The 92,071-nt window shown below is 66.0% G+C and carries 74 protein-coding genes, 2 tRNA genes, 1 rRNA gene and 1 other RNA gene; 27 read left to right on the forward strand and 51 right to left on the reverse strand.

Features of this window, described 5'->3' with window-relative positions:
• The coding region (locus tag KYC_RS29595; RefSeq protein WP_008159990.1) for a hypothetical protein at window positions 1-1,901 on the forward strand (1,901 nt) is incomplete at its 5' end.
• 47 nt (window positions 1,902-1,948) lie between these two features.
• Window positions 1,949-2,452, forward strand: coding sequence for a hypothetical protein (locus KYC_RS06165; RefSeq protein WP_008159992.1), 504 nt, complete (start codon window positions 1,949-1,951; stop codon window positions 2,450-2,452).
• 66 nt (window positions 2,453-2,518) lie between these two features.
• Here KYC_RS06165 and KYC_RS06170 read toward each other — a convergent pair whose 3' ends face one another.
• The 6 genes from KYC_RS06170 to KYC_RS06195 are packed head-to-tail and all read right to left on the reverse strand — an operon-like array spanning window position 2,519 to window position 11,353.
• Complete coding sequence (locus KYC_RS06170) at window positions 2,519-4,825, reverse strand: DUF2235 domain-containing protein (RefSeq protein ID WP_008159995.1); 2,307 nt, start codon at window positions 4,823-4,825, stop codon at window positions 2,519-2,521.
• Complete coding sequence (locus KYC_RS06175; RefSeq protein ID WP_008159996.1) at window positions 4,818-5,705, reverse strand: DUF3304 domain-containing protein; 888 nt, start codon at window positions 5,703-5,705, stop codon at window positions 4,818-4,820. The genes KYC_RS06170 and KYC_RS06175 overlap by 8 nt, the downstream gene beginning before the upstream one ends.
• Window positions 5,706-5,707: 2 nt before the next feature.
• Entirely contained in the window at window positions 5,708-6,496 is a 789-nt protein-coding gene (locus KYC_RS06180) for a hypothetical protein (RefSeq protein ID WP_238531893.1), read from the reverse strand.
• Window positions 6,480-7,460, reverse strand: a complete 981-nt coding sequence (locus KYC_RS06185) for a DUF4123 domain-containing protein (RefSeq protein WP_008159999.1) — start codon at window positions 7,458-7,460, stop codon at window positions 6,480-6,482. Before KYC_RS06185 ends, KYC_RS06180 begins: the two co-directional genes overlap by 17 nt.
• Window positions 7,461-7,465: 5 nt before the next feature.
• A complete protein-coding gene (locus KYC_RS06190; RefSeq protein WP_008160001.1) occupies window positions 7,466-10,411 on the reverse strand; it encodes a type VI secretion system Vgr family protein in 2,946 nt (981 codons plus the stop codon).
• Between the two features lie 57 nt (window positions 10,412-10,468).
• Window positions 10,469-11,353 carry a hypothetical protein gene (locus KYC_RS06195; protein WP_008160003.1) on the reverse strand — a complete coding sequence of 295 codons (885 nt, stop codon included), beginning with the start codon at window positions 11,351-11,353 and terminating at the stop codon, window positions 10,469-10,471.
• A 192-nt stretch (window positions 11,354-11,545) separates the two neighbouring features.
• Here KYC_RS06195 and KYC_RS06200 point away from each other — a divergent pair, with 192 nt between their 5' ends.
• The 5 genes from KYC_RS06200 (at window position 11,546) to KYC_RS06220 (ending at window position 19,362) form a co-directional block, all read left to right on the forward strand.
• Window positions 11,546-12,397, forward strand: a complete 852-nt coding sequence (locus KYC_RS06200) for a M15 family metallopeptidase (RefSeq protein ID WP_008160004.1) — start codon at window positions 11,546-11,548, stop codon at window positions 12,395-12,397.
• Complete coding sequence (locus KYC_RS06205) at window positions 12,397-13,758, forward strand: hypothetical protein (protein WP_008160006.1); 1,362 nt, start codon at window positions 12,397-12,399, stop codon at window positions 13,756-13,758. The genes KYC_RS06200 and KYC_RS06205 overlap by 1 nt, the downstream gene beginning before the upstream one ends.
• 64 nt (window positions 13,759-13,822) lie before the next feature.
• On the forward strand, window positions 13,823-17,584 hold the full coding sequence (gene tssM / locus KYC_RS06210; RefSeq protein ID WP_238531894.1) for a type VI secretion system membrane subunit TssM: 3,762 nt from the start codon (window positions 13,823-13,825) through the stop codon (window positions 17,582-17,584).
• Window positions 17,581-18,564: a type VI secretion system-associated protein TagF gene (tagF, locus tag KYC_RS06215; protein ID WP_008160010.1), complete on the forward strand. Its 984-nt coding sequence runs from the start codon at window positions 17,581-17,583 to the stop codon at window positions 18,562-18,564. The genes tssM and tagF overlap by 4 nt, the downstream gene beginning before the upstream one ends.
• A 3-nt stretch (window positions 18,565-18,567) precedes the next feature.
• Window positions 18,568-19,362 (forward strand): OmpA family protein, encoded by a 795-nt coding sequence (locus tag KYC_RS06220; RefSeq protein ID WP_008160013.1) that lies wholly within the window; start codon window positions 18,568-18,570, stop codon window positions 19,360-19,362.
• 105 nt (window positions 19,363-19,467) lie between these two features.
• Here KYC_RS06220 and tssA read toward each other — a convergent pair whose 3' ends face one another.
• Complete coding sequence (gene tssA / locus KYC_RS06225) at window positions 19,468-20,595, reverse strand: type VI secretion system protein TssA (protein ID WP_008160014.1); 1,128 nt, start codon at window positions 20,593-20,595, stop codon at window positions 19,468-19,470.
• A 131-nt stretch (window positions 20,596-20,726) separates the two neighbouring features.
• On the opposite strand from tssA, the gene KYC_RS06230 reads away from it, so the two are divergent.
• Window positions 20,727-20,981: a hypothetical protein gene (locus tag KYC_RS06230; protein WP_043517723.1), complete on the forward strand. Its 255-nt coding sequence runs from the start codon at window positions 20,727-20,729 to the stop codon at window positions 20,979-20,981.
• A 19-nt stretch (window positions 20,982-21,000) separates the two neighbouring features.
• Window positions 21,001-21,267 (forward strand): PAAR domain-containing protein, encoded by a 267-nt coding sequence (locus KYC_RS06235; RefSeq protein WP_008160019.1) that lies wholly within the window; start codon window positions 21,001-21,003, stop codon window positions 21,265-21,267.
• Between the two features lie 253 nt (window positions 21,268-21,520).
• Here the strand turns inward: KYC_RS06235 and KYC_RS06240 are convergent.
• A tRNA-Lys gene (locus KYC_RS06240) sits at window positions 21,521-21,596 on the reverse strand.
• Window positions 21,597-21,736: 140 nt separating this feature from the next.
• Complete coding sequence (locus KYC_RS06245) at window positions 21,737-22,483, reverse strand: 3-oxoacyl-ACP reductase family protein (protein WP_008160022.1); 747 nt, start codon at window positions 22,481-22,483, stop codon at window positions 21,737-21,739.
• 116 nt (window positions 22,484-22,599) lie between these two features.
• Here KYC_RS06245 and KYC_RS06250 point away from each other — a divergent pair, with 116 nt between their 5' ends.
• Window positions 22,600-23,247, forward strand: a complete 648-nt coding sequence (locus tag KYC_RS06250; RefSeq protein WP_043517725.1) for a TetR/AcrR family transcriptional regulator — start codon at window positions 22,600-22,602, stop codon at window positions 23,245-23,247.
• Between the two features lie 11 nt (window positions 23,248-23,258).
• Window positions 23,259-24,842, forward strand: coding sequence for a sensor domain-containing diguanylate cyclase (locus KYC_RS06255; protein ID WP_043517751.1), 1,584 nt, complete (start codon window positions 23,259-23,261; stop codon window positions 24,840-24,842).
• Between the two features lie 4 nt (window positions 24,843-24,846).
• Here KYC_RS06255 and KYC_RS06260 read toward each other — a convergent pair whose 3' ends face one another.
• A complete protein-coding gene (locus KYC_RS06260; RefSeq protein WP_043517727.1) occupies window positions 24,847-26,925 on the reverse strand; it encodes an AsmA family protein in 2,079 nt (692 codons plus the stop codon).
• A gap of 348 nt (window positions 26,926-27,273) precedes the next feature.
• Here KYC_RS06260 and KYC_RS06265 point away from each other — a divergent pair, with 348 nt between their 5' ends.
• Window positions 27,274-29,196, forward strand: a complete 1,923-nt coding sequence (locus tag KYC_RS06265) for an LTA synthase family protein (RefSeq protein ID WP_008160032.1) — start codon at window positions 27,274-27,276, stop codon at window positions 29,194-29,196.
• Window positions 29,197-29,268: 72 nt separating this feature from the next.
• Here KYC_RS06265 and KYC_RS06270 read toward each other — a convergent pair whose 3' ends face one another.
• Window positions 29,269-29,877 carry a DNA-3-methyladenine glycosylase I gene (locus tag KYC_RS06270; RefSeq protein ID WP_008160034.1) on the reverse strand — a complete coding sequence of 203 codons (609 nt, stop codon included), beginning with the start codon at window positions 29,875-29,877 and terminating at the stop codon, window positions 29,269-29,271.
• A gap of 219 nt (window positions 29,878-30,096) precedes the next feature.
• Here KYC_RS06270 and KYC_RS06275 point away from each other — a divergent pair, with 219 nt between their 5' ends.
• A complete protein-coding gene (locus tag KYC_RS06275) occupies window positions 30,097-30,558 on the forward strand; it encodes a YkgJ family cysteine cluster protein (protein ID WP_008160036.1) in 462 nt (153 codons plus the stop codon).
• A gap of 30 nt (window positions 30,559-30,588) precedes the next feature.
• Here the strand turns inward: KYC_RS06275 and KYC_RS06280 are convergent, their stop codons facing one another.
• Window positions 30,589-31,371: a helix-turn-helix domain-containing protein gene (locus KYC_RS06280; RefSeq protein WP_008160038.1), complete on the reverse strand. Its 783-nt coding sequence runs from the start codon at window positions 31,369-31,371 to the stop codon at window positions 30,589-30,591.
• A gap of 108 nt (window positions 31,372-31,479) precedes the next feature.
• Between KYC_RS06280 and KYC_RS06285 the strand changes: the two genes are divergently transcribed.
• The 3 genes from KYC_RS06285 to KYC_RS06295 all read left to right on the forward strand — a co-directional run bounded on the left by KYC_RS06285 (window position 31,480) and on the right by KYC_RS06295 (window position 32,744).
• Window positions 31,480-31,920, forward strand: a complete 441-nt coding sequence (locus tag KYC_RS06285) for a Fur family transcriptional regulator (protein WP_008160040.1) — start codon at window positions 31,480-31,482, stop codon at window positions 31,918-31,920.
• A complete protein-coding gene (locus KYC_RS06290; protein ID WP_008160042.1) occupies window positions 31,917-32,336 on the forward strand; it encodes a hypothetical protein in 420 nt (139 codons plus the stop codon). Before KYC_RS06285 ends, KYC_RS06290 begins: the two co-directional genes overlap by 4 nt.
• A gap of 117 nt (window positions 32,337-32,453) precedes the next feature.
• Complete coding sequence (locus KYC_RS06295; protein WP_043517755.1) at window positions 32,454-32,744, forward strand: ClpX C4-type zinc finger protein; 291 nt, start codon at window positions 32,454-32,456, stop codon at window positions 32,742-32,744.
• A 14-nt stretch (window positions 32,745-32,758) separates the two neighbouring features.
• Here the strand turns inward: KYC_RS06295 and KYC_RS06300 are convergent, their stop codons facing one another.
• Window positions 32,759-34,210 (reverse strand): GntP family permease, encoded by a 1,452-nt coding sequence (locus KYC_RS06300; protein ID WP_008160046.1) that lies wholly within the window; start codon window positions 34,208-34,210, stop codon window positions 32,759-32,761.
• Window positions 34,211-34,214: 4 nt separating this feature from the next.
• Window positions 34,215-35,216 (reverse strand): patatin-like phospholipase family protein, encoded by a 1,002-nt coding sequence (locus tag KYC_RS06305; RefSeq protein WP_008160048.1) that lies wholly within the window; start codon window positions 35,214-35,216, stop codon window positions 34,215-34,217.
• 579 nt (window positions 35,217-35,795) lie between these two features.
• Between KYC_RS06305 and KYC_RS06310 the strand changes: the two genes are divergently transcribed.
• Window positions 35,796-38,810, forward strand: coding sequence for an autotransporter family protein (locus KYC_RS06310; RefSeq protein ID WP_008160050.1), 3,015 nt, complete (start codon window positions 35,796-35,798; stop codon window positions 38,808-38,810).
• Between the two features lie 219 nt (window positions 38,811-39,029).
• Here the strand turns inward: KYC_RS06310 and KYC_RS06315 are convergent.
• From KYC_RS06315 to mnmC, 6 genes are all read right to left on the reverse strand, one after another.
• Window positions 39,030-39,105: transfer RNA gene (locus tag KYC_RS06315), tRNA-Lys, on the reverse strand.
• 58 nt (window positions 39,106-39,163) lie between these two features.
• Window positions 39,164-39,961, reverse strand: a complete 798-nt coding sequence (locus tag KYC_RS06320) for a MetQ/NlpA family ABC transporter substrate-binding protein (RefSeq protein ID WP_008160052.1) — start codon at window positions 39,959-39,961, stop codon at window positions 39,164-39,166.
• A 55-nt stretch (window positions 39,962-40,016) separates the two neighbouring features.
• A complete protein-coding gene (locus KYC_RS06325; protein WP_008160054.1) occupies window positions 40,017-40,670 on the reverse strand; it encodes a methionine ABC transporter permease in 654 nt (217 codons plus the stop codon).
• Window positions 40,627-41,715, reverse strand: coding sequence for a methionine ABC transporter ATP-binding protein (locus KYC_RS06330; RefSeq protein ID WP_008160055.1), 1,089 nt, complete (start codon window positions 41,713-41,715; stop codon window positions 40,627-40,629). Before KYC_RS06330 ends, KYC_RS06325 begins: the two co-directional genes overlap by 44 nt.
• A gap of 224 nt (window positions 41,716-41,939) precedes the next feature.
• Window positions 41,940-44,165 (reverse strand): glycoside hydrolase family 31 protein, encoded by a 2,226-nt coding sequence (locus tag KYC_RS06335; RefSeq protein WP_008160057.1) that lies wholly within the window; start codon window positions 44,163-44,165, stop codon window positions 41,940-41,942.
• A 269-nt stretch (window positions 44,166-44,434) separates the two neighbouring features.
• On the reverse strand, window positions 44,435-46,306 hold the full coding sequence (gene mnmC / locus KYC_RS06340) for a bifunctional tRNA (5-methylaminomethyl-2-thiouridine)(34)-methyltransferase MnmC2/FAD-dependent 5-carboxymethylaminomethyl-2-thiouridine(34) oxidoreductase MnmC1 (RefSeq protein WP_043517733.1): 1,872 nt from the start codon (window positions 46,304-46,306) through the stop codon (window positions 44,435-44,437).
• A 139-nt stretch (window positions 46,307-46,445) separates the two neighbouring features.
• Between mnmC and KYC_RS06345 the strand changes: the two genes are divergently transcribed.
• Window positions 46,446-47,321: an inositol monophosphatase family protein gene (locus KYC_RS06345; protein ID WP_008160061.1), complete on the forward strand. Its 876-nt coding sequence runs from the start codon at window positions 46,446-46,448 to the stop codon at window positions 47,319-47,321.
• Window positions 47,322-47,330: 9 nt separating this feature from the next.
• On the opposite strand, the gene KYC_RS06350 is transcribed toward KYC_RS06345, so the two are convergent.
• Window positions 47,331-49,019 (reverse strand): AMP-binding protein, encoded by a 1,689-nt coding sequence (locus tag KYC_RS06350; protein WP_008160064.1) that lies wholly within the window; start codon window positions 49,017-49,019, stop codon window positions 47,331-47,333.
• A 76-nt stretch (window positions 49,020-49,095) separates the two neighbouring features.
• Between KYC_RS06350 and KYC_RS06355 the strand changes: the two genes are divergently transcribed.
• Complete coding sequence (locus KYC_RS06355; RefSeq protein WP_008160066.1) at window positions 49,096-50,292, forward strand: M20 aminoacylase family protein; 1,197 nt, start codon at window positions 49,096-49,098, stop codon at window positions 50,290-50,292.
• Between the two features lie 7 nt (window positions 50,293-50,299).
• Here the strand turns inward: KYC_RS06355 and KYC_RS06360 are convergent, their stop codons facing one another.
• The gene (locus tag KYC_RS06360) at window positions 50,300-51,193 is read right to left on the reverse strand and encodes a LysR family transcriptional regulator (protein WP_008160068.1); all 894 of its coding nucleotides are present in this window, start codon (window positions 51,191-51,193) and stop codon (window positions 50,300-50,302) included.
• Window positions 51,194-51,308: 115 nt separating this feature from the next.
• Between KYC_RS06360 and KYC_RS06365 the strand changes: the two genes are divergently transcribed.
• The 4 genes from KYC_RS06365 (at window position 51,309) to pagP (ending at window position 55,076) form a co-directional block, all read left to right on the forward strand.
• Window positions 51,309-52,388, forward strand: coding sequence for a YeiH family protein (locus KYC_RS06365; RefSeq protein ID WP_050814839.1), 1,080 nt, complete (start codon window positions 51,309-51,311; stop codon window positions 52,386-52,388).
• Between the two features lie 106 nt (window positions 52,389-52,494).
• Window positions 52,495-52,905: an acyl-CoA thioesterase gene (locus KYC_RS06370; RefSeq protein WP_008160071.1), complete on the forward strand. Its 411-nt coding sequence runs from the start codon at window positions 52,495-52,497 to the stop codon at window positions 52,903-52,905.
• A 10-nt stretch (window positions 52,906-52,915) separates the two neighbouring features.
• Complete coding sequence (gene mgtE, locus KYC_RS06375; RefSeq protein WP_008160074.1) at window positions 52,916-54,388, forward strand: magnesium transporter; 1,473 nt, start codon at window positions 52,916-52,918, stop codon at window positions 54,386-54,388.
• A 133-nt stretch (window positions 54,389-54,521) separates the two neighbouring features.
• On the forward strand, window positions 54,522-55,076 hold the full coding sequence (pagP, locus tag KYC_RS06380; protein ID WP_008160076.1) for a lipid IV(A) palmitoyltransferase PagP: 555 nt from the start codon (window positions 54,522-54,524) through the stop codon (window positions 55,074-55,076).
• Between the two features lie 15 nt (window positions 55,077-55,091).
• On the opposite strand, the gene KYC_RS06385 is transcribed toward pagP, so the two are convergent.
• The 3 genes from KYC_RS06385 to KYC_RS06395 all read right to left on the reverse strand — a co-directional run bounded on the left by KYC_RS06385 (window position 55,092) and on the right by KYC_RS06395 (window position 57,167).
• Window positions 55,092-55,703 carry a gamma-glutamylcyclotransferase gene (locus tag KYC_RS06385; RefSeq protein ID WP_008160078.1) on the reverse strand — a complete coding sequence of 204 codons (612 nt, stop codon included), beginning with the start codon at window positions 55,701-55,703 and terminating at the stop codon, window positions 55,092-55,094.
• Between the two features lie 159 nt (window positions 55,704-55,862).
• Entirely contained in the window at window positions 55,863-56,321 is a 459-nt protein-coding gene (locus KYC_RS06390; protein ID WP_008160080.1) for an Lrp/AsnC family transcriptional regulator, read from the reverse strand.
• 66 nt (window positions 56,322-56,387) lie between these two features.
• On the reverse strand, window positions 56,388-57,167 hold the full coding sequence (locus KYC_RS06395; RefSeq protein ID WP_008160082.1) for an SDR family oxidoreductase: 780 nt from the start codon (window positions 57,165-57,167) through the stop codon (window positions 56,388-56,390).
• Between the two features lie 195 nt (window positions 57,168-57,362).
• On the opposite strand from KYC_RS06395, the gene KYC_RS06400 reads away from it, so the two are divergent.
• Window positions 57,363-57,899 (forward strand): cysteine dioxygenase family protein, encoded by a 537-nt coding sequence (locus tag KYC_RS06400; RefSeq protein ID WP_008160084.1) that lies wholly within the window; start codon window positions 57,363-57,365, stop codon window positions 57,897-57,899.
• A gap of 69 nt (window positions 57,900-57,968) precedes the next feature.
• On the opposite strand, the gene KYC_RS06405 is transcribed toward KYC_RS06400, so the two are convergent.
• From KYC_RS06405 to KYC_RS06430, 6 genes are all read right to left on the reverse strand, one after another.
• Entirely contained in the window at window positions 57,969-59,663 is a 1,695-nt protein-coding gene (locus KYC_RS06405) for a thiamine pyrophosphate-binding protein (protein WP_008160086.1), read from the reverse strand.
• Window positions 59,664-59,732: 69 nt separating this feature from the next.
• Window positions 59,733-60,719, reverse strand: a complete 987-nt coding sequence (locus KYC_RS06410) for a tripartite tricarboxylate transporter substrate binding protein (RefSeq protein WP_008160088.1) — start codon at window positions 60,717-60,719, stop codon at window positions 59,733-59,735.
• Window positions 60,716-61,480, reverse strand: a complete 765-nt coding sequence (locus KYC_RS06415; RefSeq protein ID WP_008160089.1) for a GntR family transcriptional regulator — start codon at window positions 61,478-61,480, stop codon at window positions 60,716-60,718. The genes KYC_RS06410 and KYC_RS06415 overlap by 4 nt, the downstream gene beginning before the upstream one ends.
• A 183-nt stretch (window positions 61,481-61,663) precedes the next feature.
• Entirely contained in the window at window positions 61,664-62,383 is a 720-nt protein-coding gene (locus KYC_RS06420; RefSeq protein ID WP_008160091.1) for a VOC family protein, read from the reverse strand.
• 18 nt (window positions 62,384-62,401) lie between these two features.
• Window positions 62,402-65,137: a preprotein translocase subunit SecA gene (secA, locus tag KYC_RS06425; RefSeq protein ID WP_008160093.1), complete on the reverse strand. Its 2,736-nt coding sequence runs from the start codon at window positions 65,135-65,137 to the stop codon at window positions 62,402-62,404.
• A 191-nt stretch (window positions 65,138-65,328) separates the two neighbouring features.
• On the reverse strand, window positions 65,329-66,303 hold the full coding sequence (locus KYC_RS06430) for a M23 family metallopeptidase (protein WP_008160094.1): 975 nt from the start codon (window positions 66,301-66,303) through the stop codon (window positions 65,329-65,331).
• 127 nt (window positions 66,304-66,430) lie between these two features.
• Here KYC_RS06430 and KYC_RS06435 point away from each other — a divergent pair, with 127 nt between their 5' ends.
• Window positions 66,431-66,838 carry a DciA family protein gene (locus KYC_RS06435; RefSeq protein ID WP_081478001.1) on the forward strand — a complete coding sequence of 136 codons (408 nt, stop codon included), beginning with the start codon at window positions 66,431-66,433 and terminating at the stop codon, window positions 66,836-66,838.
• A 197-nt stretch (window positions 66,839-67,035) separates the two neighbouring features.
• Here KYC_RS06435 and lpxC read toward each other — a convergent pair whose 3' ends face one another.
• From lpxC to rnpB, 16 genes are all read right to left on the reverse strand, one after another.
• Window positions 67,036-67,959 (reverse strand): UDP-3-O-acyl-N-acetylglucosamine deacetylase, encoded by a 924-nt coding sequence (gene lpxC, locus KYC_RS06440; protein WP_008160097.1) that lies wholly within the window; start codon window positions 67,957-67,959, stop codon window positions 67,036-67,038.
• 240 nt (window positions 67,960-68,199) lie between these two features.
• Window positions 68,200-69,384 (reverse strand): cell division protein FtsZ, encoded by a 1,185-nt coding sequence (gene ftsZ / locus KYC_RS06445; protein WP_008160099.1) that lies wholly within the window; start codon window positions 69,382-69,384, stop codon window positions 68,200-68,202.
• 187 nt (window positions 69,385-69,571) lie between these two features.
• Window positions 69,572-70,798 carry a cell division protein FtsA gene (ftsA, locus tag KYC_RS06450; protein ID WP_006217473.1) on the reverse strand — a complete coding sequence of 409 codons (1,227 nt, stop codon included), beginning with the start codon at window positions 70,796-70,798 and terminating at the stop codon, window positions 69,572-69,574.
• 4 nt (window positions 70,799-70,802) lie between these two features.
• Window positions 70,803-71,627, reverse strand: a complete 825-nt coding sequence (locus KYC_RS06455) for a cell division protein FtsQ/DivIB (protein WP_008160106.1) — start codon at window positions 71,625-71,627, stop codon at window positions 70,803-70,805.
• A gap of 12 nt (window positions 71,628-71,639) precedes the next feature.
• The gene (locus KYC_RS06460) at window positions 71,640-72,590 is read right to left on the reverse strand and encodes a D-alanine--D-alanine ligase (protein WP_008160107.1); all 951 of its coding nucleotides are present in this window, start codon (window positions 72,588-72,590) and stop codon (window positions 71,640-71,642) included.
• Window positions 72,587-73,993, reverse strand: a complete 1,407-nt coding sequence (gene murC, locus KYC_RS06465; RefSeq protein WP_008160110.1) for a UDP-N-acetylmuramate--L-alanine ligase — start codon at window positions 73,991-73,993, stop codon at window positions 72,587-72,589. The genes KYC_RS06460 and murC overlap by 4 nt, the downstream gene beginning before the upstream one ends.
• Window positions 73,990-75,066: an undecaprenyldiphospho-muramoylpentapeptide beta-N-acetylglucosaminyltransferase gene (gene murG / locus KYC_RS06470; RefSeq protein WP_008160112.1), complete on the reverse strand. Its 1,077-nt coding sequence runs from the start codon at window positions 75,064-75,066 to the stop codon at window positions 73,990-73,992. The genes murC and murG overlap by 4 nt, the downstream gene beginning before the upstream one ends.
• On the reverse strand, window positions 75,063-76,256 hold the full coding sequence (gene ftsW, locus KYC_RS06475) for a putative lipid II flippase FtsW (RefSeq protein ID WP_008160113.1): 1,194 nt from the start codon (window positions 76,254-76,256) through the stop codon (window positions 75,063-75,065). The genes murG and ftsW overlap by 4 nt, the downstream gene beginning before the upstream one ends.
• Window positions 76,253-77,785 (reverse strand): UDP-N-acetylmuramoyl-L-alanine--D-glutamate ligase, encoded by a 1,533-nt coding sequence (murD, locus tag KYC_RS06480; protein ID WP_008160116.1) that lies wholly within the window; start codon window positions 77,783-77,785, stop codon window positions 76,253-76,255. Before murD ends, ftsW begins: the two co-directional genes overlap by 4 nt.
• Window positions 77,782-78,951: a phospho-N-acetylmuramoyl-pentapeptide-transferase gene (gene mraY / locus KYC_RS06485; protein ID WP_008160118.1), complete on the reverse strand. Its 1,170-nt coding sequence runs from the start codon at window positions 78,949-78,951 to the stop codon at window positions 77,782-77,784. The genes murD and mraY overlap by 4 nt, the downstream gene beginning before the upstream one ends.
• Complete coding sequence (gene murF / locus KYC_RS06490; RefSeq protein WP_008160120.1) at window positions 78,941-81,799, reverse strand: bifunctional UDP-N-acetylmuramoyl-L-alanyl-D-glutamate--2,6-diaminopimelate ligase MurE/UDP-N-acetylmuramoyl-tripeptide--D-alanyl-D-alanine ligase MurF; 2,859 nt, start codon at window positions 81,797-81,799, stop codon at window positions 78,941-78,943. Before murF ends, mraY begins: the two co-directional genes overlap by 11 nt.
• Window positions 81,796-83,526, reverse strand: coding sequence for a peptidoglycan D,D-transpeptidase FtsI family protein (locus KYC_RS06495; protein WP_008160122.1), 1,731 nt, complete (start codon window positions 83,524-83,526; stop codon window positions 81,796-81,798). Before KYC_RS06495 ends, murF begins: the two co-directional genes overlap by 4 nt.
• Complete coding sequence (ftsL, locus tag KYC_RS06500; RefSeq protein WP_008160124.1) at window positions 83,523-83,816, reverse strand: cell division protein FtsL; 294 nt, start codon at window positions 83,814-83,816, stop codon at window positions 83,523-83,525. Before ftsL ends, KYC_RS06495 begins: the two co-directional genes overlap by 4 nt.
• The gene (rsmH, locus tag KYC_RS06505) at window positions 83,816-84,913 is read right to left on the reverse strand and encodes a 16S rRNA (cytosine(1402)-N(4))-methyltransferase RsmH (RefSeq protein ID WP_008160127.1); all 1,098 of its coding nucleotides are present in this window, start codon (window positions 84,911-84,913) and stop codon (window positions 83,816-83,818) included. The genes ftsL and rsmH overlap by 1 nt, the downstream gene beginning before the upstream one ends.
• A gap of 7 nt (window positions 84,914-84,920) precedes the next feature.
• The gene (mraZ, locus tag KYC_RS06510) at window positions 84,921-85,349 is read right to left on the reverse strand and encodes a division/cell wall cluster transcriptional repressor MraZ (protein ID WP_008160128.1); all 429 of its coding nucleotides are present in this window, start codon (window positions 85,347-85,349) and stop codon (window positions 84,921-84,923) included.
• Window positions 85,350-85,705: 356 nt separating this feature from the next.
• An RNA gene (gene rnpB, locus KYC_RS28365) (RNase P RNA component class A) lies at window positions 85,706-86,111 on the reverse strand.
• Between the two features lie 135 nt (window positions 86,112-86,246).
• Here rnpB and KYC_RS06515 point away from each other — a divergent pair.
• Window positions 86,247-88,073 carry an ATP-binding cassette domain-containing protein gene (locus KYC_RS06515; protein WP_008160130.1) on the forward strand — a complete coding sequence of 609 codons (1,827 nt, stop codon included), beginning with the start codon at window positions 86,247-86,249 and terminating at the stop codon, window positions 88,071-88,073.
• Between the two features lie 139 nt (window positions 88,074-88,212).
• On the opposite strand, the gene pyrC is transcribed toward KYC_RS06515, so the two are convergent.
• Both pyrC and KYC_RS06525 read right to left on the reverse strand, forming a co-directional pair.
• Entirely contained in the window at window positions 88,213-89,277 is a 1,065-nt protein-coding gene (gene pyrC / locus KYC_RS06520; protein ID WP_008160131.1) for a dihydroorotase, read from the reverse strand.
• Between the two features lie 11 nt (window positions 89,278-89,288).
• The gene (locus KYC_RS06525) at window positions 89,289-90,482 is read right to left on the reverse strand and encodes a M20 aminoacylase family protein (RefSeq protein WP_008160133.1); all 1,194 of its coding nucleotides are present in this window, start codon (window positions 90,480-90,482) and stop codon (window positions 89,289-89,291) included.
• Between the two features lie 147 nt (window positions 90,483-90,629).
• Between KYC_RS06525 and KYC_RS06530 the strand changes: the two genes are divergently transcribed.
• Entirely contained in the window at window positions 90,630-90,908 is a 279-nt protein-coding gene (locus KYC_RS06530) for an SWIB/MDM2 domain-containing protein (RefSeq protein WP_008160134.1), read from the forward strand.
• Between the two features lie 372 nt (window positions 90,909-91,280).
• On the opposite strand, the gene KYC_RS06540 is transcribed toward KYC_RS06530, so the two are convergent.
• Window positions 91,281-91,646, reverse strand: a complete 366-nt coding sequence (locus tag KYC_RS06540; RefSeq protein WP_043517742.1) for a DUF4870 family protein — start codon at window positions 91,644-91,646, stop codon at window positions 91,281-91,283.
• 178 nt (window positions 91,647-91,824) lie between these two features.
• A 5S ribosomal RNA gene (gene rrf / locus KYC_RS06545) occupies window positions 91,825-91,937 on the reverse strand.
• Window positions 91,938-92,071: the final 134 nt, after the last annotated feature.

Raw genomic sequence — 92,071 nt, forward strand, 5'->3', positions numbered from 1 at the left:
CCGCAGTGGCCGCTGGAGGCGGACTCGCCACCTTCGCGCAGCAGGCCAGCGCCGCATCGACGGCCATGGCGGGCGTGTCCTCGGCCGCCGCTGGTGGCGTCAGCGCCAGCGTCGGCGCGGCCATCGTGCCCGTCATGACCCAAGCGCTGAATGCCGCGGGCGACCGCGCCGCCGCCCTGAGTTCCGCCGTCGACACGCTGTTCACGCTGCCCGACGTCAAGCAGGCCAACATCCCGTCCGTCGCCGGCGCCATCCTCAGCATGCCGGGGCTGTCGACCTCGTCGGTGCCGGGCGTGATCGGCGCCATCCTGCAATCGCCCACGCTGGCCACCGAGACGCTGCCCAAGGTGGCAGAGGTGCTGATGAAGATCCCGGGCGTGGCGGAGTCGCCGCTGCCGCAGATCGCCCGCGATGTGCTGGACACCATCGGCCTGGGCCCCGTGGCGCGCACGCAAGGCACCAATCTGCCTGGCGACGCGCCGTCCGCAGGCGATTCCGGCCGCGTGGTTCCGGGCGTATCGACCTATCGGGGCCGCCAGGACGGCGCGCGCCTGCAGTACGTGAACCTGGAACAGGTGGACGAACGCTGGAACGACGGCAACGCGTTGACCACCACCGAGCGGCAAACCCGGCGCCCGCGCATCCACGTGGAGTTCAACCGGCCGGGTGCGCACCGCTTCACCATCACCGTCAAGGCCGACCCCGGCAACATCGCCTACTCCAGCCGCGAGCGCGGCCGCCGCGCCAGCTACCAGGAACCGCACGCCAACCCGCGCAGCTATGTCACTGACGCCGACGGCACCCGCATCGTCGATGACATCGACCTGCCCGCCGCCGGCCGCAACGTCTACCTGTTCGAGGTGCGCGACGAACGCGGCCAGCTGATCAAGACAGAGCGCGTCGAAACCGCGCGCCGCCTGTACATCCAGGAAGTCATGTGCATGAGCGCGCGTCCGGCCGGCCATCTGGCCGACGTGACCCCGGTCACGGCGGAGTTCGCGCTGCACGGCATCGACATGATCCAGCTGCCGCGCCTGCAATTCCGCGGCCGCTCCGCGGTTGACGCGGCCGACAACGTCGACGCCCAACAAGCCATCATGGACGCCGTGCGCCGCGTATATGTCAGCTCCCCGGGCAAACAGCGCGAGCCCTACACCCTGGTGGTGTGCCACGTCGACCGGCTGGCCGCGCCCGGCACCAGCGGCGACATGCGCCTGCCCGTGCCGGCCGGCCCCGGCGGACGCGTCATGACCGTGCCCATCGTCAACGACGATCGGACCCTGGCCAGCCTCTGGTACGAGTTCGACGACAGCGACGACTGGCTCGTCCACGCGCGCTACATTTACACGGACGCCTCGGGCGCGGAACGGTCGATTCCCATCCCGCGCCACCTGATGACGCCGGTGCGCGAGAGCTCCGGCGCCGTCTTCTCCGTCACCGTGGACCTGACCCAGATCTCGTCCACGCCCTTGCGCGGCGTCCTCAACATCCAGTTCAACACCGTGGCCGCCAGCTATGCCGGCCTGGCCATCACGGGCACCAACCTGCTATTCGTGTCCACGCTGGACCCGTACGAGCCGAACTCGCAGGCCTACCTGACGGAAACGCTGGCCCACGAAATGGGCCACCTGCTCGGCATGGTGCCCAGCGGCCCCGATTGGCCCGGCCTGCGCAACGAAGACCCCTCGGCCGACGACTCCAAGCTGGATCCGCCGCAGCACTTCTACTACAACATGGGGGGGCACTGCTACTTTGGCCTGCCCAACCAGAATGGACAGTACAGCGATGAAATCGGGCAGTGCGTGATGTACGGCATCACCTGCGCCAACATCCACTTCTGCCCGAGTTGCAGCAAGGCCGTGCGCAAGGTGGACTGCTCCGAGGGCTGGACCTCATTCTGACGACGCCCGCCGCCCCTGAAGACACCGCAGCCAAATACGATTCCGACATGCCCATCATGACTACCGACTGGATTGAGCCCGCCACCTTCGCCTCGGTGCCCACGCACTCGCAGAAGGAACACGCCTGCATGCCGCCGCTGCAAGGCTACGACGCGCAGATGCGCATCGCCGCGCCGTCGCGCGTGAAGATCCGCGACGGCAATACGCTGACGATTCCCATCTGCGCCCGCGGCATTCTGCCCGTGGTCGACAACCCGCAGCTGCCGCGCTTCGTGGCGGTCGATACGCGCACCGGCAAGGTCTATCGCGGCATCGCGTTCAACTACGTGCGTCCCACGCTCCCCAATGTGTCGGTGGACCCCCGGGAAGGCGGCCCGCGCCCGCCGAAGATCGCCCTGCCCCCGGGCATGACGGTGGAAACGCGCTTCACCACCGACATGGCCGGCGTCCTGCACCTGCCGGCCAGCCCGGCGACATATGAGGTCTATATCGAAGCGGAAGACGTGAAGTCCAACACGGTGACTATCGAAGTCGAAGACGGCCAGAAATAAGGGCCGGTCAGACAAAAAAAGACGGCCCCGCTATGCAGGGCCGTCTTGTCTTCATCGCCGCGCCGCTCAGGGCCGCGCAGGCGTCATCTGCCGGATGTTCTGCTCGTTGCGCGCGGCCATCGCCTCAACCCGCTCGGCGTTCTGCATGTCCCTGGCGCGCTGCTGCATCTCGGCCTTGGCGTCGGTCTTGCCGAACACATCCTTGTCGCGCACGCGGAAATACATCGTGGTGCTGGCCAGCAGATGGTCGGGCCAGCTGCTCAACATGGCGTCATGCACCAGCCAGTCGAACAAGGTCATGACCTTCGGCGGCAACTGCGTCTTGCCATCGCGCGCATCGCGCCAGGCCGCCAACAGGCGCGTTTGCATCGCGCGTTCCGCCTTCCTGTCGGCCAGGGGGTCAACCGGCTTTTCGGGCGTGCCGCCGCCGCGCCTGATGATTTCATCGCGCATCTCCTGGCGGTCGCGCATGTCCTGCTCCATACGCTCCATGTTGCGCAGGACCTGAGGATTGTTGCGCTCCAGATCCTGGCGGCGCTGTTCGGTCGCCGCATCCTGGCGCTCAGCATCTTCCAGGCTCTTGTATTCCTCTTCCAGACGCTCCCACAGCGGCAGGAACCGCTGCGGCGGAGCTTCGCCGCGGCTGGCGTTGGCGCGCTCCCGGCGCTCATTGGCCAAGGCTTCCAGTTCACGCGCACGCGCCGTGGTCTCGGGCTTGGCAAGTTCCTCTGACGACAGCGTGGACAGGCGGCGCCGCTCTTGAATGAGTTCCTGCTCGGGGGTGAAGAAATCCCTATCCTTGATCCATTGCTCGGCGGGGTCCGACATCCCGGCGCGGAACGCCGGGTCCTGATAGCGCACCGCCAGCCAGCGCAGGAAGATTTCCATGTGCGGCGCGAAATCGCAGCCGGGTTCATACTTGACGAGTTCGCGGTATGCGGCGACCAGGTCCTGGACGTAATACTTCTGGCCTTCGTCTTCGATCGGGCTGGCCAGGCTCATCATGCGATAGACGGGGGGATTCACCACCAGCAGCCTTTCCATGCTGTGGATCGCCGCGCCGTGCGAGATCGCCAGATTCATCATCTCGCGCAGCGGAACACGCGATAACGACGTTCTGGTTCCCAACGAGCCCATGGGTGCGACGCCGACGACGTCACCACTGGATCCCGGGTATAGATACTGCAACCCCCGCGTCTTCTCCAGCGAATCCATTCGCTGATTGCGGCGCAGCTCATGCGCCGCCGCGAAATGCACCGCCTTTTCCACCGCTGCGGGTACGGTAAGCGTTCGGTCTTTGAAGCTCTGCTTAAGCAAATCCGTAAACGGAAGAAAACCCAGAAAGGTGTTTTCGTCCATGATCGACGCGACCGAGTCGAACAGCCCCAGAAACCGGATGCGTATCTCCGCATCCGGCGCGCCATCCTTGCCCAGGATGACGAGATCCTGATCATGACGGCGCTTGTACTTTTTTGCGATGTCGTTGACGAACTGCTTCGCGATCACCCCGCCACGATCCCCGCCAAAGACGGAGATCTCGATCCGCACGACTTTCTCCGTGCCAGCGTTCGACGCCTGGTAGGCTTGCTCGAATTGTCGCTTGGCCGCCTCCAGACGCGTGTCGACGCCCGTTCCCATCAAGTAGGCAACAGATTCGTTGTCACGCACGACCGGAACGCCTTCCATGATTGTGGCCTTGGCTGCGTTCTTCGTCGCGATCCAGGCGACTTTCAGCGGATTCTTCTTGAAGTCGGCCCAAAATCCGCGAACCGTTGCCTTTGCCCGGTTTTTTATCCGTTCCGGATCCAGGGTATTCCAGATTCTAACGGTCTTGTCGGGCAGGCTCTTGACGTCGTTGATGACGTCCTTATACGCCTTCACCATGGGTTGATAGGAGCCATCCTTGATCGACTGCTGGGTGGCTTTCTTCAATCGCCCGACCCCATCCGCGTTGGGCACTTCATCCAGGCGCGTAATGTTCTTGGCAGCATCCTGCGCACTGGAAACCGCCTTGTCGGCCATCTTGCCGCCAGCGATCGTCAGTGCGCTGGCGATGACGTCGGCCTTCGCGCTTTCGTTCAGATCCACGCCCAGCCCAGAGTAATAGAACGCGAACCAACGTTGCTTTTTGGGCTGAGACGTGTCGTCCTGGGCGTAGTGTGCCATCCATAACCGGCTCACGTTCGAGACGAACGTCGGATTCGCCTTGTCCAGGTCCTTATTGCGGCCGAACCCGTCGAAGAAAAATCCCATGCGCAGGGTAAGACCGCATTCCGTGCACGAGTCTTTGGGGTAGGCGGCTTCGTTTTGCGCCATAGCCTTCAAGACGGACGCAGGCGTGCGATCCTGTTCCGGCAGTTCGGTATCAGACATTCTTGTCTCCTGGCGGCGTGCCAGACGCCTTCAACTGCGTCAGCTTTTCTTTCGGCAACGACGCCACAGCGCGGCCAAAGGCTCCAGGCTTTCGGTTCGGGTCTTTCAAGATGGCCGCCATCTGCGCATCCTTGTCGAAATTCGAAGCCACTGTGAAATAGAGAAACATGTACGCCCGCATATCTTCCGCGTCTTCGATGCGGTATTGCATCCATCCCTGCTTGGCGACTTTAGGAAGAACGTCGGCCAATTCGTCGACATTCTTGTATCCAACCAGTTGGTCGCGATGGTTTTGATACAGCCACCGTATGGTATCGACGATAGGGATCCTGACCTGCCCAAGCAGTTTGCGGCTAAGCGCAAGCTCCATGTGTTCGTCGGGATAGATGTGCAACTCCAGGATTAGCGACCCTTCTCCTTCGGGCACCTTTGTAGCGGGGAACTGCAGCGCCGCTTCCTTCTTGAAGATCACATCTTCGTACTTGCCGTCAAACATGTGCTTGCGCATCAGCACTGCGTCGCCGCCGCTCCACGTCACGGTAAAGTCCGTTCCCTTCAATGTGTAGCAGCAGGCGACTCGCCCCTCTCCACCGCCAGCGGGAATCGCTCCGGAACCGGCGCTATTACCCGATGCGTCACGCAGCTGCACTGACTCCAGATTCCAGGGTGTGTAGTTATAGGTAATGAAGCTGACACCCTGGTAGGCGGGTTCGCCATTGCAGCCCGCCAACAGGGCGAGCCATAGCAGCACACCGATCAAGCCCTTACGCATTCCTTGCTCCCGAATTGCCCCGCACCATGCCACCGCGTCGCCGCGACGGCTCCCTATGCAATGCGCATGCCACAGCCCCTTTCCGGCGCGGACCAGACCAAACAGCATCGTCAAACATTCTTATCTCCGGGCGCCGTTCCCGCCGCCTTGATTTGCGCGAGCCTGTCCTCGGACAACTTGAATACCGCCCGGCCAAAATCGCCAGGCTTTCGGCTCGTATCCTTCAGCAACGCAAAAAGTCCTGCGTCCTTGTCGAAGTCCGACGCCACCACGAAGTACAGATACATGTAAGCCCGCATATCCTCGGCATCTTCGATGCGGTACTGCACCCAGGCCTTTTGCGTGACTTTTGCGACATCGTTTGCCAACTGGCCGGCGTTGTCGTAGCGCACAAGCTCGTCGCGGTACTTCGCGTACAGCCAGCGGGAAGTATCGACAATGGGAATTCTTACTTGGCCTGCCAACTTGCGGCTCAAGGCAAGTTCCATATGTTCATCGGGATAGATGTGCAATTCCAGAATGAGTGTGCCATCCCCTTCAGGCACCTTCGCAGCGGGAAAATGCACCGCCGCTTCCTTCTTGAACATCACCTCTTCGAACTTGTCGTCGAACAGATGTTTGCGAAGCAAATCCGGGTCGCCTCCACTCCATTTCACGGTGAAGTCGGTTCCCCTGAACGTGTAGCAGCAAGAGATTCGGCCCTCTCCGCCTCCCGCAGCCAGCGTACTGGAACTGGCTACGCTGCCCGACGCATCACTGAGTCGAACCGGCTCCAGATTCCACGGCGTGTAGTTGTAAGTGACGAAACTGACGCCCGAGTATGTGGGCTCTCCATTGCAACTTGCCAACAGCCCAAACCAAAGCAAACCGCCGACCAATGCTCTACGCATCGCGACCATCCCGCCCGTTCCGGTGCAGCGTCTGAACCTCATCCCACACCGTATCCGGCACGCCTTCCAACGCCCGTGCCAGCCCGCCATCGGCACCAGGCCGATAAGCCCGCAGTCCCTCGCGAATCAAGGCGTGCTCATCAAAGCGCGGCGAAATCGACACGCCCCAGGCCACGTAGTCGAACGTATCCTTGTCGCCTGCCACACCGTGCGCACGCGCACGCTCCAGCTGCGCTTCGACGCGCGGCACCAGTTCGTCCTGGCTCGGGTCGCCGGGCAACAGGCCGGGATACAGGCGGCGCAGCTGCACCGCCAGCTTGTCGGGATAATCCAGGTCGAACAGCATCTGATGCTGCTCGGGCGTGAACTGTTCGATACCGGCCGGACGCGCGGCGGGCAGCCGGCCCGCGCCGGGCAATTCCGCCAGCGTGCCGTCGCGCAGCGCATAGCGCAGCGTGACGAACGGCCCGGCAAAGCGCGCGCGTTGCTCCGGGCTCCAGACTTGCAAGGCCCGCGCCAGGATGCGGCTGTCGTACCAGTGCAGGAAGAACTCGCTGGCGTCCGGCAGAGCGTAGTCGCAGAAGGGACCAAAGTGCGCAATCAGCTTTTCCAGCGGTACGGCAGACGCGAAGCTCATCGTCGCGTAGCGGCCGCCGGAACGCTCGTGCAGCGCTTCCAGCACGCGCACCAGCACGGTGTTGAAGCCTTCGTAGCGCGGTCCGCGCAGCACGCCTTGCGATGCGCCGTCGACTTCAATCAGCAAAGGCGCCACGTCGCCATAGATATCCAGGCCGGTCTGCGCCCACACCGAGCCGAAGCTTAAGTCTTCCGTCGTCGTCAGCCGCGCCAGCAGATCGGGATGGCCACGGAAATCCACGATCACATAAGCGCGCGCGGCCTCGCCATAGGGGCCGCGGTGATGGGGCAATTCGGCGAATGTGGACAGCAGCGCATCCTGCCAGGAATAAGCCATCGCCGTCATGCCTTGTCGGTGATGGACTGCACGCTTTCCTGGGCGTCCAGGATGCAGGTCTTGCAGACGGTGAACTGCGGGAACGGATACGGCATCTGCGTCGGGCCAGCGAACTGCTTGTTGCCGGTCTTGACGTCGATGCGGCCCGGCGCCGTCACAGTAATGTTGCCGCCTTCGATCACGATGCTGGCGCCCGCCGCGTTCGCGATGCGGATGCGCTGGGGCGACGCGTATTCAATGCCGGCGTTGGCGCTGACCATGCGCAGGTCCTGCTGCGCCTGCACCGTCAGCACGTCATGCTGCGAGATGACATCGACCTCTCCGGTGCCGGCGATAAGATCCAGGCCGGATTCTGAACCGCCCTTCTGCACGCCGGCCACGATGCCCAGCGCCTGGCCGGTGTGCACGCGCAGCGAGCCGATGACGGCCAGATTGTGGTCCTGCCCCGATGACCAGTGCACCAGTTCGCCGGCCGCGACCTGCACGTTGCGCCCCGCCGCCTGCGTCAGACCCGCGCGGCCCGCCATCAACACCAGCGGATCGGTCAGGTGCGGCACCTTGCCGTCGACGACTTCAGTATGCTTGGCCGACGCATCGCCGGCCGCGCCGCCCAGCGCCTCGCCTTCCACGGTGCCCGACACCGCATGCGCCATGGCGGCCAGCGGCGAGCGCTCGCCATCCAGCCGGCTCGCGCCCGCCGAGGCCGTGCCGCGCGCCGACGCCAGCCGCACGCCCTGGTGCGCGCCGATCACGCCATCGAACGACTGCGCCATGATGTCGGCCTGCCCGGCCAGCGCCAGCGGCGCAGCGGCGTCGCCCGCGGGGTCGCTACCGCTGGCGGAATACGTGGTGAGCAGCACGCCGCCCCCGCCGCGCACGGCGCCAAAGGCATCGGTGCGCAGCTCCGCGCCCACGCCGCGCACGTTGCCGCGATAGTTGCCGCTCTGGTGGATCAAATGGCCCAGGTTCAATTCGCTGGCCGACTGCGAGGACTTGATCTGCATGCGCAGTTGGCCATCGCTGTCGTCGAACACTATCTGGTTATAGCCGTCGCCGCCGAATTCCTTGCTCTTGAAGCCGCTCAGCGCGGCCGCATTGCGATGCTGATCGTCGCCGCCCGCCGCGCCATGCCATGCAGGCGCATTGCCGCTGGCCAGGTTGGCCTGCGCGCTGGGCTTGCCATCGGTGGCGGCCGCGTATACCTCGGTGTTCATCGGCTCTCCCGCCCTGCCGCCAGGCGTGGACGGAATGCCGCCTTCGCCTCGCCCGTTGTAGAGCGCGCCGACCACCAAAGGCTGGTCGATGTCTTCATCCAGAAACCGCACCAGCACTTCCTGGCCGATGCGCGGCACGAAGCTCATGCCCATGCCCGCTCCCGCCTGGCGCTGCGCCACGCGCGCCCAGCGGCTCTTTGCCAGGCCTTCCCCGTCCGACTGCCAATGGAAGCGCACTCGCACATCGCCGCGCGCGTTGCGGTGGATCTCGTCTTCGCCGCTGGCCTCGATGGCGCCCTCGGCATTCGTGACGATGGCGGTGTGGACGCCGACCGCGGACGGTGCGCCCGCCAGCCTGGCGCCGCGCGCCGCCGGGGGCAGCGCACGCCAGGGTCGGTCGCAGCGCACCGCGCGGAACCGGTTGGCGTAGCCAATGTCGTGCGCGCGCGCCAGCACGGCCGCCTCGGGACGGCCCACGCCGATTGCTGCGTCGTCCCGGTCTTCCGGCTGCCCGTCGCCGACTCCGTACTCGTGTCCCGCCCCGGCAGAGAGTTCGTCCGCGGCGCCGGCCTCGAACCCGGCGGCGGACAGGTCGTCTTCGAAGCAAAGAAAGTCGTCCAGGGCGCCCAGCCTGTCCGCCAGGCTGGCGTCGTTCTGGCCAGGCAGATTGTTGACGCCCACATGTTCCACGCGATCCAGCGCGAAGACCGGTTCGAAGCCGGACTCCCCGGCGGGTCCCAGCGGCGACATGTCCTGCAGCGTGAAGCGCGTGCCTGACCGGAAGGTGCGCACATTGCCGCGCCCGATGAAGGTCTCGGCGCTGGCCTGCACGGCCTGCATCAGCAAGGTCGCCTGGAACTGGGCATGCGCCTGGTTCAACAGCCCGCCGTGCCCCAGCGGCTCAAACCATTCCAACCCCGCGCTCTCATCGTCGGAACCGCTGGCGGGGCCGGCCAGCGCCTGGCCGGCGATGGCGTGCTTGCCGCTTTCATGCCACGCCAGCACCGTCACCCGCTCCACGGCGCGGCGCTGCCGGCGCGCGATGGCCTGCACGCCGTCGCGCGATTCGCTTGCATGGGCCCGCTGGAAGCGCACGCCGGCGCCCGCGGACTCTGTGTCTTCGGCCAGCCCGCGGCTGTCGGCGAATATCAGGACGGCGTGACGCGCGGGCGCGCTGTCGTCTTCGACAGTGGTCCAACCCAGCCCGGATTCGGCCAGCAGGCGCGACAGGAAGGCGTAATCGGTTTCGCGATACTGCGTGGTGTAGGTCCGCGCGGGCAGGTCGGCCAGGTAATCCTCGACGTCGGCCGACACCTTGTAGGTGTACCCCTCGTAGCCATCCAGCACATGCCGCACGATCTCCAGCACGGGCTGGTTCTCGTAGATGCGGCTGTCGCGCCGCTGCGTGGCCAGCCACAGCCAGGGCGCCAGGGTCACGCGATAGCGCGCCATGCCCGCGTTGCCGCCCAGCAATTCCGCCGCGCGCACCACGCCGCTGCGGCCAGCCTCGCTGCCGTCGGCGCGCGTGGTCCACAGGGTGGCGGGCCGCGACACCATATCGTTCAGATCCAGCGCGGCGTCTTCGGCCAGCGCCACCACGCGCATCTCGCCCAGCGTGGACAGGCCTTCGCGCGCGACCCAGCCTTCGACCTGCAAGGACGACATCGCGCCCTCGCCGTCGAGCCGGTATAGACGGGACTCGGCGCTGAAACTGCCGTTGCTTGCGTTGACAGCCATGGAACAAAAACCTCGTGGGGACGTGGGCAATACCGGCCGGTTCGGGCCGGAACAAATTCAGGGTTCGATGTTGGCCTGCGGCGTGGGGCATTCCACTGCGGTGCCCCACTGGCCCGCGCACACGCGCAGGCGGCATTGCTCGCTTTCGATAAAGCTCAGCCTGCGACATTCCTTCAGCCGCTCGGATAAGGGCGAGCCCGGCATCTCGCGCATGAAGACGCCTTCTGACTTATAGACGCGCGTGCCCGGCGGCGATGCGGGCGGCAGGCCGTAGTTCATCAGCGCCGACAACAGCGCGGCATCCGTATCGGCGGGCTTGGCGCTCTTGCGCGGCGTTGCGGCGGCGGGCTTGGCCGCGCGCGTCGCGTTGCCTTGTTGCGCGCGCAGTTCCGCGGCCTGGCGCGTGGGACCGGGCGCCGGCGCGGCGGCGGGCGGCTGCGACATCGCCAGCACGGACAGGGGATTGGTCGGCTCGCCTAGCGGATCCGGTTCGCCGCGGCCCACGTTCGCATCACGCGCGGGCGGCGCCTCGTCAACGATGGACGCCACCGCGGGCGGCGCTTCCAGGGCGCGGAGCGGATTGTCGCCAGCGGCGGACGATGCGGACAGCGATGCTTGCGGCGGCGTGACGGCGGGAGCGGGCGCGGGCGCAGGCGCAGGCGCGGCGGCAGGAGCCTGCGCCAGCATGGGCGCAGTTCCATCTTCATGAATCACCCAGGCGACGCCGCCTGCCACGAGCGCCAGCAACAACGCCAGCGCAGTCCAACGCCGCGCGCGCGAGCGGCGCGGCGTTGCCAGATGTTTGACTTCGGCTTCGGGCGCGCGTCCTTCCAGCGCTGCCAGGATGCGCGACGAGTCGGCCTCGCCGCGCGCGGCGGGCGAGGCGCTGAGCAGACTCGGCGCGGTCGTCGTCGGGCGAGCGTCTTTTTTCTCTTCTGCCATGCGGATTCCCGTGTCAGCAGGAGGCATGTGCAGCCCCCCTGTAACCAAGCCCGACGAGAATACCCGATAGGCCTTATTCGATCATTGCTCCTTGTTACGATTCCTAAGGGTCGGACGCTGTTTGCAACGCCCGAGCACTTGCCTCATGCGCGAATAGAACAAAAGATTACGCCTTCACATGAGGGACCTACCTTGCTGTTGCTTCTGCCCCTGTATTTTTTGCTGGCGGTGGGCGTGTCCGCGCTCCTGTTTTTCCCCGCTCTGCGCCAAGGCGCAGTCCGGGGATTGCGCGCCTGCGTAGAGGGCGTAGCGCGGGGCGCAACGCGTGGCGCAAGCCATGCCGGAGGCGCCGTTGGCGGCACCGCGGGCGCGATCGGCAAGGGCGTCGGCGCGTCGATGGACTGGGTAAGCAGGTATCGCTGGCAGGTAGCGATCGGGCTGACAGTTGTGTCTGTGCCGTCACTTTTTGCTTTCGTCATGCGACACAATCACACATTCGTTTACAGCACCCAAACCACCGCTCCGGACCGCCGGATTCAGGCCTTGCTGGAGGGCGAACGGCTGGCTCCGCCGGCCGCCCTGCCCCCTGAAGCCTTCACCACGCGCGAAGTCGAACTGGTGCGTCCGAAGCTGGGCGGCGCGAGCCGCAACTGGGATCTGCTGGATGCCGATTTCCGTCAGCGGCTGCTGCTGGCCTACCGCATCATGCGCGAACAGCACGGCTATGAAATGGCGCTGATCGAGGGTTACCGCAGCCCCGAGCGCCAGGAAGAATTGGCAGGCATGGGGTCGCACGTCACGAACGCCGGCGCGTTCCAGAGCTATCACCAGTTCGGCCTGGCCGCGGACAGCGCGTTCTATCGCGACGGCAAGATCGTGATTTCCGAAAAAGACCCCTGGGCCATGCGCGGCTATGAACTGTTTGGCCAGACGGCGGAGCTCGTCGGCCTGACCTGGGGCGGCCGCTGGAAGATGATGGACTTCGGCCATGTGGAGCTGCGCCGGCCCGGCGTCATGCAGCGCGCACGGGAGGCCGCGAAATAATGGCTCGCGTGCTGAAGAAGGGGCTGCTCGTCCTGGCCCTGTTTGCCGTGGTTTGGCTGGCCGTCATCATCTGGTGGCAGGAGTCGCGCACGCTGCCCACCGGGGTGGACATCGGGCTGTATCTGTTCGCCTTGCCGCTGGCGCTGCTGGCCGCCTTCTGGGCGGGATCGCGCCTGCTGCGGGCCGCTCGCGCGCCCAAGGCCGCGCCGGCGCCGGCTCAAACAGAAGCGCTGGCAGAAGCGCCCCCGCGCCCGGTCGAACTGCACCTCATCGCCGTCGCCGCCCGCGCCGGCGCGGGTGCAGATGCCGCGGCCATTGCAGAAGCGCTGGCCGAGCAGAAGCGTCCCGAACTGGATGCCGAACTCAAAACGCCGCAGGGCTTTCCGATCTTTGCCGCACGCGTGCCTGGCGTGGACGACATGGCGCTGTACTCCGTTGCGCGGGAACAGGGCGCGCCCCCCGACGCCCTGGCCGCAGGCACGCTGCGAGTCACTGCGCTGCTGGCCGATATCGCCCGCGCGCTGACCCATGACGCGCATGCGCGCGCTACCGAGCAGGACGTTCCCGCCCGCGAAGAAGACTGGCCCCGGCTGCGCTTCGATGTGCTGATACCGGCGGATTGGTCCGAAGCGGCACGCCAGCGTGCGCTCGCGGCCGTGCGCGCGGCCGCCGGGGTCTGGCCAGATGCCCGCATCGGCGTCGCCGAACACCTGGCGCGCGACGCCATGGCCGCGGACCTGCTGTTGCGCCAGCTTGCCGCCGAACCACAGGACGCCAAGGCGGAACCGCAATGGCGCATCGTGCTGGCTGGCGACGGCTATATCGACCCCGAGCAGGTTGCCCAATGGGACGGCTTGTCCACGTTGCTGACGCACGCCAACCCCCAGGGCCGCGTGCCGGGCGAAGCCGCAGCCGGCCTGCTGCTGGCGCCCCCCGATACCGAGGCCGGCGTGCGTATCACGCTGTCGCCGGTGATACAGCGGCAAAAGTCGGCCGACGCGCGCGGCGCGCAGGCCGAGGCGCCGCTGGCGGACCTGGCGCGCAACCTGCTGGAAACGGCCGGTGTCGCGCCAGACGGCGTCGCCCACATCGTCAGCGATGCCGATCACCGGGGCAGCCGCCCCCTGGAACCGCTGATCGTGGCCTCGCAATTGTTTGCCCACCTGGATGCCGGCAAAGACTGCCAGGCCGTCGGCGTGGCCTGCGGCCACACCGGCGCGGCCGCGTCGCTGCTGACGCTGGCCGTGGCCAGCGAAACCTGCATGCAGATTGACCAGCCCGTGCTGACCCTTACCTTGCAAGACCCCGCATTGCGCTCTGCCGCGCTGGTCTCCCGACCCGCCGCCAGCGTTGCCGCCTGACCCCATAAAAAAAGCGAAAACCATGCGTAGCCCATCCGGATTGCTTTCTCGATTTTCCAGCGCCATGAGCGATGTCCGCTATTGGAGCGGGCGCGTGTTCGCCAACCCGCGCACTTTCATGCTCATCGGATTGATTGCGCTGATCGTGTTCCTGTTCCTGTTCGCCGACACCATGCAGATCGCCATGGCCTGGGCCGGGGTGACGCTGGGAGTGCTGCTGATCCTGTGGCTTTGCGTCTACCTCTGGCGCCGGCGCCGCACCCGGCGCGCGAACCAGACGCTGGGCGACATGCTGGAGCAGCAGGCCCAGACGGGCGCCGCCGCCAGCCCCGCCGCCAACCGCAGCGAAATCGAAGCGCTGCGCACCCGCCTGACGCAGGCCGTGCGCACCATCAAGACCTCCAAGATCGGCCAGACGTCCGGCAACGAGGCGCTGTACGAGCTGCCCTGGTACATCGTCATCGGCAACCCCGCGGCAGGCAAGAGCAGCGCCGTCATCAATTCGGGCCTGCAGTTTCCCTTCGCCGACAAGAACGGCGCCGCCGTGCGCGGCGTGGGCGGCACCCGCAACTGCGACTGGTTCTTCACCACGGAAGGCATCCTGCTGGACACGGCCGGCCGCTACTCGGTGCACGAAGAAGACCGCAATGAGTGGATGAGTTTTCTGGACCTGCTCAAGCGGCATCGCCCCAAGGCGCCGATCAACGGCATCATCGTGGCGGCCAGCATCAGCGAACTGACGGACGCCGGCCCCGAATTCGCCATCAACCTGGCCAAGAATCTGCGCCAGCGCGTGCAGGAACTGACCGACAGGCTGGAAGTGTTTGCGCCGGTGTACGTGATTTTCACCAAGGCCGACCTGATCGCGGGCTTTTCCGAATTCTTCGCCGATGCCGACGCGCGCGAGCGCGACCGCGTCTGGGGCGCAACGCTGCCTTACGGCGCCGATGAAAGCCGCGATGTGCTGACGCTGTTCGACGAGCGCTTCGACGAACTCTATGAAGGCCTGAAGGAAATGGGCACGGCCCAGATCTCGCTGCGCCGCAGCGGCGCCCTGCCCCCGGGGCTGCTGACTTTCCCGCTGGAGTTCGCGGGCATCAAGCCGGCGCTGCGCACCTTCCTGTCCACGCTGTTCGAAACCAACCCGTTCCAGTACAAGCCGGTGTTCCGGGGCTTTTACTTCACCAGCGCGCTGCAGGAAGGCGCCTCGCGCAGCACGTCCACCGACAAACTCGCGGAGCGCTTCGCGCTGCGCCCGGCCTCGCGCGAAGCCGCGCGCAGCGTCACGTCGCACAACGGCTTCTTCCTGCGCGACCTGTTCTCCAGCGTGATCTTTGCCGACAAGAAGCTGGTGCGCCAGCATGCCAGCCCGAACAAGGTCCGCATGCGCTACCTGACCTTCTTCGGCCTGGTGCTGGCGTTGGGACTGCTGTTGGGGGGCTGGAGCTGGTCTTACCTGGGCAACCGGCAGCTGGCCAGCAATGTGCAGGCGGATCTGGACAAGGTGGTGCGCCTGCAAAGCGAACGCACCGACCTGCAGAGCCGTCTGGAGGCCATGGAGATCCTGCAGGACCGCATCGAGCAGCTGGACCGCTACTCGACGAGCCGGCCGCTGTCGCTGGGATTGGGCCTGTATCAGGGCGATGTGCTCAAGCAGCGCCTGCTGGCCGAGTACTACAACGGACTGCGCCAATTCATGCTGGTGCCGGTCAAGGCCAGCCTGGAGGACTATCTGGGCCGCGTGGACGTTTCGCAGGCGGCCCCCGGCACGGCCCGCCCGACGGCGCCCCAGGCTCAGCCGGTGCGCGCGAACGCCGGCGACACGCTGTTCCAGGACGCCTCGCCCACGAACGTCGACGACGCCTACAACGCGCTCAAGACGTACCTGATGATGGCCAACCGCGAACACGTGGACCCCACGCATCTGTCCGACCAGATCACCCGATTCTGGCGCGGATGGCTGGAAACCAACCGGGGCGCCATGCCCCGCGACCAGTTGATCCGCAGCGCCGAGCGCCTGATCTCGTTCTATGTGGCGCGCGCGGCCGACGCGGACTGGCCTCAGATAGAAACCAACCTGGCCATGGTTGAACGCACCCGCGGCAACCTGCGCAGCGTCATGCAGGGCATGCCGGCTCGCGAACGCGCCTATGCCACGCTGAAGGCGCGCGCGGCCACGCGCTTCCCCGCCATGACCGTCGCGCGCATCATGGGCGAGGCCGACGCGGCCGTGGTGGCCGGCAGCTATGCGGTGCCTGGCACGTTCACCCGCGAGGCCTGGGAGCAATACATCGAGCCGGCCATCGGCGAGGCCGCGCGTCGCGAAGTGCAGACCAGCGACTGGGTGCTGGGCGTGAACGCGCGCGACGACCTCACGCTGGAAGGCAGCCCCGAGCAGATCCAGAAGAGCCTCGCGACGATGTACAAGACCGAGTACGCGCAGGAATGGCAGAAGATGCTGCGCGGCGTCACGATCAAGCCCTTTACGAGCTTCGATCAGGCGGTGCATGGCATGAACCGCCTGGGCGACCCGCAGAACTCGCCGCTGGTCAAGCTCATCAACACCACGTACGAACAGACGTCGTGGGACAACCCGTCGCTGATCAACACCGGCCTTGCGCAAGCGCAGACGGGCGTGGTCGCCTGGTTCAAGCGCGTGATCCTGCGCCAGGGCCAGCCCAAGCCGACCGAGGCCGCGCCCGGCGGCGAACAGATCCCGATGGGTCCGGTGGGACGTGAGTTCTCCGACGTGGCTCGCCTGGTGGTCACGCGCGACAACCAGTCGCTGCTGGGCAATTACATGGGCGCCCTGTCCAAGATCCGCACGCGCTTCAACCTCATCAACAACCAGGGCGATCCCGGCCCCGGCGCGTTGCTGCTGATGCGCCAGACGCTGGAAGGCAAGGATTCGGAACTGGCGGACGCGCTCAAGCTGGTGGACGAACAGATGCTCGCCGGCCTGACGCCGGCGCAGCGCGAGACGCTGCGCCCGCTGCTGGTGCGCCCGCTGATCCAGGGCTACGCCGTCGCCATGCAGCCCGCGCAGACCGAACTGAACAAGGTGTGGAACGCGCAGGTCTATCAGGGCTTCACGCAGAACTTGATGGAAAAGTACCCGTTCTCGACCAAGGCGGGCATCGAGGCAAGCGGCGAAGAGATCGCGCAGGTGTTCGGCCCGCAGGGCAGCATCGCCAAGTACGTCAACGAGACCCTGGGTCCGCTGACCGTGCGCCGGGGCGACATCCTCACCGCCCGCACCTGGGGCGACATGGGCATTGATCTGCAGCCGTCGTTCACCGCGAACTTCGCGCAATGGGTCGCCCCGCTGTCGGGCGGCGCGGCCGGATCGGGCGCGGCCAGCCAGCCGCAGACGCTGTTCCAGATCCAGCCCAGGCCCGCTGGCGGCGTCACCGAATACACCATCGAGATCGACGGCCAGCAACTGCGCTACCGCAACACGCCGCCGCAATGGGTCAACTTTGTCTGGCCCAACGCGCAGGGCGCGCCCGGCGCGCGCATTACGGCCGCCGCCTTCGACGGCACCGTGGTCGAAATCGTGAACGAGCCCGGCCGCTTCGGCCTGGAACGCCTGATCTCCGGCGCCCAGCGCAAGCCCAACCCGGACGGCAGCTTCGAGATGAGCTGGACCAAATCCAACATCACCGTGCCGGTCAGGCTACGCATCATCAGCAACGCCCAGGCGGCTAGCGCCGGCGGCACCGAGCCCGGCAGCCAGGGCCTGCGCAATCTACGCCTGCCCGCCACGGTCGCGGGCGCATCCCCTCAATCCTCCGTCGCCCCGACGCCTGCCGGAGCGCAGCAATGAGCAATCCGCAGTCCCCCATGTTCCGTACGGCCTACTTTGGCAAGATTCCGTCGCGTGGCGACTTCGTCAAGAACACCTCCCATCCGCAACTGATGGCGACGCTGGACGCCTGGGTCGCGAACACGATGGAGATCCTGGCGCAGGATCCGCACTGGAAAACGCTGTACGACGAAGCGCAACCGGTGCCGTTCGCGGTGCTGGGCTCGCGCGGCAAGCTGGCCATCGCGGGCCATCTGCAGCCCAGCCGGGACCAATCCGGGCGGCGCTTCCCCTTCATCAGCGCAACCTCGGTGGAAGTGTCGCGCCCGCTGGACTTCATCGCGCGCAGCCCGCTGGCCTTCAGCCGCATGTGGAACCGCATGGGCGCGGCCGCCTCGCAACTGATGCAGGAAGGCGATCCGGCCGCCGCGCTGCAAACGCTGAACGACCTGGAAGGTGAAATCCGCACTGCCGCCGACGACGGCTTCGACGCCTTCATCGACCTGCAGACGATCGAGCGCGTGGAAGCCATGCTGCGCGGCAATGGCCACGCCGCCAGCATGCACGACATTGTGCTGGCGCTGGGCATCCTGCTCGCGCCGGTCATGTCCAGCGGCTCGTCGCAACTGGATACCGGCCTGGCGCTGCCACTGCCGGACGACCCGCTCTACATCAACCTGGTGGCGACGTACTGGATGACGCTGATTGCGCCTTTCCTCAATCGCGCCGACTTCGAGATCGCCATGTTTATCGGGCAGATAGCGGGCAAGCACCGGCTGGTGGTGGGCTTTCGCGGCGCATCGCCGCAGACGCTCGCGACCCTGCTGTCGACGCCGCAAACCCTGTCGCAGCATTACATCGTGCTGGAAGACGCGCCCTGGGTGCGCGACCACGTCAGCGCCAGCCACGGCCTGGCCAAACTGTCGAGCTATCTGGATCAACCGCGGCTCTCTCTGCGCCAGGCGCTGGAGACCTTCCGCGAAGTCTTTATCGGAGCCTAGGACATGCGCACTCTTTCTCTGGTCCTGGCTGCCGCCTTCTCCTGGTCGGCCTATGCCCAGGACGCAGCCACGGTGGTTCCCGCCAATGTGATTCCCCAACCTGGGCAGGTCGTCGCCAGCGGCGCGGTGCCTGACGAGGCCACCAAGGCCGATGTGCTGCAGCGGCTGCAAAAAGTGTACGGCGTGGGCAACGTGATCGACCGCATTGATGTGGGCGGCGTCGTCGCCCCGCCCAACTGGTCGCAACACGTGGGCAAGCTGCTGGATAGTCCGCTCAAGCAAATCAACCGCGGCCAGCTGGAAATCGACGGCACGCAGATCCGGCTGCGCGGAGAGGTAGACAACGAAGCCTCGCGCCAGCAGATCGCCAGCACGTTCGCGACCTCGCTCAACCCCACCTACAAAATCGTCAACGGCCTGCGCGTGTCCGCCGGCAAGGACGAGCAGGACGTGCTGGATAACCTGCTGAGCAATCGGGTGGTGGAATTCGAGACCGGCAGCACCCGCCTGACGGCGCGCGGCCGCGAGCTGCTGGACCGCGTGGCCGACGCCGTGCCGAAGCTGCGCGCCGACAAGATCCAGATCATCGGGCATACCGACAGTTCCGGCAGCCGCAGCACCAACCTGGCGCTCAGCCAGGCGCGCGCGGACGCGGTGCGGGATTATCTGGTGGACAAGGGACTGCCGGCGTCGCGCTTTGAGGCCATGGGCGCCGGCCCCGACCAACCGGTAGCCACCAACGCAACCGCGGAAGGCCGCGCCAAGAACCGGCGCATCGAGTTCCGCGCGGCGCGGTAAGGCCCCGCATGGCGGGCCGCCGCGGCGCGGCTCGCAGCGGCGACGCCCGCCCTTGATGGCGGACTGGCCCGGCCGCTACGCCGCGTTATGCGGCCGCCTGGCGCCTCAGTTGCCCTCGCCGGCCTTCTTGATGCCGAGCAGCTCTTCCAGACCCGAGAGGGTCTCGTCGTTCTTGACCACCGTGCGCAGCCACAGGTGCAAGGACATTTCGCCCCAGCTCGCCGCCTTGTCGGCCAGGTAGGCGACCGGGCTATGCGGCTCGGTGCGGCGAAAGAAATCCGCCACCTCGCGCAGCTGCGCCAGCGCCTGTTCGCGGGTCTGGATCGGTCCGCGCGCGGCGGCCGGCGGGACGCCATGAACCGGCGCGTCAACAGCGGAAACATGATCGGCAGCGGGCAAGGTGGGCTCCACTCGGACGGGAACAGCGGGCGCGGAAGATGCTGGCGGCGGCACCGCCGCCAGGTCGGCACGGACCAGCAGGCCCGCGTCGCGGGCGAACCGGTGCGCCAGTTCCGTGACATTGCGCAGAGACTCCCGCACGCGGGAGAACGCCGGACTGTCTTCACCCAGTTGCTCGTCCAGCGTGCGCTCCAATTGCGCAAGCGCCTGCGTGCAGCCTTCAAGCTGGGCGTCCAGCTCGGAATAGAACGACGGCGGCGTATCGCGCCGCGCGGCATCGAAGCGATCAAGCGTAAGCTTGCCGCGCGTCAACTCATTGGCGTTATCCGGCGTGCGCTTCACGGCATTGGCCAGCTGGCTTGCCGCCTCCCACAGCACCGCGCCATAGCGTGCGCCATCGGCCTGGGTCAGCGGAATCTCGCCGATCAGTTGCTGCGACCGCGACAGCAGCCACGCCAGATTGCCCACGCGCTGCTGCACATCGCCGTCTTCCGGCACCGGATGCAGGCCTTCCCAGTAATCCCGGCAAAGGCCATCAATAAGCAGGTAGCCATCGCGCAAGCCCGCGAATCCGCGCGTCTTGGCCCAGGCTTCCGCAAGCCACGACGCAATACGGATGTCTTTGCTGCGATCGCGCAGCACCGTGCCGCAGATGCGCGCCACCTCCGGCCAGTCGGCCTCTTTCAGGTCGATGACCCAATCCCCCTGATCGAGTTGAGGATCATCGTGCCGGCGCGCCTCTCGGATCGCGTCGAACTCGGGCGAAAACACCAGATCGACGCCACATGGCGCGTCGCCGGGTATCGGTTGCAACAAGGCGTTGATGTCGGTCATAGGCGCAAGTATGTAAGTAGGCGCAAATCATCCCACAACTGTTTACGTATAAGGTTCAAAGATGACACGTCCTATTACAAGGCGCATCATGATGCTTCGTTATGATTTGCGCTCCTACGCAAGGAGCATTCATGACGACGAAAGCAATCCGCATGCTGCCCGACGGGCACTTCATCGTCGGCGCGGCGCGCCGCGCGCCTGACGGCACCATCGTCGGCGGCGACGGCCCGATCACCCGCGCGCCGGACGGCACCTATGTGGCCGGCACGCCCCAGCGCGCCCCGGACGGCAGCTACAAAGGCGGCGGCGGCCCCGTGCGCATGGCGCCCGACGGTACCTTCGTGGTCGGCCCGGCCCGGCTTGCGCCGGACGGCACGTATCTGTAATCAAATATCTCCCGCGCACATGTCTCAACGCTCCGTCATCCGCAAGGGCGATAAAACATCGCACGGCGGCGTCGTCGTCACCGGCGACGAAACCGTCGTCATCTTCGGCCAGCCCATGGCCCGCGTCGGCGACCGCGTCACCTGCCCCAAGTGCGGCGACACGCACACCATCGTCGAAGGCGTGCAGAACGTCAGCTCGGACCGCATGACCGCACTGGAAGGCATGCGCACATCCTGCGGCGCCACGCTGATCGCCAGCCAGAATTTCTATCAGTTGGAGTATTGAGGGAGGGTCGGATTTGCTGGGCTGGATTCGGTGGGCCGAACTTGCTACGGTCCAAATCTTCCAGGTTAGTCTTCCAGACCAAATTTGCCGCCCCCTGTTGGCACGGCCTGCGCGCAGGGTTTGCGACACGGACAGGCGAGGCGGCATTGAGTACTAGCCCAGTCCGGGCGCTCAGCAAGCGCCGGAAAGCAAAAAGCCCACCGTTTCCGGTGGGCTAATCGCAAGATCTTCCCGAAGGAAAATCCAAGAATTCTGGTGGGCTGTGAGTGGCTCGAACACTCGACCTACGGATTAAGAGTCCGCTGCTCTACCAACTGAGCTAACAGCCCTGCAATTCACTCATTTCCGATTCGCCGTTGCGTTGCCGCTTCGTTGTTTCGTTATGTGTGTGCTGCGAAGAAGAAAGATTATATGGGGCTTTTTTTGTTTGTGCAAGTCGTGTCGGAAAAAAACTTTCAGCGGCCTGCGATCAGGCTGCGTATCCGCCGTCGACCGCCAGGCTCGCGCCCGTGACGTAGCGTCCGTCGGGTCCGGCCAGGAATGCGACCATTCCGGCGATGTCGCGGCTTTCGCCATAGTGGGGCAAGGACAGCACCGCCACCAGGGAAGCCGCCCGATCGCCGTCGGCCGGATTCATGTCGGTGTCGATCGGACCGGGGTGGACCACGTTGGCCGTGATGCCGCGCGCGCCCAGGTCGCGCGCCAGGCCCTGCGTCAGCCCGACCAGCGCCGACTTGCTGGCGGCGTACAGCGCCACGCCGGCGCGGCCCGCGCGGCCGGCGAGGCAGCTGCCGATGTTGATGATGCGCCCGCCATCCGGCATGGAGGCCTGCGCCGCGCGGATCGCGACGAATGGCGCACGCACATTGATATCCATCGTCCGCTCGTAGTCCTCCAGGCTGGCGTCTCCGATGGGGCCGGCCAGGAAAATCCCCGCGTTGTTGACCAGCACGTCCACCGGCCCGAGTTCGCGGATGGTGTCTTCCACCGCCCGCCGGACTGCGTCCGCATCCGCGGAATCGGCCTGGATCGCCCGCGCCCTCCGGCCCTGCCCCGTCAACTCCTGCACCAGCGCCTGCGCGGCCGCGGCCGACGATGCGCTCACGTAGGTAAAGGCCACATCCGCGCCGTCGGCGGCCAGGCGGCGCACGATGGCCGCGCCGATTCCCCGGCTGCCGCCGGTCACGAAAGCCACTTTTCCGGTCAGGTTCTGCATCGCTCGTCCTAATTCTGTAGTGATTGACACAAATATCATCGCCGCGCCTCCACCCACTCGTCAATGATTTTTTTAGCGATCAACACAAAATATGCCTCGCGAGTAAAATCGCCCGCATGGCAGAACGTGGGCGCCCCCGGAACTTCGACCGGGCCCAGGCCTTGCAAAAGGCCATGGAAGTCTTCTGGTCGAAGGGATATGAAGGAGCATCGCTGGCCGATCTGACGGAAGCGATGGGCATCAACTCGCCCAGCCTCTATGGCGCATTCGGCTCCAAGGAAGGCCTGTTCCGCGAGGCCGTGGCCCTCTACCGCGAGACCGAAGGCGGCTCCGCAAGGCGTGCGCTGCTGGCCGCGCCCACCGCGCGCGAAGCCATCCAATCCATGCTCATGGCCTCCGCCGACCGCTTCACCGCGCCGGGCTTGCCGCCCGGCTGCATGATCGTGCTGGGCGCGCCCGCGGGCAGCGTGAACCACGCCGGCGTCAGCGACTTTCTGGGCGACAACCGGCGCGAAATGCAAAGCCGCATCCTCGCCCGCCTGAATGCGGGCGTTCAGCAAGGCGAGCTGCCCGCAGGCGCCGACATCAAGGGGCTGTCGGCTTTCTACACGACGGTCCTGCACGGCATGTCCATCCAGGCGCGCGACGGCGCAACCCGCAAAACCCTGCAATCCGTGGCGCGGCAGGCGATGTGCGCCTGGGACGCCCTGGCCGGCGCCGGCTCGCCGCCGTCCGGCGTTCCCCCGGGCCGCGCCCGCAACTGACGGACGACGTCATGTTCCGCGTCGACCTGCGGCATCTCATCCTGTGGATAAGCCTGCTGTCGGTCATCGTGGTTCTGGCGGGCGGCCTGCACGCCAGCTACCTGGTGCAGCGCGACCTGCTGCTGCACAACGCAATGGAGGCCAATCGCATCTATGCGTCCAAGCTGGCCCTGACCACGGACGCCCTGCTGAACGACATCCGGCGCTATCTTTCCTACAGCGCCGACATGCTGGCCGACATGGAAACCCATCCCGAATCCATGAGCGCCGAAACGCGGCGGCAGGAGCAGCAGCTGGGCCATTTCAATTCCAGCTTCGTCGCGTCGCCGCAGGGCAAGGTGCTGGCGGTGTCGAGTTCCTATCCGCAACTGCTGGGGCAGCAGTTGACCAGCGACGCGGCCAGGAAAGCGCTGGCGGCCAAGGGGCCCACGATCAGCGAACCCTTCCAGGCCCGCAACGGCCGCTGGCAGATCCTCTACACCCAGCCCATCTTTTCCCGCGACTACCGCTATCTGGGGTTCATTGCCGGATCGCTCTATCTGCATGAAGACAATGTGCTGGACCGCCTGCTAGACCAGCACTTCTATCGCGACGAGTCCTTTCTTTACGTGATCGACCGCGAGGGCACGCTGATCTACCATCCCGACCGAAGCCTGCTGGGCAAGACCGCGCCCGACACCGAGATCTTCGCGTCGGCGCGGCGCGGCGAGACCGGCGAAAAGCGCTTCATCGACGATGACGGGCGCGACATGCTGGCGGGCTACGCGCCCGTCCCCAGCACGGGCTGGAGCATCATTGCCCAGCGCCCGGTCGCCAGCACGCTGCGGCCATTGGGCGACCTGCTCATGGCCACCGCCCGCAACACGCTGCCGCTGCTGCTGCTATCGGTGGCGATGATCTGGCTGCTGTCGCGCTGGATCGCCCGTCCGCTCGGCCAAATGGCCAGCATTGCCAAACGCATGCAGGACCCCGACTCGGCGGACCGCATCCGGGGCGTGCGCTCCTGGTACTTTGAAGCCGCGCAGCTCAAGCGCGCGCTACTGATGGGCTTGGCCTCGATCCACCACAAGCTCAGCGACCTGCGCCGCGAAACCACGACGGACACGCTAACCGGCCTATTGAACCGCCGCGGACTGGACGAGTCGCTGGCGCTCCTGGAGGCCGAAGCCGCGCCCGTGGCCATCGTCGCCATCGACATCGACCACTTCAAAAGCATCAACGACCGCTTTGGCCACGCCGCGGGCGACCAGGCCTTGCAGGTGCTAGCGGGCGTGATGCGCGAAGGCTCGCGCGGCGGCGATGCGCTGGCGCGCACGGGCGGCGAAGAATTCGTCATGCTGCTGCCTGGCGCCAGCATGACGGCGGCCATCGCCATCGCGCAGCGTCTGCGCTCGCGCCTTGCGTCGCAGGAATCCCCGGTGCCCGCTCCCATCACCATTTCGGTGGGGGTCGCGCACTACCCCGAGCACGGGACCGGCCTCGAAGCCGTACTGCAGCGCGCAGACCAGACGCTGTACTACGCCAAGAACCACGGCCGCGATGCGGTCTGCATCGCGGACGATGCCGTGCCGGGCGGTTCCAGGAAGGTCGCCTAACGGGCTACTTCCCCTTGGCGGGGGCCGGCGCCTTGGGCGGCTTGCGCATCTCTTCCAGCAGCGGGCCGCAGGCGTTTTCGTCCGTGGTGCTGGGCGCGATCAGCGCAAGCAGACCGGCCGCCGGCGTCAACAGCACGCCCAGCGCGACCATGCCCGCGCCGCGCGCGGCCAGCGGCGCCACGTGCACGCCCACATCGGGCGATCCGAACGTGCCGCGCACATACAGCGGCGAACGCAGCGAGAAGATGCGGAACCCCTTGCTTTCGGGCGAGATGTCCATGTCCACCGTCTCGTCCTTGAAGTTGGCCGTGCCGGTGATGTTGATCAGCGCGTTCTCGGTATCGAACACGAACACGCGGGGCGTCATCACCCCGTTCTTCATCGCGAGGTCGGCCGCCCCGCAGTTGATCTTCACCTCGTCGTCGCCGAACAGCTTCGACACCACATAGTTGCCCACGTTCAGCCCCGCGATCTCCATCAGGCTGCGGCTGATGACGCCGTCATTGACCAGCATCTTCACATCGCCCGTCGCCGTCCCGAGCAAGGCGGCAACGGAGTTGCCCGCGCCGCTGATCGCCAGGTCCCCGTTCAGCTCGCCCAGGGTTTTCTGCATGGCCTCGGTCGCCGGGAACAGCTCCTTGAGCCGCAGGCGGCGGGCATGCATCTCGACCCGGCCCGTGAGCGGCGCGCCGGATCCGTCCAGGCGCGCGGTGGCGTTCATGGTTCCGCCCGCCATGCCGAAGCGCAGCGGGTCCACCGTCAGCTTGCCGTCCTGCAGCACCACATGCGCGGACAAGTTCGACAGCGGAAGCTTGCTGTCGTGGACGATGCGCGCGGCCTCCAGCGACACATCGGCGTCCATGTCGCGCCAGCGGTCCGTGCGGAAGGCCTGTGTGGGCAGCACCTTGCCCCCCTTGGGCTTGGCGGGCGCATCCTTGGACTTGTCCGTGGCAGCCTGCGCGCCGCCGCCGGACGGCACACCGATCAAGGGGCCCAGGTCCGCCATGCGCAGCAGCTTGGACGACAGCTTGCCGGTCAGCTTGGGCCGCGGCGCACCCAGGGCAAACGTGATGTCTCCGTGCAGATCGCTGTTGCCGACCTTGCCGTTGAAGCCCTTGTAGTCAAACACCGCGCCCCCGGGGTTCTGCAGCTTGGCCACCAGATGCCCGTCCGTGGAGTACGGCGGCGTATCCGGCAGGGTCACGCCGGTCAGCGGGTAAAGCTGCGCCATCGACGCGCCGGACAGCTTCAGGTGCAGGTCCAGCGCGCCGAGGTTCACGGGGTCCGTCAGCGTGCCGGCGACCGAGGCCCGGGTGCCGCCGATGGCGACATCGGCCTGCAGGGGAAACGGCTGGCTGGCGTCCTGCAGGGCCAGCATGCCGCCGACCTTGCCTTCCCCCTTGGTGGCCAGGCCCTTGAATTTGCCGTCGACCTTCCAGCCGAACACATAGTCGCGGGGCGGCGGCGCGGACGCGTCCTGCGGCACGAAGGACGCCCCGGCCACGTCCGCGAAGGGCACGGGCTTGCCCAGCGGATCGACCAGCACAGTCAGGTCGGCCTTGAGCACTTCGTCGACCAGCCCCACCCGGCCCTTGTCGAAACCGATTTCATTAATGTCCAGCACCCAGGGCGAAGGCTCGCCGGTTTCGGGCAAGGTGAAGACCCAGTTGGCCCGGCCGTCCGCCAGCCGCTCCAGGTCGGCGGCCGGCTCCGTCAGCTGGATCCGGCGGATGACCACGCGCTGGCGCAGCAGCGGCAAGGGCGCCAGACTGAATTCTCCGCGCTTGAGCGTGGCGAAATGGGGCGCTTTGGCCCACGGCGCGTTGCCTACCGAAATATCGTTCGCGATCACGCGCGGCCAGGGCACCCAGGCGCGCCAGCCGCCTTCGCCGGGCTGCCGCTGCCATTGCACACTCAGGTCGCCGTTGATGGCGAACGGACGCCCAATGGCGGCGCTGGCCCGCTCGTTGATCATGGGCTTGGCGCGGTTCCAGTCGAAGGTGGCGATCACCACGACGAACACCGCCACTATCAGGGCAATGCCCCCTACAATCCCGATCGCTATTTTTTTTGTTCGAGTCATGCTTACTGTCCTTGACGTTGCTGCCGGCAGACCGGCTGCCGGCCACTGATGCCGCTCAGGGTATCGCGGCCCGCAGCGCCGTTAGGGCAGCGCGACGTCATAATGTGTGCGGATCTTTCCGTGCGGACAAGGCCGTCATTTCGGGCCGGCGCGCTCGCCCGCCGGAATTGCGCAGCACGAAACGTGCCCGGACAGCGCAGCTGCAGTTACAAAAAGAGACTAGTGAAAATCCGAAAATCGCTGAACAAGCCCTCCTTTCAGCGAATTTTTGACGCCAGGCCGGTTCCAATGGCGAATTGATTGATTCCGCCCCTGCCGGGCCGGAAAGCAGAACAACCTGGAGGCCCGATGCGGCATTCAACCTTGATTTTCGTGTTGGCGGCATTTGCGCTGCTGACGCTCAGCCGGCTGGCGTTTGCCGTTTGGCAATGGCAGCGGGTGCGCAATGCCGGCGGTCTTCTCCCGCTGCTGTGGCGCGGGCTGCGCATTGATGCGCACCAGATCGCCGTGCTGGCGGCGCTGCCGGCCGTGCTTTCGCCGCTGTTCGGCCACATCCCCGCCGCCGCCTCGATAGCCGCCGTCTGGTATCTGGTTGCATTCCTCCTGCTGGCCTTTCTGGAAGTGGCGACGCCGCCCTTCATCGTGGAATACGACTCCCGCCCCAACCGGCTGTTCGTCGAATACCTGAAGCATCCCCGCGAAGTCTCCGGCATGCTGTGGCGCGGCTACAAGGGCGCGCTGGTGGGCGGATTCGCCGTGCTGGCGCTGATCGGCTGGGGCGCGTACGCCCTGCTCGGCCATGCGCGCCCCGATCCTCAACTGACGTGGTGGCAGATGCCGCTGGCCAGCGTGGCCATACTGGCCGTGGTTGTCCTGGCGATCCGCGGCACCCTGGGCCATCGCCCCATCAATCCGTCCTCGGTGGCCTACTGCTCGGACGGCATGCTCAACACCCTGGCGCTGAATTCGCTCTACAACGTCTTCTATGCGATCTACAGCATGAAGAACGAGAAATCGGCATCGGCGGTTTACGGGGGCATGAACAACGCCAAGATGCACGGCCTGGTGCTGGCGCAATCCGGCCTGCCCAATCCGCCGCCCAATCCCGACTACCCCAGCCTGCACCGCCAGCCGGCCACCCGCAAGACGTCTCGTCCGCTCAATCTGGTGATCATTCTTGAGGAAAGCCTGGGCGCGCAGTACTGCGCCGGACTGGGCGGCGCCGACCTGACGCCTGAACTGGACGCCCTGGCGCGCGAGGCCTGGACCTTCACGCGCGCCTACGCCACCGGCACCCGCTCGGTGCGAGGCCTGGAGGCCGTGGTCACGGGCTTTCTGCCAACGCCCGCGCAGGCCGTCCTGAAGCTGCCCCGTTCGCAGCGCGGCTTCTTCTCGCTGGCCGACCTGCTGGGCCGCCACGGCTACCATTCGCGCTTCATCTATGGCGGCGAATCGCACTTCGACAACATGAAGGGCTTCTTCCTGGGCAATGGCTTCAGGCAGATCGTCGACCGCGCGGATTTCATCGACCCCGCCTTCGTGGGAACCTGGGGCGCCTCGGACGAGGACATGTTCAACCAGCTGGACCGGCTGCTGCGCGAAGACGGCGACCAGCCTACCTTCACGCTGGCCTTCAGCGTCTCAAATCATTCTCCGTGGGAGTACCCGGCCGGCCGCATCCAGACCGACGGCAACCCGGCTACGGTGGAAAACACCGTGCGCTACGCCGATTGGGCCCTGGGCAGGTTCTTCGAAAAGGCCAAGCAATCGCCGTACTGGGAGAACACGGTCTTTCTGGTGGCGGCGGACCATGATTCCCGCGTGTTCGGCGCCAGCCTGGTGCCCGTGCGCCACTTCCATATTCCTGCGGTGATCCTTGGCGCCGGCATTGCTGCGCGCCGCGACGACCGCCTGATCAGCCAGATCGACCTGCCCCCGACCCTGCTGTCGCTGATCGGGGTGGACACCGAACATCCGATGATCGGGCACGACCTGACGCGCAGCACGCCGGGGCGGGCCATCATGCAGTACGACAACACCTATGGCTACCTGAAGGGGGACGACCTGCTGGTGCTGGCGCCCAGCAAGCCAGCGGTGCAGTACCGCTATACGGCGCCGGAGGATTACGCGCCCGTGCCGCTGGACGAAAACCTGGCCGCCGAGGCGCTGGCCCATGCCTTGTGGCCCAGTTGGGCGTATCGCGAGGGCCGCTACAGCCTGCCGGGGCAGCCGCCCGCACAATCGGGCGCGCAAGGCCGGAACGCAAACTGAGCCGGCCGCCCGCTTGGGCGGCGTATTCGGGAAGGCCGCCTGCAAGGACGCCCCCAGCCGGCCCGAAGGCCATCACCCCCGCGGCCGCACAAACGCCTTGCGTTTTTTTTCGCTGAGCGCGTGGCAGTGGCAATCCGGATGGTGATCGTTGACCATGCCCACCGCCTGCATGAAGGCATAGACGGTGGTGGGACCGACGAATTTCCAGCCCAGCTTCTTGAGCGCCTTGGACAAGGCAACGGCCTGTTCGGACGACGATGCCCCGTGGGTTGACGGCGCTCCGGGCGGCGCTTCAAAGCGCCACAGATACGCGGCCAGCGAGCCCTCGCGCTTGATCATTTCCAGTGCGCGGCCGGCATTGTGGATCATGGCTTCGATCTTGCCGCGATGGCGCACGATGCCCGCATCGGCCAGCAGCGCCTGCACTTCCTTTTCGCCGTAGACCGCCAGCCTGGCGGGTTCGAAATTGGCGAAGCCGCGGCGGAAGGCCTCGCGCTTGGACAGAATGGTGCGCCAGCTCAGGCCAGCCTGGAAGCCTTCCAGGCAGAGCTGTTCGAACAGCGCGCGGTCGTCGCCTTCGGGGCGCCCCCATTCGGCGTCGTGGTAGGCCATGTATTCGGCGGACGTATCCACCCAGCCGCAGCGGGCAAGGCCATCGGGGAAATCGGTTCTGGCATTCAAGGGGAAGCCTCCTGGCGGCTGACGGGCTACCGATGCTACCCCAGCAACGTCCCTGAAAAAAGTCGTGGCGGCCGCAGTTCGAATCCAGCTACTATTTCCGGCCTGATCCCGCGCCGGCCCTGACCGAGCGCCCCCCGGATCAGCTCGGCGGGCCGCCCTGGCGCAGCCCCGTCCGCGGCATTGCGGGGACCCGGACAGGCTTTCGGATCCCACTCCTCCATGTCCCTGTCAGAGTCCACGCTCATCTCGTTCGTTTCGCCCGCCGTCCTGGCCGGCGACGACCCCGCCGCCAACCCCTGCCTGGACTGCGGCGCGTGCTGCTCGCACTTCCGGGTGTCCTTTTACTGCGGAGAGCTGGCAGGCGAGAACGGCGGCCATGTGCCGCTGGACCTGGTCACCCAGATGAGTCCGCTGCGGGCCTGTATGAAAGGCACGGAAATGGGCGGCGGCCGCTGCATCTCGCTGCGTGGGGAACTGGGCAAGCCGGGTATCCATTGCGCCATCTACGAAAACCGCCCCACGCCCTGCCGCGAGTTCGATATCTGGATGCCTGACGGGTCGCCCAATCCCGATTGCCAGCGCCTGCGCCTGGGGCTGGGCCTGCCTGCCGTGCCGCCCAGGCCCGATGCCGAGAACGACCCGCAGGGCCCCATGCATCCGGACCAGCCGGCCGCGGCCTGACATTCCGGGGCGGCTGGGCGCCCTCCAACACTACGCGCGGCCAGCGATGTAGCGAGTCGGGCTCATGCCGAACGCCGTCCGGAAACTGCCGATGAACGCGCTGGTGCTCTCGTAGCCCACGGACAGCGCAACCTGCGTCACGGATCCGCCCCGGAACAGCATTTCCAGCGCGCGCAGCAGGCGGGCCTGCTGCCGCCACTGTCCCAGGGTCACGCCGGTTTCCTGGCGGAACCGGCGCATCAGCGTGCGAGACGACATGTTCAGCCGCTGGGCCCATTCGTCGATGCCGGCGGTATCGTCCGGCGTGTCCAGCAGCGTATTGGCCAGGTCCTGCAGCCGCGGATCGGCGGGCATCGGCAACGGCACGGAGGCCTCCGCGTTGCGCTGCTTCAGCTCTTCCAGCAGCACCTCGAACAACTGGGCCTGGTAGGCGGGCGGCGTGTCGTGCCATGCGCCGCTTGTAAACCGGTCGATCAGCGCCTCGATCAGCTTGGACGACGGCCACGCGCGGCAGTGCGGCGGCAAACGTCCGCAGACGTCTGGATGCACGTGCAGGAACGATCCGCGCGCCTCGCCGAACCAGCGCGCCCCATGCTGCACGCCGGGCGGTATCCAGCCCAGGCTGCCGGGCAGCACCGTCAAGACCCTGGCGCCCGACTCCACCATGATCAGCCCCTCGTGAACCAGCACCAGCATGCCCTCTTCATGGACGTGCGCCGGCACCGCAATGCCCTTGGATTCGCGGCGTCTGCGCACGCTGAACGGCGTCAGCAGGACGTCGGGCAACGCGGGATCGGCGGCCGTTTGAAGCATGGTTGGCAGGTTTGAGCTACAGGTTGATGGGTTCCCGTTAGCGGGCCCATTTGAAAATGTACATCATTCTCATCAATCGGGCATCAGCCCCCCGAACGGAGAATTTTCATGGACCACACACGGCTGCGCGATGCCGGCATCAAGGCCACCTTCCCCCGACTGAAGATCCTGGACATCTTCTACCGCCACGCCGATCAGCACATGAGCGCCGCGGACATCTACCGCAACCTCATTTCCGATCGCAGCAACATCGGCCTGGCCACGGTTTATCGCGTGATCACGCAACTTGAACACGCAGGACTGCTCAAACGCACTCAGCTCGACACGCACACCACCGTGTTCGAGCTCAACGATAAGGGGCATCACGACCATCTGGTCTGCACGCGCTGCGGACAGATCCGGGAGTCCAGCGATCCCGCCATGGCGCAACTGGTCAGAAAGATCGCCCGGCGCAGCGGCTTTGAACTGGATTCCTACAGTCTGGTGCTCTACGGCAGCTGCGGCTGCGCCAGGGAGGCGCCAGCCGCCCCTCACGGAGAATTCGAATGAACCACGAACAGTTTTTCTTTCACGACCTGTCCCAGTTCCCCATCGTCACGTCGCGGCACGGCAGCGCGCCGCTGGGCTATTCGGCCAGCTGGATCCGCGAAATGGAGCTGCTGGTGGACAACCCGCGCACCTTCGTCATGGTCGTTCCCGACATGCGGATCGAAGCCTCCCATGAGGACCGCAAGGCAATGATCGAATGGCAGACGGTCAACATGCCGCGCCTGAAGGCCCGCTGCCGGGCATTCATCGCCGTGGAGCGGGACGCGCAGGCGCTGGACAAGATCCGCAAGCGCGGCGAAAAGATGGCCCGCGCCTTCGGCATGCCCTTCCTGGCGGTCGCCACGGCCGGAGAGGCCGTCCAGTGCGCCCGGGAACTGCTCGGCCAGGCGGGGCCCGGCGGCTTCAATCTGGACTAGGATCCCTTCCGGCGCGCCCGCGTCCGATTTAAGAGTTGGCGCGCCGCGCCGTTGTTCAAGGCAGGCGCCGTCATTGTCGCGGCCTCTCCCGCCAACCTTGAATCCGCCGCCCCACGCATGAACCGCGCCCTCGCCTGCCACTTTTGCCAATCGACGCTTGCCCAGGGCGCGGCGCTGCTCGAGAAAAACGGCGCGGCGATCTGCAAGCGCTGCGTGGACCAGTTTTCCGCGCTGTTCGCCGAGCGGGCCTGGGCCATGGCGGCCACCCCGCAAGAACAGCTTGACGTCCTGCTGGCCGAAAGCCAGCGAGCCCTGGAGCAGAGCGAAACGCTGGCCGAGCGGGCCCGCCGCTGCGGCCTCAGCCTGAACGATCTGTCCGCGGCGCTGCCGGCGCGCCCGCTGTCCTGAAACCCGCACGCCCGTCAGAACGAGCCTAGCGCGCCTCCCAGCGCGATCACGGCGGCCAGCCCGATGATGGGCCCCACGATCCCCACCACGACGATGTTCATGTAACCGTCCTTGTGGGTCGAACCGCAGACGGCCAGAAGCGTCACGACCGCCCCATTGTGGGGCAGGCTGTCCAGCGTGCCGGCGCCGATCACCGACACGCGGTGCATCAGCGCCGGGTCGATTCCCAGGGTTTGGGCCAGCTCCATGTACGTGCCGGCCAGGGACTGCAAAGCGATGGTCAGTCCGCCCGAGGCCGAGCCGGTCAACGCCGCCAGCACGTTGGTGGCCACGGCCAGCGACACCAGCGGCCCGCCCTCGATGGACAGCACCCAGTCGCGCACCACCGCAAACGACGGCAGCGACGCCACCACCGCGCCAAATCCCACCAGGCTGGCGACGCTCAGCAGCGGCAGCGCCGACGCGTTCACGCCGGCGTCCATGGTGTCGCGCAGCGACGGCAGGCGCCGGTAATTCAGCGCCACCAGCACCGCGATCGCCGCCAGCAGCGCGGTGATCACCGACCAGACGCCGCCGACCGCCGCCAGGCTCGTCCCGCCCCACCGCGCCTCGGCCAGCCAGGAAGTGTCCATGCGCGGCAGCACGACGAGCGTCATGAGCAGGTTTACAAGGATCACGACCACCAGGGGCGTCGCCGCCACCAGCGCCGACGGCGCATCGGGACTGCGCTGGCCGTGATGGATTTCCGCGGGATCGAACTCGCGCGCCACCGTGGCGCGTTCACGCACGACCACGTCATCGGCGGCATCTCCGGCCATGCCTGCCGGCGCGACGTAGCCTTCGCCCGCGCGCCGCGCCGACGCCTCGGCGCGCGTCAGCCACCACAGGCCGAACCCCAGCATGATCGCGCTGGCGATGATCCCCAGGCCGGGCGCGGCAAAGGGCGTGGTCGAGAAGAACGGCATGGGGATGGCGTTCTGCACTGCCGGCGTGCCGGGCAAGGCCGACATGGTGAACGTGGATGTGCCCAGCAGGATGGCCGCGGGCATCAGGCGCACCGGGATTGCCGCGGCCTTGAACAGGGCATGCGCCATGGGCGCCAGCACGAAGAAGGCCACGAACAGGCTGACGCCGCCGTAGGTCACGATGGCCCCCGCCAGCACCACTGCCAGGATGGCCCGCCGGGCGCCCAGCTTGCGCGTCATGAGGTTGGCGATGGCCGTGACGGAACCGCTGTCGTCCATGAGCTTGCCGAACAGCGCGCCCAGCAGGAATAGCGGGAAGAACTGCGCGACAAACCCCGCCGCGCCGCCCATGAAGGTCTGGGTCCAGTGGGCCAGCAAGGGTTCGCCCGAAGCGGCGGCGGTCAATATGGCTGCAGCGGGCGCCAGCAGCAGGATGCTCCAGCCGCGATACGCCAGCCAGATCAGCAGAACCAGCGCAATCAGGATTCCGAAAAGGCCCATGGCGTCAGACCTCGCCCAGCATTTCGTCGATATCCAAAGTCGACCGCTTGCCCAGGTCTTGGCCGTGCGCATCAAGAAAATCGCCTGCCGCCTTGCGGCCTTCGTCCCGAAGCATGCGCAGGAACTCCCACTCGGCGTTGAGCTTGGACGAATAGCCCAGTTCCACCATCTTTTCGGACGCGACCCTGTGGATGCGCATGTCCGCCCACATCGCGCCTTCGCCGTTGCCGGGATCGGCCACCTGGCGCAGCAGCGCAATCATGCGCAGTTCTTTGAGCAGCGGCGCATTGAACGTCACTTCGTTCAGGCGGTTCAGGATCTCCCGGGCGCTGCTGGGCACCCCGGGACGCTCGACGGGATTGATCTGCACCAGGATGGTGTCGCGCGACTTGCATTCCCGCACGAGCGGCGTGATGGTCGGATTGCCGCTGTAGCCGCCGTCCCAGTAAGGATCCCCGTCGATCATGACGGCGCGGAACATCGTGGGCAGGCAGGCCGAAGCCAGCAGCACATCGGCGGTCACATCGGCGTTCTTGAACACCCGGCCGCGGCCTGTGCGGGCGTTGGTCGCCGTGATGAACAGGTGGATCGGCGCCTGGGCGAGTTCGTCGAAATCAATCGCTTCCTTGAGGATGTCCGAAAGCGGATTGAATCCGGAAGCGTGCAGGTCATACGGCGAGAACACACGCGAAGCCAGGTCATAGGCGGCGAACAGGGGTGAACGGTCGAGCGACCAAGTCCCCGTCAGCACGTCGAGCAGGCTGCGCCGGAACGGGCTGAAGGTGGCCGCGCGCGACACCCGCCGCCAGAAATCCTCCAGGGCGGCGCGAGCGCCGTCGGCGCCCCCGCGCGCATGGCCCAGCACCAGCACCGCTGCGTTCATGGCGCCGGCGGAGGTGCCCGAAATGCCGTCTATGCCCAGCCAGGACTCTTCCAGCAGGCGATCCAGCACGCCCCAGGTGAACGCGCCGTGCGCGCCTCCGCCTTGAAGGGCAAGATCAATCAACAGGGGATCTCGGGCGGACGCTGAGGATTTGGATCGGGCCACTGGTAACTCCTTGCGATGAAGGCAGGGGTCGTGCTTGCGATCGAAAAAAGACAGCCGACATGGGCAATGCTGCAGCGCACATATCGCCAGAACGTTATACGCGATGGGCGGTCGGCGGGCAACACGCGGATCGGTTGACGCAGCAGTTCGGGCCCCGACCCGGAGCGTTTCCTCCGCATCAGCGCGATTAAATCCCGGCGCATTTTCGGATAACTTCCAGCGCCAATCCGCATACCATCCATCGACCATAAATTAATCATATCGTTTGTATCAATGCGTGCCGATTCTTATAAATCGGATGGTATCCAGCACATGGATCTAGATAATAAGTACAGGTTAGATTTCAACCACTTATATTATCTGGATGGTATCCGTATATTAATTCTTGGTAATACAAAAAAATGGGTATACAGTGCGTCCTTTTTTTCAAAAGCCCATTAAGTCCACGCATATTGTTTTGTTACGTCGCAATACTTTTAATGCAATTCAGCAATGTCTGGACATCAAATTAATAATCAAGAGTAAAGGACCCAAGTTTTGATATATGGCACCAAGAAGTGGCTGACGGCGACGGTCGCACTTAGCACCTCCTACTGCGGCGGCGTCATGGCCGCGGACCTGAACATTGGCGCGGGAAACACGCAGGTGTTCGACGGCTCGGCCAACTTTCCCGGCGGGATCGACGTTAACGGCGGCACGGTCGTAATCGGCGGCAACGGCGGCGGCGCGGGCGTCTCGATAGGCGGGAACGTCAACGCGAACTCGAATGGCACCGTCGCAGGCTTCGGCTCCATCAATGGCGATCTGAATGTGAGCGGCAACGCGCGCGTTGCGCCCGGCTATTGGGTCGACACGCCCACCGGCGTCTCCAACGGCAACCTGGTCGTCAACGGCAACCTGTCGATGAACAATGCCGTGTTCGACTTCGAGACGGGCTATGCCGGACTGCCCATTACGCAGCCCGGCACCGGCGACAACATCACCGTCGGCGGCAATGTCGCCCTCAACAATGCAACGCTGAACGTGTCGGTGAACACCCTGGGCACCAACGCCGGCTTCTACCGCATCATGTCGTACGGCGGCACGCTGAGCGGCAATGGCCTGACGCTGGGCACGGTCACGGGCGACTCCGTTCCGGCCGCGACGATCCAGACGCTGACGGACGACAAGCACATCAATCTGGTCCTGGGTCCCAGCACGACCAATCTGTGGAACGGCAATGGCGTCGCATCCGCGACGCGCGCCGGCGGCGGCGACGGCACCTGGAGCGCCGCAAGCACAAACTGGAACAGCCCGACCAATGCCACCGGCGCCCTGCCCGATGGCGGCTACGCCATCTTCACCGGCGCGACGGGAACGGTGACCGTCGACGGCAGCGCAGGTCCGGTGCGCGTATCGGGCCTGCAGTTCGCCTCGGACCGGTATCGCCTGCAAGGCGCCCCCATCACGCTGGTTGGCAGCGGCGGCAATCCGCCCGTCATCGTCGTCGGCGACGGCACCTACGCCGCCGGCAAATTCGTCGAGATCATCGACAACCCGCTGCAAGGCACGGAAGGCTTCGTCAAGACTGGCGTGGGATCGGTGATCCTGAACGCAGACAGCAGCGGCCTGACCGGCCCCATTTTCATCGCCGACGGCGCGCTGGAGCTCAACGGCAAGTTGAACGGCCCCGTCGATATCGGCCGCGAAGTCGTGCTTGCGGGCGTCGGCCAGCTGGGCAGCACCACGCTGTACCCCACCGCCGTGATCTCCCCGGGCAATGACGGCTCGCCCATCGGCACGCTCACCGTCAACGGCAACCTCAACTTCGGCCAGGACACGATCTTTCGCGTGCATGCCGACCCCGCCAGCAGCGCAAGCGACCGCATCCACGTCACCGGCGTCGCCACCCTGGACGGCACCGTGGCGCACGTGGGCCCCAATGGCAACTACGCGCCGCGCACAACCTACAACATCCTGACGGCCGACGGCGGCATCCAGGGCACGTTCACCGGCGCCTCCAGCGCCTATGCATTCCTGACGCCCACGCTCAGCTATGACCCGAAGAATGCGTTCATGACGCTGACGCGCAACGACGTGCCGATCGGCAGCATCGGCGACACGGACAACGCAGGCAACGTGGGCGGCGCGCTGGACCAGGAAGATCCGCCCGCAAGCGGCAATGGATCCTCGTCGGGCGGCAACGGCTCGTCCTCCACCGGCAACGGTTCGTCGTCCACCGACGGCGGTTCGACCTCCACCGGCAACGGCTCGTCGTCGACGGGCAGCGGCTCGGCCTCTACCGACAATGGTTCGTCGTCCACAGGCAGCGGTTCGGCCTCGACCGACAATGGCTCGTCGTCCACGGGCAACGGTTCGGCCTCGACCGGCAATGGCTCGTCGACGACCGGCAATGGCGCGACCACGGGCGAATCGGCGTCCGGCGGAACCGGCTCGCCTGTAATCGGCAGCGGCATCGCTTCCGCGCAAGACACCGGCGCCCGCCAGGTGACCACGGCAGTCCTCTCCATGACGCCGGACCAGGCGCGCGCGGCCTTGAAGATGCTGTCGGGCGAAGCGCACGCCAGCACCACCAGCGTGCTGATGAGCCAGGCGGATACCGTAAGCACCCTGCCGCTGGCGCACTTGCGCGGCAACCTCGACGCGCCCGCCCGCGCCGGCCGCCCCACGGCCCAATTGGGCAGGCCGTCGTCCGACGCCCTGCCGCAAAGCGGCGCATCGCCCGTCTGGGCACAGGTGTTTGGCAACTGGAGCAAGTTCAACAGCGACGGCAATGCATCCAGCGTGAATCAATCCGCCGGCGGGCTCTTCGTCGGCGGCGATGGCGCGGTGGGCAGCGGCTGGCGTCTCGGCGGCGCGCTCGGATACACCGGCAGCCACAACTCGATCTCCGATGTGTCGTCGCGCTCCAGCGTCGACAGCTACACGGCGACCGTGTTCGGCGGCAAGAACTTCGAAGCGGGCCCCGGCAATATCCGCTTCATGGCCGGCGCAGCCTACACCTGGCACGAGATCGACACGAAGCGCAATGTGGCGGCCGGCAGCCTGAACCAGCAGCTCGAGTCCTCCTATCACGCCTCGTCGACGCAAGTGTTCACCGAACTGGGCTATAACCTGCCGCTGGGCAATGCCTACAGCATCGAACCCTACGCCGGCCTGGCCTGGAACCAGCTGCGCACCCGCGGCTTCGAGGAATCCGGCGGCTCCGCCGCCCTGCATGGCGAAAGCAAATCCGACGACGTGACCAGCACCACGCTCGGCCTGCGCGGCGCATGGCAGTTCGGCTCCGACCAGGCGCCGGGCCGCCTGACCGCAACGCTGGGCTGGCGCCACGCCATGGGCGACGTCAAGCCCAAGCAGCAACTGGCCTTCGAGGGCGGCAGCACGTTCTCGGTAACGGGTGTTCCCATCGCGCGCGATGCCGCGGTGGTCGGGTTCGGCGCCGAAGTGGCCGTTACGCGCAACACGACGGCCGGCGTCTCCTACGACGCGCAGTTCGGCGGCGGCAACCGGCAGCAGTCGGGCCTGTTGAAGCTGTCCACGCGCTTCTAAAGCGGCCGCACTCAGTGCGCCCCGCCTCCCGGACCTGTGGGGTCCGGGAGGCCTGCGACAGACGCTGGCAACTGAGGCTTGCGCCCGACTACGGCCCCCCTAAGCCCGACGTCGCCAAGGGCCCGGCCCGAACAAAAAAAAACGCCGCTTGGAATAGCGGCGTTTTCTTGTGCGGCCCATGCCAGCAACTGCGGTAACTGGCACTGCCTTAAATTGGGGTGGTGGGTTGTGCGAGACTCGAACTCGCGACCAACGGATTAAAAGTCCGCTGCTCTACCGACTGAGCTAACAACCCGACCGAAGCCCGAAATTATGGCGGATTTCTAAGGGCTTGTCAAAAATAGAAAACCAGCTTACCAGGCCGCCACCACGGCGCCCTTGAACTTGGTCTCGATGAACTGCTTGACGGCCGGGCTGTGATAGGCGGCGATCAGCTTGGCGAACTCGGGGCGGTCCTTGTCTTTTTCACGCACGACCAGGATGTTGGCGTACGGCGAATCCGGCGCTTCCTGCGCGATGGCGTCCTTGGCGGGGTTCAGGCCGGCTTCCAGCGCAAAGTTGGTGTTCACGGCCGACGCGTCGGTGTCATCCAGCGAACGCGGCAGCTGGGCGGCATCCAGTTCGATGAAACGCAGCTTCTTCGGGTTCTCGATCACGTCGATCGGCGTGGCCTTCAGGCCCGATTCCGGACGCAGCTTGATCAGGCCATTGGCCTGCAGCAACAGCAGAGCACGGCCGCCGTTGGTCGGGTCGTTCGGCAGCGCGATGCGGGCGCCTTCCTTCAGTTCCGACAGAGACTTGATCTTCTTGCTGTAGATACCGATCGGGAAAATCACGGTCTTGGCGATGCTGACCAGCTTGTAGCCGCGGTCGGCATTGGCGTTGTCCAGGTAGGGCTGGTGCTGGTAGCTGTTCACGTCCAGGTCGCCCGACGCCAGCGCCACGTTGGGCTGGACGTAGTCGGAGAACTCGATGACCTGGATGTTCAGGCCTTGCTTGGCGGCTTCGGCCTTGACCACGTCAAAGATCTGGGCGTGCGGGCCGGCGGTGACGCCGATCTTCAGCGGCTTGTCCTGAGCCAGCGCGGGCTGGGCGAAAACGGCGGCGCCCAGGGCGAACGCGGCCAGCGACTTCAAAACCTTGATGCTCATGTTGCGATATCCCGAATTACGGAAGTAGAAAGAGAGTGAATCTGCGTCAGAAGCATCAGCGATGCGACATGCGGCGCACGAAACGGTCGCCCAGACTCTGGATTGCCTGGACCAGGACGATCAGCACGATCACGACCGCGGCCATGACGTCCGACTGGAAACGCTGGTAGCCGTAGCGGATTGCCAGGTCGCCCAGGCCGCCGCCGCCAATGGCGCCGGCCATGGCCGAATAGCCGATCAGGCTGACGACGGTGACGATGGTGGCGGCGATGAGGCCGGGCAAGGCCTCGGGCAGCAGCACCTTCATGATGATCTGCATGGGCGATGCGCCCATCGCGCGCGCCGCGGTGACCAGTCCCGGATCCACTTCGCGCATGGCGTTCTCCGCGATGCGGGCCATGAACGGAATGGCGGCGACCGACAAGGGCACGATGGCGGCCGTAGTGCCGATGGACGTCTGCGCGACCAGGCGCGTGAACGGAATGATGGCGACCATCAGGATCACGAAGGGCACCGAACGCGTGGCGTTGATCACCGCGCCCAGCACGTGGTTGACGGGCTGGTTTTCCAGCATGGCGCCGCGCGCGGTCACGGTGAGCGTCACGCCCAGCGGAATGCCGATGATCACCGCGATGGCGCTGGCCACCCCGACCATCAGCAGGGTGTCAAGCAGCGACGTAATAAGCAGGTCGATCAGTTGCGGACTCATGAGCTATTTCTTCAACGGTAATGTCACGGGCGTTCAGGGCGGCGATGGCGTCCTTGAGCGCGGCGGGCGCGCCCTGGGCCAGCACGAACATCGTGCCCACGGCCACGCCCTGGATATCTTCGACGCGCGCCTGCACCAGGCCCACGTCCAGGGAAAACTGCCTGGACAGGTCGGACAGGAACGCGCCCGACGCGTCGGTGCCGGTCAGCGACAGGCGCAGGAGGCGCACGGCCTGACCCGGCTTGGCGGCGACAAGCGCCTGGATGCGCTCCTTCACGGCGGCCAGCGTGGCGTCGGTCAGGTCCGACGCGGTGGCCGCCGACACCATGTTGCGGGTCACTTCGTGGCGCGGCTGCGCGAACACTTCGCGCGTGCTGCCGATTTCAACCACTTCACCCTGCGACAGCACGGCGACGCGGTCGCAGACCTCGCGCACGACTTCCATCTGGTGGGTGATCATGACCACGGTCACGCCGGTCTTGCGGTTGATGTCGCGCAGCAGCGCCAGGATGTTGTGCGTGGTTTCCGGATCCAGCGCGGACGTGGCCTCGTCGCTCAGGAGGACGTCCGGATCGTTGGCCAGGGCGCGGGCGATGCCCACGCGCTGCTTCTGGCCGCCGCTGATCTGGCTGGGATAACGGTCGCGCAGGTGTTCCAGGCCGACCAGCGCCAGCAGGCGCTCGACGCGCGCCGGGATCTCGGCCTTGGACACGCCCGCGATTTCCAGCGGCAGGGCGACGTTGCCGTACACCGTGCGGCGCGACAGCAGGTTGAAGCCCTGGAACACCATGCCGATACGGCGGCGCTGCCCGCGCAGTTGCGCTTCATTCAGCCCGGTCAAGGCCTGGCCGCCGATGGCGATGGAGCCTTCGTTCGGGCGTTCCAGCAGGTTGATGCACTGGACCAGCGTGCTTTTGCCGGCCCCGCTGGGGCCGATGATGCCAAAGACCTCGCCCTGCTCGATGTGCAGGTTGATGCCTCGCAGCGCCTGGAATTCCCCATGCGGCGTGGCGTAGGTCTTGGATAGGTTCTCGATGTGAATCATGGCAAGCGATTTTGTATCTTTTCTCTTCTGAAGAGAACGACCGTTTTTTCCACTTTTAATAACTACAAGTAATATAAACCGCAGCGATCGCCCAGGAGTGCCGCCACGGAACCGGCCGCGCGCCCGTACCCGGCGCGCAAGCCAAAGACATAAAGGGCAGCCGGGAAGGAAAGCCCTCCTGACTGCCCTTTTTCAACGGTGGCCGCGTTGCGGCCCCGCGAGGTTCAGCGCGCGCGCGAAATGCGGACTTCCGCCCCGCGGCGCTTGACTTCCAGACCCTCGGACGGCGAGATGCGCAGCCCTTCCAGACCCTTGATGTAGCTCGAACCCTGCATCTGCATCACGCGGATCTTGTTGCGCATGACGACCGGGTTGTGCACCGGCATGCCGAACATCCAGACCTCGTCCAGGATACGGGCCGAGTTGAACTCGCCCGTATGCTGCGCGGCCGGCCCCAGACAGAGCATATGCCCTTCGCGGCCGAAGACCGGGAACTGGCCCAGTTCGCAGTCGATGGTCCAGGTGGTGCCGCCTTCGTAGCGGTGACCGGTGTTCAGGTCCCACCAGGCTTCGCCCTTGGGCAGATACACGCGCACCTGATTGCCCGGTTCGGTCACCGGCGCCACCAGCAGGGCCGGGCCCAGCAGATATTGCAGGTCCCATTCGTGGGCGTGCGGGTCGTTCGGGAACGACAGCGCCATCGAACGCTGCACCGGCAAGCCGGTGCGGGCCGAGTCCTCGATGGCGCCCAGCACGTAGGGCACCAGGCGATAGCGCCACTGCAGCCAGGTCTTGGCATGCGCCAGGGTTTCGTCGCCAAAATCCCAGGGCATCAGGCCTTCCACGCCCTGGAAGGAGAAATTGGCCGAAAACACGCCAGCGGTCAGCCAGCGCAGATACAGTTCGGCGGTCATGCCCGAGCGGTCGCGCGTGGCCGATCCGATGCCGTGCACCTGCACGGGTACGCCGCTGGCGCCGATCGACAGCGAGGTGCGCAGGGTGTGACGCAGGCCGTCCCAGGTATTTTCTACCTGAGGGCCGACTTGCCACGGCAGCCGCTGGGCGGCCGGGAACAGGTCAGTGCTGGGGACCACGCCCTCGGGCGGCACCTTGAGCCCGGCGACCGCGTCGAACAGCGCGCGGCGCACCAGCAGCGGATACATGGAGCGCAAGGCCGGACCCGTTTCGCCGTTGCGGGCGGTCACGCCATCGGGGATGGCGATCTGGGCGTCGCAGGCCGGCGCATCCAGGCCGTCTTCCACCAGTTGGCGGTGGCGTTCCACCCACAGGTTGTAGATGTCGCGATAGGTCAGGTCCAGCAGGCCGTAAGGCTGCCCGGAGGTGGCGGCATTGCCGTCGAACACCTGGGCGGAACCGTCGTCCTTGGCCAGCAGCCAGCCGCGGTCCTCGAGTTCCTCGAACAGCGGGCTGGTCTTGATGACGCCCGGAAATCCGGAGGCCGCCACGTGCACGTTGTGCTTGTGGAACAGCGCCAGCATCTGCTTGGCGTCGGGGAAGCGCTGGGCATCCCATTCGAAGACGGTTTTGTCGGCCTGGAATCCCCAGGCAGCCGGCTGAGCCAGGGTCACGGCGTCGACCGGGATCTGGTTTTCGCGCATGCGCGCCACCAGGGCCACCGTCTGCGTGGGCATTTCGCCCGCGGCCTGCTGCAGCCACGCGCCCATTGCCCACAGCACGGGCTGCCCGGCGCGGCCGGTCAGCGCGGTGTATTGATTCAGGATTTCAGAGGGCTCGCCAGCGAACAGGAAGAGGTCCAGGACCGCGTCGTCCACAGTCAGCACATAGGCAGAATCCGCGGGAGCGACGCCCACCGAATGCTCGACCCGGCGCATCGTATTGACATAGACGCCCCAGCCGCGCGGGCTCCATGCCAGCGGGAGGGCACGATGCTCGGGATCGTCGGAAACGACCGATTCCTCGCGGCGGTTCAGGTCGCCGGGGGTTTCGCCCAGGCCAAACACGCGTTCGCCTGCCGCCAGCGCGAAGCCGGCCGTCCAAACGGCGTCGTCGGCCTGGTCCAGCGCGTTGTGCCCGAATGCGGGCGCATGCGCGGAAACCTCGGACTCGAAAACCCGCTCTTCATTGCGGTACAGCGCCACGCGCACGGGGCTGGTCTGGATCTCGAGGGACACATCGCCCTGGGTGATCCGCCAGCCATCGCCGCCCTCTCGGGGCGCAATGGCTGCTTCGCTCACGGCCTCCTGGCGCGCAAGCAGCATTTCCGCCACGGCGCGCGCACGCGCGCCGGGCTTATCGTCATTGAATTGGTTCGCCTCGCCGCAGCGCAGGCGAAAAACACCCGGCGCATGCGCCTCGACTACCAGGTGCAACCCATCGCCCGCGTCGAAATCAATGCGACTGGGGCGGGACGTCAGCAACTCGACATTGTCGAGCTGGGTAGTATGGGCAAAGTCGAACTTGGGCGGCACAGAGCATCCCCCGGCTTAAGCCAAAAACCATCAAAAGACGCTATTTTGACGGATTTGAGCTTTGAAATAAACTCGGTCCCTCTTTTGGACGGCAATCTCATCCAAAAAAGGGGCATAAAGCCCTTGGCCAGCGCCCGGGTGCGCAGGCGCCGCCGAGGCGCCAAAACGCCGACTCGGAGGTCAAATGCGGCCTATTCGCGCCAATTTCCGGCAATTCTTACAATTCTACGCCAGCCAGGTCTGACGCCCGGCGAGCGCTCAAATATTTTTCATCGCGGTGAAATCATCCGGGCCAGATCGGTCTCGAGCGGCGACGGTTCGCCCATCAGACGCGCCGCGATCAGGTCGCCCATCAGCGCCGACCACGACAGTCCACGCGACGCATACCCCGCAGCAAGCCACAGGCCCGGCGCGTGCGGCAGCTGGCCGACGGCCGGCAAGCGTCCCGGCAGAACGGCGCGCCACCCCGCCCAGCCCGGCAGGCTGCCGGGCGTCAAGGCATCAAGCTCGGGAAAGCGGGCGCCCAGCAACCCGGCCGCCTTGCCCAGCGTGACGCGCTGGCCTTCCGCTCCGATCCGCGCCTCGGCCGCGTCGTGGACATACGTGCTGCCGACGACACAGCCCGCCCCGACGTCCGGCAGCAGATAGCCCTCGCCGCCCACGATGCACCGCGGACCGCCCGCCAGCGCCTGGGCCGGCACCAGCGTGACCTCGCCAGCCAGCGCGTGCATCTGCGCCACCCGCGGTAAAGGGGCCAGCAACCCGCTGTCGGACAGCACGGCGCGCGCGCCGGCGGCATTGGCGAGAATCACGGTATCGGCTTGCGCGAGTTCCACGCCGGCTGCGTCCAATACCTGCCACCCCTGCCCCGCAGGCGCCACGCGCGCCGCCTTGCCTGGCCGGATCGTCACACCGGCCGTGGCCAGCAGCGCTTCGATCAACAGGCCGGGCTGCACCAGCATGCCCTGCGAAAAAAAGACGCCGCCGCGCGCCACCGGCAGGCCTGCCAATGCGCTCGCCTCGTCCTGGGTCACCTGACGCACCCAATCGGCCGGAAACGCAAGCGCTTCCAGCGTGCCGGCCAGCGCCGCCGATCTGCCCGCATCGCGCTCCACCTGGATCGTGCCGCACACCCGGGGCGCCGCGCCGCCCGGCAGGTCCCGCCAGCGAGCCAGGGCACGTCCGCTGCCCGCCCGCGACAGGCGTGCCCGCGCATTGTCATCGCGCGCGATCACGGGCGTCAGCGCGGCCGCCAGGTGGCCGGCATGCGCCGGGGCGCCGTGCATCCGGCCCGCATCCAGCACGGTGACCCGCCAGCCGCGCCCCGCCAGCGACTGCGCGATGCCCGCGCCTGCCAGCCCCGCCCCCACCACCACCGCATGCCGCTCGCCTGCACGCGGCGCGGGCGCCGCCGAACGGCCCGCCGCCCGCGCCACCCCCACCGTCATGTGCCATTTGCCCCCATAGCCGGGAGCGCGCCGCACATCAAACCCGGCCTCTCCAAGAGCGCGGCGCAGTTCGCCGGTGCATGCCCAGGTGGCCACGGTGGCCTGCGGCGCGGCCAGCGCCGCCAGGTCGCGCAGCAGGGGCAGCGCCCACATTTCGGGATTGCGCTCGGGGGAAAATCCATCCAGGAAAAACGCGTCGACGCGCGCATCCAGGCGGGGCGCCAGCGCCCGCGCATCCCCAAAGCCGAGCGTCAGGGTGACCGCGCCATTCTCGAATTCCAGCCGGTGCAGGCCGGGCAGGAGATCCGGCCATTGTCCGGCCAGGCTGCGCCCCAGTTCGGCCAGCGGCTCGGGCGCATACCGCGCCAGCAGCGCGGACAGGTCCTGGCGGGCAAACGGGTGGCCTTCGATCGACACGACATGCAGCGCGCCGGGCCGCTGGGGGTCGTCGCGCCAGGCCTTCCACAGCGCCAGGAAATTCAGGCCCAGCCCGAATCCTGTCTCGCAAACGGTGAATGAATCGCGCCCCCGCCAGCGCTCGGGCAATCCGTTGCCCCGCAGAAAGACATGTTCGGCCTGCCCCAACGCCCCCGAGGGCGAGTGATACACGTCGCCATAGGCCGGGCTGTACAGCCTGCCTTCCGCGTCGTAATCAACCATGGCAGGAGTCAGGGGAACGTAAGTCACAACCATCTAGTCCAATAAAAATCAGGGTTCGGCAAACGCAGATTATCGGCCCAGAGGCGCATGCGCGTTGGATGGACACCACGCAGCGCCACGGATTCCGCCCTTTGCCACGGGTTTGACGCATGCATGGGCTTACACTGGTTTTATGGATACCTACGATCAGCCCCAATCGCTGGCCTCGCCCATCGACCTGTGCGCCGCGATCGACGCGGCAGTCACGGCTGCCCATGCCGGCGCCGCCATCCTGCAATCCTACGCGCACCATCGCGCCGATCTCGTGATTGATCGCAAGGCGCGCAACGATCTCGTGTCCCAGGCGGACCGCGAGGCCGAAGCCGCGATCATCCAGGAACTCAAGGCCCGCACGCCCAAGTTCGGCATCGTCGCCGAAGAAACAGGCGGCAAGGCGCAAGGCGCCGCCACGTGGTACATCGACCCGCTCGACGGCACCACCAATTTCCTGCACGACATTCCGCATTACGCCGTGTCGATCGCGCTCATCGCGCACGCCGGCACGTCCATGTCCGCCAATCAGACCCTGGCGGAAGACACGCCGGTCATCGGCGTGGTCTACGACCCCTGCCGCGAAGAGCTGTTCACGGCCGTCTATGGCGTCGGCGCCTGGCTCAACGGGCGGCGCATTTCGTGCTCGCGCACGCAGACCATCGAAGACTCGGTGCTGGCCACCGGCTTTCCCTTCCGCGACTTCTCTTTTGCCGCGCAATACATGCCCATGCTGCACGACGCCATCAACCGCGCGCGCGGCGTGCGCCGCATGGGCGCGGCCGCGCTGGACCTGGCCTGGACCGCTTGCGGCCGCTACGACGGCTATTGGGAAATGGGCCTGGCCCCATGGGACGTCGCCGCGGGCACGCTGATCCTGCGCGAGGCTGGCGGGGTTTGCTCAGACATGCACAAGCAGGACCCCTGGCCGATCGGCGGGCGCGTCGTGGCGGGCAACCCCGCCATCGAACGCGCGCTGCACGAGATGATCGCGCCGCACCTGAACAAGAAAGACTAAAGCCGCGGCCTACGCGGAGGCGGGAGCCTTCGCATCGGGCCGCAGTTCGCGGCGCAGGATCTTGCCCACGTTGCTCTTGGGCAGTTCATCGCGGAACTCCACGAAGCGCGGGCGCTTGTAGCCCGTCAGCTTTTCCTTGCACCACTCCTGCACCTGGGCCTCGGTCAGCGACGGATCCTTCTTCACGACGAATACCTTGACGGCTTCGCCGGAGTGTTCGTCCGGCACGCCGATCGCGGCGCATTCCAGCACGCCGGGATGCTGCGCCACCGCGGCCTCGACCTCGTTCGGATAGACCTTGAATCCGGACACCGCGATCATGTCCTTCTTGCGGTCCACGATGCGCGTGTAGCCCTGCTCGTCCATGATGCCGATGTCGCCGGTGCGGAAAAAGCCGTCGGCGGTCATCGAATCGCGCGTTTCGTCGGGCTTTTGCCAATAGCCCAGCATGACCTGCGGGCCGCGGATGCCGACTTCGCCGCGCTCGCCCAGCGGCACTTCGTGGCCCGCATCGTCCAGGATCGCGACATCGGTCGACGGCAGCGGCAGCCCGATGGAACCGGAATACGCGGTCGCGTCGGTGGGATTCACCGTTGCCACGGGCGAGGTCTCGGACAGCCCGTAGCCTTCGATCAGGGGCCGGCCGGTAATCTTCAGCCAGCGTTCGGCCACCTGCTGCTGCACCGCCATGCCGCCGCCCAGGGTCAGCCGCAGACCGGAAAAATCCAGGCGCGCGAAGTCTTCGTTGTGCGCCAGCGCGTTAAACAGCGTATTGACGCCTGGGAAGACATTGACCGGCGTCTTGCGCCACGCATTGATCAGCGAAGGCTGGTCGCGCGGATTGATGATGAGCACGTTGCGCATGCCCGCGTGCATGGCGTACAGGCCGCACACGGTCATGGCGAACACGTGGTACAGCGGCAGCGCGCTGATGATGGTGATCTGCTGGTTGGCCAGGTCATGGATGACCGGCTGCGCCACCGCTTCCGTCTGCAGGACGTTCGCCACCAGGTTGCGGTGCGACAGCATGGCGCCCTTGGGCACGCCCGTGGTGCCGCCCGTGTATTGCAGCACCGCCACGTCGTCCATTGAGATGGCCGGCGGATTGAACGGCATGTGCGCGCCTTCGTGCAGGAGCTTCGGCAACGACAGCGCGCCGTCGATATGCCAGGCGGGAACGATCTTCTTGATGTAACGGGCCGCCAGGTTGACCAGCGGCGCCTTCAGGCCGCCGAGCAGGTCGCCGGGGCCGGTCACGACAATATGCTTGAGCTGGCCGCGGTCGGCGACCTGCTGCAACGTGTGCGCGAAATTCTCGAGGATGACGATGGCGGACGCGCCGCTGTCCAGCAACTGGCGCTGCAGCTCTTCGGCGGTGTAGAGCGGATTGACGTTCACGACGGTCATGCCGGCCCGCAGCGAACCCAGCATGCAGACCAGATAGGCCGGCACGTTGGGCATCATCAGCGCCACCCGCGCGCCCTTGGACAGGCCCAGCCCTTGCAGCCAGGCCGCAAACGCGCGCGCCTGGGCGTCCAGCTGTGCGTACGTGATGTCGCTGCCCATCGCCGTGCAGGCGATGCGCTGCGCATACTGCTTGCAGGCCCGGTCCAGCAGGTCGGTCAGCGAGGCATAGCCCTCGGTGGAGATCTCAGCCGGAACGCCTTGCGGGTAATGAGCGAGCCATGGACGCGTCATGGTATTTGTCTCCATTAAATAGATTTTTGATTGATGATACCCTGGCTGCGTTCCCTTCCTTCCGTCCAGACTCTCCATGAAACTCCTTGAACCCATCGTCGCCTGGCATCAAGACATCTCCAAGATCCGCCGCGATATCCACGCGCATCCCGAACTGGCCTTCGAAGAGTTCCGCACCGCCGACGTGGTCGCAGCCAAGCTTGAAGAATGGGGCATCGAAATCCACCGCGGCCTGGGCGGCACCGGCGTCGTCGGGATCATCCGCGGCAACCAGCCTGGCGACCGCGCCGTGGGCCTGCGCGCCGACATGGACGCGCTGCCCATGCAGGAAGCCAACACGTTCGCCCATGCCAGCAAGAACGACGGCAAGATGCACGCCTGCGGCCACGACGGCCACACCGCGATGCTGCTGGCCGCCGCGCAGTACCTGGCCCAGCACCGCGACTACGCCGGCACCGTCTACGTGATCTTCCAGCCCGCCGAGGAAGGCGGCGGCGGCGCCAAGCGCATGATCGACGACGGCCTGTTCACCCGCTTCCCGATGGAAGCCGTGTTCGGCATGCACAACTGGCCCGGCATGAAGCCCGGCCAGTTCGGCCTGACGCCCGGCCCCATCATGGCGTCCAGCAACGAGTTCTCGATCGTCATCAAGGGCAAGGGCACGCACGCCGGCATGCCCAATCTGGGCATCGACCCGGTCATGGCGGCGGTGCAGATGGCGCAATCGCTCCAGACCATCATCACGCGCAACCGCAATCCGCTGGATGCCGCCGTGCTCAGCATCACGCAGATCCACGCCGGCAGCGCCGACAACGTCGTGCCCAACCACGCCGAACTGCGCGGCACAGTGCGCACCTTTACGCTGGACGTGCTGGACCTGATCGAACGCCGCATGGAAGAGATCGCGCGCCACACCTGCGCCGCGATGGACTGCGAGGTGGAATTCAAGTTCCAGCGCAACTATCCGCCCACCATCAACCATCCCGAAGAAGCGGAGTTCTGCGCGGAGGTGCTGCGCGACATCGTCGGCGAAGCCAACGTCAACGCCAGTGTGCAGCCCACCATGGGCGCGGAAGACTTCTCCTTCATGCTGCAGGAGTTGCGCGGCTGTTACGTCTGGATCGGCAACGGCACCGGCGAACATCGCGACAGCGGCCACGGCCTGGGCCCGTGCATGCTGCACAACGGCAGCTACGACTTCAACGACGATCTGCTGCCCCTGGGCGGCACCTACTGGGTACAGCTGGCGCTCAAGCGCCTGGCCAAGGCCTGAGCGCCAGCTAACCGCCGTCCGACGCCCCCACCGCCAGGCACATCGCCAGAAAGCGGCCGGCGGCGCGGGCGGCAGCGTCCGCATGCGGCACCAGGATGCTCAGCGTGCGCGTAAGCGGTTTGGGCAACAGGCGCAGCGCCGCCAGCGCCCCATCTTCGTGGCGCATCGACATCACCGACACGAATCCCACGCCCAATCCGGCCCGCACGGCCTGCTTCACCCCTTCCACCCCGGCCAGTTCCAGCCCGACCGACGGCGCCAATCCGGCGTCGGTGAAAGCGCGCTCGACCAGGCGGCGCACCCCGGAACCCGGTTCGCGCATGACGAGCGGCGACGCCGCCAGGTCGCGCAGCGTGACGGCGCCCTTGCCCGCCAGGGCATGGTCCGCACGCACGATCGCCACCACTTCGTCCTGCCGCCAGGCGTGCACCGCCGTGTCGGCGGGCAGGCCCGACGGCACGTCCCCCTCGATGAACGCCAGATCCAGCGCGGGCAGCCGCTCGACGATTTCGCGCGTGTTGCCGTCCGACAGGTGCAGGCTGACCGCGGGAAAGGCGTGGCGGAAATCCGCCACCAGCCGCGGCAGCAGGTAGCTGGCTGGCGTGGTGCTGGCGCCCAGCCGCAAGTCCCCCGTTTCCAGGCCCCGCCATGAATCCCGCACGGCCTGCGCCTGCCGGTACACCTGGCGCAATTGCCTGGCCTGCTCGGCCAGGCGCTCGCCCGCCTCGGTCAGGGCGATGCCATGGCCGCTGCGGCGGTACAGGGGCTCGCCGAACCATTCCTGCAGCGCTCGGAGCTGGCCCGACACCGCCGGCTGCGACAGATGGAGCGCCTGGGCCGCGCGGCTGATGTTTCCGCTGTCGGCCACGGTAGCGAAGGTGAGCAATTGGTCCGGGGTCATACCGCCAAATTATCAGAATTTCCGATATTAATTATTTAAATTAAAGATTTTTCAAATAATAAGCCCGGATTTAATATTTCGTCCAGTTATGTAGTTATGCCAAAAAGGCGTCTTGATGAACACCTCCACCAGCACAGCAGTCCCCTTGCCCGCCACCCCGGCCGCCCCGTCCGCCGCCGCCACGCCCTGGCGCGACAAGCTCAACGGCGTGCTGTTCGTGGGCCTGATGGCGGGCGCGGTGATGCAGCTGGCCGATCTGCCCTTCATCCGCCAACTGGGTTTTTCGCCGCTGGTCGTGGGCATCGTCTGCGGCATGCTGTACGGCAACTTCCTGCGGGGCACCATGCCCGCCGACTGGGGCGTGGGCGTGAATTTCACCGCGCGGCGCCTGCTGCGCATCGCGGTCGCCTTCTATGGCCTGAACATCAGCATCCAGCAGATCGTGGCCGTCGGGCTGCCGGGCCTGGCCGTGTCGGTGGCGGTGGTGGTGGGCACCCTGCTGATCGGCACCGTGGTCGGCCAGCGCCTGCTGGGCCTGGACCGCGACACCGCCATGCTGACCTCGGCGGGCAGCGCGATCTGCGGCGCCGCCGCCGTGCTGGCGTTCGAGCCCACGCTGCGCGCCGCGCCCCACAAGAGCGCCGTGGCGGTCGCCACCGTGGTGCTGTTCGGCACACTCTCCATGTTCCTGTACCCCGTGCTCTACCACGCGGGCTGGCTCGGCCTGGACACCCAGGCGCTGGGCATTTATATCGGCGGCACCATCCATGAAGTAGCGCAGGTCGTGGGCGCCGCCAGCAACATCGACCCCGCCACCACTGAAGTCGCGACCATCGTCAAAATGACCCGCGTGGCCCTGCTGGTGCCCGTCCTGCTGGTGCTGGGCATGTACCTGCGCAGCGCCGCCGCCCAGGCTGGCGGCCAGGACAAGGGCGCCAAGCTGCCCATCCCCTGGTTCGCGGTCGGGTTCCTGGCGCTCGCGATCATCAATTCGCTCGACATCATTCCCGCGGATCTGGTCGCCGCCATCCGCCGCCTGGACGTCTTCGCGCTGACCATGGCCATGACCGCGCTGGGCATCGAAACCCGCTTCGCCCAGATCAGGAAGGCCGGCCCGCGCGTGATGGCCCTGGGCCTGATCCTGTATGTCTGGCTGTTGGTCGGCGGCTACGGGATCGTGAAGCTGGCCGGCTGATGCCCGGCCCGCGGCCGCAAAGCGCGGCCGCAAGCCGCTCGCGCGCACGCCGCCGTCTCGTTTTTCCTGCATAATCGGCTGGTTCCCTAGCACCGGAGCCGGCCGCATGACCTCCAGCACCAAAACCCCGTTTACGACTCTGCCTGCCCATCGCGACGCGGTGTTGCGCGTCATGCCGATGCCGGCCGATGCGAACATCCATGGGGACGTCTTTGGCGGCTGGATCATGTCCCAGGTGGACATCGCCGGATCCATCCCCGCAGCCCGGCGCGCCGCCGGCCGCGTGGCCACCGTCGCGGTCAACGCCTTCCAGTTCAAAGAACCCGTTTTCGTGGGCGACCTGCTCAGTTTCTACACATCCATCATCAAGACTGGCACCACGTCGATCACAGTGTCCGTCGAGGTCTACGCGGAACGCCAGCGGCTGGATGCCGAAGTCGTCAAGGTCACCGAGGCCACGCTGACGTACGTGGCCACCGACGAAGCGCGGCGCAGCCGCCCTCTCCCCACCCTTTGAGCCGTAACGCATGACGCAGTCCGCCGCCGCGCAGAAACCGCCCGCGACGCCACGCCGCCTCGACCCGGAAGACGCCCAGACCGCCCTGGCCGAAGTGCAAGAGCGCCTGCGGCGCCAGCAACTGGTCGCCGACCTTGTGCATCGCCAGGAAGAAGGCGACGCGAAGGCGCCGCTGGTCGAAGACCTGGTGCACCGCCAGCACGAGGCCGAACTTAAAACCCTGCTTGACGGCCTGCACCCCGCGGATATCGCCTTCATCCTTGAGTCCCTGCCCAAGGACGAGCGCCAGGCCATCTGGAAGCTGGTAAGCCCCGAGCACGACGCGGACGTCCTGCTGGAAGTGGAAGACTGGGTCCGCGAGTCGCTGATCGAGGCGATGGACCGCCAGGACCTGGTCGCCGCCACCGAAAGCATGGACGCCGACGAGCTGGCGGACTTGGCGCCCGACCTGCCGCCGGACGTCGTCGCGGAAGTCCAGAAGGGCCTGACCGAGGAAGAACGCGCGCAGCTCCTGGAAGCCATGGGCTATCCGGAAGACAGCGTGGGCGCGATCATGGACTTCGAGATGGTCCGCGTGCGCGAGGACGTCACGCTCGAAGTGGTGCTGCGCTACCTGCGCCGCCTGCACGAACTGCCCGACCACACCGATCAGATCTTCGTGGTGGACCGCCAGGACAAGCTGCAGGGCATCCTGCCGCTGTCGCGCCTGTTGGTCAGTGAACCCGAAACCGAAGTGCGCGCGGTCATGAATTCGGACTTCCTGACGCTGAATCCGCTGGATTCCGACGCGGACGCCGCGGGCGCCTTCGAACGCTACGACCTGGTGTCCGCCCCCGTGATGGACGATCAAGGCCGTCTCATCGGCCGCGTCACCATCGCCGACGTCGTGGACGTGATGCGCGAAGACTCGCAGGAACAGGCGCTGTCCCGCGCCGGTCTGCAGGAAGAAGACATCTTCGCGCCCGTCACCACCGCGCTGCGCAACCGCGCCCCCTGGCTGCTGTTCAACCTCTGTACCGCCGCCACGGCCTCATTCGTGGCGTCCCAATTCGAAGGCACGGTCAGCCAGATCGTCATCCTGGCTTTTCTCATGTCGATTGTCGCGGGCATCGGCGGCAATTCCGGCAACCAGACCATGACGCTCATCATCCGGGCGCTGGCCATGGGCCGGATCACCGGGCGCAACCTGTGGCAGCTGGTCAAGCGCGAGCTGTTCGTCACCCTGCTGGTGGGGCTGTGCGGCAGCGTGGTGGCCGCGCTGTTCGCGTGGGTGATCTCGCATTCGCTATCCATCGCGCTGGTCATGATGGCCGCCATGATCTGCAACATGCTGGTCGGCGCGTCGGTCGGCGTGCTGGTCCCCATGGTGCGGGCCCGGTTCGGCAAGGATCCCGCCATGGGATCGTCGGTCCTGCTCACGTTCGCCACCGACTCCCTGGGTTTTTTCATTTTCCTGGGCCTGGCCACGATCTTCCTGCTGTAGTCCGCGCGCCACAGGCGCAGGCGGTTTTCACGGCAATGCGCCCTGCAAGCCCCATGTTGACAGCCCGCTGACAGGGAAGATGACGATCACTCCATTACAGTAATGGAATTGTCATCTTCCTATCCTCCCCGCAATGACCGCCAGACTCCACGCTGCGCTGCTCAGCCTGCTGCTCTCCCTTTTCGCCCTTCCCGCCCACGCTTGCGACGACATGCCCTCGTGGGCCAAGTCCGCCTGCAACCGCCTCGACCAGATCTGGACGGAAGGCGGGAACGACATGTACGTCAGCGGCTATGCCTGGCACAACCGGGCCAAGTACAGCCGCGAAAAGATTGACAGCTTCAATGAGCTGGCCTGGGGCGGCGGCTACGGCCGCAGCATCTACGATGAAGACGGCGACTGGCAAGGCCTGTACGCCATGGCGTTCCTGGATTCGCACTCCAAGGTCCAGCCCATCGCCGGGTACGGTTTCCTGAAGATCGGACAGGTTAGCGACAACTTCCGCCTGGGCGCCGGCTACACCGTGTTCCTGACCGCCCGCCACGACATCATGAGCTACGTGCCGTTTCCCGGCATCCTGCCGCTCGTCAGCGCGGGCTACAAGGACGCCATGCTGTACGCCACGTACATTCCCGGTTCAAGCGGCGCGGGCAACGTGCTGTTCGTCTTCGGCCGCTGGCACTTCTGAGGCCACGGCCGGGCCTCAGAACGCATGGCCCAGCTTGCGGACCAAGTCTCCCAGGCGCCAATCGTCGATGCCGTGCGCGCGCAGGGCGCGCGCCGTTTCCACCACGTAGTCCAGGCAAGGGCCCGAATGCCCCACCGCATTGCGCACGGACGCCAACAGGCGGTCGTCGCAAAGACCGGTTGCGTACTCCCGGCATGCCCGGTTCAGCAGGAACACCAGCCCGCGCACCGGAGCCGCTTCGGTATGGCACGTCAGCCAACGCGGACTGTAGGCGCCCGTGACCATTTCCCGGCGCCACAGCGCCTCGAATACCGCGGGCACGTCACAGGCGGCGATCTGGAAGGCGACGCCGCGGCAGCAGCCGCCGCGATCCAGTCCGAACACCAGGCCGGGGTTTTCCGGGGATCCGCGGTGGTCGTGGGACCACAGGCACAGGGACCGGTGATAGCCCCGCACGGTGGCCAGGCGGCGTTCGCGCCACGTAAAGCCGGGATGCCAGATCAGGGAGCCGTAGGCGAATACCCACAGGTCATCGGCGCCGTTCCAGCCGGCCAGGAGGTCATCCACCGAAAGCGCTTGCCGGGAATTTCGCAATCCGGCGCAGCCGGCGGGCACTGCCAACGACATAGGGTCCTTTGATATCCCGTTCATTCCGGGGCTGGAATGAGCGATATCCTACGCCGCCGCCCGCGCAAAAGAATTGCGAGATTGACGTCCCGCAACGCGTTGAAGGAAATTTGCTTCCGCGCCAGCCTTGCTGGCGGGAAAAATATTGCGCGGCCGCGGCTACACCGCGTTCAGCGGCAATTCCGTGGTGCTCTTGATGACTTCCATCGAGAAGCTGGCGCTGACATCCAGCAGGTCCACCGCGCCGATCAGGCGGCGGTAAAAGCGGTCATAGGCGGCCATGTCCTCGACCACCACCTTGAGCAGATAATCGACGTCGCCCGCCATGCGGTGAAACTCGACCACGTTGGGCAGCGCCATCACCGCGTTGATCAGGCTCTGCGTCCATTTCTCGTTGTGCTGGCTGGTCCGGATGGACACGAACACCGTCAGGTTCAGCCCGAGGGCGCGGGGATCCAGCAGGATCGCGTTGCGCGCGATGACGCCGTCGTCCTTCAGCTTCTGGATGCGGCGCCAGCATGGCGTCACGGAAAGGTTCACTTTTTCCGCGATGTCGGCGACCGAGCAGGTCGCGTCCTTTTGCAGCAGCGCCAGAATCTTGATGTCCGTCTGATCCATGGGTTTCCTTGACGCGAACGGTGCCAATCTTGCCTTTAACCGCCGCGCGCGTCCAGCCAGGCGGCGTCAGTAGGTTCCCGGGTATCCGCCCCCGTCGATCAGGAGGTTCTGCGCGGTCATGTAGCCTGCGTGGGCCGAGCACACGTAGGCGCACAGGGCGCCCAGTTCCTCGGGCTGGCCATAGCGGCCGGCCGGATTCGAGCGCGCCCGCTCGTCCCAGAGCTGTTCGAACGTCTTGCCGGACTGCTCCAGCATGCCCTGGATGTGCCGGGCCTGCGCATCCGTGGCAAAGGCGCCCGGCAGCAGGTTATTGATGGTGACGTTGTGGCGCACGGTCTGGCGGGCCAGCCCGCCCACGAAGCCGATCAGCCCGGAGCGCGCGCCGTTGGACAGCCCCAGTTCGGCGTGCGGCGCCTTGACGCTGCGCGACACGATATTGACGATGCGGCCGAACCGCCGCTCCACCATGCCATCCACCACGCGCCGGATCATGTCGATCGGGCCCAGCATCATGGCGTCCAGCGCCGCGATCCACTCGTCGCGCGACCAGTCGCGGAAGTCGCCGGGCAGCGGGCCGTCGGCGTTGTTGATGAGGATATCGGGCTGCGGACAAGCCGCAATGGCCGCGTCGCGCCCCTGCGGCAAGGTCAGGTCGGCCGACACCCACCCCACGCCCACGCCGGTTTCGCGGGAGATCTCGGCCGCGGCCTGCTCCAGCGTCTGGGGATTGCGGGCCGCGATCGTCACCGCCACGCCCTCCCGCGCCAGTTGCAGGGCGCACGCCCGGCCCATGCCGCGGCTGCCGCCAAAAACAAGTGCCTTCTTGCCGCTGATCCCCAGATCCATGCCTGCTTCCCCCTGCCGACGCGTTGTCGGCGGCGGGCCCCTGCGGCCCTCCGCCCCGAAGCGGTCCAGTATAGGAGTGCGCCCGGCGGGATGGAATTTTTTTCTAATCCGCCGCGTCCGGGCGCCGAATTTGGCAAAGGCATTCCAGCGAGCAGACCCTAAGATGGATGAAACCTTGCCTCCAGGGGGTATGCCATGGCCAACGTCCAACCTGTTTGCGCCGACCTGCAATCGCTATGCGAATCCGTGCAGGCCGCCCAGATGAACGCCGCCCGCGCCCTGCTGCGCGACCTTGCATCCAGCGTGGCCCATGCCGGCGACATGCTGCGGAACCTGCCCCCGGAATTGCACGCCGGCCGGGCCGAGTCCTATACCCGCCACATCGCCTATGCCGACCCCCTCGGGGCCTTCACCATCGCCTACCTGATCTGGCGGCCGGGCCAGTTCAGCCCGGTCCACGGGCACAAGACCTGGTGCACCTATCAGGTCCTGCAGGGCGAACTGACCGAAACCCATTACCGCTGGAATCCCGATGCCGCCATTGCGGTGCCCTGCGGCCAGGCCGTGCGCCGTCCGGGCGAAATCGTCACCGCCTCGCAGGGGCTGCGCCACATCCACCGGCTGGGCAACGGCGGCGACCGCGTCGCCGTCTCGCTGCACATCTATGGCGTGGACGAAGCCGACCTTTGCACCGGCGTCAACCATCTGGTGGACACCGCCAGCGCCGCTTGATCCCTTATTCCGAATAAAAAAATGGGGCCCACAAGGGCCCCATCGGCATTGACGAACGCGGCTGGCGCGTCAGCCCATCCACTGGCTGACGGGCGCGGCGGCGTCCTGCAGCGGCTGCGCCACCACGTCGATCAGCGCGGGGCCGTCGTGCTCCATGGCGGCCTTGATCGCGGCGTCCAGCTTGGCCGGATCCTCGACCCGCCACGCCTTCACGCCGTAGGCTTCCGCGATGCGGGCATGGTCGGTGCGGTTGAAGTCCACGCTGTAATAGCGCTTGTCGTAGCCGGCCTTCTGGCTGGCCTTGATCCAGCCGTACACCGAGTTCGAGAACACCACCATCAGCAGCGGCGCCTTGTGCCGCACGATGGTCTCCAGTTCGCCCACCGTGAAGCCGAAGCTGCCGTCGCCCATCACCGACACGCACTTGGATTGCGGACGGCCGACCCACGCGCCCAGCGCCGCGGACATCGAAAATCCCAGCGCGCCGTGGGCGCGGTTGGTGATGAAGTGGCGGCCGGGGCGCGACACGTCGTAATAGGCCGAGAAATACGGGCAAGGCGTGCCGGGATCGGCGCAGACCACCGCGTCGTCGGGCAACAGGCGGTTCAGCGACTGCACCACACGCTCGGGACGGATGGGCGAATCCAGGCTGTTGGCCAGCGGCTCCAGCTGCGCGCGGCGCGCCGCCTTGGCGCGGCCTGCCAGCACCGCGCCGTCCGTGGCGTCGGACGGCCGATGCGCCAGGCGCGCCTGCACTTCGGCGCCCAGCGCCTCAAGCGCCAGTTTGGCGTCGCCCACCAGGCCGATTTCGGTCAGGTAGTTGGCGCCAATCACCATCGGGTCGATGTCGATGTGCAGGATCGGCACATCGCGATTCGGGAAGCGCCAGTGCTCAGTCGAAGTCGACCCGGCGCGGCAGCCGACAAACAGCACGACGTCGGCGGCGGCCACCACGTCGCGCGTGGCCATCACGCCGCCGTTGGAGCCCACCACGCCCGCGTTCAGCGGATGGGTGTCGGCAAGGCTGCCCTGCCCGCTCACGGTCACGCACACTGCGGCCTTGAGGGACTCGGCCAGCGTCTGCAAGGCGCCGCAGGCGCCGGCGATGACCACGCCGCCGCCGCAGATGATCACCGGCGAGCGGGCGCCCGCCAGGCGCTGCGCGGCGCGCGCTACGTCGGCCGGATCCGGCGCGAAGCGCATGGCCGGGAAGCGGCTGTGCTCGGGCTGCGCCCAGACGTCCGACGCATCCACCTGCTGCTTCATCACGTCATAGGGAAAGCACAGGTGCGCCGAACCGGGCTTGCCGGTCGTCATGGCGCGGAAGGCCGCGCGCACCATGCCCGGAATCTGATCCGCGCGGTCGATCGTGCGGTTCCATTTCGTCAGCGGACGGTACAGCGCTTCCTGGTCCAGCTCCGTCAGCGGATACTTGCCGCGCGACCCCACCGCCACGTCCGACGTAATGCCCAGGACGGGAATGGACGATTCGTTGGCTTCCACCAGGCCCGGCAGCAGATAGGTCGCGCCGCCGCCGCTGGGGCCTTCGCACACGCCGACCTTGCCGGTCACGCGCGCATAGGCGTCGGCCATGTAGCCGGCGCTGCGCTCATCGCGGGTCAGGATGTGCTGCATCCCGTGGTCCAGGCGATAAAGCGCGTCATAGAACGGCAGCGTGGTGTCGCCGCACAGGCCAAAAATATGTTTGACGCCGTTGTGCTGCAGCATCCGCACCATGGCTTCGGCGCCGTTCATGTTTTCCATGTCTTCTCCACGTGTTTCATCGGCGGGACCGGACGGCGGCAGGCCGCCGCCCGGTCCGCGCCGCTTGGCTTAATTGTCCAGATTGATATTGCTGCTCTTGATGAACGCGCTCCAGCGGTCGTATTCCGACTTCACGTACGCATCCAGCGCCGGGCCGTCGGAAGCCACGATCTCGAAGCCCGCTTCCGTGACCTTCTTGCGGATTTCCGGATCAGCCAGCACGGCCTGGAAATCGGCCGTCAGCTTCTTGACGGTGGCCTCGGGCGTGCCCTTCGGGGCGAACATGCCGCTCCACGAATAGGCGACGAATCCCGGGAAACCGGACTCCGCCACGGTCGGCACATTGGGCAATTCAGGCAGGCGCTTCTCGCCGGCCACGGCCAGCGGCTTGATCTTGCCGGCCTGGATCTGGCCGCGCAGCGCGGCAAAGCTCAGCCACGTCATGTTGGCCTGTCCGCCGACCACGGCCTGGATGGCCGGCCCGCCGCCGCCGTAAGGCACGTGCAGCAGTTCGACCTTGGACAGACGCTTCAGCTCTTCCGGCGCCAGGTGATTCAGCGAACCGACGCCGGTCGACGCGTAGTTGAACTTGTTGGCGGGCTGCTTGGCGGCGGCCGCCAGGAATTCCTTCAGGTTGTCCCCAGGCACGCCAGGATTCGCGCCGATCACCAGCGGGAATCGCACGGTCTGCCCGATGGCGACGAAATCCTTGAACGTGTCGTAGGGCAGCTTGGGCTTCACGGCCGGATTGATGCCATGGTTGTCGAAGCTGACCAGCAACGTATTGCCGTCCGGTTCCGCGCGCGCCACGAAGGCCGTCGCGATCTGGCTGGCGGCGCCGGGGCGGTTCTCGACCACCACCGGGCGGCCGCCCATCTGTTGCGACAGGCGCGGCTGCAAGATGCGCGCCAGGATGTCGGTGCTGCCGCCCGGCGGGTACGGCACGACAAGGATCAGCGGCCGTTCCTCGGCGACGGCCGGCGTGGCGACAAAGGCGCCCCCTGCCGCAGCCAGCGTGCATACCGCGGCCAGTACCCGCTTGATCGTGTGATTCATTCGATTTCCCCTGCTGTTGTGGTGTTGGCCGGCGCTGTCGTGGCGGGTCCGGCCTGGTCCCGCATGTAAATCGTTGAATAGCCCGTACGTATCACGTCGGTAATCTGGTCCAGCCGACGGCCGATGTGGGCGCTGATCAGGGCGGGCAAGGCATCGACGTCGCGCCGTTCGAGCGCCTGGACGATGCGCAGGTGCTCGCCCTGGGTGTGGCTGCGGCGGCCCTGCTGCATGTCGATCCAGCGCACGAAATGGATGCGCGCGTTGACGCTTTCAAGGGCCCGCACGAATTCGTCGTTGCGCGAATAGCGCGCAAGCGCCAGGTGAAAGGCCTCGTCCAGTTCCAGCAGCCGCGCCGCGTCGCTGTCTTCCGGTTCATCGCGGGAACGCTCGACGAATGCCCGCAGGCTCGCCAGCTCTTCATCGGTCGCGCGCTCGCAGGCGGCGCGCACGATGCCGGCTTCCAGCACCGCGCGGTATTCATAAAGACTGTGGATCTGGCGCGCGTCCAGCAAACGGGCGATGAAGCCTCGATTGAGCGAGCGCGTGAGAAACCCTTCGACCATCAACTGATTGAGCACTTCGCGCAGTGGAGTCCGGCTGACGTTCAGGCGGCGGGCCAGTTCGACCTCGTTGATGCGTTCTCCGGGCTTGAACTCGAAGCGCACCGCCATGGCCTTGACCGCGCCGTACAGTTCGGCCTGGCCGGCCGACGTACGGGACGGGCGGGCAACGGGTCGAATTGCGGCTTGGGTGAGCGTCATGGGAATCGCCTGAGATCGTTTCCACCTGTAAGTGAAGTGCATACTAAAGTGCATACACTTTGATCGGCAACCCGGGTTTGCCCGGACGCGCGCAATCCGCGCACCGCATTGCGGGCGCGACGGACTGCGGGGGAGCTTGGTCCCGGCCTGGGCCGGCCGGACGAGATGACGCGACGAAACCGCTTACAGCCCGGTGTCCAGCGTGTAGTGCGCGCCGTCCCGGTTTTCGAGGGTCAGCGTGGACAGCACCGGCGTCTGGGCGGCGGCATCCTGCTGCACATGGATGCGCAGGTTCGCCAGCGGCACGTCCCAGCCGCCGCCGGCGGCTTCGGCGCTGACGCCCGCCACCAGCGCCAGGCGTTCGGCAACGCCGCGGGCATCGGCCGCGCGGGCGTCGATGCGGTACAGGCTGCGCGCGCCATTGGGATGCGACATGAGTGCCGGGGACCAGACGCACTCGGGCGTCAGGTGGCGGCAGAAATACATGCGGATGCCGGGCAGCGGTTGCTCGGCAAAGCGCACGGTGTGAAAACGGGCCTGGACTTCCTGACCGTCCAGCAAGGCGGGACGGGTCAGTTCCTGCACGGGATTGACGGCAAAGCCGGCGTCCCGCAGCCGCTGGTAGGTCGCTTCCGCGTCGTACGTGCGGAACACCAGCGCTTCCAGCCCGAACGGCGAATCGGCGATTTCCTTGCGTGCCGGCGGCGCGCCGGGCGGCCATCCCAGCAGTTCGACGTAAGTGCCTTCCAGCACGATCAGGCGATTGCACGACCCCAGGTTGTGCACGGCCTTATCGGACAGGTGAAAGCCCTGGCGTTCGAAGTGCGGCGCCAGCGCATCCAGCCGGTCGCGCACCATGACGACAGCGTGGTCGAATTCAGTGCGGCCGACGGAATGCAGCATGATGGCTATCCCTTTCTATCAGACCAGCTTGCCGTGGCACTGCTTGTACTTCTTGCCGCTGCCGCACGGGCACGGGTCATTGCGGCCGACCTTGGGCAAGGCATTGCGCACGGGCTGGGCGCCCTCTTCCGACGCATTCGAAGCCAGGGCCTCGTCGTAGTCGGAGTGGTGGTATTGCACGTTTTGCACATGCGCCTGCGCGGCCTCGGCTTCGGCCTGCTCGACCTGTTCCGACGACTGCACGCGAACGGTCATCAGCACGCGCACCACGTCGTCGCGCACGCGATCCAGCATGCCCGAGAACAGTTCGAAGGCCTCGCGCTTGTATTCCTGCTTGGGATTCTTCTGCGCATAGCCGCGCAGATGGATGCCCTGGCGCAGGTAGTCCAGCGCCGACAGGTGTTCGCGCCAGTGCGTGTCGATCGCCTGCAGCATGATCGAACGCTCGAACTGCGACCAGGATTCGGTGCCGACCTGGTCGACCTTGGCCTGGTACGCATCGCGCGCCGCGGCCACCACGCGTTCGCGCAGCTCTTCGTCGTTCAGGTTGGTTTCCTTTTCCAGCATCTCGGTCAAGGGCAGATGCAGGTGCCAGTCGGCTTCCAGCGCCTTTTGCAGCGCGGGGATGTCCCACTGTTCTTCCACCGACTCGGGCGGCACGTAGGTATTGAACAGCTCGGTCACGGCGGCGTCGCGCAGGTTGTGCACGGTGGCGCCGACGCTCGCGGCTTCCAGCACGTCGTTGCGCTGCGAGTACAGCACCTTGCGCTGATCGTTGGCGACGTCGTCGTATTCGAGCAGTTGTTTGCGGATGTCGAAGTTGCGGCCTTCGACCTTGCGCTGCGCGGTCTCGATCGAACGCGTCACCATGCCGGCCTCGATGGGCTCGCCCTCGGGCAGCTTCAGGCGTTCCATGATGGCGCGCACGCGGTCGCCCGCGAAAATGCGCATCAGGGAGTCTTCCAGCGACAGGTAGAAGCGGGACGAACCCGGATCGCCCTGGCGGCCGGCGCGGCCGCGGAGCTGGTTGTCGATACGGCGCGACTCGTGGCGTTCGGTGCCGATGATGCGCAGACCGCCGGCGGCCTTGACCTGCTCGTTCAGCGGCTTCCATTCGGCACGCACCTTCTCGATGCGCGCGGTCTTGTCGGCCTCGGACAGCGATTCGTCGGCGCGGATCAGGTCGACCTGCTTGTCGACGCTGCCGCCCAGCACGATGTCGGTGCCCCGGCCCGCCATGTTGGTGGCGATGGTGATGTGGCCCGGCTTGCCGGCTTCGGCAACGATTTCCGCTTCGCGGGCGTGCTGCTTGGCGTTCAGCACTTCGTGCGGCAGCTTGGCCTTTTTCAGCAGGCCCGACAGCAGCTCGGAGTTCTCGATGCTGGTGGTGCCGACCAGCACGGGCTGGCCGCGCTGGTGGCAATCGCGGATGTCTTCCAGGATGGCGTTGTACTTTTCGCCGTCGGTCTTGAAGACCTGGTCGTTCTGGTCCTTGCGGACCATGGGCTTGTTGGTCGGGATGATGACCGTCTCAAGCCCGTAGATTTCCTGGAATTCGTAGGCTTCCGTGTCCGCCGTGCCGGTCATGCCGGACAGCTTTTCATACATGCGGAAGTAGTTCTGGAACGTGATTGACGCCAGCGTCTGGTTTTCGTGCTGGATCTTCACGCCTTCCTTGGCCTCGACCGCCTGGTGCAGGCCGTCGGACCAGCGGCGGCCCACCATCAGGCGGCCCGTGAATTCATCGACGATCACCACTTCGCCGTCCTGCACGACGTACTGCTGGTCGCGGAAGAACAGGGTGTTGGCGCGCAGGGCCACCATCAGGTGGTGCATCAGCGCGATGTGGCGGGGGTCATACAGCGACTCGCCTTCAGGCAGGATGCCCAGGCGTCCCAGGATGGCCTCGGCATTCTCGTGGCCGGCTTCCGACAGGTAGACCTGCTGGCTCTTTTCGTCGACCCAGTAGTCGCCTTCGGGTTCCGGCTCCTGCGGCTTCGGCTCGCTGGCCATCCGCTTGAGCAGCGGCGGCACCGCGTTCATGCGGATGTAGAGCTCGGTATGGTCTTCGGCCTGGCCGGAGATGATCAGCGGCGTGCGGGCTTCGTCGATCAGGATCGAGTCCACTTCGTCGACGATGGCGTAGAACAGCACGCGCTGGCGGCGGTCCTCAACACGGTATTCCATGTTGTCGCGCAGGTAGTCGAAACCGAATTCGTTATTGGTGCCGTAAGTGATGTCGGCGGCGTAGGCGGCCTTCTTCTCTTCGTTCGGCTGCTGGGGCACCACCACGCCCGTGCTCATGCCCAGGAAGTGGTACAGGCGCCCCATCCATTCGGCGTCGCGACGGGCCAGGTAGTCGTTCACTGTGACCACGTGCACACCCTTGCCCGCGATGGCGTTCAGGTAGACGGGCAGCGTGGCCATGAGGGTCTTGCCCTCGCCCGTGCGCATTTCGGCGATCTTGCCGTTGTGCAAGGCGATGCCGCCCAGCATCTGCACATCGAAGTGGCGCATGCCGAACACCCGCTTGCCCGCTTCGCGCACGACGGCGAAGGCTTCGGGAAGCAGGTCGTCCAGGGACGTGCCCTGGGCGTGGCGGGAACGGAATTCCTCGGTTTTGGCCGCCAGCTCCGTATCGGAGAGCGCGGAGATCTTGGGTTCAAGCCCATTGATCTGGGTTACCAGCTTGCGATACTGCTTAAGCAGCCGGTCGTTGCGGCTGCCTATGAGTTTTTTGAGCAGAGAAACCATGCGTATGTCGGCCGCACGAGCCACGCCGCACCTGAAAGCGCTTGGGGCAGCGTCACCCGTGACTTGATGTTATTGGTTGAGCGGGGGTCCGCCGGGAAACGAACCAGTTTAACGCACCTGGAGCGTAATAGCCTGGACCTATGACCAGGGTAGCACTGTTGGCCGGTTTGACCGGCCAACTCGGCCAGGGTTCAAGGCGCGGCGGCCTGGGCTACTGCGGGCGGCGCATGCTGTTGCTGCGGCCCGAGGAACAGGCGCGGATCCAGCGGCTGTCCGGCAAGGCGGACTTCGAAGTGCAGGTGCGGGCCGGTGGATCGGCCGGAGCTGCCCACGCGGGCCACTTGCTGGCCGCGCTCGACGAGTTGCCCCTGCTTGACCATCAGGGATGAGGCATGGGCGTAGCGGGTGATCAGGCCGTCGCCGTGGTCGATTTCGACCATGTTTCCGAAACCGGGCTGCCACTTGGCTTCGAGGACCACGCCGCCCGAGGCGGCCAGAATGGGCGTGCCGGAGGGCGCGGCGAAGTCCAGCCCCTCATGCATGGCGGAACGGCCGGTTACGGGATTGCGGCGCCAGCCATAAGAGGACGTCAGATAGGGGTAATCGGTGATCGGCATGGCGGTCGGCATGCGCGCCTGGTCCGCCGAACGCTTGGTCAGGGCAGCGTCCAGCAGCTTCAGGTTGTCGTTCTGCTGCGAGAGCCTGGCCTGGATTTCGTCCAGCTGGCGTCCCAATGCCTCGGCCGAGGCCTCGCTGGGCGGAGGGTGATCGGTAAACAGGTCGTCCATGACGTGCGTGGCCTCGGGCTGCATCAGCGCCTCGGGCTGGGCCGTGGCCAGCTGCTTGGCCAGTTCAGGATCGGTGTAGGCCACGCCGGCCACCTTGGCCACCCGCTGGCCCAGGCCGTCGATGCTGACCAGCTTGGCCTGCAGCGCCCCCACCTTCGCGGCCAGCAGATTCATGTTCCCGCGCAGGAAATCGGCATCGCGGCCCGGTTGTTCGGACAGCGGCCAGCCCATGGTGTGAACCGCAGGCAGGATGGGAGTAATGTATCGCTGTAGCGCGGCGCCAAAGATCGCCGCCGTGATCAGGGCGCCCCCCAGGAACAACGCCAGTCGCGCGCCCCCCAGGGTGAAATGCCCGTCCTGCCCGGCGCGGGCGTGCATAATCACTATTTTCAAGGTTTGCTTCCTAATTCTTTAAGCCGGCATGAATAGACCCACTTCATACCGTCAACGTTCCAGTACCAGCCGGCGCGACGAAAATACCGCCCTGGGATGGCTGGGTCATGACATGCGGGGCGCCGGGGTATTGGCGACTGCCCGCAAGCACCTGCAAATTCAGTACGCGGTGGCGGCGGTGTTGCCCGCCCCGCTTGGCGCCGTATGCCAGGTGGCCAAGCTCGAAAACCTGTGCCTGCACCTGGTGGTGCCCACAGCCGCCCACGCGGCCAAGATGCGTCAATTGGCTCCGCGCGTTGCGCGATCGCTGGCGGACCAAGGCTGGAACCTTAACGAAATTGCCATCAAGGTACAAGCGGGTTTGCCCAAGCCCGGCGCCCGCCAGCCACGCCCTCCCAAAGAGGCGCAACCACTGAGCGACAAAGCCCTGGGAGCCTTCGAAACGCTGCACGGCAATCTGCGTCCAGGCCCGTTGGCCGATGCGGTAGCCAAGCTCTTGAAACACCACAAGAGTAGCTGAGCACCGCGGCTTTGTCCGGCACGGCAAGCGTGCGGAAACCTGGCGAAACCAAGTTTTCAGACCGATGGTCGGATGGTCTGCTACCGGTTTGCGACTATTGCGCTAGCGGATGACGGCCAGCGCCATCCTTAAGCAGGAACCCGCGCAGTCGGCCGGGGACGGACCCCGGTGCGCGGGTTCAATGAGAAAGCCTGGCCTCAGGCCAGCTTCCATTCGTGGCGAAACGCCTGCGGCGCTTCCGCCTGCGATTCGTAGGTAATCAGTTCCCAGGCGTCGCGCTGCTCCAGCAGCGCGCGAGCCAGCTGGTTGTTCAGGCCGTGACCCGATTTGCACGCCACATAGCGCGCCACCAGCGGCTTGCCCAGCAGATACAGGTCGCCGATGGCGTCCAGGATCTTGTGCTTGACGAATTCGTCGTCGTAACGCAGACCGTCGCTGTTGAGCACGCGGTACTCGTCCATGACGATGGCGTTGTCCAGGCTGCCGCCGCGGGCCAGGCCCATCGAACGCAGGGCTTCGACTTCGTTCACGAAACCGAAGGTGCGCGCGCGGGCGATTTCGCGCACATACGAATGCGTGGCGAAATCTATTTCTGCAAAGTTGGCGGTCGAGTCGATGGCGGGGTGGCGAAAGTCGATCGAGAACGCCAGCGCATAACCTTCATGAGGTTCCAGCCGGGCCCATTTCTCGTTGCGGCCTTCGCCCTCGCGCACTTCCACCGGCTTCAGGACGCGGATGAATTGCTTGGGCGCGTTCTGCTCGACGATGCCCGCCGAGCGCAACAGATAAACAAACGTCGCCGCGCTGCCGTCCATGATGGGGACTTCTTCGGCAGTGAGGTCGATGTGCAGGTTGTCGATTCCCAGGCCGGCCAGCGCCGACATGAGATGTTCCACCGTCGACACGCGGACATTGCCCTGCTGCAGCACCGATGCCATGCGCGTGTCGCCCACGCCAGTGGCCTGCGCGGGCAGGTCCACGACCTGCGGCAGGTCTACGCGGTGGAAGACGATGCCAGTATTCGGTTGTGCCGGGCGCAGAGTGAGCTCCACCCGCCGTCCGGAGTGGACGCCGACGCCTGTCGTGCGGACGAGATTCTGAATGCTGCGCTGTCGGAACATGGGACTTGGGGAATTTGAATCAGGAAGCCGGCAAGATAGCAATCAAATTGCCGGCGTAACCGATGTATTGTAACGCTGTCCGACCCTTGTCGCCATCTGGCGGCCGGATCGACCGATACTTCCGTCCCTTTTTTATGCCGTGCAAGGGAAACACGGACCGCTCTGCCTCCGGCTCGCCCGTGGGGACAGGCGAGCCGGAGATGAGGGAGTGCAATTAGAGCCGTTGACCGGCCCTAAGGTTCAATCCGCCTGCTTGCGCAGGAAGGCCGGGATGTCGAAATGATCCATTCCCGAGCTTTCCAGCGCGCGCACCTGAGCCGACGCCTGGCTGCGCGGATTGCGCATGACCGACGGCATGTCCAGGTTGCGGTAGTCGCCGCCCTGGCCGGCCGGCATCGTGCCCATGGGCATGTTGTCGGTGCCGGTGCGCAGCACTTCAGCGGTGGTCTGCACCAGTTGCGGACGGGCTTGCGCGCGGCCGAGGCCGGTTGCAACCACCGTGACGCGCAGGTTTTCGCCCATGGACTCGTCGTAGGCGGTGCCGAAGATCACGGTCGCGTCGTCCGAAGCGTAGCTGCGGATCGTTTCCATGATTTCGCGCGTTTCGCGCATCTTCAGCGAGCGGCTGGCGGTGATGTTGACCAGCACGCCGCGGGCGCCGTTCAGGTCCACGCCTTCCAGCAGCGGGCAAGCAATGGCGTGCTCGGCGGCCACGCGGGCGCGGTCCGCGCCCGATGCCGACGCCGTGCCCATCATGGCCTGGCCCTGCTCGCCCATGATCGTCTTCACGTCTTCGAAGTCGACGTTGACGTTGCCTTCGACGTTGATGATTTCGGCGATACCCGCGCACGCGTTGTGCAGGATGTCGTCGGCCGAACGGAAGCAGTCTTCCTGCGTCGCGTCCTCGTCCATCAGCTCATACAGGTTCTCGTTGAGCACCACGATGAGCGAATGCACGTGCTTGGCCAATTCCGAGATACCGTCCTCGGCCATCTTCAGGCGCTTGTTGCCTTCGAAGGTGAAGGGCTTGGTGACCACGCCCACGGTCAGGATGCCCAGTTCCTTGGCCACTTCAGCCACGACCGGACCCGCGCCCGTGCCGGTGCCGCCGCCCATCCCGGCGGTGATGAAGACCATGTGCGCGCCATTCAGCGCGGCACGGATCTCTTCACGCGCGGTTTCCGCCGACGCGCGTCCTTGCTCGGGCTTGGCGCCCGCGCCCAGGCCGGTACGGCCCAGACGGATCTGCACCGGCGCATTGGTGGCCGCCAGCGCCTGCGCATCGGTGTTGGCGCAGATGAAATCCACGCCGTGCACACCACTGCGAATCATGTGCGCCACGGCATTGCCGCCCGCACCGCCCACACCAACGACCTTGATTACGGTCCCTTTGGTGTTGTTCTCAAGCATCTCAAAGTTCATCATGATGACTCCCTCACAAGTCCGATTTTGCAAATCACAAAAATTCCCCAACAACCTATATTTTGTGAATCGCCTCAAAGCCGATGCCGACTACATAGGTCCGCGACGGGTTTGAGACGCCTCCTCTTTCTGGCTCGCCCCGCAACACTGCCGCGGTTCTTGCCAAGGAGCAGGCCCCAACCTGCACCCTTTAATTCATAAACCATTCCTTCATGCGCGCCAGCAGGCTTTTGAAGTTGCCCGTCTGCGCAGCCACCTTGCGGCCCCGCACACGCTGCATGCGCGCTTCCTGCAGCAGCCCCATCACCGTCGAGAAGCGCGGATTGCGCATCACGTCGGCCAGGCTGCCTTCATATTCGGGCACCGCCACGCGGACCGGTTTGAGGAACACGTCCTCGGCCAGTTCGATCATGCCGGGCAATTGCGCCGACCCGCCGGTCAGGACCACGCCGGAAGCCAGCAGGTCTTCGTAGCCGGAGTCGCGCACCACCTGCTGCACCAGCGTGAACAGTTCTTCCACGCGCGGCTCGATGACGGCGCCCAGCGCCTGGCGCTTGACCTGGCGGGGACCGCGATCGCCCAGGCCGGGCACTTCCACGGACTCGTCCGGGCTGGCCAGCACCTGCTTGGCGACGCCGTAGCGCAGCTTGATTTCCTCGGCATCGGGCGTCGGCGTGCGCAGCATCGCGGCGATGTCGTTGGTGATCTGGTCGCCGGCGATCGGCAGCACGGCGGTATGGCGGATCGCGCCGCCGGTGAAGATCGCCACGTCGGTGGTGCCGCCGCCGATGTCGACCAGCACCACACCCAGCTCTTTCTCGTCGGCCGTCAGCACGGCCAGGCTCGAGGCCAGGGGCTGCAGAATCAGGTCCTGCACTTCCAGGCCGCAGCGGCGCACGCACTTGACGATGTTCTGGGCGGCGCTGACCGCGCCCGTCACGATGTGCACGCGCACTTCCAGGCGCAGGCCGCTCATGCCGATCGGCTCGCGGATGTCTTCCTGGCCGTCGACGATGAACTCCTGCGTCAGCACGTGCAGCACCTGCTGGTCGGTCGGGATGTTCACCGCCTTGGCGGTCTCGATGACGCGGGCGACGTCGGTGGCGGTGACTTCCTTGTCCTTCACAGCGACCATGCCGCTGGAATTGAAGCTGCGGATATGGCTGCCGGCGATGCCGGTGTAGACGTCTCGAATCTTGCAATCTGCCATCAGCTCGGCTTCTTCAAGCGCGCGCTGGATGGAATTCACAGTGGTCTCGATATTGACGACCACGCCCTTGCGCATGCCGCGCGATTCGTGCTGGCCCAGGCCTAGCACTTCAAAGCGGCCTTCAGGCAGGATTTCAGCCACCACAGCCACCACCTTGCTGGTGCCGATATCGAGGGCGACGATAAGGTCCTTGATGTCACGGGTCATGGCGTTAGCGTTTCTTGGGAGGTTTCGGTGTTGATTTGGATTTGGTTTCCGACGCGGGCAACGGGGCCAGCGCCAGGGCGAAACCATTGGGGTAGCGCAAGTCGGCCTGCGTGATGGTGCGCCCTTCCAGGCGCCCCGACACGGCGGGCCACGCCTGCACAAAACGTTGAATGCGCGCAGCGAATGGCAGCGCGCCGGGCAGGCCATGCGGGTCCGGCGCATCGGCGCCCGGATCGCGGCCCAGGTCCAGCAGCATGCCGTTGGACAGCACGACGCGCCAGGCGTAGCGCGGGCTCAGTTCCAACTGGTCCACATGCATGTCCAGCGGCGCGAACCAGCGCGCCAGTTCGGCATAGCGCTGCACGACCAGCGATTCCGAGCCGTCGGGCCCGGAGAACTGCGGCAGCACCGTCTCGTCGTCCACCTCGCCGGTGTTGGCCGTGAACGCTTCGCCCCAGGTGTTGATCATCTGGTTCTCGTTCCACAGCGCCAACGGCTGCTGTTCCTCGATGCGCACGCGCAGCACGTTGGGCCAGATCCTGCGCACGGTCGCGTGCCGCACCCAGGGCACGGATTCGAAGATCTCGCGCGCGTCGTCCAGGTCCACCGTGAAGAAATTGCCCTGCACGCGGCCCGCGATCGCCGACCGCACGGCTCCCGTCGACACGTAGTGCAATTCGGTGTCCGGCATCGACTCCAGCTCGATAGCCGACAGCGTGAAGTACGGACGCTGCGCCACCCACGCCACGCCCGCGACGAGCAAGGCGCAAACCGCCAGCACGGCTAGCGTGTTGGCGATCAGGTTGGTAGTACGAGCGTCGTTCCACACGGAATATCCAGGTCAAGCGTTGCGGGCGGGGCTGTGCACCTTGCACGAAGCCTCGGACAGGATCGCCACGCACAGGTCGGCGTAACTGATCCCCACGGCCTTCGCCGCCATGGGCACCAGCGAATGGCCGGTCATGCCGGGCGACGTATTCATTTCAAGCAGCCAGGGCCGGTTGTCGCGGTCGAGGATGAAGTCGGCGCGCCCCCAGCCTTCGCAACCCAGCGTCTGATAGGCCTTTACGGCAATCCGGGCGACTTCTTCAGCCACTTCCGGCGGCAAGGTTGCCGGGCAGAAGTACTGGGTGTCGTCCGAAAAATACTTGTGCTCGTAGTCGTAGTTGCCGCCGGGCGCGGCGATCTCGATTACCGGCAGCGCGCGGGCGGACTTGCCGGAACCCAGCACCGCCACGGTCAGTTCGCGGCCGGTGATGAACTGCTCGGCCAGGACCTCGGCGTCGAAGCGCGCCGCGGCTGCATAGGCTTCCTTCATGTCCGAGTAGCCCACCACCTTGGTGATGCCGACGGTCGAGCCTTCGTGCGGCGGCTTGATGATCAGCGGCAGGCTCAGGCGGTCCGGCACCAGGCGCAGCTCGGTATCCGCATCCAGCACTTCGAAATCCGGCGTGGGCAGACCATGCTGCAGCCAGATGCGCTTGGTCATGGTCTTGTCCATGGCCAGCGCCGAGGCCATCGGGCCGCTGCCGGTGTACGGGATGCCCAGCAGCTCCAGAGCGCCCTGGATCGTGCCGTCTTCGCCATAGCGGCCGTGCAGCGCAATGAACACGCGGTCAAAGCCTTCGGCAGCCAGTTCGGCGAGGCTGCGCTCGCCCGTATCGAACAGGTGCGCGTCCACGCCGGCGCTGATCAGCGCCTGCTGCACGCCCTTGCCCGACATCAGGGACACTTCGCGCTCGGCGGACTTGCCGCCGTACAACACACCCACCTTGCCGAATTGCTTGCTCATGCCAGTTCTCCCACCTGGGCCGGGACCTTGCTGATCGAACCCGCACCCATCACGATGACCACGTCGCCATCGCGCACGAAATCCACGACCGCCTGCGGCAGGTCGGTCACCTCTTCCACAAACACCGGTTCCACCTTGCCCGCCACCCGCAGGGCGCGCGACAGCGCACGGCCGTCGGCCGCGACCAGGGGCGGCTCACCGGCCGCATAGACCTCGGTCAGCAGCACGGCGTCGGCGGTTCCCAGCACACGCACGAAGTCCTCGAAACAATCCCGCGTGCGCGTGTAGCGGTGCGGCTGGAAGGCCAGCACAATGCGACGGTCCGGCCAGGCGCCGCGGGCGGCGGCCAACGTCGCGGACATTTCCACCGGGTGGTGGCCGTAGTCGTCGATCACCGTGAAGGTGCCGCCGCCATGACGGGCCGGCACGGGAAACTCGCCGGTCTGCGTGAAACGGCGGCCCACGCCCTTGAACGCGGCCAGCGCATCGCAAATGGCGGCATCGGATACGCCCAGTTCGGTCGCCACCGCGATTGCGGCCAGGGCGTTGCGCACGTTGTGCAGACCCGGCAGGTTCAGTTCCACCTGCAGCGGCGGCAGCAGGGTATCGCCGTGCGTGCGCTGCACGTTGAAGCGCATGCGCGTGCCTTGGGGCTGCACTTCGTAGGCGCGGACCTGCGCCTCCGGGTTCAGCCCATAGGTCGTGATGGGGCGCGACACGAAAGGCATGATCTCGCGCACATTGGCGTCGTCCGAGCACAGCACCGCGCTGCCGTAGAACGGCAGGCGCTGCGTGAACTCGATGAAGGCGCTCTTGAGGCGCGCCACATCGTGCCCGTAGGTGTCCATGTGATCGGCATCAATGTTGGTCACGATGGCCATCACCGGCAGCAGGTTCAGGAACGACGCGTCGGACTCGTCGGCTTCGACCACGATGTAGTCGCCCTGCCCCAGCCGCGCATTGGCGCCGGCCGAATTCAGGCGTCCGCCGATCACGAAGGTGGGGTCCAGGTCGCCCGCGGCGAGCACGCTGGCCACCAGGCTGGTCGTCGTGGTCTTGCCATGCGTACCCGCGACGGCAATGCCGCGCTTCAGGCGCATCAGTTCGGCCAGCATGATGGCGCGCGGGACAACGGGGATACGCGCGGAACGCGCGGCGATCACCTCGGGGTTGTCGCCCGCGACGGCGGTGGACGTGACGATGGCGCCCGCGCCCGTAACGTTGCTTGCAGCGTGGCCGATGGCGATCTTCACGCCCAGCCCGGCCAGACGGCGCGTTACCGCCGACTCGTTCAGGTCGGAACCGCTGATGGCATAGCCCAGGTTGAGCAGCACTTCGGCGATGCCGCTCATGCCGGAACCGCCGATGCCTACGAAATGGATATGTTGAATTCTGTGTTTCATGATGAACGCCCCGCTGCTTGTTCACAGACGTCGGCGATATGGGCAGCCGCGTCGGGGCGCGCATGTGCGCGGGCCCGGACGGCGACAGCCTGCAGTTCTTGTCGGGAGCGCTGGGCAAGCCAGTCCGCCAGCCACTCGGGCGTCATGGCGGTCTGCGGTTGCAGCCAGGCGGCCTGCGCGTCGCTCAGGAAGCGCGCGTTGGCGGTTTGATGGTCATCAATGGCATGCGGGAACGGCACGAACAGCGCCGCGACGCCGGCCGCGGCCACTTCGGACACCGTCATGGCGCCTGCGCGGCAGATCAGCAGATCGGCCTCGGCCATGGCGCCCGCCATGTCATCAATAAACGCGCGGCAGTCGGCCTGCACGCCCGCCTGGGCGTAGGCTTGCTGCAGCGCGGGCAAATGTTGTTCGCCAGCCTGATGGACGACCGTCGGCCGGCTTTCCAGCGGCAGGCGCGCAAGCGCCTGCGGCACGGTAGTGTTCAGCGCCTGCGCCCCCAGGCTTCCGCCCACCACCAGGACGCGCAGCGGACCGCTGCGGCCGGCATAGCGCGCGGCCGGATCCGGCAAGGCGCACAGGTCGGCGCGCACCGGGTTGCCCATGGCCTCGCCCTTGGGCAAGACGCCGGGGAAGCCGCTCAGCACGCGGCGCGACATCTTCGCCAGGCACTTGTTGGCGGTGCCGGCGACGGCGTTCTGCTCGTGCACGACCAGCGGCGTGCCGCGCAGCGCGGCAATCACGCCGCCCGGGAACGCCACATAACCGCCCATGCCCAGCACCACGTCGGGACGCACGTCGGACAGCCGCGACCACGCTTGCGCGAACGCGCGCAGCAGCAGGAACGGCAGCTTCAGCAACGCGGATGCGCCCTTGCCGCGCACGCCCTGGAAACGCAGCGGCACCAGCTCAATACCGCGCGGCGGCACCAGCTTGCCTTCCATTTTTTCGGGATTGCCCAGCCACAGCACGCGCCAGCCGCGCTCGCGCAGCACGTCGGCCACGGCCAGGCCCGGCATGATGTGGCCGCCGGTTCCGCCAGCCATGATCAGGATGGTGCGGGCGGCGGTCATACCCGTCCTCCCCGCATCATGATGCGGTTTTCCACGTCGACCCGGATCAGCATCGCCAGCGCGCACAGGTTCATCACCACGCCCGAGCCGCCGTAGCTCATCAGCGGCAGGGTCAGGCCCTTCGTGGGCAGCAGCCCCAGGCAAACGCCCATGTTGATGAACGACTGCACGCCGAACCACATCGCCACGCCGTGCGCCACCAGCCCCGCGAACGTGCGTTCCATGGCGATGGCCTGGCGGCCGATGTCGAATCCACGATAGATGATGATGGCGAACAGCGTGATCACCGTCATCACCCCAACGAAGCCCAGTTCCTCGCCCACCACCGCCATCAGGAAGTCCGTATGCGCTTCGGGCAGGTAGTGCAGTTTTTCGACGCTGGCGCCCAGGCCCACGCCCAGCCACTCTCCCCGGCCCAGCGCGATCAGCGAATGCGAAAGCTGGTAGGCGCTGCCATAGGCGTTGTCCTCGTTCCAGGGATCCAGGTACGCGAAAAGACGCGCGCGGCGCCACGGCGACAGCCAGATCAACATCAGGAACGTGCCGACCAGCACCGCCAGCAGGCTGCTGAAGTACTTGCCGTTGATGCCGCCCAGGAACAGGATGCCGATGGCGATGGCCACGATCACCATGAAGGCGCCCAGGTCGGGCTCCAGCAGCAGCAGCATGCCCACGCCGGCCAGCGCGAAAGCCATCGGCAGGAAGCCGCGGGCGAACGCCTGCATGTGCTCCTGCTTGCGGACGGTGTAGTCGGCCGCGTAAAGCAGGGCGGCCAGCTTCATCAGTTCGGAGGGCTGGAAGTTCAGCGGACCCAGCGGGATCCAGCGGTGCGCGCCGTTGACCTCGCGGCCGATCCCGGGAATCAGCACCGCGACCAGCAAGGCGATCGACACCATGAACAGCGGCACGGCAAGGCGCTGCCAGACACGGATGGGAATCGCCAGCACCACGGCGCCCGCCAGCAGGCCGGCGCTGACGAACAGGCCATGCCGGATCACAAAGTAATAGCGCCCATAAGACGCGTATCGCGGGCCGTCGGCCAGCGCGATCGACGCCGAATACACCATCAGCAAGCCGAGCAGCAACAGCGTCGATGCCGCGATGACCAGCGGCAGATCGAAGTTGCGCATCTTGGTACGGCCGGGCCGTACGGCGTTGACGCTGGCGGTGAGATCGGCGATCAGGCTCATGCCACCTCTCCACGGTCGCGGGCCAGGTCTTCAACTTCTTCCACGAACACCTGTCCGCGATGCGGGTAATTGCGGAACATGTCCAGGCTGGCGCACGCGGGCGACAGCAGCACGGCATCGCCCGGCTGCGCCAGTTCCGCCGCGCCGCGCACCGCGTCGCGCAGCGATGCCGCCGTCACGCAGTTGACGCCGGTCGGCGCCAGCACGCGGCCGATCTCGGGGCCGTCCGCGCCGATCAGCATCACGGCGCGCGCGTGGCGCGACACCACGGGAATCAGCGGGGAGAAATCCTGGCCCTTGCCCTGGCCGCCGGCGATCAGCACGACCGGCTGCCCCAGGCCTTCCAGCGCGGCCACTGTAGCGCCCACGTTGGTGCCCTTGCTGTCGTTGATGTAGTCGACGCCGCCGATCGTGCGTACGAAAGCCGCGCGATGGGGCTCGCCCGCATACTCGCGCAGCGCACGCAGCATGGCGCCCCAGCCCAGGTCCAGGCAGCGCGCCAGTTGCAGCGCCGCCAGCGCATTCAATGCATTGTGGATGCCGCGGATGCGCAGGGCATCGACCGGCATCAGGCGGCTCATGCGCCCCTTGGCCCGGACGGGCTCGGGCGCGTCCTTCTTGCGCCGCACGGGCGGAGCCGGTTCGTCGAAATCGCTGGGCTCGCAGGCCGTCAGCCACGCCACGCCCTGCCCCAGTTCCAGGCCCATGTCGCCCACCAGCTCCGGCAGGTCGCGGCCGAAACTGCGCACGTGCATGGCGTTCAGCGCCGGAACCATATCGACGGTGTACGAATCGTCGCGATTGACGATCGCCACCCGCGCCATCTTCAGGAGGCGCGCCTTGGCCTGCGCATAGGGCTGCATGCCGCCATGCCAGTCCAGGTGGTCCTGGGTGACGTTCAGCACGACGGCCGCGTCGGCCATCAGCGTGTGCGTGGTTTCCAGCTGGAAACTGGACAGTTCCAGCACCCACACCTGCGGCAGCGCCTCGGTATCCAGCGCATCCATCAGCGCGGCCAGCGCCGCGGGGCTGATATTGCCCGCGGCCAGCACGGTCATGCCGCTGGCTTCAATCAATTGCCGGGTCAGCGCCGTCACGGTGGTCTTGCCGTTGGTGCCCGTCACGGCCAGCAGGCGCGGCCGGTACTCGCGCGTCTGCGCCAGGTCCGCAAGCGCACGCGCAAACAGTTCGATTTCGCCGACGACTTCGATTCCGCGGGCCTCGGCCTCGCGCAGAATGTCCGCCGCTGGCGCCTGAGCAGGCGCCAGGCCGGGGCTGAGCACCAGTTGGGTAACCCCGTCGAGCAGGTCCGTGGCAAACGATCCGTCGCATCCCAGGCAATATTCCACGTCGCTCTGCGCCAGCGCTTCGCGCAGCGCGGCAAGCCCGCCCGGTTCTGCGCGCGTGTCGGCCACGCGCAAGCGGGCGCCCAATCGGGCGCACCAGCGAGCGGCGGCGACACCCGTCTCGCCCAATCCGAGGATCAGGACGAGCGGCGCGTCAGCGCGGGAGGTTTCCATCGTATTCATCGCAACTTCAGGGTAGAGAGGCCAATCAGCACCAGCATCATGCTGATGATCCAGAAACGCACGACCACCTGGGTTTCTTTCCAGCCGCCCACTTCAAAGTGATGATGCAACGGCGCCATGCGGAAAATGCGTCTACCTGTTCCATAACGTCGCTTCGTGTACTTGAACCAAGTCACTTGCACCATCACGGAAAGGGTCTCGACCACGAACACGCCGCCCATGATGAACAGCACGATCTCCTGGCGCACGATGACAGCGATCGTGCCCAACGCGCCGCCCAACGCGAGTGCGCCGACGTCGCCCATGAAGACCTGCGCCGGATACGCGTTGAACCATAAAAATGCCAGCCCCGCCCCGCCGATCGCGGCGCATAGCACCATCAATTCGGCAGCGCCGGGAATATACGGAAACAGCAGATACTTCGAATAGTCGACGCGGCCGACCACGTAGGCAAAGATGCCCAGCGCGCTGCCCACCATCACGGTCGGCATGATGGCCAAGCCATCCAGGCCATCGGTGAGGTTCACCGCGTTGCTGGTGCCGACGATCACCGCCCAGGTCAGCGCCACAAATCCCAGCACGCCGAGCGGATAGCTCACCGTCTTGAAGAACGGCACGATCAGGTCGGCGCGCGTGGGCAGGGACATCGTGAAGCCGCTGCCCACCCAGGCCTTGAACAGAGGCCAGAGTTCCGTATTGGCGGGTGCAGACACCGCGAACGCCAGATACACCGCGGCCACCATGCCGATGGTGGCTTGCCAGAAGAACTTCTGCCGAGCCGGCATGCCTTCGGGATCGCGATAGACCACCTTGCGGTAATCGTCGCGCCAGCCGATCCAGCCGAAACCGAAAGTCACCAGCAGCACGACCCACACGAAGCGGTTCGTCCAGTCGGCCCACAGCAGGGTGCTGATGGCGATGGAGATCAGGATCAACACCCCGCCCATGGTGGGCGTGCCGGTTTTGACCAGGTGCGACTCCGGGCCATAGGCGCGCACGGCCTGGCCGATCTTCATTTCAGTCAGTTTGCGGATCACGCGCGGACCGGCCACCAGGCCGATCAGCAGCGCCGTCGCGCACGCCAGCACGGCGCGCAAGGTGATGTATTCGAACACGCCCAGCGCGCGAACATCGTCGGAAAGCAGGCGGGCGATCTCAAGCAGCATGCTGCTCTCCCTGCCCCTTGGCCGCAATACCGTCAGTCGAAGAAAAAGCCGTCACTACCCGCTCCATGCGCATAAAGCGCGATCCTTTTACCAATACGCAGGACGGACGCAGGCCGCGCAACGCGGCAACGACTTCGTCTACCGATGCGCAGGCGTGTGCGCCCGGGCCGAATGCGGCGGCTGCCGCCCGGCTGGCTTCGCCTAGCGTGATGAAAGCGTCGAGCCCATGCTCGCGCGCATAATTGCCCACCTCGGCATGCATGGCGGGGCCGTTGTCCCCGATTTCACCCATGTCGCCCAGCACCAGGACTCGCGTGCCGGCGATGCGCGCGAGCACGTCGATGGCCGCGCGAACCGAATCGGGGTTGGCATTGTAGGTGTCATCAATGAGCAATGTTCCGTCACTCATTCGCTTGTGCTGCATGCGGCCGGCGACCGGGGAAAACCCCGCCAGCGCCCGCACCGCGGTCTCGAGCGGCGCCCCCGCGGCGATCGCGCTGGCGATGGCCGCCAGCGCGTTGCGCAGGTTGTGCAGGCCGGGCACGGGCAGCGCCAGGTCGGCGGTGCCGACCGGCGTCACCACGCGGCAGCGCGTGGCGTCCACTTCCGCGATGATCTGTTCCGCATAGACGTCCAGTCCGGGCTGCAGGCCAAAACGCAGCACGCGGCGCGGCTCGGCCAGCGCATCCCAGATCGCCGAATAAGGTTCGTCGCCCGGGTAGACCGCGACGCCGTCCTGCGGCAACGCCGCGATGGCGGCACCGTTCTCGTGCGCAACCGCTTCCACGGTATGCATGAATTCCTGGTGCTCGCGCTGGGCATTGGTGACCAGCGTCACGGTCGGCGCCGCCAGGGCGGCCAGCTGCGCGATTTCGCCGGGATGGTTCATGCCCAGCTCGAACACGGCGGCCCGATGCTCGGGACGCAGGCGCAGCAGCGTCAACGGCACGCCGATGTCGTTGTTCAGATTGCCCGCCGTGGCCAGACGAGCGGCCTCGCCCTGCCATTCGGCCAGCATGGCCGAGATCATTTCCTTGGTGGTCGTCTTGCCATTGCTGCCGGTCACGGCCACCACGGGCAGCGCGAATCGCGCGCGCCATGCGGCGCCGATGCGCATCAGCGCAACACGGGTGTCGCCCAGGACCAGCTGCGGCAAGCGGGTATCGTGTACGGCATGCGCCACGACCGCAGCGCATGCGCCGCGCGACTCGGCCTGGTCCAGGTAGTCGTGCGCATCGAAGTTCTCGCCCACCAGCGCGACGAACAATTCGCTCTCGCCAATGCGGCGCGTGTCCGTGGAAACGCCCTTCACCTGCGGCAGCAGCAACGCCAGCCGCGCCCATTCGCGGTCATCGAACGGGAGCTTTTCGCCCCCGATGTCCTGATAGGTCTCGTGGCCCTTGCCCGCCAGCAGCACTACATCTTCCGGCGAAGCCGCCCAGATGGTCTGCATGATGGCGCGCGCGCGGTCCACCTGGACGTCCGCGTGAGCGGACTCGGGAATGCCGGCCAGTATCTGTTCGACGATGGCTTCCGGCGACTCCGTGCGCGGGTTGTCGCTAGACACCACAACGTGGTCGGCCAGTTCCGCCGCGACGCCGCCCATCACGGGACGCTTGCCCGGATCGCGCTCGCCGCCGCAGCCGAACAGGCAGATCAGCCGGCCGGCGCGCGCATCGGATACGGCGCGCAACGCCAGCAGCGCCCGGGACAGCGCGTCCGGCGTGTGTGCGTAGTCCACCACCACCAGCGGGCCTCGGCCCGCATGGGCTTGAGCGCCGGCGGCCAACGGTTCCACGGTCTGCAGGCGGCCGTCCACCGGGTCGGTCGCGGCCAGTTCGCGCGCGATCTGCGCGAACGGCAGGCCCAGCTTATAGAGCACGCCCGCCACCAGCAGCAGGTTCGACACATTGTGTGCGCCCAGCAGGCGCGTCACGATCTGGGCTTCGCCATGCGGCGACACCAGCGTGAAAATCTGGCCTTGCGAAGTGGCTTGCAGATCGCGCGCCCGCATCGCGGCGGGGATCGCGGCGTCTTCGCTCAGGCTATAGCCCATCGGCGACACGCTGTCGGGCAGGCCGGCAAGCAACCGCCGCCCCGCCTCGTCGTCGGCGTTGATCACGGCGGACGTCAGGCCCGGCCAGCGGAACAGGCGAGCCTTCGCCGCTTCGTAGCGCTCCATCGTGACGTGATAGTCAAGATGGTCGCGCGTGAGGTTCGTAAAGGCGGCCAGCGCAACGCGCACGCCATCCATCCGGCCCTGTTCGATGCCGATGGACGACGCCTCCATGGCCACCGCTTTCGCGCCGGCGTCGCGCATCGCGGCCAGCGTGCGGTGCACGGTCAGGACGTCGGGCGTGGTCAGGTCGCCGCCCAGCGTGCGGCCATCGGGCAGCACGGCGCCCAGCGTGCCGATGGTGCCGCACGCCTTGTCGTTGCGGCTTAGCGCATGGGCGATCCACTGGACCGAGGACGTCTTGCCGTTGGTGCCGGTCACCGCCACCACCGCCAGCGCGGCCGACGGGCGGCCGTACCAGGTGTCGCCCAGTTCGCCCAGCAGCGAGCGCAGGCCGGTCACCGGCAGCATGGGGGTATCCGCCGCCGCGGCCAAGATGGCGTCGGTGGCGGGCGCTTCGAACAGCACCGCGCTGGCGCCCAGCGCCAGCGCCTTATCTATATAGAGGCGTCCGTCGCTGGACAGGCCCGGGCAGGCGACAAATACGTCGCCCGGCTCGATTTCGCGCGAGTCCAGCTTGAGGTGCGCGGTCAGCGAGACGCGCGCATGCAACCACGCCACGGTCTCGGCAACCGTGGCGACAGGGTTAGAGAGGAAGCCTTTGGCGCTCATCTGCCTGGCTCCTTGATACCAGCAACAATCGTGGATTCAAAAGGCGCGTCGGGCCGCACCCCCATCAGCCTCAGGCTCCCCCCCACGATTTGGGAGAACACGGGCGCGGCGATGGCGCCGCCGTAATAGCCGCCTATCGTCGGTTCGTCGATCGACACGGCGACCACAATCTTGGGGTCCGACACCGGCGCGAAGCCCACGTAGGAACTGCGGTAGCGCTGGGTGCTGTACTTGCCGTCCACGATCTTGCGGGCCGTGCCGCTCTTGCCCGCCACGCGATAGCCCTGCACCTGGGCGGCCTTTGTGCCTTCCGGGCCGGCCGCGGCTTCCAGCATGGCGCGCACCATCGCGGTCGTCTTCGGCGTGTAGATCTTGACGCTGGTGGGATCGCTGTCGCGCTTGACCAGGGTCAGGGACACCATGTCGCCGTTACGCGCGAAAACGGTATAAGCGCGCGCCACCTGCAGCAGCGACACCGACAGGCCGTAGCCGTAGGCCATCGTGGCCTTTTCAATCAGGCGCCAGCGGTCCCACGGACGCAGGCGTCCGGGCGCCGCGCCGGGAAATCCCACCTGCGGAGCCTGGCCCAGGCCCAATTCCGTGAAGCGGTCCCACATTTCACGTGATTCCAGCTTCTCGGAGATCATCGTCATGCCGATATTGCTGGACTTGCGCAGCACGCCCGCCACATCCAGCGTGCCGTTGCGGCTCACGTCGCTGATAGTGCTGCCCTGATAGGAGAAACGGCCATTGCCGGTTTCAAACAGCGTCGACGTGGTGATGCGCCCCAGGTCCAGCGCCAACGCCGCGGTGAACGGCTTCATGATGGAGCCGGGCTCGAACGTATCGGTAATGGCCTGATTGCGCAGCTTCGACCCATGGAAGGTTTCGCGCTTGTTCGGATCGAAAGTCGGCACGTTGGCCAGCGCCAGGATCTCGCCGGTATGCACGTCCACGACCACGGCGGTGGCGCCCTTGGCCTGGTGCTTGTCCATGGCGTCCTTCAGTGCCTTGAACACCAGGTACTGCAGGCGGGTGTCGATCGACAGGCGCAGGTCGCGACCGTCCACCGGCAGGGTGACGGCCTGCACGTCCTCGATCACGCGGCCCAGCCGGTCCTTGATGACGCGGCGGCTGCCGGGGCGGCCCGACAGTTGCTGATTGAAGGTCAGCTCGACGCCTTCCTGGCCCTGGTCTTCGACGCTGTTGAAGCCCACGACGTGAGCCATCACGTCGCCGTCCGGGTAATAGCGGCGGGTTTCGGGCTGCTGGTGCACGCCCGGCAGGCCCAACTGCTTGATCTTGTCGGCCACGTCCATCGAGACCTGGCGCTTCAGGTAGACGAAGTTCTTGTCTTCGTCCACCAGGCGGCGGCGCAGGTCTGCCGCCGGCGTCTCCAGCAGCTTGGCCAGGGAATCAATCTGGCTGGGCGTGGCCTGCTTCACGTCTTCCGGGATCGCCCAGATGGCGCGCGCCGGCACACTCGAGGCCAGCACCGCGCCGTTGCGGTCCGTGATCTTGCCGCGCGTCGCGGCCAGCGTCAGCGTGCGCTCATAGCGCCGTTCGCCCTGCTGCTGCAGGAATTCCGTCGACAGGCCTTGCAGGAACAGCGCGCGGCCAGCCAGCACGGTGAATCCGCCAAACAGCAGGATCAGCACCAGGCGGGCGCGCCACGTGGGCAGCTGTCCACGCAGGACGGGATTGTCGAAGAAAGGAACGCGCTTCATTGTGCGCCCCCTGCCGCGGCGGGCACGGGCGCCTGATTCAGATATAGCGTGCGATCCGGGACGATGGGGATCATCTTCAGGCCGTCGCGCGCAATGGCGTCCACCCGCGCATTGCGGGCGAGCTCGGCGCGCTCGAGCTGCAGGCGCCGCCAATTGGTTTCAAGGTCGCGTGCATGCGCCTGATCACGGCCCAGCTCCACAAAGAGCTGACGCGACTGATACCGGCTGGTGACCAGGGAAATGGCCGACAGCATCAGCAAAGCCGCAATGATCAGGTTGACGCGACCCATTAGCGGCGCCCTCCCTTGCCGCCGCGGCGCGGTGGCGGGGCCAGGTCGCTGCCCGGCAGCGAGCCGATCTTGACGAACGCAAAACCGCCTTCGGCGGGCAAAGGCGTTTCGGTGCGCTCGGCAACACGCAGGATGGCCGAGCGGGAACGGGCATTGGCCGCGACTTCATCGTCTTCGGCCACGACCTTGCCCAGGGAACGCAGGACCGGCTGTGGCATTTCGCTTTCACGCAGCGGCAGGCGTGCATGCGCGGCGGCCGGACGCGCCGCCGCCGCAATGCATTGCTTGACCATGCGGTCTTCGAGCGAATGAAAGCTGATCACCGCCAACCTCCCTCCCGGGGCAAGCAGGTCTAGAGCTGCCGCGAGGGTGCGCGCGAGCTCTTCGAGTTCCCGATTGATGTAAATCCGTAAAGCTTGAAAGGTGCGTGTGGCCGGATGTTGCCCCTTTTCGCGCGTGCGGACGGCGCTGGCGACGCACTCGGCAAGCTCGAGCGTGGTGCGCAGCGGCCTTGTTGCGCGGCGAGCAGCAATCGCCTTTGCAACCTGAAAAGCAAACCGTTCTTCGCCATAATCCGCTATGACCTCCCGCATCTCATCCACACTGGCTTGCGCCAGCCAATCCGCCACCGTGGGTCCACGAGTGGTGTCCATCCGCATATCGAGCGGTCCGTCTCGCATGAACGAGAAACCGCGCTCAGCGTCATCAATCTGAGGCGACGAAACGCCCAGATCCAGCATCACGCCATCGACCTTGCCGATGCCGAGCTGCTCCAACTCTTCCGCCATGGTCGCAAAGCCACCATGGACGACCGTCACCCGAGAGTCCTGCGCCGCCAGCGCGTTGGCAACGGCGATTGCCTCGGGATCCTTGTCAAAAACCACCAGCCGAGCCTGCTTGCCCAGACGGCCAAGCAGTTCGCGGCTGTGCCCGCCACGCCCGAAGGTGCCGTCGACAAAAACGCCGCTGTCGGCTCGCGTGGCCGTATCGGGCTCGTCCTGCGGGTGCGACCGTGCCGCGCCCTTGCCGCCGAAGCCGGGCAGCAAAAGCGCGTCCACCGTCGGCGCCAGCAGGACGGGCCGATGTTCGAATTCCATAACTCTTTCAGAACGAAAACTGGTTCAACACATCCGGCATACCCTTGGCCAGGTCCTCAGCCTCGCGGCTGGCCAGGGTAGCGGCGTCCCACAGCTCGAAGTGCGCGCCCAGACCGAGCAGCATCACATCGCGCGTCATACCGGAAGCGTTGCGCAGTTCAGGAGCGATCAGGACCCGGCCGGAGCCGTCCAGTTCGACGTCCTGAGCGTTGCCCAGCAACAGCCGCTGCAGCGCCCGGGCCGTCATGGGAAAGGCGGCGATCTGTTCGCGCTTCTTTTCCCACTCTGACCGCGGATACACCAGCAAGCAGCCGTCGGGGTGGCGGGTCAGGGTCAGCCGGCCTTCGGCCTGCGACATGAGCGCGTCACGATGCCGGGTCGGAATCGAGATCCGTCCCTTGGCATCCAGCGTGAGCGCGCTGCTTCCCTGAAACACCACTTGTACCCCACTTAATTGCACAATTTCCTACTATTTCCCACTCTACGGTATGGGAAAGGGGCGGTCAAGCGCGTGGTTGCAATTTTTTCAATCACAACAAGGACTTAGATCAAGTTGTAAAATCGCAAAAAGAAAAACCTCCCAATAAATCAGGAGGTTGCGACACACTCTAAAAGTCCTTCTTCAGAAGTAGCGGCTAACGATGGCAGCCCATCGGTTTACGGCCGGTCGATTTTCTCCGGCGGGCGGGACTTGGGGCCCGCCGTTGACCACGCCGGTAAAAATGAACCGGTGCAGCCAGGGCTGCCGCACAGCCGGACGTAGGCCGGGCTGCGCGTGCTGCGGAATTTCAAATGCAAGACGGGTCTATAGGCCGGATTCTGTACACCAGGTTTCCCTGGCGGACGATCATTCCTCTGCGCGGATCATTGCTGAGCCGCTGTAGCCATCTACCCGCATGCTCGGACGGAGCCGCCCTTCACGGCCGTGAGGCCGCACGCATGCCTATTTGATGTTGCTCCGGATAGAGGTTGCCGCGTTTCACCCTGCGATGCCGCCGCCCGTTGCCGGGAGGCGCAATACGGAGATGGCCGTATCAGTGCGCGCAAAGCGCGCCCGCGCCGCAGTCTCGTCTCTGTGGTCCTATTCCTCAGCCGCGTCCGAAGACACGACCGGACGGCCGTTAGCCGTTACCCTGCCCTGTGGAGTCCGGACCTTCCTCGATGGATTCGCATCCACCGCGATCGTCCGACCCGTCTTGCAGCCCGTATTCTATTACAGCCGCCGGCTCCGTCCCCCAAGGGGCCGGCCTGCCGGCCTGCCCGCAACAGCGCCCCGGGTTCCTGCGACAATACGCGCTGATCCGCTTTGACGCCGCAGACGCTTTCCTTATACATGGCCCTCGAAACTCTCATCACCCTGACCGACATCCAGCTTGCGTACGGCCACCATCCGCTGCTGGATCATGCCGACTTCGCCATCCAGGCCGGCGAACGCATCGGGCTCATCGGCCGCAACGGGGCGGGCAAGTCCTCGCTGCTCCGGCTGCTTGACGGCAGAACCCTGCCCGACGACGGCTCCATCGCCCGCAATTCGGGCCTGCGCGTCGCCACCGTCGAACAAGAACCGGAGCTGGACGACAACGCGACTGTCTTCGACGTCGTCTGCAACTCGGAAGGCGACCACGAAGACTGGCAGCGCCCCTCCCGCGCCCGCGCCGTCCTGGAAAAGCTGGGGCTGCCCGCCGATGTGCAGATCGCCGGCCTGTCAGGGGGCACCCGCAAGCGGGTCGCCCTGGCTCGCGCCCTGGTCGACGAACCCGATCTGCTGCTGCTGGACGAGCCCACCAACCATCTGGACTTCGATGGCATCGCCTGGCTGGAAGACATGTTGCGCGCCTGGAAAGGCGCAGCCGTCATCATTACCCACGACCGCCGCTTCCTGGACGCGGTCACCACCCGCATCGTCGAACTCGACCGCGGCCGCCTCCTGAGCTTTCCAGGCAACTTCTCCCAGTGGCAGGAACGCAAGGCCCAATGGCTGGAATCCGAACGGCTGGAGCAGGCGCGCTTCGATAAGCTGCTCGCGCAAGAGGAAGTCTGGATCCGCAAAGGCGTGGAAGCCCGCCGCACGCGCAACGAAGGCCGTGTGCGCCGGCTGGAAAGCCTGCGTGTCCAGCGCGCCGAACGCCGCGAGCGCGTCGGCAATGTCTCGCTTGCCCTGGCCGAAGGCCAGCGCTCGGGCAAGCTCGTCGCTGAACTCGACCATGTCGGCAAGACCTTCGGCGACAAGGTCGTCGTCGACGATTACTCCACGACCATCCTGCGCGGCGACCGCATCGGCATCATCGGCCCCAACGGCGCCGGCAAGACCACGCTGCTCAAACTCATTCTGGGCGAAATGCAGCCCGACACCGGCTCGACTCGCTTGGGCACCAATGTCGCGGTCGCCTACTTCGACCAGATGCGCGCGCAACTCGACGAAAACGCCTCGCTCGTCGACATCATCAGCCCGGGCAGCGAATGGGTCGAGATCGGCGGCGTGCGCAAACACGTGATGACCTACCTGGGCGACTTCCTGTTTTCGCCTGCGCGCGCGGGCTCGCCCGTACGCAGCCTGTCCGGCGGCGAACGCGCTCGCCTGCTGCTTGCGCGGCTCTTCGCGCGCCCCGCCAACGTACTGGTGCTGGACGAACCCACCAACGACCTGGACATCGAAACGCTGGAACTGCTGGAAGAGCTGCTGCAGGAATATGCCGGGACCGTGCTGCTCGTCAGCCACGACCGCGCATTCCTCAACAACGTCGTGACGCAGACCATTGCCTACGAAGGCGCCGGTCACTGGCGGGACTATGTGGGCGGGTACGACGAATGGGTCGCCCAGCGCCCCGCGCCGGCCGCTCCGCCGGCTGACGCGGACAAGCCGGCCAAGGCCGCCGACGAAAGCGCCGCGCGCGCCAAGGCGGCTCGACCCAAGCCTGCCAAAGCCGGCAAGATCAACGCCTGGGACCTGCGCGAACTCGAAGGCCTGCCGGACGCCATCGCCGCGCTCGAGGCGCAGCAGGCCGAGCTCGCGGGCAAGCTCGCGGACGGCAGCCTGTACCGCGAAGCCCCGGCGGAAGTCGAGCGCATCAACGACGAGCTTGCCAAACTGGAAAGCGAACTCGAAGAGAAGTTCGCACGGTGGGAGCTGCTGGAGGCCCGCCGCGATGGCACGCTCTGAATCACCGTACCGCGCTATACGTATATAGAGGCGAGCCAAGAAAAATAGCAACGCGTCCAACAAAAAGGGTTGAACGGCCTACCGCCGCTCAACCCTTTTTCATGCAAGACCGCACGCAAGACTGGCTGCAGCCCGCCCGTCAGACGTGCGCGCGCCAGGCCAGCGATTCGCCGGCCGCCAGCGGAACCAGCGTGGTGTTGCCAAAGGCCAGCTCTTCCGGAATCTGATAGGTCTCGCGGGTCAGCGTCAGCGTGCCCGTGTTGCGGGGCAGGCCGTAGAAGTCCGGGCCGTGGAAACTGGCGAATCCTTCCAGCTTGTCGAGCTTGCCCGCCGCCTCGAAAGCCGTCGCGTAGAGTTCCATCGCATGCAAGGCGGTGTAGCAGCCAGCACAGCCGCACGCATGCTCCTTCAAGCCTCGCGCGTGCGGCGCGCTGTCGGTGCCCAGGAAAAACCTCGGGCTGCCGCTGGTGGCGGCTTCGACCAACGCCAGACGATGGGTCTCGCGCTTCAGGATTGGCAGGCAGTACCAATGCGGACGCACGCCGCCCTGGAAAATCGCGTTGCGGTTGTACAGCATGTGCTGAGGCGTGATCGTTGCGGCGATCGGGCCTTCCGCATCGCGCACGTATTCCGCGCCCTCTTTCGTCGTGATGTGCTCGAACACCACCTTCAGTGCCGGGAAGGCGCGCCGCAACGGCTTCATAACGCGCTCGACAAAAATGGCTTCGCGGTCGAACACGTCGATTGACGGGTCGGTCACTTCGCCGTGAACCAGCAGCGGCATGCCGCAGTTCTGCAGCGCCTCCAGCGCCTTCGAGCACTTGCCCAGCAGGTCGGTCACGCCGGCGTCGGAATTGGTTGTGGCGCCAGCCGGATACAGCTTCACCGCATAAACCTGGCCGGACTCGTGCGCCCGCACGATTTCCTCGGCCGAGGTATTGTCCGTCAGGTAAAGCGTCATCAGCGGAGTGAACGAAGCCGGATTGACGCCTGCCTTGTCCAGGGCCGCAAGAATGCGGCCGCGGTAGGCCAGCGCCTGCTCGGTCGTGGTCACCGGCGGCTTCAGGTTGGGCATGATGATGGCCCGCGCGAACTGGCGGGCGGTATCCGCAACCACGGCTTCCAGCGCGGCGCCATCGCGCAGGTGCAGGTGCCAGTCGTCGGGACGGGTGATGGTCAGTTGAGTCGTGCTTTGAATAGACATGGGAAGGCTTCTTAATCTGCCAGCGGCATGCCCCGCTCGGCCAGCGCGCAGAACATCGCGCTGCCCAAGGGGATGACCGCATCGTTGAAATCAAAATGCGAGTTGTGCAGCACGCAGCCGGAATCGGCCCCGCCCTGGCCCAGGCGGAAGTATGCGCCGGGCTTGCTCTGCAGCATGAAGGAAAAGTCCTCTGAGCCCATCGAGGGCGTCAGGTCGCGCACCACATTCTCCTTGCCGATCATCTCGGTAGCGATGTCGGCCACCAGGTTTGCATGATGCGGCGTATTCAGGGTGGCGGGATAGATACGCTCGTACACCACCTCGGCCGTTCCGCCGAATGCGCCTGCAATCGCACCAACCAATTCGCGCATTCGCGTCTCGACCATTTCCTGGACCGACTTGCGGAACGTGCGCACCGTGCCCACCATCTTGGCCTCACGCGGAATCACGCTCATCGCGCCCGGATGTCCAGCCTGAACCGAACCAATCGAAACGACGGCGGAGTCCAGCGGATTCACGTTGCGCGACACGATGGTCTGCAGCGCCGTAATGATATGACCCGCGATCGTGACCGGATCAATCGTCTGGTACGGATGAGCCCCGTGACCGCCTCGCCCCGTGATCTGGATCTCGAAGCGATCGGCCGCCGCCATCATCGGCCCCGGGTTGATGCCGATCGTGCCTGGCTTCAGGCCGGGCCAATTATGCAATGCATAGATCGCGTCGCAAGGAAAGGTATCGAATAGTCCATCCTCGAGCATGGCGCGCGCCCCGCCGCGTCCTTCTTCGGCAGGCTGGAAAATCAGCACCGCGGTGCCGTCGAAATTGCGCGTCTGCGCCAGATACTTAGCGGCACCGATCAGCACCGCCGTATGGCCGTCGTGACCGCAGCCATGCATCAGGCCGGGCTTGGTGGACTTGTGCCCGAACGTGTTGTCTTCGGTCATCGGCAGCGCGTCCATATCCGCGCGCAGGCCAATCATGCGGCCGCTATCGCAGCGTTTGCCGCGGATCACACCCACCACGCCTGTCTTGCCGATACCGCGATGCACCTCGATGCCCAGCGCCTCCAGGGCGCCCGCAACGATGCCCGACGTGCGGACCTCTTCAAAGCCCAGTTCCGGGTGTGCGTGCAAATCGCGGCGGAGCGCCGTCAATTCGTCATGAAAAAGCCGAATCGATTCCAGCGGAGATCGTGCGTACATAGGACGTTACAGAATGACGTGATAGAGGGGACAGTCTGCGCATTTTAGTTGCTACAGAGGATAAATGCCTTTGTCTTTACTGGAGAGACACGTTATGCTCCGGCCGCAGGACAATTTTTCCAACAGCCAGAGAAGGAGCGCCGCATTATGGCCACAACCTCCAAACCCGCGACCGCGCGCAAGCCGAACGCTGCATTCATGAAGCCCCTGACCCCCAGCGCCGAACTGGCCGCCGTCATCGGCTCGGAAGCCGTGCCGCGTACCGAGGTCACCAAGAAGATCTGGGAATACATCAAGAAGCACAACCTGCAAGATGCCAGCAACAAGCGCAACATCAACGCCGATGCCAAGCTGCTCCCGATCTTTGGCAAGGATCAGGTCACGATGTTCGAATTGACCAAACTGGTCAACGCACATCTGAAGTAAGCAGGCAAAGGGCGTACGGCGTACGTCCCTGCCTTTGGATTGTCGCGACGCCCAGGCTTACGGCCGGGCGAGCCCGGCTCCACCACGTTAGCCCCATCTCCGGCGCATTTGCCGCCAGCTCCACGCTCCGTGGACACACATTCCTCCCTCTTCATTGCCTGATCGTGATCGCTTCATTGTCAGATCGCGTGGTTCGGCATGTGCGATTCCGCTAGAGCCAGCGCAGCGGCGCTTGAATACAGCGCTGTCCTCGCGCTTGCATCCTCGGCCTCCAGCCCCAGACATTGGGGGGCCAGGCGCACATAGATCTTCAACAGACACGCAATGAAAAGGCCGGCATGCATGCCGGCCTTCGGGTTCATCGCGTAAGGCTCACGCGTATGTCGTGGGCGCGCTGCCTTCCAGCAGCGACAGCCATCCCTTGATGAGCCGATACAACACCCACACGATCGTGGCCGCTACACCGATCCAGCCGATGAAGATGAGCGTGGCGATGCCGCTGATCGCAAGCCACAGCAGCGCCCACCAGAACGTGCGCAGCAGCCAGTCGAAATGGGCCGCGTAGACAGTGCCGGCGGCGTCCGAGCGCTTCAGGTACATCAGCACAACCGCAGCCAGCGTGGCAATGCCCAGGAATCCACTCGTCAAAAAGCCCAGGGCATACAAGCCATAGGCCACGTGGGTCAACGTGCGCAGGTCCAATGTCGTACCGGGCACGGGGGTCTGGGGATCACTCACGATAACGCTCCAACGAATTGACTCGGTCAATCTTACCGCACAAAGCCACCCCACCCACGAGCGTTGTTATTTGGGCACATTCAATATTGGCGCGGCTTGCAGGCCTGCTACGGAAGCCGCGCGCCATGTCCCAAAGACAAAGCCCCACCGCGACGCGGTGGGGCTTTGAGGGATAAGACCTTGACGATGACCTACTTTCACAGACGTCCGTCCACTATCATCGGCGCAAAGGCGTTTCACTGTCCTGTTCGGGATGGGAAGGAGTGGTACCACCTTGCTATGGTCGTCAAGCGTAACTGCTTGAGCCGTTGACGCCTTAGCGTCAACCGTTCGAATCTTGGGTACTGCAGCAAGAGCCTCGGCTCTCGCGTCCTGCGCATCATTGCCGCTACGCCAGGCAATCGGATACGTCGAAGGTTCTCACT

This window comes from Achromobacter arsenitoxydans SY8, from assembly GCF_000236785.1.
Lineage (GTDB): Bacteria > Pseudomonadota > Gammaproteobacteria > Burkholderiales > Burkholderiaceae_B > Achromobacter > Achromobacter arsenitoxydans.

Bases quoted from the DNA above. Each gene is read 5' to 3' on its own strand.
- rsmH (WP_008160127.1), bottom strand. From the start codon at position 84,913: ATGGAATTCGAACATCGGCCCGTCCTGCTGGCGCCGACGGTGGACGCG.
- ftsA (WP_006217473.1), bottom strand. From the start codon at position 70,798: ATGACCCGTGACATCAAGGACCTTATCGTCGCCCTCGATATCGGCACC.
- KYC_RS06220 (WP_008160013.1), top strand. From the start codon at position 18,568: ATGCGCACTCTTTCTCTGGTCCTGGCTGCCGCCTTCTCCTGGTCGGCC.
- KYC_RS06190 (WP_008160001.1), bottom strand. From the start codon at position 10,411: ATGGCTGTCAACGCAAGCAACGGCAGTTTCAGCGCCGAGTCCCGTCTA.
- KYC_RS06165 (WP_008159992.1), top strand. From the start codon at position 1,949: ATGCCCATCATGACTACCGACTGGATTGAGCCCGCCACCTTCGCCTCG.
- KYC_RS06350 (WP_008160064.1), bottom strand. From the start codon at position 49,019: ATGACGCGTCCATGGCTCGCTCATTACCCGCAAGGCGTTCCGGCTGAG.
- KYC_RS06525 (WP_008160133.1), bottom strand. From the start codon at position 90,482: ATGTACGCACGATCTCCGCTGGAATCGATTCGGCTTTTTCATGACGAA.
- KYC_RS06355 (WP_008160066.1), top strand. From the start codon at position 49,096: ATGAAACTCCTTGAACCCATCGTCGCCTGGCATCAAGACATCTCCAAG.
- secA (WP_008160093.1), bottom strand. From the start codon at position 65,137: ATGGTTTCTCTGCTCAAAAAACTCATAGGCAGCCGCAACGACCGGCTG.
- KYC_RS06385 (WP_008160078.1), bottom strand. From the start codon at position 55,703: ATGTCGTTGGCAGTGCCCGCCGGCTGCGCCGGATTGCGAAATTCCCGG.
- mraY (WP_008160118.1), bottom strand. From the start codon at position 78,951: ATGCTGCTTGAGATCGCCCGCCTGCTTTCCGACGATGTTCGCGCGCTG.
- pyrC (WP_008160131.1), bottom strand. From the start codon at position 89,277: ATGTCTATTCAAAGCACGACTCAACTGACCATCACCCGTCCCGACGAC.
- KYC_RS06330 (WP_008160055.1), bottom strand. From the start codon at position 41,715: ATGATTCACATCGAGAACCTATCCAAGACCTACGCCACGCCGCATGGG.
- KYC_RS06275 (WP_008160036.1), top strand. From the start codon at position 30,097: ATGTCCCTGTCAGAGTCCACGCTCATCTCGTTCGTTTCGCCCGCCGTC.
- KYC_RS06495 (WP_008160122.1), bottom strand. From the start codon at position 83,526: ATGAAGCGCGTTCCTTTCTTCGACAATCCCGTCCTGCGTGGACAGCTG.
- KYC_RS06320 (WP_008160052.1), bottom strand. From the start codon at position 39,961: ATGAGCATCAAGGTTTTGAAGTCGCTGGCCGCGTTCGCCCTGGGCGCC.
- KYC_RS06400 (WP_008160084.1), top strand. From the start codon at position 57,363: ATGGCCAACGTCCAACCTGTTTGCGCCGACCTGCAATCGCTATGCGAA.
- murF (WP_008160120.1), bottom strand. From the start codon at position 81,799: ATGAGCGCCAAAGGCTTCCTCTCTAACCCTGTCGCCACGGTTGCCGAG.
- KYC_RS06435 (WP_081478001.1), top strand. From the start codon at position 66,431: ATGCGGGGCGCCGGGGTATTGGCGACTGCCCGCAAGCACCTGCAAATT.
- ftsW (WP_008160113.1), bottom strand. From the start codon at position 76,256: ATGAGCCTGATCGCCGATCTCACCGCCAGCGTCAACGCCGTACGGCCC.
- KYC_RS06415 (WP_008160089.1), bottom strand. From the start codon at position 61,480: ATGACGCTCACCCAAGCCGCAATTCGACCCGTTGCCCGCCCGTCCCGT.
- KYC_RS06255 (WP_043517751.1), top strand. From the start codon at position 23,259: ATGTTCCGCGTCGACCTGCGGCATCTCATCCTGTGGATAAGCCTGCTG.
- lpxC (WP_008160097.1), bottom strand. From the start codon at position 67,959: ATGTTCCGACAGCGCAGCATTCAGAATCTCGTCCGCACGACAGGCGTC.
- KYC_RS06260 (WP_043517727.1), bottom strand. From the start codon at position 26,925: ATGACTCGAACAAAAAAAATAGCGATCGGGATTGTAGGGGGCATTGCC.
- KYC_RS06180 (WP_238531893.1), bottom strand. From the start codon at position 6,496: ATGGTCGCGATGCGTAGAGCATTGGTCGGCGGTTTGCTTTGGTTTGGG.
- KYC_RS06325 (WP_008160054.1), bottom strand. From the start codon at position 40,670: ATGAGTCCGCAACTGATCGACCTGCTTATTACGTCGCTGCTTGACACC.
- KYC_RS06390 (WP_008160080.1), bottom strand. From the start codon at position 56,321: ATGGATCAGACGGACATCAAGATTCTGGCGCTGCTGCAAAAGGACGCG.
- KYC_RS06265 (WP_008160032.1), top strand. From the start codon at position 27,274: ATGCGGCATTCAACCTTGATTTTCGTGTTGGCGGCATTTGCGCTGCTG.
- KYC_RS06285 (WP_008160040.1), top strand. From the start codon at position 31,480: ATGGACCACACACGGCTGCGCGATGCCGGCATCAAGGCCACCTTCCCC.
- murD (WP_008160116.1), bottom strand. From the start codon at position 77,785: ATGAATACGATGGAAACCTCCCGCGCTGACGCGCCGCTCGTCCTGATC.
- murG (WP_008160112.1), bottom strand. From the start codon at position 75,066: ATGACCGCCGCCCGCACCATCCTGATCATGGCTGGCGGAACCGGCGGC.
- mnmC (WP_043517733.1), bottom strand. From the start codon at position 46,306: ATGGTTGTGACTTACGTTCCCCTGACTCCTGCCATGGTTGATTACGAC.
- ftsZ (WP_008160099.1), bottom strand. From the start codon at position 69,384: ATGATGAACTTTGAGATGCTTGAGAACAACACCAAAGGGACCGTAATC.
- tssA (WP_008160014.1), bottom strand. From the start codon at position 20,595: ATGACCGACATCAACGCCTTGTTGCAACCGATACCCGGCGACGCGCCA.
- KYC_RS06460 (WP_008160107.1), bottom strand. From the start codon at position 72,590: ATGAGCAAGCAATTCGGCAAGGTGGGTGTGTTGTACGGCGGCAAGTCC.
- KYC_RS06395 (WP_008160082.1), bottom strand. From the start codon at position 57,167: ATGGATCTGGGGATCAGCGGCAAGAAGGCACTTGTTTTTGGCGGCAGC.
- KYC_RS06300 (WP_008160046.1), bottom strand. From the start codon at position 34,210: ATGGGCCTTTTCGGAATCCTGATTGCGCTGGTTCTGCTGATCTGGCTG.
- KYC_RS06530 (WP_008160134.1), top strand. From the start codon at position 90,630: ATGGCCACAACCTCCAAACCCGCGACCGCGCGCAAGCCGAACGCTGCA.
- KYC_RS06175 (WP_008159996.1), bottom strand. From the start codon at position 5,705: ATGCTGTTTGGTCTGGTCCGCGCCGGAAAGGGGCTGTGGCATGCGCAT.
- tssM (WP_238531894.1), top strand. From the start codon at position 13,823: ATGAGCGATGTCCGCTATTGGAGCGGGCGCGTGTTCGCCAACCCGCGC.
- KYC_RS06235 (WP_008160019.1), top strand. From the start codon at position 21,001: ATGTCTCAACGCTCCGTCATCCGCAAGGGCGATAAAACATCGCACGGC.
- KYC_RS06185 (WP_008159999.1), bottom strand. From the start codon at position 7,460: ATGGCTTATTCCTGGCAGGATGCGCTGCTGTCCACATTCGCCGAATTG.
- KYC_RS06515 (WP_008160130.1), top strand. From the start codon at position 86,247: ATGGCCCTCGAAACTCTCATCACCCTGACCGACATCCAGCTTGCGTAC.
- KYC_RS06250 (WP_043517725.1), top strand. From the start codon at position 22,600: ATGGCAGAACGTGGGCGCCCCCGGAACTTCGACCGGGCCCAGGCCTTG.
- KYC_RS06195 (WP_008160003.1), bottom strand. From the start codon at position 11,353: ATGGCAGAAGAGAAAAAAGACGCTCGCCCGACGACGACCGCGCCGAGT.
- mgtE (WP_008160074.1), top strand. From the start codon at position 52,916: ATGACGCAGTCCGCCGCCGCGCAGAAACCGCCCGCGACGCCACGCCGC.
- KYC_RS06420 (WP_008160091.1), bottom strand. From the start codon at position 62,383: ATGCTGCATTCCGTCGGCCGCACTGAATTCGACCACGCTGTCGTCATG.
- KYC_RS06290 (WP_008160042.1), top strand. From the start codon at position 31,917: ATGAACCACGAACAGTTTTTCTTTCACGACCTGTCCCAGTTCCCCATC.
- KYC_RS06170 (WP_008159995.1), bottom strand. From the start codon at position 4,825: ATGTCTGATACCGAACTGCCGGAACAGGATCGCACGCCTGCGTCCGTC.
- KYC_RS06370 (WP_008160071.1), top strand. From the start codon at position 52,495: ATGACCTCCAGCACCAAAACCCCGTTTACGACTCTGCCTGCCCATCGC.
- KYC_RS06360 (WP_008160068.1), bottom strand. From the start codon at position 51,193: ATGACCCCGGACCAATTGCTCACCTTCGCTACCGTGGCCGACAGCGGA.
- tagF (WP_008160010.1), top strand. From the start codon at position 17,581: ATGAGCAATCCGCAGTCCCCCATGTTCCGTACGGCCTACTTTGGCAAG.
- KYC_RS06365 (WP_050814839.1), top strand. From the start codon at position 51,309: ATGAACACCTCCACCAGCACAGCAGTCCCCTTGCCCGCCACCCCGGCC.
- ftsL (WP_008160124.1), bottom strand. From the start codon at position 83,816: ATGGGTCGCGTCAACCTGATCATTGCGGCTTTGCTGATGCTGTCGGCC.
- KYC_RS06295 (WP_043517755.1), top strand. From the start codon at position 32,454: ATGAACCGCGCCCTCGCCTGCCACTTTTGCCAATCGACGCTTGCCCAG.
- KYC_RS06230 (WP_043517723.1), top strand. From the start codon at position 20,727: ATGACGACGAAAGCAATCCGCATGCTGCCCGACGGGCACTTCATCGTC.
- murC (WP_008160110.1), bottom strand. From the start codon at position 73,993: ATGAAACACAGAATTCAACATATCCATTTCGTAGGCATCGGCGGTTCC.
- KYC_RS06280 (WP_008160038.1), bottom strand. From the start codon at position 31,371: ATGCTTCAAACGGCCGCCGATCCCGCGTTGCCCGACGTCCTGCTGACG.
- pagP (WP_008160076.1), top strand. From the start codon at position 54,522: ATGACCGCCAGACTCCACGCTGCGCTGCTCAGCCTGCTGCTCTCCCTT.
- KYC_RS06205 (WP_008160006.1), top strand. From the start codon at position 12,397: ATGGCTCGCGTGCTGAAGAAGGGGCTGCTCGTCCTGGCCCTGTTTGCC.
- KYC_RS06410 (WP_008160088.1), bottom strand. From the start codon at position 60,719: ATGAATCACACGATCAAGCGGGTACTGGCCGCGGTATGCACGCTGGCT.
- KYC_RS06345 (WP_008160061.1), top strand. From the start codon at position 46,446: ATGGATACCTACGATCAGCCCCAATCGCTGGCCTCGCCCATCGACCTG.
- KYC_RS06405 (WP_008160086.1), bottom strand. From the start codon at position 59,663: ATGGAAAACATGAACGGCGCCGAAGCCATGGTGCGGATGCTGCAGCAC.
- KYC_RS06245 (WP_008160022.1), bottom strand. From the start codon at position 22,483: ATGCAGAACCTGACCGGAAAAGTGGCTTTCGTGACCGGCGGCAGCCGG.
- KYC_RS06430 (WP_008160094.1), bottom strand. From the start codon at position 66,303: ATGCACGCCCGCGCCGGGCAGGACGGGCATTTCACCCTGGGGGGCGCG.